The sequence below is a fragment of the Endozoicomonas sp. 8E genome, assembly GCF_032883915.1.
Classification (GTDB): Bacteria; Pseudomonadota; Gammaproteobacteria; order Pseudomonadales; family Endozoicomonadaceae; genus Endozoicomonas_A.
Map to the genome: position 1 here is coordinate 6,300,001 of NZ_CP120717.1, position 112,554 is coordinate 6,412,554.

A 112,554-nucleotide genomic window follows, 5' to 3' on the forward strand; every position below is an offset into this window, starting at 1 on the left:
ATCTTACAATTAAACGTACATGTTAGAATTAACGAGTATGTTCGCTTGCTTGATCAGCATTTAAATCATTCCAGAGCCAAGCTCTGTTGACCGATGCCATTCGCACAAGCGCCCACACGAATTGTCTGATAATTTGTTAAAGAACTGGATTAAAACAAGAAGGCTTTAACCGGCTGAATCAGCAGTCAGTGCTGTTCAGCGAGGCGCTTATCTTACCTTGGCGCCAGTTGTTGTCAAGTGCTTGTTTTTTAAGTCACTTTTCAACTTGCCAAGACCGCATTCGTTCACTCAGTGAGCGCTGCGTTTTCGTCTCAGCGGCGGTGCATTCTACGCTGTTCGATCCGATTGTCAATCACCGTTTTAAACGCTGCTGCAATGGATCGTTGCGTGCCCGTAAAGGAAACTTCCTTACGAGCCATGCCCCGATCAGTGGAGGCGCATTATACGCACCTTGAGAGGTAGGTCAACGACTTATTTCAAAGTGACTGAAAGCCACTTCCTTCTTCATTAAACAGATTAAACTTCAAAGGTTGTTTAAAACGCTCTTTAAGCGCTTTAACGATTTTGGAGTTGGCCTTAACACCCATTCTTTCCATATGAACCAATGAGCGTCCTCTGGACTCCTTCTCATGGATCAACTCTTTAATACGTCTTTCCAGAAATACCTTTCTTAATGCCTTTTCCTCAGAGATTTCACTCTCTTCCTTAAGCTGCCACAACTCTTTTTGTGCCGCGGCTAACTCCGCAGGCTCATCCTCCTCACCGAGATCCAGTTGTCGGCAGATCAAATCATTAAGCTCTTTTGCTACTCTGATCCTGAAATCAAACAACTCATTACCAGAGGGCTTAGACGACAATTCTTGAACAGCTGCCATGTATTGCAACAGCTTACTTTCTTGTCGTTGGCAAGCTCCCCTCAGTTGCTGATTAACACCATCGGGAATGACCATACTCCAGATATTCGTCTTCATGTAGGCTCTGATTCTCTCAAAGCTTAATTCTTCGACTTGCTCTCTGATGGTTTTAACTGAAGCTTCCATAAGATGGTCAATCTGCCCTGGTAAACGCTCTACTGCCCCATCCAGCATGTAACCCACAAGATTATCTGCCGCCTCCTCCAATCGAGTGCGGCAATTTTTCAGTGCTGCAAAGCAGAGGCTGCTCTTATCAGGGTCAATATTTGCCGCAGTGTGTTTATCACTCTCAGACAGGAGGTCAAAGTCCGGAAAAAACGTTTCCTGAAATATTAATAGAGGATTAGGCCTTACCAGACAGCCCGATGCACTTTTGGATATGACCGAACTAATCAGCTCCCCTTGATACGTTCCTGTATCCATAATTCTTAAAAGAGCCATCAGCTCGGCAAGAAAGGCCTTTTTCTCACTCAAACGATTCAGGTCATTGGCATTGAGAACTACTGAACCCAAAGCTGACTTTGCATGCTCCATCAGATCCGTCACATCAAATGACTCCTTACCCTGGAGCGTAGTTTTTAAAGCCAGCGTCTGTCTCAGGTCGTACAGAGAATAGACAGCCCTGGTAACATCTTCAGTTTGAATAGCCATGGCCAGTGAACGCATTGAATCAGAGGCCAAAGCTTCGTTTCTTAACTGCAGTTCTTTTCTTCTGGTCTGTAGACTTCCGGCTTTTGCCTTCAAGTCGTCAGGTCTCGCTATGAGAAAGGGTGATTCAGTCCGAACAAATGCCCGCCTGCCTGACTTTAATTTGAGCGGGATATGAAAGCTTTTTATCAGTCGATCTGTCATCAGCTTACGCCAAAGCCTTTTAAGAGTTTTTCCAACAACAATCAGCTTTTTGCTCACAAACCCAAGCTTAATCTCATAACCAAAAAGCCGGACAGTCTTTGGTTGAGCTGCTTTTCTGGGACTTTTAGAGGGTCTCCGATTGGGAGAAGGCGTTCCTGACCGTTCAATCATCGCTTCATCCTGAATTGTGATATCTCTTTATTATTAGGGGGACTCTATCAAGAAACTATAGATAACCCCCTCCCTGTGCTCTCTATTTATCCACCCTTAAACAAAAACACCCGCAACAAAGTGCGGGTGTTTGCGGAATACAAAGTGCCTGTCTAGACAGACCGGGCCTCCATCGAACCTTTAACCTTCTTCATCGCATTTTTTTCCAGCTGTCTGATTCGCTCAGCTGATACGCCATAGTGGTCCGCCAGTTCATGAAGAGTTGCCTTATCTTCATTAAGCCAACGCCTCTGAAGAATATCCCGACTGCGCTCATCCAATGTTGCCAGAGCATTTCTGAGCAGGTTCACTGAAGACTCGGACCAATCCGAATCTTCCAAAAGTCTCGCCGGATCCGCTCGCTGGTCTTCCAGGTAATGGGCAGGCGCTACGGAAGTGCTGTTCTCTTCACCGTCGTCGGAATAACCATCGAAGGCTGTGTCATGGCCAGCCATTCGACCTTCCATTTCACGAACCACTTTGGCTTCAACGCCCAGATCATTGGCAACAGCCTTAACTTCATCATTACTGAGCCAGGAAAGGTGCTTTTTGGAGCTGCGAAGATTAAAAAACAGCTTGCGCTGTGCCTTGGTGGTCGCCACCTTGACAATACGCCAGTTCTTCAGGATAAACTCATGGATTTCAGCCTTCACCCAGTGCACTGCAAAGGAGACCAGACGAACACCCACTTCCGGGTTGAACCGTTTTACGGCTTTCATCAAGCCCACATTTCCTTCCTGGATCAGGTCAGCCAGAGGAAGTCCGTAGCCACTGTAGCTCCTGGCTATATGAACCACAAAACGCAGGTGTGACATAACCAGCTGACGGGCAGCTTCCAAGTCGTTCTTATAGTAGAGGCGCTCTGCCAAACCCTTTTCCTGCTCAGCAGACAACACAGCAATAGCACTAACTCCCGTAACGTAGGCATCAATATTTTGCCCCGGGACTAAGATATCAACTGGCTGTAAACTGGTTCCCATGATCCACTCCGGTTGAGTGCCAACTTGGCACTCGACTTAGTTCAAACTCCAAATACCCATAGCGTAAAAAGACAACAAACTGGCTTTCAGTTGAATAATAACAAAAATCGAGCCTTCTGACCTAAGCTACTTTACGCTCTTTTACGATAAAAACACTGCAAGGAAAAGGCTAAACTCGCCAATCCTTGCCAAGCCCTCTAGGGCTGCAACTCTATTGTCCGTACATGACGATAGCAGCTCACTGCTGCACCTGCCACTCCCAGGAAAACACCCGAGGCCAATAATGAAAAAAACATTGCAAAGCCGGGCCCTACCGGCGTATAGCTGCTGCCATACAATGCAGCGAGCTCTAACACTCCTGACATCAAGCCAGCAAGCACAGCCAATATAATCAGCAGAGCCAGCAAAGCACCTCCCAACCCATACCACATCCCCATGTAAAGGAATGGCAATGTGACAAAGCCATCGGTTCCACCCACCAGCTTGATCACTTTGATTTCAGCCCTGCGACTCTCAACGCTGAGACGTACAGTATTACCTATCGTCAACAGTACAATAATCCCGAGAAGCACGGATAGTATGACGGTAAAACGCTCCAACAATTGCGTCATAGACTGAAGTCGCTCAATCCACTCGTGATCCAGCCGAGCCTCCATTACTCCTTCTTTGACCTGATATTTTTTCATTAGTTCATTGAGATGCTCAGAATTTAACCCTTCCCGGGGTGCAAGCTCCAGAACCCCCGGCAGAGGATTGAAGCCCAGGGCTTCAATAACCCCTTTCATCTGGGCCCTCTCCTGGAATTCATTCAGTCCTTCATCCGGACTGATATAAAGGAACTGCTCAATGTTCGGATCATCTCTGGCTTCAACCCTGAGGCGATTGACCTGGTCACGCCCCAGCTTGTTTTCAAGATAGAGAGAAATTCTGGGCTGACCTTCCCAGTCATGACCCAATAACTGCAGATTATTGGACAGAAGTACAAGAATCGCAGGTAGCGCAAAAGCCACTGCAATCATCATGCAGTTCAGAAAGGAAGCAAAAGGGGTCTTGAAGATACGACCTAATGAGTCACCTGCCACCTGTCGGTGCAGGCTTTTCAGATAAGCCATTGAGAAGCCCGTTGCCTTTTTTCTGGCCGCCCCTCTTTCAGCATCATTGTCTTTAGGCGTCCCAGTCTCGGGCTGTTTTTTCCGACTACCGTCTTCGTTTCTGACACTTTTTCTTGGAAACACGCCTAACGCACCTCCTGATCGTTAACCAGGTGCCCTTGATCCAGAGTCAAAATACGGTGGCGCATACGGGCTACCAGTGCCAGATCATGACTGGCAACCAGAACCGTAACGCCCACCTGGTTAAAGTTTTCAAACAGCTGCATGATTTCAGCGGACAGATTAGGGTCGAGATTACCGGTTGGCTCGTCGGCCAGAATCAGAGGAGGCCGGTTAACAACCGCACGAGCCAAACCCACACGCTGCTGTTGACCGCCGGAAAGCTGAGCCGGACTCATTTTCTCTTTATTCAGAAGCCCCACCAGATCCAGGGCAGCTCGAACCCGACCCGCACATTCATGGTAAGTGTACCCGGCAATGATCAGAGGTAAGGCAACGTTATCAAACACAGATCGATCGAAGAGCAGCTGATGATCCTGAAAAACCAGGCCTATATTTCTGCGAAAATAAGGAATCTGACCACGCCCCAGCTTGCTGGTCTCGTGTCCTCCTACCCAGATACTGCCGGAGGTCGGTTGCTCCATCAGCATGATGAGTTTCAGCAGAGTACTCTTACCGGCTCCGGAATGGCCAGTAAGAAAAGCAATTTCACCCCGATGCAGGTGGAAGCTGGTCTGTTCCAGCCCCACATGCCCTCCGGGATAACGCTTGGTGACATTGTCAAAGCGTATCATTCAGGACTTCCCTGCTACTCTTTTTTCATGATTTAAGGCTCAAGCGGATCGAACAGAGCTTCTACAAACTCATCGGCAGAGAAAGGTCTCAGATCGTCGATCTGCTCACCCACCCCCAGGAAGCGGATTGGTAGCTGCATCTGTTTGGACAGGGCAAAAACAACTCCACCCTTGGCAGTACCATCGAGCTTGGTGAGTGCCATACCCGTCAGATTGACCGCTTCGTGGAAAATTTTGGCCTGATTGAGCGCATTCTGCCCTGTGCCTGCATCCAGAACCAGCAGCACTTCGTGGGGAGCTGAGTCATCCAGCTTACCCAAAACCCGCTTAACTTTGCGCAGCTCATCCATCAGGTTATCTTTGTTGTGCAGCCGACCGGCTGTGTCGGCAATCAAAACATCCACCCCACGAGCTTTGGCTGCTTCAAAAGCATCATAGAGCACAGAGGCACTGTCAGCACCGGTATGTTGGGCAATCACGGAGATATCGTTTCTTTCACCCCAGACCTGCAGCTGTTCCACAGCAGCAGCCCGGAAAGTATCACCAGCAGCCAGCATCACTTTACGGCCTTCAGCCTGAAGCTTGCGTGCTACTTTACCGATTGTTGTGGTCTTGCCGACACCATTAACGCCCACAACGAGAATAACGAAGGGGGTTTTCTGCTCATCAATGACCAAAGGCTGGTCAGCAGGCTTGAGAATTTCCTTAAGTTCAACCTTCATGGCAGAGACCAGCGCGTCGGCGTCACCCAGCTCACGGTATTTCACTTTTTTGGTCAGTTTCTCGATAATTTCAGTTGTGGCTTCAACGCCTACATCCGATATCAGAAGCTGTGTTTCCAACTCTTCCAGCAGATCTTCGTCGATCTCTTTTTTACCAACAAAGATTTCCGCAACGCCATCAACAAAGGCGCTGCGGGTCTTGCCAAGGCCGCGCTTCATGCGGGCAAAGAAGCCCTTCTTCTCGTCATGAGGCCCAACCCTCTCTGCGACCGCAGGTGGAGCAACAATACGCTCAGCTTCCAGAGCTTTTATGGCTTCTGCCGTTGGGAATGTCTGTTCCTGAGAGGTTTCCTCAGCCACTTCAAGCGAGTGCTCATGCACAAGCTCAGCCTGAACAGGTTCGATAGAAACGATCTCTTCTGCTGATTCTACAATCGCCTTTTCGACTTCTGCCTGGACAATTGTCTCTTGGGGGGCTGCTGTCGGCTCAGTTTTCGGACTCTCATCTGTAACCGGGGCAGGCTCGCTCTGTTTCTCTTCTTTGCGTCCCCAGGGCCAAAAACGTCGCTTCGCCGTTTTCTCATCACTTTTGCGAGAACCGAACATAAACTACTTCATCAGAATGGATTAAAAGGGTCACCGTATTAAAGCAGGTGGGTCTCAGAAGGCTACAAGAGCAACCAAAATGCCTGACAGCCTTCCGGAACTGTGTATCCTATCTTACAGCTATGAACGAATGAAGCTTTTTAAAATTAAAATAAGTACTCAGCCATACGGAATCGAATATTTCTGGCTTATTGGGCAGGTGCTCTGCAAGGCGCAACGGCGGGAGCATAGCGAGCTATGTGACCAGAGTTGCAACGCAGCACGACTGCATGGATGCAGGAGCTAGAGCAACGCAGGAGCAGTTGCCGCACGACTGCATGGATGCAGGAGCTAGAGCAACGCAGGAGCAGTTGCCGTACGACTGCATGGATGCAGGAGCTAGAGCAACGCAGAAGCAGTTGCCGCGAGTGCCTGAACAATGAGCCAGAAAATATGATTTCGTGTGGTTGAATACTTAGTGTCAGCGAGGTAAGGGTATCTCCTCAGAAACCGTGGTTATCTCATTCGACAACTGATGTACAATCGCTGCCTCAATGCCATCAACCGGAGTGATCAATGGCACGAAGAGCAGCCGTCAGGCATGGCCCTGGTAAAGTTGGCGGACAATTAAGAATCATCGGCGGTCAGTGGCGCAGCCGCAAACTGCCTGTCGCTGATCTTCCAGGCTTACGCCCCACCTCGGATCGCGTGAGAGAAACCCTGTTTAACTGGCTGGCGCCCTGTGTTCCGGGTGCCAGAGTGCTTGATTGTTTCAGTGGAACTGGCGCTCTATCCCTTGAGTCACTCTCTCGTGGCGCCAAGGAAGCCACCCTGCTTGAAGCAGCTGCAGAGGCTGCCTCACTCCTTGGCAAAAATCTGAAAACCCTTCAGGCAGAAAACGCCAGAGTCATTCGCACCGACAGCCTGAAATGGCTACAGCAAGTCGCTGACAAGGCATTCGACCTGATCTTTCTGGACCCTCCATTCAGACAGGGATTACTGAAAGAAACCTGTCGTCTGCTTGATGAAAATGGATACATTCACGACGACACCCTGATTTACATTGAGGTAGAAAGAGAACTATCTCCTCTGCCCGTACCTTCAAACTGGATCATTACGAAAACCAAAACCGCAGGCCAGCTAAGTTATTACCTGTTAAGTGTCGAGTAAATTTAAGCTATAAAAATGATGAGTAAAGTAGAGTCTCCATGCATTCGCCAATGCGCACTTAACGAAGATCAGGTTTGTACTGGCTGTTTTCGGAGCCGGACAGAAATAGCCCGATGGAGCCGGGCCAACCAGGATGAACAGAAAGAGATTGTTTTGAATGCCCAAAAACGCTCCGAAGCTCAAAATCGCTGCCCCTGACAAAAGCGACTCATGTCGCTTTTAATCAATATTTTATCTCCATGCTTCTGCCAGAGACTCCGCCGCCGAATTGAGCCACTCATCCTGACCATCACAGCCACGATTCTCTGTAAACCAAAAGCAGCTGAACCATCGATACAAACCCTACCATTCGAAAACAACATCACTCACATGATAGTGGACTTAACCTATCGTTCTAGGTAACCTTCACACCGCCGAGATTATTCTAACACTCTCTTTTCAGACGAGAACTCTAAGGAGTGGTCACATGAAACAACCCGTCCGTATCGCAGTCACAGGTGCAGCAGGTAACATCAGTTACTCTCTACTGTTTAAAATTGCTGCTGGTGAAATGCTGGGCGCGGATCAGCCGGTAATTCTGCAGCTGGTTGAGATTCCTCAGGCTATGGACAAGCTGCGTGGCGTGGCCATGGAACTTGAAGACTGCGCTTTCCCGCTGGTACACGGTATCAGCCTGCACGACAATCCATTCGACGGATTCCGTGGTGTTCATTACGCCATGCTGGTAGGCGCCCGTCCTCGTAGCAAGGGCATGGAGCGTGCAGATCTACTGGAAGCTAACGCAGTTATCTTCGCCGAGCAAGGTAAGGCCCTGAACGAAGTGGCGAATCGCGACGTTAAAGCCCTGGTAGTAGGTAACCCGGCTAACACCAACTGCCTGATTCTGTCCCGCAACGCTCCGGACCTGGACCCTTCGCAGTTCTGCGCTATGACCCGCCTGGACCACAACCGTGCCAAAGGTATCCTGGGTAACAAACTGGGCGTTAACCCGTCTGACATCGACGGTGTTTGCGTTTGGGGTAACCACTCTCCAACCATGTACCCTGACGTTCATCACGCTACTGTTCTGGGCGAAGAGTCGGCAATCAGCAAGATTGACGAGAAATGGTACAAAGAAGATTTTACACCTCGCATTCAAAAGCGTGGTGCTGAGATCATTGAATGGCGAGGTCTCTCTTCCGCTGCCTCTGCCGCGCAAGCCGCCCTGGACCACATGCGTGACTGGGCTCTGGGCAGCAATGGCGAAATCGTCAGCATGGGAATTATCTCCGACGGCAGCTACGGCGTAGCCAAAGGCATTTACTACTCTTTCCCATGTGTCTGCGAATTCGGTAGCTACCAGATCGTTCAGGGTCTGGAGATCAACGAATACGGTCAGAGCATGATGAAGAAGACTGAAGAAGAACTGCTGAGCGAGAAAGCGGCTGTCGATCACCTGCTGCCAGCTGAAACCGTTGAGTCCCGTGAAAACCTGAGAAAGTCGGACCGTACTGGCCAGACCGCTTACGACAATGGTCTCGACAAGGCTGACGTGTACTACAAAGCCGATCGCATCTGCTGATCCGCCTCCCGCAGGAGCTGAGTCTATCAGCTCCTTTTTTCTTTTTTTCTACAGCCTCTTAACTCATTCACTCAAACCCCTCATTGGCACAAAGTACTCTGCTTCCAGCTCGGCAAAGGACTCTCTGGCCATTTCACTGACATAAGGCCGGTCCATAAGCAGAATCTGATAAAAAGCTCTTCGGTATAGTTTTTTTGGCAACAATTCGTCTTCTTCAAGAAACGCTGCACTGACCAGCTCCTGCCAACTGCTGAGCACCATGAAGTTGTTCAACGCCAATGCTTCCACTTCATGCTTCGGCACTACCATAAAGCCTGACAACACAAGCCCTGCAATAATTTTTTCCAGTACCTCCAGAGAAAGCCTTGCAAACTGCTGATAGGCAGAACGGAGTTCGCTGCTCCTGCCCATAACTCCATGAACATCCCGGTAGATAAAACGGAACTCCCACATACCGGCCAGGGCCAATTCCAAATAGCTTCGCTTATCCTGAAAGTTCAGCGGACGGCCTTCCGGAATCACCATGTTGACGGCAATGTTGTCTATCAGACGTTGAAAAAGTGCGAGGATAATCTCATCTTTATTCCTGAAATGGTAATAGAGATTTCCGGGAGAAATCCCCAGATCCGCGGCAATATGATTGGTCGTTACCGTCCTTTCGCCCCGGTCGTTAAAAAGCTCCAGAGCTTTGTCCAAAATACGATCACGAGTTTTAACTGCCATAAATACCCTTGAAATCCTGTCAGCAAATCGCTAAATTTTATTTTAGAGTAATTGCTCTAAATATTCAAAAACCCACTAACCAGCCAGATTCTTAGTAAAAAACATGTAAACCAGATCGGCTGAAGGAGACCTGTATCATGAGCCTTAGTGAAATTGACCAGCCTACAGAGACTGGCTCGCCGGATCAAATCATCGCCAATGATCCTTCTTCCAGTCAGATCGCGAGGATGAAAACATCTCTGGAGGCCCAGCAACAAGCTTTTCGAACACAGCCAAACCCCTCTCTCCAACAACGCAGGGAATGGCTTAAAACGCTGAAAGAAGGTTTGAAGAAACACCAAAAGACTCTGGTAGATGCCATTAACAGAGATTTTAAGGGCCGTGCCGAAACAGAAACCCTGTTAGCCGAGTTTATGCCATCACTCTCTACCATCGATTACTGCAGCAAGCATCTGGCTAAATGGATGAAGCCCAGTAAGCGACATGTATCAATCACTCTGCAGCCGGCTTCGGCAAAAGTGGTGTATCAGCCTCTGGGCGTTGTCGGTATTGTTGTTCCATGGAACTACCCTCTCTTTCTGGCCATAGGGCCTCTGGCAACAGCTCTGGCTGCCGGAAACCGGGCAATGATCAAGATGTCCGAGTTCACACCGGCTACCTCCAGACTCTTTGCCGAGATGATTGCGGATATCTTTCCTGCTGACCTGGTCACTGTCGTCAATGGTGAAGCTGAAGTGGGAGCCGCTTTCACCGCTCTGCCGTTCGACCATATTCTCTTTACCGGCTCCACTCAGGTCGGCAAGCATGTAATGACGGCTGCTGCCAAAAACCTCACCCCCGTCACCCTTGAACTCGGCGGGAAATCTCCGGTGATCATTGACGACGACTTCCCTATACAGGAAGTAGCCGAGCGTGTCTGCTACGGAAAATCGATGAATGCCGGGCAGACCTGCGTTGCTCCTGATTACATACTGGTCAAGAAACAACGCAAGGAAGACTTTGTGGAAGCCTACCTGAAGGCATTTAGCAGTATGCATCCGTCAGTGAATGACAGCCAGCATTACACCGCCATTATCAACGAGAGACAACACCAGAGGTTACTCAGCCACATTGAAGATGCCAAAAATAAAGGAGCTGAAATCCGGGTGGGAAACAATGAGGAAATAACCGATGGTTCCCGTCGTTTACCTCCGCACCTGATTCTGAATGCTACGGAAGATATGAGCGTCATGCAGGAGGAAATTTTTGGCCCACTGCTGCCTATCATTGAGGTGGACAACATTGATGACGCCATTCAGTTCGTCAATAACCGTCCCCGTCCACTGGCGCTTTATTATTTTGGTGAAAACAAACAGACTCAGGACAAAGTTCTGACTCACACCCACTCAGGGGGTGTCTGCCTGAACGAAACCCTTTTCCATGTTGCTATCGATGATATACCTTTTGGTGGAGTGGGCGCTTCCGGTATGGGCCATTATCACGGACAAGAGGGCTTTCAGGCGCTGTCCAAGGCAAAGTCGGTGTTTAGCAAAGGACGTTTCAACAGTGTTCGATTTGTATTTCCCCCCTATAATACCTGGCTGAAGAAGAAGATGATCAAATTCCTGTCAGGCTCCTGATCATTCGGGTCCGGACTGTCATTCGATAGTCCGGAATCTTTATTCACAGAAGTTCTGAAAGCAACTATCTATCATCCGGTTACCCTGTTTTTAGTCAGGTTGTTTGTCACCTTCGATTGATTTCGATACCATTCGGCCTTCGTTATCTATAGATTGAAGAACTCTGCTTTAACCATTTTCAGTAGAAACGGGCAGATCAGGACGCACAGTCTTTCACTACAGGCATCTGTGAAGTCATCGAGTTTTCAGAACATTGATCTTGGCAAGCCAGGGTCAACCTGACTCAAAGGCTTCCCGGGACATCAGCAGGAAATGCATTTTCAATGAGCAAAGTAATCTACCCTGGCACTTTTGACCCTATAACCAAAGGCCATCTGGACCTGGTAGAACGGGCGGCAAGAATTTTTGATAACGTGGTCATAGCGGTAGCAGAAAGCCCTAAAAAGAAGCCTCTGTTTGATCTGGCGAAACGTGTTGAGCTGGCAGAAGAAGTGACAGCTCATCTTGATAATGTTTCGGTAACAGGTTTCAGCTCTCTGCTGGCTCACTTTCTGGAAGAGCAGAAAGCCACTGTGATTCTGCGTGGTCTGAGAGCCGTATCCGACTTCGAATACGAATTTCAGATGGCCAACATGAACCGGATTCTGGCACCGAGTGTGGAAAGTCTGTTTCTGACACCCGCCGAGCAGTACTCCTACATTTCTTCTACGCTGGTACGGGAGATAGCCTCACTGGGTGGAGATATCGACAAGTTTGTCTCCCCCTGCGTTCAGGAAGCCCTGAAAGACAAATTTGGTCCACACGCCAAAAGCTGACAGAGCGCCGCGAACCTGGCGGCTTGAGCTGAAACACTCGTGCGGAACTGGAGATTACATCATGTCCCTGATCATTACTGATGACTGCATTAACTGCGATGTCTGCGAGCCCGAGTGCCCGAACAGTGCGATCTCTCCCGGGGAAGAGATTTACGAGATAGACCCTGACCTCTGCACCGAATGTGTTGGTCACTACGATGAACCACAATGCCAGCAAGTTTGCCCGGTCGACTGTATCCCCAAAGACCCGAATAATGTCGAGTCACAGGATGAGCTGATGGAAAAGTATTTGATTATTACGGCGGCAGCCTGACCATTGTCTTTTTCATTGCTCATGTTCAACAGGAGTCTGACTACAAACAGGCAGACTCCTAACTCAAAAACTCCCCTCTCTGATACTCCGTAACAGCCTGCATCACTTCTTCACGACTATTCATGACAAAAGGTCCATATTGCACAACAGGCTCGTTCAACGGTTTACCGGCCATTATCAGAAAACCAGTCTGGCGCTCTGCACTCAATACCAGCTCGTCACCTTCCGCGAAAACCGCCAGCTCTGATTGGCTGATGAGTTGATCGCTGTCCGTCTGCAGTTTTAGCTCACCTTCATAGACATAGACCATCAGTTTTTTGTCACTCAAAGGTAGCTTGGCAATGCCGTCTTCTTCCAGCGATACGTCCAGCAACAGCGCATCGGTCACCTCTCTTTTCAGTGGTGCAGACAATTGACGACCATCAATCTCTACCTCACCCAACAGTAACCTTGCAGACCAGCCTTCACAGGACAGAACAGGCAAATCATTCTCACTGATATCGAGATACTCCGGATCACTCATTTTCCGGGCAGCAGGCATATTCAACCAGATCTGGAAACCATGTAGCTCATCATTTTCAAGAATGGGCATCTCTGAATGAACAATCCCCTTGCCAGACTTCATCCATTGAACACCGCCTGACTTTATAGACCTCTGATTGCCCAGATGATCTTCATGTCTGAAGCCCCCCAGTTTCATATACGACACCGTCTCGATGCCCCGATGAGGATGAGCCGGAAATCCGGCCCCCAGATCGCCAGAACCGTCAGCTCTGATTTCGTCCAGCATCAAAAAGGGATCCATAAGCTTATGCTGTCCCGAACCCATCACCCGCTTGAGTTTCACCCCGGCTCCGTCTGAAGCCGGACGGGCCGGCACTACTTCCAGCAGGCTTCTTGCTTGCGTCACTTTATGCCACCAGTTGATCGATTCTTTCTGCAGCTTTACCCAGCGCTACTTCTCTTGCATCGCCACCTTTGGCAAGCCCCTCTGCATAGATGAACTCAACATCAGTAATCCCGATAAAGCCAAGGAAGTGCTTAATCAGTGCCGTTTGTGTATCCATAGGTGTTCCCTGATACTCACCCCCTCTGGCCGCCAGGATATAGGCTTTTTTGCCTTTCAAAAGCCCTTGGGGTCCCTGCTCGGTGTAGCGGAAAGTGATGCCTGCGCGAGCAATATGGTCAAAGTAAGTCTTCAGGGTTGATGGCATTGTGAAGTTGTAGAGAGGCAGTCCCATTACCAGCACATCGGCTTCATTCAACTCACTGATCAAACGATCTGACAGGCTGGCTATGCTCTTCTGATGTTCATTACGCTCTTCTTCTGGCAGGCTGAAGCCCTGAAAGCTTTCTGCTGTCAGGTGAGGAATCGGTTCTGAACCCAGATCGCGATAGATCACTTTATCCACAGTCCGGGTCTGGGTGTATTTTTCCACAAACTGTCTGGCCAGCTGCCCTGACTGTCCTTGTGAGCCAAACAGACTGGAATCGATTTGCAGGATAGTACTCATATTGATCTCCGGTTCATTAAATTGCCTTGGTTAAGCTTAATTTAATATCGATTTTTACGAATAAAAAGCGCAAAATATCCCTTATAAATATCGAATTATTAGATTATAAGTTCGTAAGCCATGGCTAAAGTCACCCTTGAACAATGGCGAATGCTCCACGCTGTCGTTGAACATGGCGGTTTCGCACAAGCCGCAGAAGTCCTCCACAAAAGCCAGTCAACCGTCAGCTATGCCGTGAATAAACTGCAACAGCAGCTGGACGTGGAAATTCTGGTCATCAAAGGCAGGAAAGCCGAATTAACAGAAGCCGGAAAAGTGCTGATCAGGCGCTCCCAGTCCCTGCTCAAGGAGTCTGATGCGATAGAAAAGGTTGCTGACAGCCTGTCACAGGGCTGGGAAGGTCGCATCATTCTGGGTGTTGATGTCATCTTTCCGCCCCAGCTGCTCTCAACCTGTCTGAAAAGACTGTCCTCAGAGTGCCAGCAGACCCATATTGAGCTCGTGGAAACGGTACTCTCAGGGACTACAGACATGATGGCTACTGGCCAGGGAGATCTGGTGATCAGCGGCCTGGTACCACAGGGGTTTATGGGAGAACCTTTGATGAAAGTGACTTTCAAGGCTGTCGCTCACAAGGACCACCCGTTGCATCAGCTAGACAGACCCCTGAGCCTCAATGATCTCAAGCAACACCGCCAGATTGTCATCAGAGACTCGGGCGTCAAGAGAGTGGATGCCGGATGGCTGGAAGCGACAGAACGCTGGACCGTCAGCCATATCAGTACATCGGTAAGAATGATTTCCGAAGGGCTTGGGTTTGCCTGGCTACCAATCGCTCACATAGAACAGGAACTGGCCTCTGGGGTACTGAAACCACTGAACCTTCAGCCTCATGGCTCTCGACGTCACCAGATATACCTGATTTATACCGATCAGGATTACGCTGGACCTGCCGTAAAGTCTTTGGCCAATATTTTGAAGGAAGTCTGTGCTGACACAGAGAAGTCAGCACATTGATGCGACCGATCAAAACAAAAACCAGAAAGGAGGTTCAGCTAATCTTCCGAAGCTCTCCCAGTTTGCCATCGGACCCATAGGAGATTTCGAAAGTACCATGAACCCCTTCACGAGTGACAAACTTGAGAAGGACATCGTAGGGAATGCTCATGCTAAAGCCCTCCCGGGTACTGACCTGGACACGATTTTTCTTGCCTTGGTAATACTGCAGGACCTGTTCTGAATTCAAACTGACAGAGAAGGTAGCCTTATTCATTCTGGACTCCATTCCGCATGTTCAAGCAAATTATCATATCGGCCGCAGGGGGCCTGTGGCCAGTAACGAGATCTGTATCATTTTAGCAAAATCAGCACACACACCAATAAGCCCGGTCATTAAAAAATAACCAGGCTTCTTATCTCAACTCTTATATCCCAACAATAACAGTCAGAGTTTACTGATTGGGTGGAGGCGCCATCAAACCTTCTGGCATCTCCATGTTGTTGGGCACCTGCATCTGCTGCATCACTTGGTTGATGGAATCCCTGATGCTGGCAATCATCGCTTTGTAGCCTTCATCAAAGCCACGATAAAAAGCCTGCTCGGTAGGTTTAACATCATCGTCTTCCTGCTTGAAAATGGCAGACTGTTTGCCTTCAGGGTTTTCGCCACTGAAGAAGGCTTCCATGGAAGTGGGAACGGTCAGAGCGACACGACCACCAGCCATATAACCGTCAATGAAGCGCTCTCTCAGGAACGGGTTATCACTGCTGCCGACACTGGCAGAACGATAGGCATCGTCGGCCTCACACCAGCGATCTTTGTATTCACTGGCTTTTTCTTCGTCACGGCAGTTGTATTCCAGGACACCCAGCTCTGCAACCACTCGCTGATAGCCTTCGCGGTAGCCCGCTTCATCAGGCTTTTCAGTCTTTCCTTCCAGAGCCTCTCGAGAAACCTGACTGGTTTCAGCTCGACGGGCATCGTTGATACCCTGACGGTAACCTTTCAGATAATTGCCAAAGTTGGCAACATTACCAGCCATTGGACTCTGATCAAAAGCTCCACGTGCCTCACACCATGTCTGCTTGAGCGCATCAGTGGTATCAACAGTGGTGCAATCATAGGCTTCTTCTTCGGCAACCGGACGGGCAGGCTCACCGGCTGAAGGGGCCACCTTCGGACAATCCCGCTTCTCTGAACAGCCCTGAAGCAGTGACAGTAATAAAACGACAGGCACGATACCTGCAAACATTAACCTACGCATTCAACTCTCCTTCCCGAGGGGTAATTGTAATTTCCAACATAACAACCATTGACCATCAAGATTGCCATGACTTGAATTCGACAGGGATCTGGCAAAATTTTTTTGCTTTCTTAATATCATTAGACGGAGCTGGTTAAATATAGTTCAGAAAAATTGTTATTTTTCTTTTTTAGTCCCTGTGGATATATCCGGTGTTAAATGAGTCTCAGACTCTTTTAGTTGGCACAATGCCGACCAGTCAGAGCTTTGCACAGACGCTACCAACTCACCCCATTGCTCAAGTGAACAGGTTTTCCCACAGGACAGAGCCAGAGGCTCGTCATTTAATGAAGCCTGAACAGTCTTGTTTGAGGCCGAGAAGCGCAGGGTTAACATACTGGTATAGGGAACATTAGACTCTCTCGGGCTCCCCAGAGCCGTCATCAGGGCCAGAATGTTGCCGTCACTGACAGAAAGCAGATAGAAGTATTCACAGGCGGTTCTGCCACTTTCAAGACAGCTCTGATACTGCTGATAACGCTGGTCAATCGCCTTCATAAGATGCTGGTTGGCCAGCTGGACTATACGCCTGTCTTTGCTCATTTGAGACATAAACCAGTCAATCAGATCCTCTAGCTGCTGTTCATCCCTGAGTGTCAGAAACTCTGGCATAGGAAGATTATGCAGCTTTCTGATATGCAATGCGTCGGCAAGGCCCATCATGGCATGGAGTGTTGGCTTATTGCCTGACTGTTTTGCCCAGAATCTGATCCTGTCAAGCCCCATTTCTTCTGCCTTCTTTTGCCACAGAGGGCTCTTTTGCAGCTCTCCAATCAGGGCTTTGAATCCAGTGCAAATTTGAGAGAATCCCAGAAAATAATCGTCTTGCAGGGGGTAAGCATACACCGGTGGGACAGCCGCAAACTCATTGCCTGAGCCTGTTTTGAGACTGTCGGGGTAAATAGCCTGAAGCATGGTGGTGGCGCACTGGATGGTTCTGTCCAGGCCACGGGCCTGATGATAACTGAGCTCTGGATTCCAGTGGGAAGGAAAATCAGCCTGAAGTTGCGTGCGCCTGAAATGTTTACCCGCCTCATAACACTGTTTGAAGCCAATGTCTGTCATCTCACCGGGCCCCATGGGCCACAGCTCGGGATTTAAAGGGTACCTTGGACTACGATCTCCATGCCGTACCAGTGTCACAATGTAGTCGTGAGAGTCACGTTGATTGTTATTGTCGTCAGACTCTGACTGAGCATGAGCCGTCATTGAAAAACACAATATTCCCCAGGCCAGGAGCCACTTTTTCATGCTTTTATTCCTGATTAATGAAAGAATCAGACAACAAAGCATAGAAAGAAAAGTAACAATTGTTCAGAAAATGCGTCTGGAAAGACAAACAATTTGGAGCTATCAGACCCCCAGTGCATGTTTGATCAACATGTCTTTGGCAAAAGGCATGTTATTCGTCCACTTCAGTCCGGTATTCCTCAGCCAGCGAAGACCGATATCGTCAGCGGCAAAGAGGTTCTGTAAACCCTCCATGGACTTCATCATCAACAAATTACTGCCCATCCTTCTGCGCTCATAGCGATTCAGGATATGACTGCCAGAAAAATCATCGCCACGCTCGATAGCACGAATGATTTCTTCAGAGAGAACCTCCACATCCTGCAGCCCAAGGTTCACACCCTGACCGGCCAAAGGATGAATGGTATGGGCTGCATCACCTGCCAGCACAATTCTATTCCGGTGGTATTGGCGGGCGTGTCGCTGCTTGAGAGGAAAGCGAAAACGGGGATCGGCTGAAAGCACTTTCCCGAGCCTGGATTCGAAAGCGCATTCTATGGCCTGACAAAAAGCCTCATCATCCAGAGAAAGGACTTCGTCGGCTCCATCGGGAACCAGCGACCAAACAATGGAGCAGTAGTGTTTTTCTCCCCGGCTGGGCATGGGCAGAAACGCCAGAGGCCCGGAAGCCAGAAAGACCTGCCAGGCGGTGTCCTGATGATATCGCTCTGTTTCTACGGTGGTGACCACCGCATGATGGAGACAGTCCTTCTGACTGGAAGGAATGCCCGAAAGTTTCCTCAGGCGCGACTCGGCCCCATCGGTAGCCACCAGCAGACGGGCTTCTATCTTTTCATTGTCCAGCTTAACCTGATGGGGCTCTCCCAACTGATAGGCAATGGTTGACTGGTTGGGGAAGCATTCAACACTCGTCTCAAACAACTGCTCCAGCAGCGCATTGCGAACCACATCGTTTTCAACAATATTTCCAAGTGTCTTAAAACCTGCTGACCTGGCATCAAAGGCGATCTCACCCGTTCCTTCACCGTCCCAGACATACATATGCTGATAGGGCATTGCACGCTGTGAGGTCATAGTTTTCCAGGCCCCCAGTCGCTGGAATAACCGGGAAGAAGCTTCGGTCAGGGCACTGACTCTGGGTGCATAGGGACTGTCAGAAGAGAACACCTGAGCCGAAAGCGACTGTTGATCGACCAAGGCTATTCTCAGGTCTGTTTTTGACAGCGACAGGGCCAGAGATACACCAACCATGCCACCACCGGCAATCACCAGATCAAATGTTTTCAACCAAGATCTCCTGCTGATACTGTGTTTTCAGCTCAAGGCTGTATTTCTGCTCAAGGCTGTATTTCCGCTCAAGGCTCTGGCCATTAAAAGCCCATCGCCTTTCTGGCAAACCGACCTTTTAATCCCCGGCTCATATCCAGACAGCTTAACCCCAGGTTTCTGGCCAGAATCACCGGCAGTTCCTGTCGGGAAAACAATTTCACCAGACCGTCACAGAAGTCCAGAGTCATCCTCTGATCGACTCTCTGCTCATCGACATACTGAAGCAAGCGAGACAGATTGCCCGGGGCCATACCCTGTCTGAGTGATTCAGCGATATTCCCGGCCAGAGCCATTGTATCCCTGATGGCCAGGTTATATCCCTGACCTGCGACAGGATGCATAGCGTGAGCCGCATTACCCAGAACAACCAGACCAGGTCTGACTTGCTCACGGGCAACACTGAGAGCCAGGGGATAGCTTTCACGCACCCCGACTTTGATAAACTCGCCAGCACGATAACCAAACTTTTCTTGTAAAGTGGTCAGGAAAGTCTCGTCATCCATAGACATTTTGTTGTCTATTTCGTCAGACGGCACTGTCCAGACCAGTGCTGAACGATCTCCAGAGAGAGGAAGCAGGGCCATGGGTCCCCTTCCGGCAAAGCGTTCATAGGCTATACCATTGTGAGGCTTATCCGGGGAAACATTGGCAATCAATGCATGCTGCTGGTAGTCATACTGCTTACGTGAAATACCCAGTTTTTCCATCAAACGGGAACGACCACCATCGGCAAGGACCACCAGAGACGCCAATTTCTCAAAAGATTCATCCCCTTGATTGATAACCACCTTCGTTTCTGAGTCAGACAATGGTTGTAAAGATTGAACCTGTGCCGGACTCAGGACGTCAACCTGCCCCTGATCGCGATAAGCTTTCAGCCTTTTGAGCAGCACCTCACCCAGCCGATGGTTTTCAACCACATACCCCAGTGCAGGTACATTTTCTTCCTGATGGTTAAGGTGGGTGGCACCAAAATGCCCTCTGTCAGAGACCTGTATATCCAGAATAGGCGTGGCAAACGGATCAAGATCGGGCCAGATGCCAAGTTCATCATAGATCAGACGGGTGCCATAAGAGAGTGCCGAGGCCCTGGCATCATAGCCTGGTGGAGAGTTGGGTGGAGCGTTAGGCCTGGTGTCCCTGGCTTCATCAATAGAGTGCGTTTCAACCAGCGCTACTTTCAGCCCATATTGATTGATCGCAGACGCCAGAGCACACAGCAGACTGGCACCTACCAGCCCACCACCAATGATCAGGACATCGTACTTCCCGGTCATTTCTCTCTCCTTTCAACCATGAAAACACTCATCACTTAAGAGAACGACGGTGGCCTTTTTGGTTATCAGTGAATGGTTTTTGTATTATTGTGCTTTGTCGACTTTTCCCGAGACGCCACCTCAGAAAAAACGGTTAAAAGACTCATTCGAACGTACTCACTGACTTCTATAAACAAACGTTCAGACTCATCACTGCCATCCGCTTCAGGCCGGATCTGGGCAATTTCCGAGAAATCTCCCAGAACCCCTTCCACTTCCTGACTCAGAGACTGACCGCCAATCACTTCGCCGAACCCGAACAGAAACCCCTGACACCAATAGCCCAGTGCTTCGGTTCTTTGCTCCAGGGCTTCTTCGTCATCAGGCAGAAGCAAAGCAACGGAAAAGTCTGATTGATCCAGCTTCTGCAAGGTTCCCTGATACATGCGCATCAGGAGATCCTGAAAACGGCTGTCCAACTCCTGATCATCCAGTAAACCGGACACTTGGCGGAACCAGGCTTCTACGCCGGGCTGACTACCTGCAGCAAAGGTACCACAGAGAATGCCATGCAGTTCAGAAGGATGACTGTCACCACCCAGCTCAACCAGACGATCAGCCAGCTCATCAAAGGCGACAAGGTCACAAGCCGCATCATTATTTGTCATTACAATTACCTTAAAAGCCCTTCTGGAATGAACCCGTTGATCACGCAACAACCAATCAATAGCCGGGTGGATTGAAAAACCGGCAGGAAACCGGATTCCAGTGGCTTTATGAAAAACCCGATGGTGTGTGAGTGTACCAGATTTATCGGTTGGACAAATCGCAAAGGCATTGTTCTGTATACTGACAGCCGCTATAGTAGATCCAATAGCTCGGTCCCGGAACCTATGAACGACCAAGAACTCACAACCCTGAACCAGAAAATTGATGACCTGGTAGCCATCGGTCTGAAACTGAAAAAAGAAAACCGGCTACTGCGTGCCAAGGAACAATCCTGGCAGGCAGAACGCGCGCAGCTGATGGAGAAGAATGATGTCGCACGCAGCAAGGTCGAGGCCATGATCAACCGCTTGCGCACTCTGGAGCATGAATCCTGATGGACAGTTCATCCACTACCACCGTCAATATCCTGGACAAGGAATACTTGGTCAGTTGCCCCAAACAGGAAGAAGCCAACCTTCACCAGGCAGCCCGGCACTTAAATGAACAAATGAAGCAAATCCGTTCGGGTGGCGTAATAGGTACGGAGCGTATCGCAGTTATGGCGGCACTGAACATCAGCTACGAACTGCTACAGAGCAGGCAGCAAAGCCTGACCGACAATTCCGATGCCCAGGAACAGATCAAACAGATGCTTGGTAAGCTGGATCAAGCGCTCATGTTGATCGAAAGCTAAATCCCTGCCCCCTCTGGCCAGGTGGGTCAACGTTGGCAAAAAACCAATTGAGCTATCAGTCAAAAGATCAATAGCAAAAAAAACCTACAGACTTACACGGCATAACCGATATAATCCCGGTTAAGTCTCCCTGGCCTGTTTGCCAGTCATTAAAGACCCGGGCTGATAATACCATAACGGGGATTCCTCGTTGGTGCTGGAGCGCAGGTCCACCTCGCAGTGGAAAGCCCGATTCATCACAGCAATCCCCACCGTTGCTTTAACAGCAACGGGCTTACGTGGCAGCGGCAGCTTGGGGAGACTTACTATCATATGGCACTTGCCGTCTAATATGTCACAGTCCCTCGCTCTGTTTTTACGCGACCATGATCGTATTTTTCTCAGTAATGGCTGCTTCTGAATAGCCCCTGCACGATTCAACCCCCTCTTTCTTTGCTGTAATCTACTTTTAATTAACTCAAGCAGTCCGACCGGGCCTCTGTTATAGGCAGTCAGCAGCCCCTCCGGACATCCATCAGCATTAACGGTTACCCGCATGCCCAACACCCAAACCTCCAACAATCCTGACACAGTGGGCAGGCATCTCCGCGCAGATCCGACAACCCCCGAACCCCCGCCAACAACTTGCCCTCCCCTCACCAACTGCTATCCTCAAACCTCAAACACTACAGTGCCCCCAAATCGAGGCAGAACGATGGAAAGTTTATACAACACTGACTATCACCAGTGGTTAAGACAACAGCGGGAACTCCTCATTCAAGGTCAATTGGATCAATTGGATATTGAAAACCTGATTGAGGAGTTAGAGTTGGGTATTAATCAAAACCTGGATACATTAGAGTCACACCTGATGATCCTGATTACTCACTTATTAAAATGGGATTATCAGGAAAAAGTATTACAAGATCCATGGGTGGACGAATGTGTGAAGCATACCTGGATGCCCAGCATTAGGAACCCGAGGGCGAAAATTCGACAATTGATTGAAAAGCATTCTAATCTAAAACCCCAGATAGATCGTGTTTTGGCTAAGGCTTATTCCATCGGTAAGCAAGATGCCATTGATGAAATGAATGAATATGCTCGCCATGATCACCAAAGGCTCAATCAAAGCAGTTTTCCTGAAGTCTGCCCTTGGAGTTTTGAGCAGGTGATGGATAAATCTTGGCCGGTTTCTAAACACAGCCCCTGAAAGCCAGCCAACAATAAAGAAAGCAGCTCCTTCATTGCTGCCGTTTTGCCGAGGTTTACCCGGATCAGCAAATTGTCTCGACACTGTCTAGACAATTGCACTGGAGTCACTTCCTTGAGCTGATTTACCTGAAAGACTCCCTGACAAGGGATTTCTATGTCCAAATGTGTGGCATTGAACGCTGGAGCGTCAGGACTTTGAGAAACTTTCCATCACTGCCACAAAAGCCAAATGGAGCTTTATTTGCGCTGGCTTGCAAAGTTAGAACAGGAGCCAGATGAAAAACCGCCGTTGGGAATTATCTTGTGTACCGGTAAAAGACAGGAGCAAATTGAGCTTCTGGAGCTGGGAGGCAATGATATTCATGTTGCGGAATATTTTACCGTTCTGCCTCCAAAGAAAATGCTGGAAGAACGTCTTCAGGAAATGGTTCTGCAAGCCAGAAAACGTATCGAGAATAAAAGTGAGCAATAACCCATGAGGAAAGGCATTGCCGACAAAGGATTAAAACATTGAAATTGACTGACTACCCATTCCTGCAACAACTGTCAGCATTGCCTTTTGTCGATGCTCTCTACCTGTTTGGTTCCCGCGCTCGTGGCGATGCCCGTGAACGATCGGATATTGACTTGGCCCTTGTCTGTCCTTCTGCTACCCATGACCAGTGGCTGGAGGTCTTGGCTATTGTCGAGCAAGCCGATACCCTGTTAACCATCGATTGTGTTCGTCTGGATGCCGAGCCACCCGGCAGCACACTAAGAGCCGCCATCGAACAGGACAAGCAGGTATTGTATGAGCGTTGATTTAAAACTGGACGCGTTGGGCAAAGCCTTGCAGCGGTTTCATGAATCCTTGCAGTATGAAGAGTCGCACCCTCTGGTGATTGATGCCTCAATTCAGCGATTCGAGTTTTCCATTGAACTGAGTTGGAAAACTCTGAAAGCATGCCTTGCACAAGAAGGCATCACTGCCAATACGCCCAGAGAATGTATGCAGCGGGCGTACTCCGCCCACTGGTTCGATGACGAAAAAGCGTGGCTGAGTATGTTGAAGGACCGCAACCTGACTTCCCATACCTACAAAGAAGACCTGGCATTAGAAATATATCGTCGTTTACCCGGTCATTATCAGGCGATGAAGGCCTTGCATGCTTTTCTGACTAACCACTTTTACCCCTGATCCAATGAATTGTCTCCGCACTGCGGAGACAATTGTGCAGACACTGACTGCTCAATGCTTCAGTCCCATTTAGAGACCTATAAGTACCAAAATGAGACCGAAAGACACTAATCTGGGACCTTGAAAAGTCTCAATACGAGACCTATGAGTTCTAATATTGAGACCTCTATAAGAACTTACTTCACTGTGTCATCCATTGCCTCTGCATTGTTCACCAAAACCCAACAACGCTTACTGGCTGTGCTCTACGGCAAGCCGGGCTGCTCACCTGTCAGCGGCAGGGTAATCAGCAGCATTACCAGGCAAACCCGGATAATCCCGGGAGAACTGAAGGCCATTACCCGCAAAACCTTTGGTGTTCGGGGCGTGAGTAAAGAGGCTCTGACCTGCGTATTAAACCAGTGTGACATGATATTTATTGATGGGTCTTCTGTTTGATTTGCCGCTGCCTTGACGGATCACTCACTTTTCAGGGGAGTTATGCATTCCCACGCATAGCGAGGGTGTTGCAAAACTCCAACAGCTCGTTCCCATGCTCTGAGGTCGTCATTCCCGCGAAGGCGGGAATCCAGGGCCAACAGTTGGTCTCTGCCTTCTCGGGGATGACAAGGCCAGGGGGGCACCGGGCAGTATGGTTTTGGCGGAGAGTCAGTGTGGATTCCCGCCTTCGCGGGAATGACGAGAATGAAGTCGGGAATGACGGGAGTCAACTCGTTCCCACGCTGGAGAGAGTTTTTCGACACCCTCAATTGGGCGAGGGTTTACGGCGATTTTGCTAAATTGATCCCCCCCGCAAAGGCGTCCGTGTCTTGGTAGATCATTTTGATTCTCTTCTGTATTTTGCCTACAGTGGTATGGCGATGGAGGTATTTTATGGAAAACCTGTACGAAACTGATTACAACCGGTGGCTTGGCCAGCAACGGGATCTGCTGGCTCAGGGCCAATTTGACCAGTTAGATATTCCTAACTTGCTGGAGGTCATGGATTCTGAAATGGGCGACAATACCCGAGAATTAGGTTTCCATATATTGATATTGCTGGTCCATCTTTTGAAATACGATTACCAAAAACGGGTACTTCAAGACCCTTGGGTAGAAGACAGGGTGATTTATACCTGGCTGCCCAGCATCAATAACCCGAGAAGGGAAATTGAACGCCACATGAAAAAGAACCCCAGCCTTGAGCCTATGGTCAATGACATACTCGCCGAGGTTTACCCCACCGCCAAAAGAGATGCCATCAAGGAACTGAACAAGCACATTAGAATCGAAAATAAACGGTTACACAAAGACAGCTTTCCCGATCAATGTCCATGGACGTTCGAGCAAATGACTGATGACGACTGGCTGCCAGATGATTGACAACTCTGACGTTTTTTCATCTTCTGCAAGCCTTAAGCCAAATTAATTTCCAATCAGTGATGAGTGTCAGGTCTTGAATATTGCTCCTTTTGAATATGTTCAAGATTCAAGACCCGCCCCCTCTGCCTGACCTCTCTGCTGCTCATGAGGGGGATGAGTGAGCGATGGCTACCGTTTTCACCCGGTAGCCATCGCTCAACAGCAAGCAGTCTGGTTACATACATACGAACATGGTTGATAAATAATTTAAAATATTTTATCAGAAAAAGCATTTTGAACTTCTAATAACCGTGCACTAACTGACCTGATAGTATCGTGCGTTTTAACGAGCTTACGGTTGTAGTGATTTTGCATCCACAAATCAGATTGGATCCTGCCTCTGGCATCATCTACTCGCTGTCTTGCACTATTGTCTCCAGTCAAAGCTAAATGAGTCATATTTAAAGCACCATCAACACTATTAAGTACCATTCGACCCTGACAAAAACTGGCCGATGCTGAGAAGCTTGCAGCTTCTCGTTCTAACTTATTCATTCTGATAACAAGTTCATCTTGAAGTTGAAGAAGCAGAGAGGCGTCGTAGTGATTTTGATAAAAGGTTTTCGCCAGATGGAGACGAGTTCTATCTTCAAGATCATCAATACCCAATTTATTATTAAGCTGAGTTGCGGCTCTGAATCCATCTTCGATCGTCTTTTTATCGTAGTAAGGTTTAGTAGCAGCATTTATAGCCTGTTTCAGAATATCATTTTCAATTTTACTCTTCATTTGGTGCGCACGAGTTTCATTAAATTTCATACCCGGCGTAACCAACCGTTTAAATGCGTCAGCAACTGCACCAACCATACGGCTAAAAATATTTTTCCTACCTGTTTCGGCTGTGACATTGACATTAACAAATCTGCCTTTATCTTTACTTTCGTGGACATAAACAGTGTAAGCTCTTTCTGCTTCCTCAGAGTAAAAGGTTACTTTTTCACCTTTGAACTTACCAACGTCGTTAGTTAGTGTTTCACCAGCTATGCTACTTTCCCATGACTTGATGTAAAAGTCAGTGGCTACTTGATTTCCCTGAATATTCATACGAATTACCTCCGTGGCAGTTAATATTTTTTAAAAGATATAGAAAATTCACCCTGACTATAATGACAACTCAGTTAGCAACACTGACAATCGACGGAAACAGCCGGGGTCATAAGGAAATTGGTGTCATTTTATTTTTTCCGCTCATTCAATGGTTGGGGATTGAAGAGCAAAGGCTATAGCCTGACCTGCTCGAATTTAGCAACCGCTCCATGATTCCATCTCACTTTAAATACAGAACCTCCGATCATCCGTTCAGCATGATCCATAATTGCAGGCCACCAGCGTACAAGATTATGAGCTTTATCCCAATACGCTCTTTTCGACCACTGTTTATCAAGAAAGAAAACGGTCAGGCCGCTTTGTCTGAGAGCCTCTTTTTCGGCATTGCTTTTTTTGAAACGATCCTGAGATATAATGACCCAGCTTCCTTCCTCGGCCAATGAGGTAATCCAGTCGACATCTTTAGCTTTAGCAGAAAACTTATCCGTCAAGGCATATATCTCTGAAGACTTGTCATAGGAACAAAGTTCCCGAATAGCATGAGCTAAACGCGGGAGAAGATTGTGGTCAATGAAGTATTTCGCCATTAGCAATCCTTTGTTCAAAAGATACTGCTGCTGTCACGGCCGACACATCAATCTCGTAGAGCGAGGCAACCATTCTGGCATCTTCACCTTCAGCTAACCAGCTATGGTAGAGCGTTTCAGTCGTGATGCCAGTCTCAGTGATAATGGGCTTACCAAAAGCACGCTCTGGATCAAGTACTACTTTCCTGCTGTTACGGATTGGAAACCAGCGCAAGGCACTGTTCTCACCACTGTCGTATTCTATACCACTATAGAGCGATGGTTTGATGATCTTATTGAATACGTTTTGCTTCTTAACCAGATCCACCAGACCTTCCTCACCCGTTTCTTCCGTAACCTGGGCAAAAACGCTGCGCCCATCAGTCTGAAATCGCTTACAGGTAAAGGGGTAGGGTTGATCAAAGTATTCTCTTGCGGCTTCAGCAGCCGCACGAAGAGCGGGCATGGATACGCCATAATTACGAAATGCATTAACAAACCGAATTTCCAGAAGGTCCTGAAAACCAACGGTTTCTTCAACCTCATCAACTAACGGGGAGTGCCATAAAGGAGGATGATAAACACGATTGCCAGACTTGTGACCATAGACCCAACGACGAATTTTTTGCGCCTTGATGCCAGTCAGAACCGATGCCTCAGAGATACTGTAAAGACCAATGCCAATTAACGATGTCAATTTGTACCTCCCATGTTGTGCATTTTTCTGGCTGGTAAGTAAACATCAGCATTATGCAGATGACAAGTCAATCGGCTGTGCAATCCATTGTTTGAAGCGCAGACACAGTAAGTACTCAACCATACGAAATCATATTTTCTGACTTATTGTTCAGGCACTCGCGGCAACTGCTCCTGCGTTGCTCTAGGAGCCTGACCGAGAATAGCGCCCGTAGCGAGGACGGCAGAAAATTGAGGATGAAAATTCGGTTTTGTAAGGAGAATAGCGAGCTATTTGACGAACAAAAGCGGATTTTCAGACCAATTTGCTGCCGCCGCACGACTGCATGGATGCAGGAGCTAGAGCAACGCAGGAGCAGTTGCCGCGTAGGGCAGTCTATTCTCGGTCAGGCTCCTAGCTCCTGCATCCATGCAGTCGTGCTGCGTTGCAACTCTGGTCACATAGCTTGCTATGTTCCCGTCGTTGCGCCTTGCAGAGCACCTGACCAATAAGCCAGAAATATTCGATTCCGTATGGCTGAGTACTTATGAGTTTTGGCAGGGAGTAGAGTATTCAGCTGAATGAAAAAAACGCAACCCACAAAAAAAGCCGATACACTGTGACCGGCTTTTTAAGAAAACGTGTTCCAGAATAAATCAGGACTTTTGTTTTGGCTTTACGTACAGCACCAAATTGTGATCAACAATCTCGTAGCCATGCTTATCAGCAATCTCTTTTTGACGACGCTCAATATCTTCATCGATAAACTCGATGATCTCACCACTTTCCATACAGACCATATGATCGTGATGTTCACCTCTGGCCAGCTCAAACACCGAGTGCCCGCTGTCAAAGTTGTGCCTGATCACCAGACCGGCCCCTTCAAACTGGGTCAGCACCCGGTAGACGGTAGCCAGACCGACATCTTCTTCTGCTTCGAGGAGTGCCTTGTAGACATCCTCCGCACTCATATGAAGGCCCTGAGAGCTTTCAAGAATCTGAAGGATTTTGACACGAGGCAGCGTGACCTTCAGACCCGCTTTGCGCAACTCTTGATTTTCCAACACGTTTCCCTAACCCTTAGCATTTAGCAGGTAATCCCTGCTATTATCACACTTTTAAGCCTAACATTCATTTTCGAAGAAGATAGTGGAAGTCTGAAACCGATGCAAAAACGTCCAGCCCTGACCACCGTTGTTCTCAGTGCCGCTGCTCTTCTGGCTGGGTGTGCCAGTTCAACAGACAGTGGCTCCAAACTCATCAGCTTCCCCGGTGTTTATAAGGTCGACATCCAGCAGGGTAATGTCATTACCCAGGAAATGGTCGATCAGCTTCGTCCGGGAATGACCCGTAACCAAGTCCAGTATGTTATGGGCACCCCTCTTATGGAAGACGCCTTCAACCGGGACCGCTGGGATTATATTTCCAGTCTTCAGCCTGGTGGCGAACAGCGCACCCAGCAAACCCTGACTATCTTCTTCAAGGACGACAAACTTACCTCTATTGAAGGAGACTTTCGTCCCGGTGCAGGTAAGACACCTTAAAACAGCTTTGATGACTGAAAGAGCAGCTTACCCTCAGGATGCAGCTGCTTCTTTCTTGAGTTTTGCTGTCTCCGCACGCTTCTTGCGCACTTCTTTCGGATCAGCAATCAATGGTCGATAAATTTCTATCCGGTCACCTTCTTTCACTGCCTGATCGGCAGGTCTGATAACCGCTTTGCCAAAGATACCCAGTTTAACAGAGTCCCAATCAATCTCAGAAAAAATCGACTCCATCCCGGATTGTCTGGCAGCATCAAGTACTGAAGTACCTTCTTTTACATCAACAGTCAGGATTCGGTAATCATCCGGCCTGGCGTAAGCCACTTCAATGCTTACTCTGGAATCTTCTCCCGGCTCTGACCGGTTATTGTTTTCAGCCATAAAGCTGCTCCGCTCTTTGACAGAAGGCATCAACCATTTTATTCATTGCCTTATTGAACACTGCACCGACTGTAGCCCTGAGCACCGGGTTGGATATTTCGAAATCCAGCTCCAGAGACACCTTGCAGCCTTCATTGCCCAGCGGTTTGAATGTCCAGACCCCATTCAGCTTTGAAAAAGGCCCCTTCAGCAATGACATTTCAATAGACCGATTTTCCACCATTCGGTTCCTTGTGGAAAACTCATAACCCAGACTCCCTTTTGACAGCTCAAGAGCGGCTTCCAGCACCTCTCCTTCCTGCTTCAGTATTCTGGCCCCGGAACACCAGGGCAGAAACTCAGGATAACCTTCAACATCAGCCACCAGCGGATACATTTTTTCTACTGGCTGCATGATCAGGGCTGAACGGGAAACTCTTGGCATGACGCACTGCAAATTTACAAAACAAGGGTCGGCGAGCATACCACATTGTGAAAGCTATTGCTTTCGGGGCTGTGAAGGAAGGACAGTGCAAGTGAGCCGGGAAGGCTTGGGAAGAGCGCAGCCACAAAGCTACGCTCTATACTGATTATGATTTAAAAGAGTTCAAATCATTTCAGCGCTGTGTACAGAATCATAGCTACCGCTGCAGGCACAATGATACGAGCCGCAAAACGCCATACATTGAAAAGACCGACACTCATAGCCAGTTCGTTAGACATAACAGAACGCTTAATAACCCAGCCGGCAAAGATCGCTGTCAGAGCACCACCCAAAGGCAACAGGAAGACGTCGGTCATGTAACCCGCCAGGTCAAAGATAGTCTTGTCGAAGAACTTGACGTCGGCCCAGATGTTAAAGGAGAACACAGAGCCCAGACCTACCAGCCAGATAGCACCGCCAATCAACCAGGTTGCCAGCACACGATTGATAGCGAAGCGCTCAGTCACCCAGGACAGAGAGGGCTCAATCAGGGAGATGGCTGAACTCAGGGCAGCGATACCAACCAGCGTGAAGAATATGAAGCCCAGAATCGACCCGCCAGTGATATTGGCGAAGGCAGAGGTCAGGGAAACAAACAGCAGACCGGGTCCGGCAGAAGGTTCAAGACCGTGAGCGTAAACAATCGGGAATACGATCAGACCAGAGATGATGGCCATCAGGGTATCCAGGAATGCAACATTCAGTGCTGTACGTGGAATAGAGTTATTGGCAGGCATGTAGGCACCGTATGCCATCAGGGCACACATACCCAGACTCAAGGTAAAGAAGGCCTGACCCATTGCCGCCACAACCGCCTCACCAGTAATCTTGCTGAAGTCCACATCGAACATGAAGTGGAAACCACGCATAAATTCACCGGTGGCCAGAATACTGTAGCCCAGCATGCCAAACAGCAGGACGAACAGGGTTGGCATCATAACCTGCAGACCTTTTTCCAGACCTTTATGGACACCACGAGCAGTTATCAGAACGGTGATAACCATAAACAGTGTGTGCCACAGAATCTGTCTTGGTGCCGAGGCCGTCAGAGCTTCAAACTCACCGCCAATCTGATCAGCCGTCATACCATTGAAAACACCTGTCAACAGATCCCAGGCGTAGGACAGCGCCCAACCGGCCACTACGCTGTAGAAGGTCAGAATGATGAAGCCGGTGACCATACCCATCCAGCCAATCACTTCCCAGCCACGAAAGACACCCGCATCGCTGGTCAGTTTACGCATGGCATTCAGGGGACTCAGGCGGGTTGAACGACCAATGGCCGTTTCAGCCATCAGCAAAGGAATACCTACCAGCGCGATACACAGCAGATAAACCATTACAAAGGCACCGCCCCCGTACTGACCAGCAATGTATGGGAATTTCCAGATATTACCCAGACCAATGGCAGAACCGGCCGCAGCCAGCATAAATGTCCAACGGTTGTTCCAGGTTTTACGCGAGGTTGTCGGGTTTTGTCCTGACATGAGACTCCTCAATGATGTACAGCAAAATTCTAATTGAGTGAAACCTTCATGCAGAGTGCTGCAAAGATACTTCGAACAACACTGCATTTAATTGCAAGCCGCCCGGGCTATTCAGTCTCGAATCAGACAATCAGGAAAAGGAGCTCAAACGACAACCAGCTTGAAGAAGAGAGTAGAGTCATTACTTACAGCCAGGGGCACAAATAACAGCCCACTCAACACCGGATAAAGCAGCTACCATAAAGCTTTCACTGGAGCATGAGGGCGACGCTGAGCATTGTATCGGTTTAATTTCTCACCTCAACCACTTTTTCCTACAATCACCACAAAAAAAGAAATATCCTCCAAAATAGTTTACAGACCAGATTATTTAACCTGAAAAATGTAAGTCCCGGACAAATACGAAAAACCGTCAGGAGCCTGAATGAGTATAAGTCATAAGCAACGACTGGTTTTATACTCTATCCACGTTATAATCCGCGCATGGCTAAAAGATCGAAAAAAAACGGTAAAGGCGACTCCTCCATTGTCGTCAACAAAAAGGCCCGTCATGACTACCATATAGATGAGTCATTTGAAGCAGGGCTGTCACTGGCAGGCTGGGAAGTCAAAAGCCTTCGCATGGGCAAGGTGCAGCTGGTAGACAGCTACGTTCTGCTCAAAGATGGCGAAGCCTGGTTGATTGGTGCCCAGATCACTCCATTGGATACGGCGTCTACCCATGTGGTGGCAGACCCTCTGCGCGACCGCAAACTGCTGTTGCACAGAAGAGAGCTAGCCAAGCTGTTCTCGGAAACTCAACAGAAAGGTCATACCTGTATCGCTACCAAGCTCTACTGGAAAGGCCATCTGGTCAAATGTCAGGTAGCCCTTGCCCGAGGCAAGAAAGAGTTCGACAAGCGAGCGGCCACCAAAGAGCGTGAATGGAATATTGAAAAGCAGCGGGTTATGCATCGGGGCTGACAGGTTAAACTTTTCAGGATCGCACAGCAGGTTCAGCTAATCAGAGAAGAAAAGCTTGCCCCCGGATGCTCCGGGAGCAAAAGGCCTCAGTTGGGACTGATCTCCGGCGGCCTGTCACCCGCACCTGTGTTAGGTGGAGGTGGTGGCGGCACCGTGGTGTCAACAGCCACTTCTGTTTGTTCCGCTTCAATCTCCGTCTGTTCCGCTTCTTCTGTCGTGCCCTCAGTTTCCGCCAGTGCCTGCTCACAGTTTGCGGCGGTCTGACCAATCGCGCCCTGCAAAGCAGCATTGCCTGCTGAGGCGGTCATCAACGCAGCAGCCACCGACTCTTTGTTCTGTTCAGAAACCGCACAAGCCGGAAAATAGACAATTTGCTTCATCTGATCCGGAAATTCAGCAACCGCAGCCACCACCAGTGAAGCCAGCAAGTCTGGTTGATCCTGCAACTTTGCGGTAACCCCTGAAATCAGCGCTTCAATGGATTGGTCATCATTTTCCATGGCCTTGGCCAGTGCCTGCTTGACGGGCATGGTCGCCAGATCTTGCGCGAGGTCGGCCCGGACACTACCCGAGAGGGCCGCCATCATCAGCGCAGTGGATGCAAATATGAGTTTTGGTTTCATCGTTGTTCCGGTTACGGTTCCTTGGATATGCAACTTTTATACAGCAACTGTCGCATCCATGTACAGGCAGGGAGTGCGAGAAATTACATTAGCAGACCCCAAATACAAACTGGCAAAAGTCTGACAGTGTCTGTTAATTAGCAGTAATAGACATTAATATACTGGCTTATCCAAATGGACGTTGTTTATATTACACCAGCCGTTCCAGTTTAAGGTAGAGACAGTTAGCATGAAGGGAATAAAGCAGCTCAGCACAGTAAGCCTGCTGGCAATGTACGGTACGAATGCAATGGCTGCCGTTGAGGATGCAGGCCATATCAATCTGGGTCCTGTGGAAATGGTACCGGTAGTCAGTGCCGGTATCGGCTACGACGACAATGTTTACCGTAAAGGCGAAGGCGAACTGGCGGATAAAGGCTCTGCAGTTTATAAGTTGAATGCAGAAGCGCAGTTCCGAGCCCAAACCGGTCTCAACACTTACGCAGCAACCCTGGCAGCCCGTAACACCAATTTTTCCAGCCAGTCCGACGCCAATTATACCGACGTTGGCGTCAAGGGAGATATCCATCAGGAATTCACCAGCCGCCACCGGCTGGATGCCGGATTTGACCTTGGCCGCTACCACGATGCTGGCTCCACTGTTAATGATGTCATTGATAAGTCCGCACCGGAATATAATCGCACCCAGGGCAGTCTCAAATACGGCTTTGGTGCCCAAGAGGCGATAATGCGTGCCGACCTGTTTGGCAGCTACAACAAACAGAATTACAGAGCGGGTGGCGAAGATAAAAATACCACTGAATATGGAGCCACCGGCTACTACCAGTTTATGCCCAAGACCAACGCCCTGGTAGAAATCAAGGAGCGCAAGCTGGACTACACCGAGGAACAAAATGCCGCCTACGATATCACCAGCTATCTGGTGGGCTTAAGCTGGGATGCCACCGCCAAAAGCAGTGGTTATGCCAAACTGGGTCGCCGTTACCGGAATGCCACTGGCACAGAACGTCAGGATTATACTGGCTGGGAATTGGGTGTAAGCTATCTACCGGTGGACCACTCACTGATTCAGCTGAGCACCACCCGGGACTACGGTCTGGAATCGGAAGACCCGGCCAGTGCGGACTTTACCGAGGGCACCACAACCCGACTCACCTGGGAGCACCAGTGGACCGGAAAAATCAACACCCGAGCCAGCTACAGTTATTCCGACGAATCAATTCAGGACGGCACCGGCGTTACCGAGAAAGAGCGCAAGGTAAAACAGCTGGGTTTGGCGGTAGACTGGAACATCAAACATAACATTCAACTCTCTGCCTCCTGGCAGCACGTCAGCCGCGATGAAACCGATAAAAACGGCTTCACCGGTGCTGAAGATTATAAGCGAGACTACTATATGCTCACGGCCACATTAGCTCTCTAAAAGACTGTCGTCGCTTGCTTCCAGTTGCCGGTAAAAGCGTCAAACTGTTCCTTTTTCTGTTCTTTTGCGGGCTGTTCGGTTTTCAGGCCCGATTCACGCCTAACACCTGCAAATTGGAGAACGATACTCAACCTGCTTCCGGGTAACCCCGGTAAACAGGTTGATCTGGTGCAATACTTTGCTACGAGGAAGGAAATCTTGTTATTTGCTGAATATTTCTGCTGTTTTACCTGATTTTTAATCAGCCAACCCGCGAAAGGCCCTATTTTTCAGAAGGCGAGAAACGTATAGCATGATATGCTATTATGCCTGCTTTTTTTATTCAGGACTTTTTTCAATCTATCACCTCAGGGAAACCTCAGCCTTTTCAGGAGATTTCAATAGGGTACAAGCAATGATTTCCAGACAATACCTAACCAACCCACAGCGGAAGCTGACGACTTTAGTCGTTTTACTATCAATCATGGTCTTTAGTAGTGGCCTGCTGGCCGCCAACCCCATGAGCCTCTCCCGCTATAAACTGGGTGCAGGGGATGAAATCATGATCTCCGTTTACGGTGAAGAAGGGATGGAGAAAGAAATAATCCTGACGGATGCGGGCAGTATTTCCTATCCGTTCCTTGGAGAGTTTCGCGCCAAGGGTCTCACCCTGGGTCAGCTACAAAGGCTGATAACGGAAAAACTGAAAGACGGCTATTTCATTGACCCTCGGGTCAGCGTCTCCATGGTGAAGTACCGCAAGTTTTTTGTCACCGGTGAAGTCAAGGAACCGGGGGGCTTTCCCTTTGAACCGGGGCTGACCCTGGAAAAAGCTATCGCTCTGGCGGGTGGTTTTACTCAACGGGCTTCTAAAAAAGGCATCATCGTCACACGCGATGAAAATGGCAGTGAGAAAGAAAAGGAACTGTCGCTTAATGGTTCGGTTCTGCCCGGTGACATAATCGTTGTCAGTGAAAGCTTCTTCTAGGAGGGCTGACCGAGAATAGAGCCTGAAAAATAAAAGACTATTCTCGTACAACATCTCAGAAAACCGGTAGCTAACTTGACTCTTTTTCAGCAATCACGGAGACAGAGGCATGAAGTTTTTCTTTTTAAAACAACTTTTCCTCCATGACTCCGTGGCAAAAAATATATACCCGATATGAACACAGAAACCCGACAGGCATCATCGCCACCCGAAGCCCCTGCAAAAACAAGATTGCCCCGAGACGAAGAGATTATCGACCTTCGCCAGATTTTCCATGTACTCAACAGTCACCGCTGGGCGATTGTCGGTTTTACCGCTACGGTCACCATGGTGGCAATATTCGCGGTGTTCTCCATGACACCCATCTACCAGGCCACCGCTACCCTGCAAATCGAGCAGGAGCAAGCCAAAGTCCTATCTATTGAAGAGGTCTACGGCATTGATGGTGGAACCGACAGCTACCTCAACACCCAGTTTGAGGTGCTGAAGTCCCGTGGCGTACTGGAAAAGGTAGTCAACAAGCTTGACTTGCTGAACAACCCGGAGTTTAACGGTCGACTGAAAGAACCCCCCCGGTATGCAGGCATGTTGGACTGGCGCAGCTGGTTCGGCCTGAAAGAGCCGAAAGCGCCGGAAGATCCGGGCATGATCATGCGCGATACCATCAATGCACTGTCAGCCAGTGTCTCCATTGAGCCTGTGCGAAAAACCCAGATTGTAAAAATCCATGCCCAATCCGAAACCCCGCAACTGGCAGCAAAAATCGCCAACGCCATTGCCAACGCCTATATCGAATCCTACATGGAAGCGAAACTAGCCCTAACCCTGAACGCCACGGACTGGATGCAGGGCAGAATGGGTGAGCTCTCCGAAAAGCTGAGAGTGGCAGAACAGGAGTTACAGGACTACCGTGAACAGGAGAACCTGATCGAGCTGGAAGGGGTACTGAACGCTTCCAGCGATGAACTCAAGGCGCTGACCAATGCCCTGGTGGAAGTGCGCCGCAAGCTGGCGATATCTGAGAACATCTATAGACAGATCTCTACCGGTGATACGCGCAAAGGCGACAATGCATCCCTGCAGGCGGTGCTTAGACACCCGCTGATTCAAAATCTGAAACAGGAGAAATCAAAAGTTCAACGACAGGTAACGGATCTGTCCCGCCGTTACGGCCCGAAACATCCTGATATGATTTCGGCAAGGTCTGAACTGAAAAGTATTCAGGACAACCTTAATCTCCAGATTCGCACCATCGTCGAAGGGGTAGAGCGGGAATACGAAATCGACAAGGCCAATGAACGCAGCTTGACTGCGGCGGTGGAAGCGCTGAAAAAACGCATTCAGGCAACCAACCGCAAAGAGTTCCGCCTGCGTGCCCTGGAGCGGGAAGTACAGACCAATAAAGACTTGTACGACGCCTTCTTCAAACGGATTCAGGAAACCTCGGCTACCAGCGACCTGCAGACCGCCAATGCCCGTATAGTGGATCAAGCCTTTGTACCGAACTCGCCGATCAAACCGAAGAAAAAGCTGATTGTTGCCGTGGCAGCGCTGATGGGTTTGCTGATCTCCTGTGGTATCGCCTTCCTGCTGGAAATGCTGAACAACACTATTCGCACGACGCAGGACGTAGAAGATAAGCTAAACCTGCCGGTAATGGGGGTATTGCCAAAACTCACCGATAAAGCCCTGCTCGACCGTGTGTTCAACCTGTTTACCGACAAGAAGCAGGCTTCATTCGGGGAGGCGGTGCGCACCATCCGGACCAGTGTCAACCTGACCGCAATGGACGAGAAACACCGGCTTTTTGGTGTCACCTCAACAGTACCCGGTGAGGGTAAATCAACAGTGGCCTCCAACCTGGCGCTGGCCCTTGGGCAGCTGGGCAAAACCCTGCTGATTGACTGTGACCTGCGTCGCCCGGTGGTGGGTAAAAACTTTCACGTCAAAGGGGGTTCTGCCGGGCTGGCCAATTTAATGGCCAATACCGCCAAAGTGTCCGATGCGGTGCATAAACTGGAAGGGATTGACGTTATTCCCTGCGGTATGGTGCCCCCGAACCCACAAGAACTGCTAGCTTCTGATCGACTGGCAAGCCTGTTGACCAAACTGAGGGAGCATTACGACTACATTGTACTGGACTGCCCACCGGTACAGAACGTCAGCGACGTATTAATGGTTTCCCGCCATTGTGACGGGCTGGTCTATGTAGTGGAAGCCGGCCGTATGCAGGCCAATGCCGTCAACGCGGCGGTTGGTCGACTGCTGCAGGCTGGAGCTCCGGTAACCGGAGCTGTGCTGAACAAGATTAATCCGAAAGCCAAAGACCCTTACGGTTATAACCAGCGGTATTACGACACAAACGGTTACTACTCCGGGGCTTCCTGACCTTTGTTTAGCCACGAAGAGCACTAAGGCTTAAAAATGGCCTTAGGCTCTTGGTAAATCGAAAAATACTGTTTTATGTCAGGGGGAGCAAGCCAGGCTGAGGCTAAAAAACGGGAGCCTTAATACCTGTTATTGATAGGTCAATTGCTGTAACAGCTATGATCCATGGTCGCATATTCGCCACTCGCAATATTGATGATGCACGACAGAGTAAAAGTTATAGATTTAATGCCTTAGGTAACTTCTATTTCTTTAAATATAAGAAGATTGTCCAAAAATTAGACACCAGTTTGTTAAGTTACTGAGCCAGTGAAATTGCCAAAAAAAACCACTCAGGACTGCGATAAATACGCCCTGAAAACAACGACTTATGGAGTTTATGCGCACTTACCTCAACGTGCGTTCAATACAAAACTTATATCGTACTTGAAATGTAACATTGTTGCCGTAAAATGTTTCTCCATTGTTATCGGGGTGCTAGATCTCTCTAATTTTTCCCTGTCTGCTCATACCTGCACCATTGGTTGTCAGTGGTGTTCTTTTTTTATTTGACAGGCAGCGTGGTTGGCGGTGTAAGCAATACCTGTTACCGAAGCCGTATGGCTAGACATCACAACTCGACGCTGGTTGTTTCAGTAAAAAACCGAAAATCTGACGGGCGGTAGCGTGGTTTTTCTAATAGTAACAGTCGTCTAGCACTGCCAGATTCCATGAATTCCGGTTAGTTTATCTAACCAGTTTCAGCTCCTGCGCCTGGCGACCCTAAGCAAAATTAACGTTTCACGCATTACAAAGCACTTATGACTGGTTTGGTCAGGCTGCTTTGAGAATACACGATGACATTTGACACTCTAAATACGCAAGTGGCCCCAATGCCTAAAGTTGCAATAGCCGGAACCGGGTATGTCGGTTTGTCCAATGCCATGCTTTTGGCCCAACACAATGAAGTGATTGCGCTGGACATTATCCCTGAGAAAGTGGGCATGCTAAACGAGCGCCTCTCACCGATCGAGGATGACGATATTGAACGTTTTCTGCGCAATGAGAAGCTTCATTTCCGGGCAACTCTGGATAAACAGCAGGCATTTGCAGAGGCTGATTATGTCATTATCGCAACCCCTACGGATTATGATCCGAAGACCAACTACTTTAATACCGAAAGTGTTGAAGCGGTGGTTCGTGATGTGATAGACATCAACCCGGATGCTGTCATGATCATTAAATCAACGGTACCGGTAGGCTTCACCCGGCAATTAAAAGAAGACACCGACAGCAACAACATCATCTTTTCTCCGGAATTCCTGAGAGAAGGTAAAGCACTGCACGACAACCTCTACCCTTCTCGAATCATCATTGGTGAACAGTCAGAGAGGGCAAAAAAAATAGCAGAGCTGTTTGCCCAGGGTGCGGAGCAAAAAGATACCCCCGTACTTTTTACTAACAGCACCGAAGCCGAGGCCGTGAAACTGTTCTCGAATACTTTTCTGGCACTCAGGGTTTCCTACTTTAATGAACTGGACACCTACTGTGAAACCCACGGTATCGACTCACGGCAAATCATCGAAGGTGTTGGGTTGGACCCAAGGATTGGTAGCCACTACAACAATCCAAGCTTTGGTTATGGCGGCTATTGCCTGCCAAAAGATACCAAGCAGTTGCTGGCCAATTATCAGGACGTGCCCAATAACCTGATCAGAGCTATTGTTGATTCCAACACCACTCGAAAAGATTTTATTGCCGACTCCATTCTACGGCGCAACCCTGAAGTGGTCGGTGTTTTCCGGCTGGTGATGAAATCGGGCTCCGATAACTTTCGTGCATCGGCCATTCAAGGTGTGATGAAACGGATAAAAGCCAAAGGGATTAAAGTGGTCGTCTACGAGCCGGTGCTGACTGAAGATGAGTTCTTTCATTCAGAGGTGATCAACGATTTGGAAGCCTTTAAAGCAGTCAGTGATGTGATTATTGCCAACCGCAAAGAATCTGATTTGGAAGATGTTGCGGAGAAAGTTTATACCCGTGATTTATTTGGGGTCGATTCGTGAAGTCAGGGCGGGTCTGAGTTTTTCTTATCTTTTTCTGCCGTCCTTACTGCGGGCACTCTTCTCGGCCAGGCAGAGTCAGAGAATACGTACTATGTTACTTGCGTTGATGCTGAAAGAATCAGGAGAAAATCCATGAGTGCCTACAGTGCCAGGGAAGCACGTGCAAATCTGTGCCGTTTGATTGATGAAACTGCCCAAAACCATAAGCCAGTGCTCATTACCGGCAAACGCAATAATGCCGTATTGATATCTGAAGATGACTGGAGTGCTATTCAGGAAACACTGCACCTGCTCAATATACCGGGTATGCGAGAATCTATCTGCGGCGGATTAGCCAGTGATATTTTAGATTGCAGCGAGGAACCCGGCTGGCGAGTTGGAAATTGGTATACACACCCAGCTGGCCCAAAAGATAAGAAGAAAATCAGGCTCACCGAGAGAGGGAAACCGGGGTCACTTTTAGCATCGTGGATTATTCAACGGTCAGTCGGATGTGTGCGCAATATATAAACTGAACCTTACCCTGTTCCCTTTTTAACTTTTGAAAGGTTTAACTTTTTTTAAAAATCAGCATACAAAGTAACAGGTATATATTTCCGGTAGTGAATAAAGTCTTTATCCTTCGTCAGTACAGGGATCTGGTGTTTGATTGCCATGGCTGCAATCAGAAAGTCGGTATGAGAGCCCTGAACCCCGTTTCTGCGGCAGATATTGGCTTGGGTCGCAGCACTGATATAGTCCATTTCCATAATCGGCAGCAGATCAAACGCACTCAGTTTTTCACACAACCGAGTGAATTGCTCATCGTATTTAATGCCGGTTAACACTTCTTGCAATATCGGGCCAATCATCACAGCCCGGTGTTGGCGGATTAATCTCTGCAACAGTATTGTTTCTTCAGGTATGGATTCAGTCCTGCGTCGGCGCAGTGCAGCCGACCATACACAGGTATCAACAAGCACCATTATTTTCTTCGGGCCTCTTTTTTAGGGGGCTGAGCGTGGTAATCAATGGTGCCGAAATCATCCAGTAGTTCCAACTGCTTGCGGTGGCGAATAAATTCGGCGAGAGCTTCGTTAACGGCTGCTTTTTTGGTTTTGTAGCCACCCAGCTGTTGGACCTGAGCAATCAAGTCGTCGTCTATAGCGAGGTTTGAAGGCATGTTATCAACTCCTACACAATGGTTTACACAAAAAATCAGTTTAGCCCGAGTGCTCATCCATTGCCAATGGCTGAACAATCGCAAAACATGAGTGATCGACTGTAGACCAGGTAGAAACGACTATCGGCTGAGGCATCCCATGAGGCCATCGGCAGCATAAAAAAATACCGGGTAAAGATTAAGGCCATCATAAAAGAACATAAAGCGGCCAATGCCAGAGTATTTGGCTCTGTACTGAATGGAACGGACACCGAAACCAGTGACCTGGACATACTGATTGACCCAGATCAGGGCATGACCCTATTTGATATTGGAGCGATTCGCCACAAACTAAAGCAGCTAACCGGTGTAAAAGTTGACATCTTGACCCCCGGCTCACTTTCAGACTCAATCAGAGAAGAAGTTCTTAGCCGGGCAGAGCCGATATAAAACTGAAAAATTCCCCAACCTCAGTTTTTTGGCCTGAATCTGGTTTCCTACTCTTCGCACCTTAAAGTAAAACTATATTAGTATTACCTTAAGGTGCAGGTAGAAAACCATGAGAGTATCTAAAAATGGACAAGTCACTATCCCTCGGGAAGTAAGGAAGGCACTCGGGATTTTCCCGGTAATTAAAATTGCTGATGCCTAGCCGGACTTCACCAAAGAACCAAATATCCAACAGACTGTTGGACAAATTCCCTGGGGGCATAACCTGCTTAGCCAGATCAAAGCAGAGCATGATGCCCCGAGTATTGGCCTGTTGCTGTGCAAGAGGCGCAACAAGGTAGTGGCCGAATATGCCCTCAGGGATAATGCCAAGCCCATTGGTGTTACAGAGTATCTGCTGGCCCAGACATTGCCAGATGAATTGGAAGATAAACTGCCCAGTATTGAAATGATTGAGAAAGAAGTATCCCTTCTTCCTGAAGAAAGAAATTTTGATTAAACAGGACAAACCTGTGATTCACCCGTTATATTTGCAATGCCTCCAGGAAAGACGAGTTAGAGCGAGATCCAACTTTTATCCAAACCAACACTTAAAATTATGTTTGATTTTGCCGGTAGCTACGCTAAAGTTCCGTTTAACAACACCCCTTCCGCTTCCCGTCAGATCAGCGCACTGAAAGGGGTTACTTGTTTCTGGAAACCTACAAAATCAAATAGTTATCTTGCAGGGATTGATCTGTGAGTTCATCAATTACGAAAGCTATACAAAACCTTTGTCGTCTTAATTCATACAATGAATATCATTTACAACTCGTTCCCACACTCTGAGTGTGTCGCAAAACTCTCTCCAGCGTGGGAACGAGTTGACTCACGTCATTACCGGCTTAATTCTCGTCATTCCCGCGAAGGCGGGAATCCACAATGACTCACCACCAGAACCATAATGCCCGGTGCCCCCCTGGCTTTGTCATCCCCGAGAAGGCAGGGATCCACCGTTGGCGCTGGATTCCCGCCTTCGCGGGAATGACGACCTCAGAGCATGGGAACGAGCTGTTGGAGCTTCGCGACACCCTCGCTCTGCGTGGGAATGCTACCTTCACTGAAAAGCAGACTCTACAGCGTGAGATAGGTATGGGTTCCCACGCTGGGACCCACAGGACCTAAAAGCATGGGAACCAGAATTTTGCGACACTCTCTAAATGGTTGACTTTGGGAAATTCAAGCAGTCCCTTGTGCTACTGGAGTCGCAATTCGGGAATTGGCAAACTCTGGATACGTCCTTACCCACATGGATTCAGGAAGCAGTTTCTGAATCCGTTATCCGGCGGTTTGTAATCTGCTACGACAGCTTATGGAAAGCCCTGAAACGCTACCTGAAAGAAGGCCTTGGTCTCCCTGATGTGCCTAACAGTCCAAAGCCGCTGTTTCGGATAGCCAATGAAAACCGCTTACTAACATCTGATGTTGCTCAGTGGTTGATATACGCAGACACTCGCATTGGAACTTCTCACGACTACGATGGGGAAAAAGCAAAAGCTGCACTGAATATTATGGATGCCTTTATCAAGGATTCCGTAAAGTTTTATGTAACCATGAGCGGTGAAACCTGGTCATGAAAACAGCGTTGGAAACACCTGACCTAAATGCTCTGTTGGGTATTCCCTTTACAGACGAACTGCTGGAACAGGAAGTGGCAATTAATCTTGCCATGCATTTGTTTCGAAATGACCTGGTTACCCTTACTAAAGGGGCCAGGATAACCCGGGTTCCCCTGGTTGATTTTATCCAGATGCTGGGTACACAAGGCATTCCTGTAGTTGACCATGACCCTGCGGATCTGGACAGTGACCTTGAAAACCTTGGATAAGCCGAGGATACTTCGCAAATCGTATCCGGCAGCAGCCAAATAATTGCCTTTGATAATCACCAGAAATTCAACACCAACAGTGAAAATCAGCTTTTTACACTGACTTCCCTGCTGTTTCTTAAGAAAGACATCAATGGGTTTACGCACTATTCGGCTGAAAGTTGTATAGCAGATATGGAAGACCTGAAACCAGCAGCTATTTTTTATGATCCTTACGGTTCAGGTGCTTAACCCAGATCACCAGTACACAGACAATGGAAAAGAATATAGCCAGAGTCCAGGCGAAAGCGTTCATCTCAATCATGCTCAGTCTCCAAAAGCAAAGCGAGATAGACAGGGGCGAATGAGGTGGCCATACCAAAGTAGACAATAGCAGCAATCATTTTTTCCTGAAAGATTGGTTATAGTACAGCCCCACCCAATGGAAGCTTGACAAGATCGCAGCTAAGCGCAGCCATTCTTTTACGTTGTTTCTTATTCATTGGTACCACTTTTATATTTTTTCAGAGATTGAAAAAGTAGACCATTAGACGCAAATGCATGATGAAAGACCTGACCCCGGTTTTTCATGACTGAGCAGAGCAACAGTTAGTGATGCATAATGAAAGACATTCCTTCGAATTTCGTTGTGATCCAGGTTTTTTGTTAAAGTATATGTAGAAACGATTCTGGCTGAGGCAACCCATGAAACCATCGGCAGCATTAAGAAAATACCGGGTAAAGATCAAGGCCATTATAAAAGAGCATAAAGCGGCTAATGCCAGAGTATTTGGCTCTGTACTGAATGGAACCGACACCGAAAGCAGTGACCTGGACATACTGATTGATCCAGATCAAGGCATGGCCCTGTTTGATATTGGAGCCCTTCGCCACAAGCTAAAGCAGCTAACCGGTGTAAAAGTTGACATCCTGACCCCCGGCTCACTTTCAGACTCAATCAGAGAAGAAGTACTTACCAAGGCAGAGCCTATATGAAACGGAAAAATGCACTAAGGCTCGTGGAGTACCTTTCTCACATCGTTGCGGCAGTGGAACAGGTATAAGAGTACACCGCTGATTTGAAAAGCGAGCAGGAATTTTATGAAAAGAGGCTTGTTCAGGATGCAGTTATACGGAACCTTGAAATTATTGGTGAAGCTAGTAACAATGTAGCTAAATACTTTCCACAGTTTGTAAAAGAGCATAACGAAGTCCCTTTTGTTTATGCCTACGAGATCAGAAATGCCCTTGCTCACGGCTACTTTAAAGTTGACCTAAACATTGTCTGGCAGACTATTCTGAACGATTTGCCCACATTAGCGGACAGTGTTCAGGAGTTAATAGATCAACTGAACGAATAGTTTGTAATATCTGCCTGATGTTTTTCATGCTTTTTCACGATAGATTTAACGAATAATGAAAGACCTAGCCTCGGCTTTTAACTCCGTTTTTTTATCGTCAATTACAATGACCTGACATTGGTGTTCAGGGAAAAATCATGAAAACCCCTGAAATTATTGACCTGTAACTTATATTTGTTTTCTTTTTAATACGTGTATAGTCTTATAACTGCACATCAGGGTAAGATCTCAGCATGAATGCTCACGATTTGATTTCACAACTCTCTATTATCAGTGGCCCTCGCCAAGCTTGGAAAGTTGACAACAGCTAAAAGACATCCTTTTGCATCACGGGAGAAGTCCCGTGGATGCTGTTGTTAGGTACCGTGGTTATTTTTGGAGGTGGTTCACAATGATAGCTAGAGTGTCTTCAATCTTGTCAAAACGTTCACGATTTTCTTGCTGGTTAGCGTCAATCTTGTCAAAACGCACACGATTTTCTTGCTGGTTAGCGTCAATCTTGTCAAAACGTTCAGGATTTTCTTGCTGGTTAGCGTCAATCTTGTCAAAACGTTCACGATTTTCTTGCTGGTTAGCGTCAATCTTTTCATTAAGTGACTCAATAGCCATTTCCTGCCGTGCGCTGTGCAGGTACAGCTTCCTAATATCGTCCTGTGAGTTTTTTACACTGACCTCTATGCGACTGATGGCATTAAAGAAATCGTCTGTGTCTTTATCGTGGTTCATGCGTACACCCTGTGATTATTTTTTGTGCGTTGAGCATAGCAGTCAATAAAAGATGGCACAAAGTCAACTAACCTTTTTCTGACCATCTGTGCTGTCACTGCCAGCGCAGAAAGCCAGATGTATTTTGTCAGTGATATCTTCGATTCACGCTACCTGGCTGAAGTCCTTGCTGGGCAGGCACTTTCAGTATTTTGCCGTGGCTGTGGTGCTCAGCTTGTAAGGTGGCAACATTGGCAGCATACTGACTGCAAAGCCTTCTGATCTTTGAGACTAACAATGCCGCTCAATAAAAAATATCTAATCCTTTTTGAGCAAAATTGGTCTGGATCCCAAAGAGCTATTAAACGCATGAAAGCCTCCATCAGCAGACTTGAAAAGCACTTTCCATTAACCGCTCAAGCAATCAAGTCGGAAGATGAAGCGCTATTTGAAAAAATCGACGCTTTCAGAATTCGATTTGCAGACCTGCAAGACTGTATTGGCAATAAGCTCTTCAGAAACTTGCTACGAATGGAAGATGAAGAAGGCTTGAACATGGCAGATACATTATCAAGGATGGAAAAGCGACATATCCTCAATACTGCCGACCGCTGGCGGAAAATGCGTGAAATTCGCAATGCATTGTCTCACGACTACCCGGAAGCTGAATCACAGCGGGCTGAAGCGCTTAACATGGCATGGGTTGTGGCTCCCGAACTGATTGAAATCACCGAACAGATCGAAGCCTATGTACTCAGGCTCCACAATATAAAGTTAGGTGGTGACCATTGAGAATCAGTCCGGAAAAGAAAGACGACATCATCGAGTTGGTCAGGAAAGAGATCAGCCAGCAGGCCCAGATCTGGCTCTTTGGCTCCAGGGTCAGAGATGGCGCTCGGGGTGGCGATATTGACTTGTTGATTGAAGTCGATGGTTTAAGCAACCCGGTCGAAAAGAAAATCCACTTACGCTTGGCTCTGGAAGACCGATGGGGTGAACAAAAAGTGGATATTCTGATTCACAATACCCAGTACCCTGAACAGCCCATTCACCGAATTGCCAAGCTGGAAGGTGTTCGGTTGGTTTGATGTAGGTGGTTTTAGGCATTTTACGGTTAAACTGCTGATCAATACGTAAACCTTCAAAGCGGGCCTGAAGTTAAAAACAAAAGAAAGCTGCTATGAGTACACGCTATGTGGCTGAAGGCTTTTTGGGCAGGAACTTACTTAATTTTGCCTAGTTGTGTGCGCAAATCCATCATAACAATTCTTATATTGAGCCAGTATTACAAACATTTCTCTTTTTGAGCTTATTTATATGCAAAGAAATATTACACTTGATTCATTGAAAGTAGTATTAGCTTTTATGGTTGTTGGGCTTCACGGAAGTTTCTTTTCAGATATCAATAGTCAGGTGTCATACAACTTGGTAAACGGTCTTTTTAGAATTGCTGTGCCAATATTCTTTATTATAAATGGATTTTTCTTCTACAATGCAATTGAGAAAAATTCTTTAAAAACATGGTTCGTAAGAATATTATCCTTATACTGCTTTTGGATGTTATTTTATAGTTATTTTTGGCTTAGACCAGACTCTTATGATTTGCACAATCTAGCGAAAATAATTAAGATACTTATATTCGGTTATCACCATCTTTGGTATTTACCTAGTACTATAGGAGCAGCAATACTTCTTTATTTTTTGTCTAGTAAAAGTACCAGGTTGATTTTATTAACTAGTTTTGGCTTATACACGATTGGTTTATTTATACAATATTCAGGCGCTCATAGTCTTTTCGATAACAATGTGGTGAATTATGTATTTGGTCAATTGATTTCCTATAGGAATTTCCTGTTTTTTGGGTTTCCTTTTTTTGCTTTTGGTTACTTGATAAAAAAACATAATGTACAAGATAAAATAAAAATATCAAGCGTAAAAATATTATCACTAGTTGGTATTTTACTATTGCTCATTGAAAGCAGTATTAATTTCTTTCTGCTTGACGGAAAAGAAGGTTTTGATTTATTGTTTTCATTATTGATACTATGTCCATCAATTTTCATTTTTACATTAATGTTCGAAATTAAAAGTACATATAAAGATATGGCCTTGATTTCAACCGCTATATATTTTATCCATCCTTTTCTGTTATCATTAGGTTACAAGTTTTTGATATTGAATGATACTGTTCTTACATTATCTGTGATTTTGATATCTATACCAATCTCATTTATTTTAATTTATTGTAATAATAAATTTCGCTACCTGCTCTAGACAAGCAACTAAAGCGTGTAGTCTGAGGCTTCTATCCACCAACTCCAAAACGACCTCGACATGAGGAACTGCACAGATCGATTCACCGTGTTAGTTAAACCTGTTCCATAACTCTTTCAGTGAGTCAAGCCCAAGGTTTGCCAAGAAAGACCTGACCCCGGTTTTGACCCTGGTTTTTTGACCCCGATTTTCCGTAGGTAAAAATGATTTCAAAAATTAAAAAAATGATCAATATATTAAGGTATCTAAAAGATCTTAATAGAAACATAAATACATTAATAACCAAAAATGATTTAAATAAAAGTGCTACAGTTTCAACAGAATCAATATGTCAAGATGAATATAATTTGGAAAGAGGCTTAATAGTAAGTCTGACGACATTCAGTAAAAGAATATATGATGTACATCTTGTTATTGAGTCAATTGCACGCCAAACGTTAAAGCCAAATAAGGTAATTTTATGGTTGGATGAAGAGGAGTTTACGTGCAAAGATTTACCAGAAGTATTAAAAAAACAAGTTAAAAGAGGCTTGCAAATAGAGTATTGTGAAAACCTGCGTTCATATAAAAAAATAATTCCAACCTTAAAGAAGTATCCAGATAGCAACATAATAACTATTGATGATGATATTCTATATCCATCAGATATGATTGATAGGTTTGTAAAAGAGCACGATAAAAACAAAGACTTAGTATTATGCAATAGAGGCCATGAAATAAAAATAGATGAACGTGGCAAAGTCAGAAATTATAGCCAATGGACGCATGAAGTAAAAAATTACCAGCCAGGTCGGCTAATATTTCCAACAGGCGTAGGAGGAGTGTTTTACCCCTCAGGGTGTTTCTATAATGAAGTAACACAAAAAGAAATATTCATGGATGTTGCACCAACTGCAGACGATGTATGGTTAAAAACCATGACTTTATTAGCAGGTAAATACTGTAAGATTATTCAACGCAACGCGTCATTTTTCGACGAATTTTTGCTTCTTGAAGAATCACAAGATATAGGTCTGCTAAACCAAAACGTCATATTAGGCGAAAATGACAAGCAGATTAGTAAAGTTTTTTCAAAATACAAAATTAGATTATGAAGCTTACTACTAAAATTAACAATTTAACCTAATAAAACTGCAGTTTGGAATAGGCACTTGGTCAGAGCACTACAATCCTTGACCTGCAAAAGTTTCAGTCAGATAAGTGAACTTGATCGTTTTTATTATGCAAATCAACGCAATCCCTCGCAGTGCAAGGGCTGGCAAAGGCTGACCGATCACCCCACGCTAAACTCAAATTAATAAAAATAAAAGTGGTTTGTTGAACATTGATTACAAAGTGAAATAATTTCTGTGAAAGAGATTAAAGATAAACTTAAAAAAGGGATGTTGAGTAGTCTTATAGGCAAGTTCTCAACATATATTATTCAGTTTACCTTAATGGTTGTTTATGCTCGGGTATTTACACCTGAGCAATTTGGTGTATTTGCAGCAATACAGGTATTTGTAATTTTTTTTCAAATGCTTGGTGAAATTGGGCTTGGCCCAGCTTTAATTAATCAGCAATCTATTACACCAACTGATAGAAATGGCATATTCACTGCAACTGCATTAATAGGATTAACGGTAGCGATTGTTTTTTATTTTTTTACCTTTTTCCTTAATAGTTACTACAATCGAACAGACTACCAAGATTACGGTACCCTCCTATCTGCTGCTATATTTTTCCAATCTTTATGCACAATCCCTCTCGTAACTTTTCAAAAAGAGAGAAAATTTATAACTATTGCAAAAGTTGATGCCACAGCAGAATTAATCTCAGCAATATTTGTCCTATCCTTGGCACATTTGGGTAAGCCATTATATGCTCTGGCATCACGCCCCCTCGTCGTTGCCATAAGCAAATTCTTTATAATGAACTCCATAGCAAAAAGTACAGCGATAGGTTCTTGCCAGTTTGGTAGAAATATTGCTGCAGTTAAACCGCTGCTGGAATTTAGCACTTACCAGTTTGCCTTTAATTTCGTCAATTACTTTTCACGAAACCTGGATAATATTCTGGTTGCTAAATATCTTGGTGCTAGTAGCTTAGGTATTTATGATAAAGCCTATCAGCTAATGCGTTACCCACTAATGCTATTAACTTTTGCAATGACCCCTGCCATCCAACCTGTCATTACTGAACACAGAAGTGATATGAAAATGGTATTGACTATTCACAATGAATTTGTGGAAAAAATGTCAATCCTAGGGGTGATTGTTGGTTTCGCCATGTATATGCTAGCCAATCCTATAGTTACAATACTCTTGGGCAACCAATGGCTACAGGTAATCCCCATTCTTGAAATCTTGGCAATTATCATCCCAATTCAAATAGTACTATCAACTTCGGGTAGCTTCTTTCAAGCAATGAACAGGGCTGATTTGTTGTTTGCTAGTGGTTTAGTGTCAGCAATTTTTAATGTAGCTGCAATAATTACAGGCATTTATATTGGAACCCTAGAAGCAATCTGTTGGGGTTTAGTTGTTAGCTTTTCTATAAATTTTATTCAGTCTTATTGGGTTATGTATAGGTTTGTTTATTGTGTGAACTTTTTTATCTTCTTTCAAACAATTATTAAATCTTTAATCTTTGCAATTAGTTTATCGACAAGCTTGTGGTTATTTGAAATTATGAACGCACAATGAAAGACTTGACCCCGGATTTTATGATCGATAAAAGGAATGTGCATAAAGATTGGATTGAAAGGTACATAGACTTTTTGATTAATTCAATAGACGCAGTACAAAAACTTGGCTATGAAGCTGTACTTCTGAATCACGAGGGTGAAAAAGACGGTTTGATTTGCAGACAAGTTATTGCGAAAAGGCAAATGTTGAACTTATAATCGAGTTAAATCCAGTTAAAGTAAAAGGCATTATCGGGGCGAGTAGAGCCATTATATGCTCTAGTACATAACTCCAGTTTCTTTGTCCTGCAGCAATGCCGGAATTTTCCATTCTGGCATTCTTCTCCCTGATTCAGATCAGGGTGACCTATGCCAGCTCAATACCGTATCCGCCTGTCCATAGACGAACAGCAGCAATTAAAAGACCCCCCTATGTCAGGATAGATGTCGCCTCTTTTGATTCATGACTCTCAATAATTGAGAGCATACAAAAAGAGGCTGTTATGACTCGCTACTCCAAAGAAATGAAAGAGTCCATTATCCAGAAGATGATGCCGCCCAATAATGTTTCCGTGGCTCAGCTTAAAAGAGAAACCGGCATTACTGATGCAACCCTGTATACTTGGCGCAAACAGGCAAAAGCGCAAGGTGTAGCCGTGCCCGGTGATGGTAAGAATCCTCAGCAGTGGAGTGCTGAAAACAAGTTCGCGGTTCTGATGGAAACCGCCAACATGAACACAACAGAGCTATCCGAATACTGTCGTAAGAAGGGTCTCTACTATGAAGACTTGCAGCAGTGGAAAGCTGATTTTATCGCAGGCAGCACAAAGCCTGCTGAATCCCGTCAGGTACAGGCCGCTGCCAGACGAGATGACAAGAAGCGCATCCAGAAACTCGAAAAAGAACTCAAACGCAAAGACAAAGCACTTGCTGAAACCGCAGCACTGTTGGTTCTAACAAAAAAGGCAAACGCGATCTGGGGGGAGCGCGAGGACGATTGATTCCTCTCCCTGATCGCAAGGAAGCCGTTGCTTTAATCCAGGAAGCTGTTTCACAGGGTGCACGTAAAGTGAAAGCCTGTGCTGCGCTCAACCTGTCGATACGCACGGTTCAGCGCTGGAAAAAAGATGTAGAACAGGTACGGGAAGATCAGCGTCAATACGCAGACCGGCGAATGCCTGCCAACCAACTAACCAAGAGTGAGCAAAACGAGATTCTGAAAGTCTGTAACAGCGAGCGATTTAAAAGTAAGTCGCCAAGCCAGATTGTACCGACACTGGCCGACGAAGGTGTTTATATGGCTTCTGAGTCAAGCTTTTATCGAGTGCTCAAGGCTCATAATCAACAGCATCACCGCGGTCGCAGTCGGAAGCCCGGAAAGCGAAAGCCAACATCGCATCGGGCCACGGGACCAAATCAGCTCTGGTCGTGGGATATAACCTTTTTAGGGTCACCCATCAGGGGTAAATATTATTACCTCTATTTGGTTCTGGACGTCTATAGCCGCATGATTGTGACCTGGGAAGTCCATGAGAGGGAGTCCTCTGATCTGGCTGCTCAGATGATCCGAAAAGCGTTCATGCAGCATAAGATCAGCCTTAAGGAACAACCGCTGGTCCTGCATTCGGATAATGGCAGTCCGATGAAGGGGGCGACCATGCTGAGTACTCTTCAGCAACTGGGTGTACAGACATCGTTCAGCAGGCCACGCGTGAGTAACGATAACTCATACTCAGAGTCAGGCTTCAGAACCATGAAATATCGTCCCGGGTATCCGAATCACTTCTCCAGTCTGGAGTCAGCCAGAAAGTGGGTGTACGGGTTCGTAAACTGGTACAACATGGAGCATAAGCACAGTGGCATCAAGTTCCAGACCCCCTACGACAGACACACAGGGAAGGCTCAGAAAAAGGTTCTGAATCGTGAAAGAGTTTACCGTAAAGCAAAAGAGCAACACCCTGAGCGATGGGGAAGCCGTGAAACCAGAAACTGGCAATTACCGGTAGAGGTGTGGCTTAACCCTGAGCGATCAGAGAATCAGCAGCATTGTGATTTAGCTGCATAAGTTGAGGCGACATCTACCTTGAAAGTTACCGAGACCTCATTCACCAGACCAAGGTGGCCAAGCATAAACGTATTCATGCCCAGATCCTCCTGTGTCTCGATGAAAACGGGCCAAAACTGACGGAGCTCCAGACCAGCCAAACCTGTGGTGTTTCAACGAAAACGGTTCAGAGAACACGCAAACGCTGTGTACTTGAAGGGCTGGATATTGCTGTTAATAGCAAGTTCAATGGCATTGCCCGCCCAAGAAAACTCCAGGGGGAGCAGCAGGCGGCATTGACAGCTCTGGCTTGCTCAACACCACCAGAAGGTCATAGCCGCTGGACGCTACAGCTTCTCGCTGACCGTACGGTTGAGTTGGAGCATGTCAATTCCATCTCGCATCAAACCATTGGCCGAGAGTTAAAAAAAACGAGTTGAAGCCTTGGCAGAAAAAGGAGTGGTGTATTCCAAAAAAAGCAAACGCAGAATTTGTTTGCGCTATGGAACGTGTTTTGGATGTTTATCAACAACCACATGATCCGAATCGACCACTGATCTGTATGGATGAGAGCAGTAAGCAGCATACTTTGGAGGTCAGGACTCCACTCCCTATGAAGCCTGGCCAACCCCTAAAATATGACAATGAGTATGAGCGCAATGGTGTGAGTTCTCTCTTCATGTTTTTTGCGCCACTGGAAGGTTGGCGACATATCGAGGTGACTGATAGCCGAACTGCCTGCGACTGGGCTCACCAGATCAAACAGCTGGTTGATGTTCACTTCCCAAAAGCTGATGTCATCCGTCTTGTCATGGATAACCTGAACACACATACACCTGCATCTCTTTATAAAGCCTTTGAACCAGGAGAGGCTCATCGGTTGGCCAGTAAGTTGGAAATCATCTATACACCCAAGCATGGAAGCTGGCTCAACATGGCAGAGATTGAATTGAGTATTCTCAGTCGTCAGTGTTTAAGTAGACGCATACCCGATCAGGCCGCACTGAAATCAGAGATTGAAGCGTGGGAGTCCCAGCGTAATGGTGTAGAAAGCAAAATGGAATGGCGATTTACGACCGAGGATGCTCGGGTAAAACTCAAGAAGCTTTACCCGACGATCAAATCGGAGTGATGTACTAGGTTTCACGGTTGCGTTAGCGCCTTATCTCAAGGTATACCATGTATTGGTACTACTTGGAGCTATAAGTATGAAAGACTCTTTGAAAAATATGGAAAAGAAAGTTACATTGCAAATTCAAATATTGGTACAGAAGAGCTTGTATTAATGTTGAAGGATTCAATAGAAACGTCAAATTCTAAAGAGCATTTAGAGATTATCAAAAAAAGCAAAAAGAAAAGCCAGAAGCTTTGGGATCTAGTAGGAAAAACCTTAAAGTAAAAGTGCTGTATATAAATCAATATCCGTCAGTTTAGTTGAAAAAATAAACGTTTAGAAATACCAAAAAAAAGAAGCAATTCTTTCATGTGCATATACATTCTTTTTTATATCTTAAATGTCAAAAATTATGCATAATGAAAGACTTGGACTTTATACCCAGATTTTGCAGATTATGAGATTCACAACTTAGTACCATAACCGTTTTTCAAGAAAACTAAAGTTAATCAAAATTTTTACTACATTATCTGGAACTGATGATTAGATATATATTTCTCTCTCTGCTGTTATTAACAGTATCCTGTAGCAATAAATCAACCAACATTATTACCCTAAAAAGCTGGTGCAATATCGGCGTCCGTGGCATAAATATCGCTGGTGCTGAGTTTGGTGCAAAAAATTTACCAGGTCGCCGAAATTACGATTATTTTTTTCTTGATGAAAATCGTGTTAAGTATTATCAAGTAGCAGGATTCAATAGCATACGATTACCAATATTGTGGGAAAGATTACAACCAGAACTTAATCAGCCTTTAGACAGTTACTACCTTTCAGGCATTAAGGATTCTTTGCGTATTGCTGAACGTTATGGAATGTGGTTAATTCTTGATTTGCACAACTATGGTTATTATCGAAAGAAGAAAATAGGCAGTGCCGAAGTCAGTGCCCGTTCTTTTGCAGATACTTGGTATCGTCTTGTGCATGAATTAAAAGACTACCCAGCTCTGTTAGGTTATGGCCTGATGAATGAGCCGCATGGTTTGGGTGCCAAAAATTGGGAGCAATTTGCTCAGCAGGCAGTGAACTCGATCCGAAAAGTTGATCCGCTACGTTTTATCCTGGTAGCTGGTGAGCATTGGAGTAACGCTAACCGGTTTTCTCGATTGCACCCGTTGCCTTTCATTGAGGACCCTGCAAACCGCGTAGTTTATGAAGCTCATGCGTATTTTGATAAAAATCAATCAGGTACTTATCAAAATGGATATGATGCTGCATCCAAGCAAATTGCAGTTGAGCGAATTGAATCATTTTTAGACTGGTTGAGTCATCATAATCAGCATGGTTTCATTGGTGAATTTAGTGTGCCGGGTAATGACTCGCGCTGGTTATTGGTACTTGACCATTTTATGCAGCAACTGGATAAGCATGGTAACTGCGTTGGTTGGGCATATTGGGCCGGTGGTCGCTGGTCACCAACATATTCAATGGCATTAGAGCCAATAGACGGACAGGACAGGCCACAGTTGCAAGTGCTGCAAAAATATTTAAAAGATTAACAAAACAGGTTCATGCTGATGGCTTTACTGTTGAATGAACAACGATTTGATAAATTGATCGTTGTTCTGATACCTCTGTGTGTGATTTATAATGCGGTTCTTGCCTTTGTTAATGGTAACTTATTTGGCATAAATACCGCCATTGTGGCCGCTACCGAAATAGCCTTGCTTGGTCTTTTATTAGGTCTGGTCGTTGTGACAGGCTTTAAGCGTGATGATCAATGGCCGATTGCCTTATTAGCAGTATTTGTCGGTTCAATGCTAGTAACCACGCTTATTTCGGGTTCTTTATATGTGGATGCTTTCAGAAACATCTTGATTATTTCTGTATGTACCCTGATCGGTATAAGAATGGCTGAGGAGGATCTGCATAAAGTTTTTTTTATCCTAGCCTGCGGGACTCTATTTTTTTTGCTGATTGAAATCATTAGCCTTGAAACTTACGTAAGAATTTTCCAGCCAGCACTCTATTACGCGAATACCAGGGGGCATAGTGTAAGTGAGTTTAATGAACTTGGTATATTCAATGCCGCTTTGGGCTTTTCGTCACGGTTTTCTTTTGGTGTATTTAGTGGACCCAGAACTTCTTCACTATTTCTTGAGCAAACTGCTCTTGGAAATTTTGCCTCTATACTTTCCATTTATTTAATTACCTTTTGGACAAGCTTGGCAAAAGTCCGAAAGATTTTCTTTGTTTCTTTGATTACTTTGATTCTTCTATCAAGCGATACGAGGGCTGGAACAGGTTTAGCACTGTTAATGCTATTTGGTTATCGTGTCTTCCCAGTTTTGCCAAAGTACAGCCAAGTGCTGATTATTCCTTTGGTCATCTTGCTTTGCGGTTTAGTAAGTGTGTTGAGTGTGGGAGGTTATGAAGCCTACGGTGATACATTACATGGTCGTATAATTTTGGGCATTGACCACCTTTTTGACTTGGAATTTGCCCATTATCTCGGTTGGGGCGTCAACATTATTAACAAATTATGGGACAGTGGATTTGCCTACCTTGTTGCTTCCAGTTCCATCTTTGGTGCAATAACTCTATGGCTGTATATGATCTTTTTGGTACCTGGTCACTCTGCACAGGCTAAACGTTTTATTATAGGAATGAACCTTTATTTTGGGTTAACCATCGTAGTAAGTGGTAACTCTGTTTATTCAATAAAAACTGCTACGCTTCTCTGGGTTATGGCGGGTGTTATGTACCGGCTGGAGAAAGAAAAAATAACTACACCAACTGATGAATTAGCTAAACCTGAGGCTTTTGCTTGAAAATATTATTTTTATCTCATGCCAGCCTGACCACTGGTTTTGTTGTTGGTAGTCACCAGCTTGCAAGACAATTTATTCTGCAGGGGCACGATGTATTGCATGTTAGTTCACCGGTTTCTTTGCTTAATTTAATAAAAGGTGAGGATGGGCGAGCCAAAATAAAAACGGCTTGCAGCCCACCTAATAAATCAGAACATTGGGGATTTGTTGACCACATTCCTTTTCTTCCTTTCCCCTATGGTTATCAAGATTGGCTTGATAAGATCAATAATCAATGGGTATACCGATTTTTAAAGAAGCAGAGTTGGCTTGATGTTGACTTAGTATTAATCGATCAACCTCTTTTCCATGGTGTTTTGCCTTTAATTAATGTTAAGAAAATAATTTACCGGCCGACGGATCTCTATGCCGATATGGGTGGGCCAAGGTTTGAAAAAGCGGAAGCTGAGGTTTTCAAATATACTAAAACAATCATTGCTACAAGTGATGCAGTTCTCGATAATTTAAAAAAATACCATCCAAAGAACACATTGGTTCTTAATAATGGTGTTGATTTAGAATTTTTCTCTGGCCAATCTGTTAAGAAGGAAGCAAGAAAATCACAAGTTAGAGAGGGTTGCATTTATGTTGGAGCAATAGACTTCCGTTTTGACCTTGATCTCGTTATTGCATTAGCTAAATCATACCCTGATGTTGCATTTGATATGTATGGGCCTTGTACAATAGCGTTACCGGTAGAATTGCCTGACAACTTGCATTTAAAAGGTTCCGTTTCATATTTAAAACTACCAAGATTACTAAGGCAGTATCGTATTGGACTTTTACCACTCAATGATCACCCTGCTAATAAAGGTAGATCACCAATGAAGTTATGGGAGTATCTTGCATCTAACTTAATTGTTTTGAAAAAGGGTTACAAAAAAGATTCAGTTGATTCGCTAAGTACTATTTATTATAGAAACATAGATGATATTGAAAAGAAATTTAAGACTGAAATCAAAAGAGCCTGTCAACCTCTAGACCAGAACACAAGCAAGCTTTTGCTTGAGCATTCTTGGAAAAACAAAAGTAAGCAGATAATGAATGTTTTTAATCTGATCACCTAGTTGTAAGAAGTAATTCATAGTGACATATATAATAAATAAACTTGGATAAAGATAGATATTCAAATATTAGTAAGAAGTCAACTATTACTCGAGTACCTCGTCTCTAATTTGTGTTGCATTGATATTTTCTTCTGCCCGCTCAAATTTCTGAGCGTTTACTCTGTTTCGCATATAGTGTTAATCTTTTTTTCACAATTATTGAAAATGGAAATTCAGTTTAATTAAAATCGCAGCCACTTTATGGTTGAGTTGGTATGGTTTATATTTTTGGAATGCCTTTCAATATGTCATTCATACATCAACGAAAATCTTATTAAATATTAAATTAACGTTAACCCATGACTCTAAATTCTTTTACGTACTACCGAGCTCTTGCAATATTTTTCATTGTTGCTGCCCATAGCTATGAATTGGCTAGAGTTTCATCAGACAGCATGTTCAACAGCTTTTTTATGAATATTATCTCTGGAGGTACGGCTCTTTTTGTTTTTATCTCTGGCTTTCTTTTTCATCATGTTTTCTATCCCAAGTATAATTTTGAAAAATTTATAAAAGGGAAACTTCGCAATTTATTTATCCCTTATTTTCTGCTTGGTATATTACCGATTGCTTATCATGTTTATACTCAGAATTCACATTGGGGGGGTTATTTTTTTTCTGGTGAACAGAGTTTTTATGAACGTTTTATACTTCCAATAATTAAATATTATTTTACAGGCAGGTTTTTAGTTGCATACTGGTACATTGTTTTTGCAATGATCCTTTTCCTCTTGTCTCCTTTGCATGTTGTATATATTAAACAGAAAAAATTTCTACAGCTCGTTATCTTGGGAGTATTTCTTATAATTGGATTATTAGTGGGTCGACCTGCCTATGACCTGAATCCTATGCAAGCAATAATGTATTATATGCCAGTCTATTTGTTTGGCATCCTATGTTCTCAGTATAAAGTTACTATTTACACGGCCTTAAAAGGTAAAGACGGCTTGCTTGCTGCTTGCTGCTTACTGCTTGCCTTTGTGCAAAGCTACTTGGGTAACACTGGCTTTCTCACAAAACCATTTTTCAACTATGATGGCATTGATATAAACCTTATTCAAAAGTTATGTTTGTGCTTGTTTTTTATGATTTGGCTTCACAGGTTTGAAAACATCGAAATCAAACCTTTGCAGCTTTTAGCAGCTACCAGTTTTGCTGTTTATTTTATACACGCTTATTTACTTGGTGTTATCTGGGTATTGGTCCCTTCGAAGCACCTTATTCAGCAAGAGTCTTGGCTAGCATTCTTTGGATTTGTTTTTTTAATTATCTTTATATCCGTTGCGATTGCATCTTTAGTAAAAAAAATATTGCCTCGCCATAGTCGTTTCATTACTGGCTATTAAAAAGTTCTTCTAATAAATATTGAATAGATTGGTTTTTTTGTGAAAGTAGCTCATGTTGTTCGTCAATTCTTCCCCAGTATCGGAGGGTTAGAAGACGTTGTCTTCAATCTTGCTTTTGAGCAGATTAAATCCGGACATACAGTAAAGGTATTTACTATTAATAGTGACTTTCAGAACAATGCGCAGCTTGCTAATGAAAGTGTTGAGTCCGGCATATCAGTCACTCGATACCCATGGCATGGATCAGAACGTTATCCCGTCTGCCTGCTACCCATTGGTGAATTAAATTGTTTTGATGTAGTGCATGTCCATGCCGTGGACTTTTTTGTAGAGTATCTGTCGTTGCAGAAAAGGCTCGGTCGGCTTAAGCCGCTGCTAGTGTTAACGACCCATGGCGGTTTTTTTCATACCAATAAACAGGCCGGTTTGAAAAAGCTTTTTTTCAAAACGATTACTCCTTTTTCTCTTTCAAAGTTTGATGCAGTGACGTGCTGTAGTGTTAATGACTACGAACTATTTAAAAATCTTAACCACAATGTTTCGTTGATCGAAAATGGCGTCGGTTTTCAAAAACTTGGAAAGACACAAAGTGAACAAAAGGGTAACGACTTTATTTATTTTGGGCGTTTTTCTGAAAATAAAAGGATAGTTGAACTTGTTGAGCTATTTGCCGAAGTTGATTGTCCTGATACCCGATTAAAAATTATTGGCCGCTCGAAAACCGGTGATGTTGATGCTATACGCAACAAAATTATCGAACTAGGTTGTACAGAGCGAGTTATGTTGCTTACCGATATTAATGATCAGGAAATATTGCAACATGTGGCCACTGCCCGTTTTACCGTCAGTGCTTCTGCCTATGAAGGATTTGGCCTGAGTGTCGTTGAGCTGATGGCTTATGGTTTGGTTCCCTTACTATCTGCTGAGCCGCCGTCGTTCAAACGGTTTGTCGAAGAGTCAGGTGTGGGGATGCAGTTTACTCTTGACAAAAGCAGCCTTGAGCAGGCTATTCACCATTTAACATCGCAGTGGACAGAATCACAGGGTCAATCTGCGCAAAATTATGCGAAACAGTTTGCCTGGCCTGCTGTTGCTGAAAAATACCTGAATGTTTATCAATAACTCCTCTGTTAAAGACGCGATTATACGTACGCTGGACCTGCTGTCGGATTCGGAAGTACCTGGCTTTATCCAAGAGATTTGTGCCACCAAAAAGCCTGTTTCTCTTGGTTTTGTTAATCAGCATGCTTATAACCTAATTGAAAAAGACAAGCAGGTTTTTGAAGCTTTTGCTCAATTAACGTATCGGTTAAGGGATGGTGGCGGTATTAAAATCGCCTGTAAGTTGAATCAGTGTGACCCTGGCGCAAATCTCAATGGAACAGATTTGATTCCCAAGCTTTGTGATCACTACCTGACCACACATCCCGATGCTGAAGTCTTTATTCTCGGAACACAAGAGCCCTGGTTAAGCCGGGGTGCCAGCAGCTTGCTAAAGGACAAACCTTGCGAGCTGATGGATGGTTTCCAGGAAGACCTGGCGTACCTTGATCTGGTCCAAAAGAAAGGCACCGCTGATAAGCCTCGCCTGATTATTCTGGCTATGGGTATGCCCAAACAGGAGCGGGTAGCTCATCTGTTAATGCAGCAATTGAGCGGGCCTGTTCTGATTGTCTGTGGTGGTGCCATTATTGATTTCAGTGCCGGTCGGGTTAGCCGTGCACCCAAGCTGTTTCGTAGTCTGGGTCTGGAGTGGCTATACCGATTGGCGCTTGAGCCCAAACGATTGTTTGCTCGTTATGTACTGGGCATACCGTTGTTTTTTTATTTCTTGGTGAAGAACCGTTTTTAACTGGCAAATTTAAAAGAGTGATTCACAAAGGTTTTAATTGTACCCATGCTTCGCATGTAGAACATACCCATGTTTTTTGTGCCTTGGAGACTTTGTAGTTAAAAAAGCTTATGAACTTAACCCCCATAATCATGTCCGGCGGCACCGGCAGCCGCCTCTGGCCCCAGTCCCGCTCTCTATACCCAAAGCAGTTCCTGCCACTGGTAAACGGACAAACCATGTTGCAGAACACACTTTCCCGGCTTGATGGGTTGGATTCGGTATCTGATCCGTTAGTGATTGCCAATGAAGAACACCGCTTCCTGGTAGCAGAACAAGTCCGCCAGATGGGACGGTGATTCGGCCATTATTCTTGAACCTGTCGGTAAAAACACGGCACCTGCCGTCGCTCTGGCAGCCCTGAAAGCTCAATCCCTGTCTGAAGAGAAAGACCCATTACTGCTGGTATTGGCTGCGGACCATGTGATTCAGAATGTTCAGGCTTTTCATCAGGCGATTGAAGCTGCATTACCTGCGGCAAGCGACGGCAAGCTGGTGACCTTTGGTATCGTGCCTACCCATCCGGAAACCGGGTATGGCTATATTAAGGCCAGTAAAACGTTAACCGGGAATAGTGGACAGGTTTCGCCGGTAGACAGTTTTGTGGAAAAGCCAGATTTAGAAACGGCTCAGAGCTATCTTGCTTCCGGTGACTATTATTCCCATTGGTGTCGTGCATCGACTGGAAAACCCCGGCAAGTTTGACCTTGAGTTGATTGAGGTGCAGAGCGGGGGGTATTTGGGGGAGGATGATATTGTGCGGTTTGAGGATACGTACGGTAGGGTGTGATGAGTCGTGGGTGAATGCCGCCACCCGCTGCCCGCCTCACGTTAATCACAAGCGTTTTGTTCTTTTGGTAAGCGGGCACAGGGCAGCGTTCTTGGCATTAACTATTCCCTCATAACCCAAAGTTAATGGTATAGACTGTATCTGCGGTGTTGAATGCAAAATAATTCACTCAACGGGAATACCGCGATGCCAGTGATATCAAGTTTTTTTGGGATTTATATCAGGATGTACCACGCCGATCATGCGCCACCGCATATTCATGCCGAGTATCAGGGGCATGAGGCGCTGGTAGAAATATCCACAGGCTATATTCTGGAAGGTCGCCTACCCAAAAAAGCTGCAAAGCTTGTTGGTGACTGGTGTTTGTTGCATCAGGCTGAGTTGACAGACAATTGGCAAAGGGCAATGGATCTCCAACCACTTGGGCGTATAGCAGGAGCTGATAATGATTAAAATTGTTCAGGCTGTTTATCAGACAAGGCTGGAAATAAAGCTTCGCTTTTCTGATGGCAGCTTTGGTGTTATGGATTTTAGTGAAATGTTGTCACATAAAACCAGCCTTACCCTGGCTTTAGAGGATGGCGTTTTTTTTCAGCGCTTCTTTATCGAGCTGGGTGCTCTTTGTTGGCCTAATGGCCTGGAGTTCAGTGCGGGCAGCCTTTATAAAAGGCTGGAAGAATCCGGTAAACTGGTTAAGCCAGCTGCATAGGTATTATCCTCTAAATAAGTTGCCTATGGGGCAAATAAGTTTTTAAGACTGAAACAAAGTGAGCTTTTGCCGTCAGGCCCCCGGTTCAAGGCTCCCACGGGTTTAATAGTTTCACCCCTGTCTGTTCGAAGTCCCTGATGTTCCGGGTAACGAGGGTCATTTGGTGAATGATCGCGGTGGCGGCAATCATTTCGACACGCTCAGATTTTGGGTTTGGAACATGAAGCTGGGCGCAGGTCCGGGCAATTGGGGTATCCAGCACTATAATGCGCCCTTCAAAGGCTGGTAGCATTCGCTGGTTCATCCAGGCTCTGAGCGTTTCGCCCTGCTGCGGGTCTTTCCTCTCTTTTTACAGGATGCCCATTTCTATTTCCAATACGCTGACGACCGAAAGTTAGAGTTCATTCGGTGCCACGGACCTGGCCCATTGACCTACTGAGGTGCTGCATTTGCGTAGCTCCGAGACAACGTTGGTATCAAGCAGGTACATCAGGAAAAATCTACCGGTTTCAGAAAGTTGTCTTTTAAAGGCTCTGCTACCAGATCGACATCCTTCGCTTCGGGCATAGCCAGCAGTTCAAGAATATTGGCAGCATTGCGGGTGATCTCTTTATAGTGATCAATATTGAGCAGGACGTGAGTAACGGTCCCTAACTCCCTATTGCGCTGAAGATTTGAGTCTTAATCCTGTGTTGGCGATCGTCGCCTTGTCTTAAGGCTCAAATCTCCATGCTTATCATGGGAGTTAGAAAGCACGATTGGCATAATATGCAGTAATGTGGCTACATTGTTTGTGGTTTTCAAAGTTTATGAATCAAGTTTTTGTTGCCGGGCACCAGGGCTGGTAGGGACAATTATTGTGTGGCAGCTGGAGGGTGAGGCGTTACTGAGCTGATTACCCGGAGTCAGCATCGGGATTACCGATGGTTTACCACTGATGAGCTGTTGACTTCTGAGCAAGTGTATTAAGACACCAAAGATTATTTTTTAAAAAAACTGCACCTTAAAAATTATGAATTTAATACCCATAATCATGTCCGGCGGCTCCGGCAGCCGCCTCTGGCCCCAGTCCCGTTCTTTATACCCAAAGCAGTTTCTGCCGCTGGTCAATGAACAGACCATGCTGCAAAACACATTGAGCCGGTTGGATGGGCTAAACTCTGTTTCCGCTCCAATGGTGATTGCCAATGAAGAGCACCGCTTCCTGGTAGCAGAGCAGTTTCGCCAGATGAATCGCAAAGCCTCTGCAATTATTCTGGAGCCAGTGGGGCGGAATACTGCACCTGCTGTTGCCTTGGCTGCTTTAAAAGCCAAGACCCTCTCCGAAGATGAAGAACCGCTGTTATTGGTATTGGCTGCGGATCATGTGATCAATGATGTCAATGCTTTTCATCAGGCTGTTGAGGCTGCGTTGCCTGCGGCTCTTGATGGCAAGCTGGTCACTTTCGGGATTGTGCCTGGTCATCCGGAAACAGGGTACGGTTATATAAAAGCCTTGAACGACAGTGAGACAAAGGCACAAGGCTTTTCTTCTGATGAGCAAAAAGAAACCTTTGAGCCTTCGAGCCTTTCTGCTGAAAAAATAATGCCTGTGGAGCAGTTTGTAGAGAAACCAGATCTGGAAACGGCACAGGGTTATCTGGCTTCAGGTGACTATTACTGGAACTCCGGCATGTTCCTGTTCAAAGCCTCGCGCTATCTGGAGGAATTGAACAAGTTCCGTCCGGATATTCTGGAAGCCTGCCAGAAAGCCATGGAAGTACAAACTGCTGATCTGGACTTCGTCCGTTTGGATGAATTGGCCTTTAAAGCCTGCCCGGAGGAGTCCATAGATTACGCCGTGATGGAAAAAACCACCGATGCAGTGGTGGTTCCCTTGGATGCAGGCTGGTCTGATGTTGGCTCCTGGTCATCGCTGGCAGATATTTCTGAAAAAGATGAGGTTGGAAACTCCACTCTGGGTGATGTTCTGCTTCATGATACCCGTAACACTTACGTGCGCAGTGAGAAAAAACTGATTGCCACCTTGGGCGTCGATGATCTGGTGATCACCGAAAGCGACGACGCCATTCTGGTTGCCCATAAAAACCGGGTGCAGGATGTTAAAAAGATTGTTGAACAGCTAAAGGCAGCTAACCGGTCTGAAGCTAAATTACACCGTAAGGTTTATCGCCCCTGGGGTGCCTATGACTCGATTGATATGGGCGACCGCTTTCAGGTTAAGCGCATTACTGTTAAGCCGGGGGCACAGCTTTCTTTACAGATGCACCATCACCGGGCCGAACACTGGATTGTTGTGAAAGGCACAGCGCTGGTCACCAATGGCGATCAGGAAATTCTGCTGACTGAAAACCAATCGACTTATATTCCGATTGGTGTCGTGCATCGACTGGAAAACCCCGGCAAGTTTGACCTTGAGTTGATTGAGGTGCAGAGCGGTGGGTATCTGGGTGAGGATGATATTGTGCGGTTTGAGGATACGTACGGTAGGGCTTGATTGACGCCGCCCGCTGCCTGAAAAAGCACAGCTCTTATCTTTTATGGGGAGCGGGAGGCGAGCAGCACATTAACTGTTCATTTTAACCGCTTTGGTGATTACCGGTCGTATTTCGATATAACGGTGTCCAGGCTGGAGTACGATTTGCTTATTTCCCTGATGCCTTGATGTTTCACAATTTTCAGAAATCCTACATTGTGGTACATTGATTACTACAAAATGGGATTAAATATGGAATTTGTAGAAGCCAGCATATTTACCAGAATCATCACCTAGTTCATGTCTGATGATGAGTATCGATCCATGCAAAAAGCCTTGATCGCACAGCCTGATCTTGGCTTATCAAAGGTACTCGGGGGCTCCGGAAGTTCCGCTGTCCGCTGGAAGTCGGGTGACTCGGGAAAGCGAGGATATGTGCGAACGATCTATTACTGGCAGGTCAGTGAGAAACCTTCTACATGCTGTATGCCTACACCAAAAACCGACAAAAAGACTTAACAAGTGCCGAGAGAAAGTTACTGTCAGAACTAGCGAGGGAGTTTTGCAATGAGTGACCATGAATTTAACTTTGATGAATTGGTGGAGAGCGTCAGGGAAGCGATCGACATTAACAAAGGTATTAAGAAACCTTCACGGTCGTTCAAATATGAAGAGATTGACGTCTTTGCTATCAGAAAGGCAACGCACCTTTCACAGGAGAAGTTTGCCGCCCTCCTTGGGGTAAGCATCAAGACAGTACAGAGTTGGGAACAAAAGGTGAGAAAACCGCTCGGGCCAGCCAGATCGCTACTTATTATGTTTCGCAACAACCCTGCCCAGGCAATGGCTTTGCTTCATCAATGAGAACGCGAGATAGACCTGTTAACGAAGGACTCTCGAAAAAGAAAAAAGATTTTATGCAGGCTGTTCAATGTGTTGCGAGCCATAACGCAACAGCACATTGGTAGCCACAGCAATCATTGTTTGTCCCGGAATTTTCTGGCGGCTTTGTCTTTGATGACTTTTTTGGTGTTCTCTAGCGTCAGGGGCAGATGGGGATCAGCGGATAATTTGATGATACCAGAGAGATCATCGGAGTTCATTTTTACCAAATGTGCCACACCGTCGCGCTCGAAAGCCTGTATAAAGTCGCCTGGTTTTAGCCCGAGCTTTTGGCAGATGCTTTGAGGAATAGTCACTTGCCTCTTGGCCGTTAATTTATGCACATCGCACCTCTTTATGTATCTCTTTATGTATTTCTACGTTGCAATAGTAATACTATCTGTAGGCACAGATTGTACACAGCGCAAGTGTTACCGCTACCCGCTGCCCGAAAAGCGGAAAATGATCTTGACCAGCCAAACTTCGCTGTTTCTGTTGGACGCGTCAATCAGGATGCATGCATCAAGGTATACTCGTTTCACTGGTTGATCTCCGAACGGTTATCTTCCAGTAATGCTTCAAATTCCTCAGGCTCCAGAGAAGGCTGGAAGCGATCAAATATCTCATCAATACTTGGCCTTACTTTTTTGTCAGGTACCTGCAGGATGATTTCTCCAGTAGGAGTCATGGATATCATTACCATTGAACCTTTTTTAAAAGAATTGAGTGCTGAGCTTAAGTCTATTGATCATTGTGGCGTTGTCGTATTTGACCTTTTGGTTTTTAATGGACGGTCTGATGACCGTTTTTCCACATTACTTTTTAATGGAAAGAGCTTCGACGGAGCATCGTTTAAAATCCTGTCTGATATTGACCAAAATATAATAAATAAACTGGATGATTACTTTCGTACTCATCCGGTTTTACCGAAAAAGAGTGTTTTGTCTTTTTCATTGCTCAAAAATTTCCTAAAAGAAAACCTAAAGAAAAATTCTGGGACAAAGTTTTCTTTTTGAAATTCATTAGCCGTTTAAAATTTTAGCCGGGGAGTCGGGATAGTATGATTTTTAACGTTCCTTTGATTTCCCCAACATCTTCCTTGAGGACTTTGACATCTTCCTTGAGGACTTTGACATCTTCCTTGAGGACTTTGACATCTTCCTTTAAGACTGTGACATCTTCCTTTAAGACTGTGACATCTTCCTTTAAGGCTGTGACATCTTCCTTTAAGACTGTGACATCTTCCTTTAAGGCTGTGACATCTTCCTTTAAGACTGTGACATCTTCCTTTAAGACTGTGACATCCGATTTCAATGCAGCAATTTCTTTATCTTGATGATCAAACCTCCGGAGCATTTCGCCACGGGTATTGCTGGCGTAATTGACCATACCCGTCAGGGTGTCTCGGATATGGTCAAGTTCTCTGTCGGACGGTCGTTGATTGTTCAAGTTCATGCTGTACTCCTGACAGGTGGGTGAGGGATCAGCATAGCACACAAAAAGAAATTGGCATTTTGATGAGTTAGTGAATTTTTCCCTTGACTGGCCGGGTTTAAAAACCCTGGGAATGGCGCTGTCATCGCAAGAAATTGAAGGTGAGCTGGTAAACCTGGATGGTGACTGCACTTGCTACTGCATCAGTTCTGCAGAGTTAACGTCCGAGCAATTAGTTTACCAGCAGCACTTATTCCCAATTCAATCATGACTGGTCATCCAGTCTGTCTAGAATTTTCAGAGCTACCTTTGGATTGTCTGATTCTGCTCTGGTCAGGTAACGGTTACCCATATTGGCAGGGAAAAATCATGAAAACCCCTGAAATTATTGACCCGTAGCTTATATTTATTTTCTTCTTAATACGTCTATGGCCTTATACCTGCACATCAGGATAAGGCCTCAGCATGAGTGCTCACGATTTGATTTCACAACTCTCTATCATCAGTGACCCACGCCAAGCATGGAAAGTCGGTCACAAGCTAACAGACATCCTTTTTCTGACCATCTGTGCTGTCATTGCTGGCGCAGAAGGCTGGGGTGAAATCGAAGACTTTGGTCATGAACGGCTGGACTGGCTTAAGCAGTACGGTGACTTTGAAGAAGGCGTTCCTTCTAATGACACCATAGCGCGAGTCGTGAGTACCATTAGCCCAAAGCGATTCCAGAAGTGCTTTATTGACTGGATGAATGCCTGTCATAACGTCTCTCAAGGAGACGTTATAGCCATCGACGGCAAGACGCTCAGACGTTCTTACGATAAAGGTAAAAAACGCGGCGCGATTCATAGGGTTAGTGCTTTTTCTGCGGCCAATAACGTGGTGCTTGGGCAACTTAAAACAGAAGAGAAATCTAATGAAATAACCGCCATCCCCGAACTCCTGAAGCTCTTGGAAATAAAGGGCTGTCTGGTGACACTCGATGCCATGGGATGTCAGCGAGATATAGCCCGGGCCATAGTCGAAAAGGGGGCTGACTATCTGCTGGCGGTCAAGGGCAATCAGGGCAAGCTTGAAAAGGCCTTCGATCATCACTTCTCTTTGGAGAAGCTGAACCAATGGCAAGGTGATAGCTATATGACCCGAGAAACAGGTCATGGCCGCACAGAAAGCCGGATGTATTTTGTCAGTGATATCTTCGATGAGTTTGTGAATTTTTCGTTCGACTGGCCGGGTTTAAAAACCTTGGGAATAGCACTGTCATCGAGAGAAATTGAGGGTGAGCTGGTGAGCTTGGATGATGTCTACATTCGCTACTACATCAGCTCTGCAGAGCTAACGGCTGAGCAATTGGGTAAGGCCAGCCGGGAGCATTGGCACATCGAGAATAAGCTTCACTGGAAACTCGATGTTGCGATGAGAGAAGACGAGTGTCGCATTCGAAGAAATGACGGAGCAGAAATTTTAGCAGGCTTTAGACATATTGCAGTCAATCTGATGAACAACACGAAAACCTTCAAAGCAGGTCTGAAGAGAAAACAAAAGAAGGCCGCTATGAGTACACGCTATCTGGCTGAAGTCCTTGCTGGGCAGGTACTTTCATGATTTTGCCGTGATTCGACGGGTTTCCAGGCCGGGACGCTGAGCGCTGGACCAGTCAATATGTTCATCAATGCTGTCGTGGCCCTCATCAAAGGCCTGGTCAAATTCTTTGGCTTTCATAAGCGGCTATCTCTTTGGATCTTGAGCAACGTATTGAAATAATTGAGGTTTTATCTTTACTGGCGTAAATACGGCAGTCCAGTGCTTCCCGGCGTATTTGGCAATGAACAGGAAACCAGCGACATTAGGGTCACGGCCAACCAAAACCCGAAAGACTACAACGGTATGAAGCTGGTGCGGGAAGAGAGCAAGCCGATTTCCGGGGATACCGGGTTGCGGAAGACGGGTAGCGTTCATTAACTATTTCCGACTCACTCGAAATCGCCCATCCAGTCTGACCAGAACTTTCAGAGCTTATGGCTGAGGCACGATCTGAACCTGCAATGAAACCTGCATTTTTTCTCGCAGTGCAGAAAATATATCTGCCAGATTATCCATACTGGGGTTTCCTTTGCCCGATAACATTCGATGAAGGCTTTTGCCGGATTTTTGGGTAGTATTCGCCAGCTGCTCGAAACCGATCGTGGCATTTACCAGATCCCTTAGAACCATTCGGGCGGCATCGGGCTCACCGTTAAGGAACAGGGTTGCGGCTTCGTCCAGAAGGGCACAGGCAAAATCAGGATCTCGTTCTGCCCTGGCCTGTATTGTCTGTTTGAAATCCCGTGTTAATGGCATAGAAATGTTCTCCATGGTTTGTCGCTTATACCAGCATTAAAGCTAGTTTGTTTTTCTTGCCCGATAATCGGACCAATGTTCTTTTGCCCGAGCGATATCTCTGCGTTGTGATGATTTATCGCCACCACCCAGCAACAGGATGATTTTTTCTCCATCTCGAGCCAGGTAAATGCGTAATCCGGGACCCCAGTGGATACGGTACTCGCCAATGCCATCAAACCATTTGATGGCAGAGATATTACCCAGTTCCATCCTGACTTTCGCGGTTGCAACTTTGGCTGCGGCCTGCGCAGGTAGTTGGTCAAACCACTGCTGGTAAGGGCTTTTGCCGTCTTGTTGCAGGTATTCCTGAACAGTCATTTTCATATTTATGGTAACCTATATGTTACTTTTGACAAGTGGCATTTATTGTGATGTCAACGTAGTCAATAAATCAGCTGGTTGCCGGAGTTTTATTATTAGGATTTACAATGAACAAACTCTCTTGTTTCAAGGCCTACGATATCCGTGGCCGCATGCCTGATGAATTGAATGAAGCTATCGCCTGGCGGATTGGCCGGGCAACAGCGGAATATTTAAAGCCCAAAACGATGGTGGTGGGGGGCGATATTCGCTTGTCTACGCCTGAGTTAAAAGCTGCCCTGAGCGAGGGTCTTCGGGCTGGCGGGGCGGATGTGATTGATATCGGCCTGTGTGGCACCGAAGAGGTTTATTTCGCTACTTCGCACCTGAAGGCAGATGGCGGCATTATGGTCACGGCCAGCCATAACCCGAAAGACTACAACGGTATGAAGCTGGTGCGGGAAGAGAGCAAGCCGATTTCCGGAGATACCGGGTTGCGTGAAATTCAGCGGTTGGCTGAAGAGGTTTTTGTTGAACCACAAAGGCACAAAGACACAGAACTTTCTTTTGGTTCTTATCGGCAGATCAGCAACCTTGCTCCCTATGTCGATCACATTCTGGGGTATATCAAACCGGATGAGCTAAAGCCTCTGAAACTGGTGGTCAATGCCGGTAATGGCGCTGCCGGGCATGTGATCGATGCCATTGAGGAACGGTTTAAGGCATCTGCTGTGCCGGTGGAGTTTGTGAAGATTCATCATGAGCCGGATGGTCACTTTCCCCATGGCATTCCTAACCCGTTGTTACACGACTGTCGACAGGCAACGGTGGATGCGGTACTTGAGCACAAGGCCGATATGGGCATTGCCTGGGATGGGGATTTTGACCGTTGCTTCCTGTTTGATGAAAAAGGCCAGTTTATTGAGGGGTATTATATTGTCGGGCTATTGGGCGAGGCGTTCCTGGCTCACTATCCCGGTGCCAAAATTATCCATGACCCCCGATTGACCTGGAATACTATTGATCAGGTTGCCAGTGCCGGTGGTGTGCCAGTGTTGTGTAAAACCGGCCATGCTTTTATCAAGGAACGGATGCGGGAAGAAGATGCCGCCTATGGTGGCGAGATGAGTGCGCACCATTATTTCCGTGACTTTGCCTACTGTGATTCCGGGATGATTCCGTGGCTACTGGTGGCGGAGTTGATGTCCCATAAAGGCAAGAAGCTTTCTGAACTGGTGGCCGAGCGGATTGCCCTGTTTCCATCCTCTGGTGAGATCAACAGTACATTGGATAATCCACAAACGGCTATTGATCGCACTCTGGCTATTTATGAAAAGGATGCGGTAGCGGTGGACCATACCGATGGTATCTCTCTGGACATGGGTGATTGGCGATTTAACTTGCGCCTTTCCAACACTGAGCCGGTGATACGGCTGAATGTCGAGAGCCGGGGGGATGTGGCGCTAATGGAAGAAAAAACATCTGAACTGTTGAGTTTGATTCGGCAGTGATTTTTTTGGACACGGAGGCACGGAGTTTTTCTTTTTAAAAAAGCTTCTCTCCCTGCCTTTATCGCCAATAAACAGAGTTGTGAATGGTACGGATTATAGCGGCTGGCTGGCTGACCTTTGTGGTGATTCTTTCCGTCAGTAAGAGTCTGGGCTATGGCAAATGGGCCTGGGGCAGTATTGAGCATTTTCTGGGCGGCAACTTGCAGATGCATTTTGTCATGGCGTTTATCCTCTCTGCATTGGCACATCTGGCCAGCTCACGATTCTGGCACCGTGGCTGGTTGCTAATGCTATTGATTACCGGCTGTGCACTGGATGAAAGTGTTCAGTTTTTTTTCCCCTTGCGGAATTTTAACCTGCTGGATTTTCTCGTAACCTGTGTCGGGTTGTTGCTAGCTGCTTTGCCGTTTATGGTCGCGCAGTGGAGAATTCTGAAGAAGAGTTATACTCCAAAAAGATAGAGTCTATGTAAATGCCTACCTCGTTGTTATCGGGCCGCTCCCGGCTGCCTCTTTTTTCTCTGGTGATTATGGACATAGCCATCGCACTTGGTTGTGCTGAGCTGTCCGAATATATCCGTTTTGGGAATCATGCCACCCATTATGTGAATGTAATGGCCATACAGGCCCTTTTAGTCGTGGTTTTTTCGTTTTTGTGTGAGGTCTACTCGCCGTGGCGAGGGCGTAAACTCATTGAACGGCTCAGCAGAGTTTTTGCTGCTTGGCTTCTGTCGTTTATGACGTTGTTTGCCATTTTGGTATTGACCAAAACCTCTGCGCAGTATTCCCGAATCTGGTTATTGATCTGGGGGGTGGGAGGCATTTTCATGGCGCTGCTGACCCGCTTTGTTCTCTATCGTATATTGATGTCGATTCGACGGCGCGGTCGCAATACCCGGCATGTGCTGGTGATTGGCGAAGGCCGTAACTTTGAGGCAATGCGCGCCTATTTTTCTAAAGACAACAGCTTGGGTTTCCGTTTGCAACATGTGATTGAGCATCACAATAATGAGCAGGCACTGGCAGAGCTTCAACAATACCTTGCTGAAAATAAAAGCTTTGATGAGTGCTGGCTTTGTATTCCCTTTAACAAAAACTCTCTTCTTCAGCCGGTGCTGTTTACCCTGCGCCACAGTACCGCCAATATTCGTTACATGCCAGGGCTGCAGGATCTGCCGCTGTTAAACCATAGCATTACTAAAGTCGGTGATTTTCTTACCCTGGATATCAGTTGCTCCCCCATGGACAACAGTAACGCTTTTATTAAACGGGTGTCTGATATTCTGTTTGCTAGCCTGATTCTGCTGTTGATATCACCGGTGATGATCGGTGTCGCCATTGCCGTGAAGCTCTCGTCAACGGGGCCAGTGTTTTTCAGGCAATACCGTCACGGTGCTTCTGGCAAGCAGGTGAAGGTGTATAAGTTTCGCAGTATGAAGGTACATAAGGAAGGCGAAGGTAAAGTAACCCAGGCCACCAAAGGTGATCCTCGGGTAACTAAAGTAGGTACTTTTATTCGACGTACCAGCTTGGATGAGCTGCCTCAGTTTATTAATGTGCTGCAGGGGCGGATGTCCATTGTTGGTCCAAGGCCCCATGCACTGGCTCATAATGAATATTACAAAGATCTGGTGGAATCCTATATGAAGCGCCATAAAGTGAAGCCGGGTATTACCGGGTTGGCCCAGGTGCGCGGCTTCAGGGGTGAGACCGATACACTGGATAAGATGCAGCGACGGGTGGAATGTGATCTGGAATACATCAACAACTGGTCGCTGTGGTTGGATATCAGGATTATCATCGGTACGGTGTTTAAAGGGTTTATGAACCCTAACGCCTATTGATTTGATGCTGCTCGCCTCAGGCTGCTCGAAGCAGATAAGACAGAGGCTTTTACAGGCAGCGGATTTAAATAAACATGAAACAAGCTCTTTTCTTATCGTTGCTGGCGGTGATGCTCTGGCTGCCCTTACCCGAAGGCAGCAAGCCCGAGTGGGCGATGGGGGTTTTGATGATGCTGGTCTTAGGGCTGGCGTTGTTTTGGTTACTCGGTTATGCCCTGAATCGGCTGCCGCTGACTGTTGTTTTTCAGAAAGCCCGCTGGTTTCATGTTGGGTTTATTCTGATCACCAGCTGGCTGTTTATACAACAAACACCGCTACCGGCTGATTGGGTAAAAACGATTTCCCCCCATGCGTGGGATGTTCATTCTCAGGCCTACCTGGCATTGGAATTGCCTCTGCCTGAGTTGCTCCCACTCTCTATTGACCCTTTTGCCACCCTGGTTACGGCCTTGCTGACAATGGCTTATTACCTGCTGTTTTGCCTGTGTCTTCTGCTGATTGACCGGCCTGAGAAACTGAAAATCTTTGCCTGGGTGCTGGTAATATCCGGTATTTTTCAAGCAGTGTTTGGTTCGTTAACTACGCTTTCAGGTCTGGAGGTTTTGCTGTTCCGGGATAAGCCCTCTTACTTCGGTGTCGCCACTGGTACCTTTGTGAACCGTAACAGCTTTGCCGGTTTTCTGGAGATGACCCTGGCTGCAGGTATGGGGTTGCTGATTGCCCAGCTTAATGAGCGACCTTCCCAAAGTTGGCAGGAATGGCTGCACCGCACCCTGAAAACCCTGATGAGTAATAAGGTGATCCTCCGCACCGGCTTGGCCATCATGGTGATTGGTCTGGTGCTCTCGCGCTCACGTATGGGAAATACTGCGTTTTTCACAAGCCTGATGGTGACCGGCTTTTTGTACGTCATCTGTCGAAAACAGCTGAGCCGGAGTATGATGTTGCTGTTTGTCAGTTTACTGGTGATCGACACCGCTATTGTCAGCCAATGGTTTGGCCTGGAGAAGGTGGTGGAGCGTCTTGAGCAGACTTCGCTGGAACGGGAGACCCGTCCTAATGTCTCCGAAGTGACATTGAATGCCATTGGCGATTATGGCCTGACCGGCTCCGGTGGCGGCTCCTTCTATACGACACTACCTTCTTATCACGATGGTAGCTGGAGGGGGTATTATGACTTGGCCCACAATGATTTTCTGCAGTTTCCCCTGGAGTTTGGTTTGCTCGCTTATGCCATTCTGGCGCTGATGGTGCTCACTGCGGCCTGGCATGCCATTGTGGCCATGCGCAAGCGTCGTAACCGGCTGATGATCGGTATGGGCTTTACTGCCTTTATGGGCATTCTGGCCATTATGATTCACTCATCTGTGGATTTTAATCTGCAAATCCCTTCTAACTCGGCATATTTTGTCTGCATGATGGCGCTGGCATTGCTGGCGCGGTATTTGCCGACGGTTGGCAAAACACGTCGGCAAAAGATCTGTGGTGAATAGCCTTTCAGCCACTGATTTCAGTGGCCGAAAGCAATACCTCCGGCTGACTGACAGCTATCCAGAAGATACTGTTGTGAGGTATCAATCACCGCCAGGTCATCCAGCGTATTCCGGCCAAGCAGAATACTCTGGGGAAATTTGGAACGTGAGGTAAGGCTGAATTCGGTGGTGGTTTTTATATTGCCCAGTTCAATAGTGGCTTCAATGACTGGCCGTCGTTGTGGTTTCCCGGAATGGGTTAGTACACGAATAAACCGTTTAACGGGTTTGAGCAGGGTCACCTCCCGACCATAACCGCCCCGTTCCGTCAGGATCTTGAACCTTACCCAGTCTGAACCATTGACTGAGGTTTCGAAATTAATATCCCTGGCATCCATAGAGGATGTGGTGGAACCGGAGTCAATCAGTGCGGGAAGTTGGGTATCAAACTGATGGTCAATGCGAGTCACGGTTTCCAGATGGCCCACCAGGTAACGGTTGCCAACATTGCACTGTTGAGACGTGCTGGCCGAAAGGGGCTGAGACAGTGGCGGGAATAACAGCATCAGAGTCAGTAAAAGAAAACCAGCTGCATAGCGCAGCCTGAGAGAATACAACATATCTTCCTCCATGAAGGTACTACTTCTTTTAACCTTTCCCTAAGTGTATTCATGGAGGATGGTGTTGCCGGATGGTGCTGACCAGAGGCATTAAATGGCGATATACCCAATTATCCCGATGGTTGCTCAGGGTCAGGGCGTCAGGAGTTCAGCACTGCGAACGGGCTTATCGGGTTTCTGGTGAATGAGCTTTGTGAAAACGTCAATATCACGGCGAAAATCATGAACAAGCGTTTACTGACTAATGCCACCATTCTTTCACCAAAAACTTTATGCCTTTGTGGTGAATAGCTTTTTCACATGATCGATATTCATAACCATATTATCCCCGCCATTGATGATGGCCCGGACACTCTGGAGCAGTCCCTGGAACTGCTGCGTATAGCCGAAGCCAATAATATCCAGCGGTTAGTCTGTACGCCCCATATGCACCCCGGCCGTTACGATAACGATATCACCACCATTGCTCCTGCCTTTGATGCACTGGTGGGCTTCGCCCTTGAAGCAGGCGTAGGTATTCAACTGGCCATGGGCGCCGAAGTGCGCTTCAGTGATGAGCTGATGTTTCAATTGCGTAATGAGCGTATTCCGGTGATCGGCAAGTGGGAGGGCAACGACTGTCTGTTGCTGGAGATGCCGCACCAGAATATTCCCATGGGCATTGAAGAGATGCTTGAGTGGCTGGCCCGGCAGCATGTGAGGGTAGTGATTGCTCACCCGGAACGTAATAAAGAATTGATGGCCTACCCGGAGCGGATCTTCCCCCTGGTGGAGAGGGGCGCTTTGTTGCAGGTGACCGCGGGATGCATTCCCGGTTTTTTTGGTGAAAAGGCGCAGACCACAGCCCGCTGGCTGCTGGATCATGAACTGGTGCAATTTGTGGCTTCTGATGCTCATAACAGCAAACATCGACCACCCGCGATGAAGGCTGCTGCAGAGGTGTTGGATGACTGGTACGGTAAAGAGCTTCGGGATCAGTGGACGCTGATCAATCCGGACTTGTTGACCTTGTCGCTCTTTGGTGGCCAATCACTCTTAAAGGTTGGACGTGATGTTTAAGCGATGGTTGATGGTTTTTCCAGCGGTAGTTCTGCTGGTAACCGCCTTGAATACTTCATGGAATCTGGTGCAGTCGCAGATATGGCGCTCCCAGACAGAGAATTTTCTGGATCATTGGGCTGCTAAAACGAAAGAAGATGCCGACTTCTCGGTGGATAAAGAAGAGTGGCAGCTCACTCTGGACGGTGCTGATAAGGCGTTAGCCAATATGCCTGGCTCACCAGACTTGCTGGTGATGCGTGCCAAAGTATTGGATCGGAGAGTACAAGTGAGCTGGTCAAACCATGATTCTGGAGAGTTGTCAGAACTTGACGCCTGGCAACAATCCATTCTGTCAAGACCCGGCTGGCCTTATAGCTGGAGCAGCTATGCCCAGGCTCGTTCACAGCGATCATTAATTGACTCGTCGTTTGAGCAGGCATTGGTTCGCGCTGACCAACTGGGTCCATGGGAACAATACGTGATGGAAAATGCCAGCATTCTTGGCAGATATTATCACGGATGGTTGACTGAGCCGACTCAGCAGATGCTTAATAGCAGTCATCAGCGGCTGGTAACGCTTTATCCTCATCGGGCTAAACAGATAGAACAGATATACCCACTGCCTTAAAAAGTATTAGCCACTTTCCCCAAAGGGCATAAACAGCCCTTAAACCACCCAAGTACAATTGATTATGCTGAAAAAATGTCTTTTCCCTGCTGCCGGTTACGGTACGCGCTTTCTGCCTGCCACAAAGAGTATGCCCAAAGAGATGATGCCGGTGGTCTCCAAACCGCTGATTGAATACGGTGTAGAAGAATCCCTGCAAGCTGGGTTATCGGACATCTGTATGGTGACTGGTCGCGGTAAGCGGGCATTGGAGGATCACTTCGATACCAATTACGAGCTGGAGCACCAGATCGCGGGTTCAGATAAAGAAACATTGTTGACCAATATTCGACAGTTGATCGACAGCTGTACTTTCTCGTATACCCGACAGCGAGAGATGAAAGGTCTCGGCCACGCCATTCTCTGTGGTGAAACATTAATTGGCAAGCAGCCCTTTGGTGTGGTCCTGGCCGATGATCTGTGTATTAACGCCGATGGGCCTGGTGTACTGGCACAAATGGCACAGCTCTACAAACAGTTCCGTTGCTCAATTGTTGCGGTAATGGAAGTGCCGGAAGATGAAGTCCATAAATACGGTGTCATTGCCGGACAGGCTATTTCTGATGACCTGATTCGTGTAGAAAATATGGTGGAAAAACCTGCCAGAGAAGAGGCTCCCAGTAATCTGGCCATTATTGGGCGCTATATTCTCACTCCGGACATTTTCGACCTGATCAGAGATACCCAACCGGGCAAGGGAGGTGAAATCCAGATTACCGATGCACTGATGACCCAGGCTCAGCTTGGCTGTGTGCTGGCTTATAAATTCAAGGGCAGACGGTTTGATTGCGGCAGTATTGAAGGTTTCATCGAAGCCACCAACTATTGCTACGATAAGCTTTACGCTCATTAATAATAAGTGGTTGACTTTGAATCCACTTTTTGAATAATAAGCCTCAGGTTTCTCCGGGGGCGATCTGGATTCGACGACGGTTACGAAACCTTAGGTGCATGTCGAGAATGTAGTGATTCTCGTAAATCAAAACACTACAACCTTTTAGTTGCTAACGAAGACAACTTCCAAGGAGCTCTGGCAGCTTAAAACCTGCCTACTCCCGGTCACTCTGACTTGCCTGTTGGCTGGAAATGACCGCTACTGAAAACAGGATCGCCTTGATGTCTGCCTGGGGCTGACAGGTTAAACTTTTCAGGATCGCGCAGTGTCACCCTGACCGTTGGGTCGTTCTGCGTTAACCTAAAAACGGAATCTAAACATGTAGAGCCGAAGGCGGAGAATCGGCGGACGCGGGTTCAATTCCCGCCGCCTCCACCAACGTATAAACAGCCCTAATGAGCTCTTGGTAGCCGTTAGGGCTTTTTATTAACCCTCAAATTTACTATCAAACATCCTCAAACCTACTCTATCGCGAACAACTTGCCCCATACTCCAGTCCATCTTCAATATCAAACTGCTAAAAAGCCTGCGCTTGCTTGGTATCGACATACCTGACCCCGTTAGAGCCATCAATCTCGAACCACTTCAACTCACCGGGACTGGCGATCAAAACTGACCCAGACTTTAATCTTGTTGCTATCGGTATTATCAATCCACAATAATCCATATGGATCTGCGTCTTCATAGACACTGGCACTGGGATCCTGACCAAGTTTTTTCTCCCACCAAAGTTGTGCCACTCTCTCAGTATGTTCCACGCTTTTCACCACGAAGAGCTGGGTAGCAGCCGACATTTCGCTACAAAAACTCGTTTCAAGGTAATGAATATTCATGGTTTGAGCGTTTTCATATCCCGGAACCGTCTGCACAGAACGAGGCAAGACAAAGTCAACACATACGCCCGATGAGTCCCACTCTGCCGTAACTGTGTAGTGGTCCGAATCGGTCCCGATTTTCTGTAAGAATTCTATCTGTTTCACACCGTCGGAGAGAACATTCTGAGAGCACAAAGAGAACACAACCCCTAAAAATGCGAGTTTAAAGGCCTGGCTGGTATTTTGCCTCAACATAATGGAACCTCTCGCTGTATCATGACGGTTTACATTCTAGAATACTCAGGCATTAATGCTAATCACCAGCAGTAAACACCGCCCACACTGATTTATTTTTCCTGCCCCGGGGGGGGCATATCCAGCAGATCAATATTCATTTTCATCCACAGCAGGGTAGCAGCCAGGTTCACTTTGTTATGGCAGGTTCTATCATTGACGGACAAAAAGCCCCGAGTTTCATCAATCACCTGATTTACCTCCTTCTGGCGTTCCTTAGGAAATTTTTCCAGTAACCGCTTCAGATTCTGCTGTCCTTGTGTCAGATGTGCAAACCTCGGAGGAAACTGACGCAACTGATACAACTTAACCAAATCCGGTTCCAGCCCCGATTCCTTCCAGGTGCTAAGCGCCATAACAATAAAGGAGTCCAGATCTTCCATATCAAAGGCAGGTTGGTCTGCTGTTTCGATAAAGTCCTTACTCACCCCATTGATTACTAATTGTCCCAATTGTTTAGTCCCCTCCAGATACATAATTTGCAAAAAAAAGTTCAACATATTTTCTTTAGCAAGGGGTTCTTTGTCCGCATAATATCCGTTTTGAGCCAACATGGGAGATTCCAACAATGTTTCCAGATCATGCAACATAAATGACTCACAGCCAAAGGCACTGACTTGACGTCGAGGCAAAAAGAAAAACCGGGAATCAGTAAAGCCATGATATTTTATCGCCAGCGTTAATGCTAAAGCGACAAAATGCGACATGGGTGAATGCGTTTGTTCCGGGCAATAGTGTTTAAAAGTACTTAGACTATCAACAACAAAAATCCGGTAATGGCCTTTACTATTTCTCCTGATAGAAAAAACAATAACGTGCCCCGTTTTATCCTGAAAAATATAGTTTTTTGGTTCTTCTGTTGCCATTAATGGCAGCTGGTTCAGAAACAACACAAACAGCTGGTGAAGACACTGATGCATGCCAAGATAAGTATGCATGAGTTTTATAATATTCAGACTGGCAGTACCCAAAAGTCTGTCAATTGACTCTTCACTGGACAGCTCTTCAGGTAATGCAAGCTCAGGAAGCATAGCTTTGGTAAATAGTCTTATTAATTTTTCTGGATATGTCTTGAACTCTGGATAGTCAAATAAAATATGGGTCATTTCACCTTTTTCCAGCTTTCCGGGAAAATAAAGCTGAAGTAGCCTCAGAATCGCTTTCCAACGGTATTCTCTGCTTTCCAGGGAGCCCTTTTCTTCTAAAAGTCCGGGATTTACCCGATACAATTCTTCCAATTCTGTATAAAAGTCATCAATATTTTTTTCCTGATTCATCGTTTTCAACGACTTTTTAGCGGCCTTTAGTATTGCTTTCAATTTTTCAAGATGCCTGACATGACTCTCGTCGTTACCGGAAGCCGATGCAGACGCTGCACCAGAGCCTGAGGGACCTGAAGAGCCTGCCCTGCCCTGCCCTTTATTCTGTTGTTTTTTACTTTGTCGCTCCTGCGACGGTGGCGGCGATTTACCGTCACTTTTAGTCTGTTCCTTGTTTTCATTACCACAACGGTTTAACTCAAATGGATAACCAGTGAACTCCGTTCCTTTATCCGGTTGCAGCCCATGCCCTTCAAACAAAGACAAACTGATTGCTGCACCTTTTTTAACTTTTTGAAGCAGCAACTGTGGAGCAATATTAGATTTTGGTAAACGAACGGGGTCAGATAAGAGAGAAGAAAGAATCGCATCAACACCACCACCGGAGACCAATGACGAAGCATAAGGAATTACAGCTTGGCTGCCAGCTGACAAAAAAATGCTGGCAAAAATAAAGACACAACACAGATTCTTCATTGTAGATAGCCAAGCTCAAATAGAAACAAAAACATCACACTGGAATATTCAGGAATTAGTACTAACCACCGACAGTGAATACTGAACTGACTGATCTATTTTTTCTGTCCGGGGCTGCACTTATCCAGTAAATCAATATTCATTTGCATCCACATCAGGGTAGCAGCCAGGTTCACGTTGTTATGGCAGGTTCCATCATTGACCGATAACAGACCTCGAGTCTGATCGATCACCTGATTCACCTCCTGTTGGCATTCTTCAGAAAAACCCTCCAGCAACCGTTTCAGACGATGCTGCCCCTGGGTCAGATATGCAAACCTCAGAGGAAACTGGCGCAACTGATACAGTTTAACCAAATCTGATTCCAGCCCCCATTCCTTCCAATTTCGGAGTGCTATCATAGCAAGGAATTCCAGATCATGTTTATCAAAGGCAGGCTTGTCTACTGTGTCGATAAAGTCCTTATCCTCCCCATTGATTACCAATCGTCCCAGTTGTTCGCTGCCCTCCAGATACATTATTTGCAAAAAAAACCTCAACATTTTCTCTTTAGTAAGAGGTTCTTTTTCCGAATAATAACCGTTATCAGCCAACATGGGGGATTTCAACAATGTTTCCAGATCGTGAAAAACGAATGACTCACAACCAAAGCGACTGACTTGACGTTGAGGAAAAAAGTAAAACCGGGAATCAGTAAAGCCGTGATATTTTATCGCCAGCGTTAATGCTAAAGCGACAAAATGCGGCAAGGGTGAATAAGTTTGTTCATCATTATAGTGCTTAAAAACATTCAGACTATCAGCGACAAAAACCCGATAATGTCCCTTGCTATTTCTCCTGATAGAAAAAACACTAATGTGGCCTGTTTTAACCTGAAAAATATAGTTTTTTGGCTCTTCAGCTGCCATTAATGGCAGCTCGGTTATAAATAACGCAACCAGCTGGTAAAGACACTGAGGGAAGCCAATATAAATATGCATGAGTTTTATGATATCCGTGCTGGCAGCATCCAAAACCCTGCCAACTAACTCATCGTCGGGCAGTTCTTCGGGTAACTCAAGATCAGGAAGCACTGCTTTGGCAAAAAATTTGATTAAATTTACTGGCAAAGACTTAAGCTTGGGATAGTCAAGTAGAACATGTGTCATTTCACCATCTTCCAGCTTTCCAGGAAAATAAAGCTGAAGTAAGCTTAGAATCGCTTTCCAACGGTATTGACTGTTCTCCAGAGAGCCTTTATCTTCCAGAATACCGGGGTTTACGGCATAGAATTTTTTCACTTCTTCAATAAAGTCATCAATATTTTTTTTCTGATCCATTGTTTTCAACGACTTTTCAGTGGCCTTAAGTATTTCTTTCAGTTTTTCAAGATATCTGGCATGACCCTCATCGTTTCCGGAAGCTAACGCTGCACCAGAACCAGAACCAGAGGAACCTGAACTGCCCTGCCCTTCACTGTGTTGTTTTTTGCTTTTTCGCTCCTGCTGTGGTGGTGGCGATTGACTGCCCGTTTTGGTCTGTTTCTTGTTTTCATTACCAAAACGGTTCAATTCGAATGGATAGGCAGAAAACACCGTTCCTTTATCTGGCTGTAATCCTCCCCATTCAAGGACAGGCGAACGGACTATCGAACCTTTTTTTCCCTTCTGTAACAGCAAAAACGGAACAACCTTAGACTCAGGTAAACGAATGGGGTCAGATAAGAAAGAGGAAAAAATCGCATCGACACCAGCACCGGAGACCAATGACGAAGCATAAGGAATTACAGCCTGGCTGCCAGCTGACCAAAAGATGCTGGCAAAAATAAAGACATGGCTCATATTCTTCATTGCTGATAACCAAGCTCAGATAAAGACAAAAACATCATACTAGACAAAAAACTCAGATTTGCCCGACTACCTGGTGACTTCTTTTTGTCTTAAGCAGATCACAAGCTCAATATATACGACATCAACTAACTAAAAACCGGGAATTCCGTCTATGTGACCTTTAGACGTATTTTCAGAACTGATTGAAGTTCAGGCAGATAATCACAAATACCCGCTACTCCATTTTGTGATAAATATTGCCGTTAAAACATGCCCAACGGAATCAATCTTTGACTACCTGACCAGTTGATTTTGCATACTCTTCAAATTCAGTTTTTGCAGATTGGTAGCCGGGAGCACCAGAAGCAAAGTAGAGTTCATCAAATAAATCATTTGTTTGAATATATGCAGATTCCCCCCATGTATATTCTTCTGAAAATCTTGTCTCGCTAACAGTTTGAGTTACAGTCAATAACACTTCACCCCTGTAATAGACATGATAATAAGTATCGCTAAAACCATCACAACATGAACAAAAATTATTCCCATCATGAACATCTTCACCTTTTGAAATATCGCAAGGTTGAAGATATTCAAGTAATTGAATGCCATTCTCGAATACCTGAATATTCGGGTTAGGTTTTTTTGCGCGATAGTGCTCATCGTTTTCAGTCAGGATTTTTTTTAACCTGTTCATATGCTTTATGATGCCTGGCACAGTTTTATGCACTTTTGAAGCGGTCAAAGAAGTGCTACGCCTACGCTTCGCTTGCGCGGTGATAGAAGAGGCGTCAACATGCTTATCTACTTCCTCAAACCTGCGCTTTCTTGACGCTTTCTCCCTTTTCTCTTTTTTCCTTTTCTCTTTTTTCCTTTTCTCCTTTTTCCGTTTCTCTTTTTTTCTTTTCTTAGCTTTGCTCTCTACTTTTGCAATAGTCTTATCTGCGCGTCGCTGAGAGCGTTGTGTTTCTGTCATCGCGCGATGACTATGGCTTGTCGAACTTTCCAGGGAATTCAGCGCCCCTTCATCCGACTCACTACTGTTGGATGATAGTCGGAATTTACAAAGGCCATAACAGGAAGCGACGTAGCAATTTAAACCAAAAGTATGCTGTTCTTGTTCAGGGTCTTCCTTTCCATCGTCAGAGTCGGACGACACTAGGTAAGTGAAATAGCCTGCAACACGGGTAGTTGTCCCTGAGCCTGAGGCTTGCTGACCGGATGATACTAACTGTGGGTTTTGTTGGTCAGTTTGTTGTTGGCTTTGTCCGGGTAGCATCAAACTGGTGATCTCAAACGAGTCATTATGACTTACCCCTAGCTGGCCCATTGGCTTAAACAGCAGTGAATCGGGGTTCCAATAGCTTTTTAAAAGCCAGCCGAAGGTGACAAACACTTCTGCAGCAGGTATCCACGAATAATGTTTGCCACTCAGAGCGGGGGCATTGGTGATCAGGATCAGTTGGAAAGCAACCAGCAGATTGGTGGCGAAAAGCAATCGCCATGAAATGGACTCAATAAAAGTCATTTTTAGCCAATAAACACCCTGCCTGCCTGGCTTGTCATCATGTGGCAAAGTTAATCCTGCACAGCCGTTTGTGTCAGCAAAGTCTGTCGGACTGCCCAGCAACGGATTGAAGTTGTACTTCACAGAAAAGCTCTGAGTGGTCGTTGTGTGCACGTTAACAAAATGTATTGTCAACGATTCTGCCCGGCAGATAATAGACAGCGGTAAAAGCAAGAACAGCAGTGTTGCAAAAAACGATTGTTTCATTATTGGACCTGTTCACTGTGACACTCCCCACCTTATCGAGGGTGTCGCAAAAGAGTGAGCGAGGCTGATTTATTTTCCTTGCCCCGGACAGTTCCTATCCAACAAATCAATATTTAATTTCATCCATAGCAGAGTAGCAGCCAGGTTCACGTTGTTACGGAGAGTTCCATCATTGGCGGTTAACAGGCCCCGAGTTTCATCGATCACCTGAATCACTTCCTTTTGACGTTCTTCAGGTAATTTCTCCAGCAACCGATTCAGATTCTGCTGTCCTTGAGTCAGATGTGCAAACCTCAGAGGAAACTGGCGTAACTGATACAATTTAACCAAATCTGGCTCCAGCCCTGACTTATTCAAAATGTGGATCATCATGTAAATAAAGGAGTCGAGATCTTGCGCATCAAAGGCGGGTTTGTTTACTGTTTCGATAGAGTCCTTTCTCTCCCCATTGATTACCAATTGTCCCAGTTGTTTGGCCCCCGGCACATACATTATCGACTTATAAAAACGACACATGTTGTCTTTAGTAAGAGGATCTTTATCCACATAATAACCGTTTTGAGCCAACATGGGGGATTCCAACAATGTTTCCAGATCGTGAATCATAAATGACTCACAGCCAAAGCTGTCGACTTGACGTCGAGGCAGAAAGAAAAACCGGGAATCAGTAAAGTTGTGATATTCTATCGCCATTGTTAACGCTAAACCGACAAAATCTGACATGGGTAAAGAGTTTTCTTCTGCATCGTAGCGCCTAAAAGTACTTAGACTATCAGCAAAAAAAACCGATAACGCCCTTTGCTATTTCTCCTGATAGAAACAACAATAACGTGACCTGTTTTATCCTGAAAAATATAGTTTTTTGGTTCTTCTACTGTCATTAAAGGCAGCTGAATAATAAACATTGCAAGTAGCTGACGAAGACAATGATGGAAGCCAAGATAAGCATGCATGAGTCTTATAATATGCGGGTTATCAGTACCCACAAGCCTGTCAACTAACTCGTCTTTGGGCAGCTCTTCAGATAACTTAAGCTCAGGAACCACTTCTCTGGTAAATACTTTGATTAAAACTGCTGGCAATGTCTTAAACTCAGGATAGTCAAATAAAACATGTCTCAATTTACCTTCTTCCAGCTTGCCGGGAAAATAAAGCTGGAGTAGCCTCAGAATCGCTTTCCATCGGTGCTCTTTGTCTTCCAGAGAGCCTTTTTGTTCTAAAAGATCAGGGTTTGCGCGATACAATTCTTGCAGTTCTGCATAAAAGTCACCAATATTTTTTTTCTGATCTATTGTTTTCAATGACTTTTTAGCGGCCTTAAGTATTTCTTTCAGTTTTTCAAGATGCCTGGCATGACTCTCATCGTTTCCGGAAGCCGATGCTGACGCTGCACCAGCGCCTGAGGAACCTGAATAGCCAGAACTAGCCTGTCCTTTATTACTTTGTTTTTTACTTTGTTGCTCTTGCTGCGGTGGTGGCGATTTACCGTCGGTTTTAGACTGTTCCTTGTTTTCGTTGCCATAATGGTTTAATTCGAATGGATAGGCGGTAAACTCCGTTCCCTTATCCGGCTGCAACCCATGCTGTTCAAATACAGGTAAACTGATTGCCGAACCTTTTTTACCTTTCTGTAACAGCAACAGCGTTGCAACCTTAGATTTTGGTAAACGGACGGGGTCAGATAAGAGAGAAGACAGAATCGTATCAACACCATAACCAGAGACCAATGATGAAGTGTAAGGTATTGCAGCCTGACTGCCAGCTGGCAAAAATATGCTGGAAAAAATAAAGACACAGCAACTATTCTTCATTATTGATAACCAAGCACAAAAAGAAGCGAAAACATCATTCTAGACAAAAAACTCAGATTTTCCTCACTCTTGGATAACTTATTTAATCTGAACCAGAGCACCCGCTCACAATATACGTCACTATATGTCTAAATATTTAAGGTGGCGTATATGAGTTGTTTTGGAGTATTTTCAGAACTGAATGAGGTTTGCGTAGACAATCATACATTCTCGCTGCTATTTTTCTTGATCTTAAAAATTTCCATCGGCACTTAATCAAATAGCCTCAATATATAAACACTGCCGTTTAAAGATGATCAACGGAATCAATTGTTAAGTACCTGACCAGTTGATTTCTTACACGCCTCAAATTCATTTTTTGCAGATTGGTAACCGGGAGCGTCAGGAGCATAATAGAGTTCGTCAAATAACGTGCTGGTTTTAATATTTGCAAAATGCTCACATCTGCACTCATTTGAAAACCTTCTTTCACCAACAGTTTCATTAACAGTTTCATTAACAGTGAATAACACATCACCTTTATAATAAACATGATAATAATATTCGATACCAAAATCATAGTTACCAAAGGCATCAGACACGAGTTTGACATCTTCACCTTTTGAAATATCCCAAGGTTGAAGATATTCAAGTAATTGGATGGCATTCTCGACTATCTGAATATCCGGGTTAGGATTTTTTGCGCCATAATGTTCACCGTTTTCAATCAGATTTTTTTTAAAAGAGTTCATCTGCGCTATAATGCCTGACACAGTTTCATGAGCTTTTGAGACTGCCGAAAAAGTGCTGTACTCCGCTGGAACGGCGTTAAAAAGTGGCTCACTACTATCAGATGATTGTCGGAGTTCACAAACGCCACAACAGGAATCAACGTAACAATTTAAATCCAAAGTATGCTGATTTTGTTCAGGTTCTTCCTTTCCGCCACCAGATCCAGACGACAGTAGACTGGTGATAGAGCCTGTAACACGGGTAGTTTTTCCTGAGGCTTGCTGACCGGATGATTCTGGTGGCGGCTTTTGTTGATCACTTTGTTGTTGGTTTTGTCCCGGGAGCATCATAGTGGTGATTGCAAACGAGTCATCCTGCCTTGCCTCCAGTTGATCTCTTGGGTTAAACAGCGATGAATCGGAGTTCCAGTAGCTTTTTAAAAGCCAGCTAACAGCAACAAATGCTTCTGCAGTTATCCATGAATAAGGTTTGCCTCTGGTAGCAGCGTCACTTGTGGTATGGATCAGTTCGTAAGCAACCAGCAGATTGGTGGCGAAAAGCAATCGCCATGAAATGGACTCGATAAAGCCATTTTTTAGCCCGTAAACACCAAGTCTTCGTAGTTGGTCATCAGGCCGAAAAGTTGCCGATACATAGTCGTTTGTATCGGCAATGTCTGACGGGGTGTACTGCATTGAATTTAAGTCGCGCTTAATAGAAAAGCTCCGATATGACTGTGTATTTTCGACAAGAAAACGTGTTGTCAACGATTCTGCCTGACAGATGACAGACAGCGACAAAAGCGGCAGGAGTAGTGTCGTAAAAAACGGCTGTTTCATTATCCGGTCTATACAATTTAATTTTGTGGAGAGTAATTGTTAGACCAGAAAAGTGGCAAATCAAAAAAATATCTGTAATTTACCTTCAGAAACAAACAAAAGGTTACCGCAAAAAGAGTCTGCAGACACTATTGCCGCTAGCCCCATCGCAGTCTCTTGAGAGCCGGGAAGAAGGCAGTCCATACGCTGAGCAATACCTCAGGCCTTGCCCCTTCTGTCACTTTTCTTCATCAAGATAGGTTTACAGCCTGAAATCCTGATGCAAGTTTTTCCAATGCTCTGTTAACTTTTCTTTGTGTTTCACATTCATCGGAAGTTCTTTAATAGTGGAATGCCACAATGTTCGGGCCCTAAACATTACATCTTCTAAATGAGGCCTTACTGCCCGCCATGGTATGCCCGATTTTTCTGACCACGCCTTGAAATTTGAGAATGACACAGCATACCAATCTTTTATTTTTCCCAAATTCAAAGCAAAGTTTCGCTCCCCGTCGATATACACATTTGTCGTTACTATGTCATAAGCAGGAGATAGCCTTGGTGTCACCTTGTCTTCGTATAAAAGACTCCAGTTTTTTAAATGCGCATCACCATTTGCCAACAAAATATTCACTAACAGTCGTCTTGCAAACTGCTGTACATCTGTTAACGCATCACCAGAAAACTGGTACAGGACCCTGGCAATCTGTTCATAGTTTGCGGTGTGATATTTTTCATGGGGATACTTCACCAATACTTGCGCGAAGTCTTCCATATGAACTCGCCTGCTTTTTTTTCGATCAAAACGCTTTATCGCAAAAGCAAGGGATTCTTCAGGTAAATTGATTTGTGGCAGGTTATCCAACTGTCCCATATCAACCAGCTTGATTTCCGGTATTTCAATACCTGCTATGGATGCCAGTGTCATCGCCGTATATTCATTAACAGGAACATCTTTATATTTTGTTGACGGCGTTTTTATAATCCAATCACCTAAAACCCCGGAATTAGAAAGGTTATAACGCCCATCCTTTTCTTCCATTGAAAACTTCATCTGAACGCCTGCCAGGGAAAATTTATTCTCTCGTTCTAATTTTTCGAACTTAACCACTTTCGCATTTCGATAATGACCTCTGGAAATAAGGGATACAATATCATCAGGTACGTCTTCTGGCTCTAATGGTGTGGCAATGATTGCTCCGGGCAAATCTTCCCCCAGATAAGAGAAGATTTGAAATTCATTATCAACATGCACCTTTAATCCCTGTGCAATGAGTTCTCGTAGCGATCCTTCTGGCAATAAATTTGATAACGTTGGATGCAAGCGTTGATTTCGTGCCCAAGGCTCTGACATCAATTTATCAGAATGAGGGAATGCAGGATGAGTGATCAGGCTAAACGTTGACCGATGAACATTACTGGTAAATTCATCGGCAAAAAAAAGTACATTCCTGCCGCTCTGGTAGCCAGCCAAATAGCCCACGCACTCTCCGTGAAGCGTCAGCTTAATGACGTTGACATCGTTGCTCACGAATCATCTCCAAGCAAATCTTGCCATGGATCATCAAACAAGCTTTTTTTGTTCACTGAATTAGACGGGTCTCGTTGGCCTGAGCTAATGCCTTCAGATCCTGCCTCCTGCTCTTCGTTAACGCTCCTCTCCAGGACGGCCAGAACCGCGCCAAGCTTCTCTTTGGGTATAAGCACTACCTCGCTATTTAAGCCCTTTGCTATCAATTGGAGCGTGTCTAACCGAGGATTCCCTTTGGATTCCAGGCGCTGATATTGCTGGCGGGAAACGCCAACACGCAGCATCATGTCGTTTTGTTTCAGACCTAAATCTAATCGCCTTTTTTTAAGTTGTTGAAGCAGAGTATCCATATTGTCTTGTCAACTTACTAGTTGCTTTTAGCTATAAAGAAACACATTAGTTTCATTTTTGATAAAAAGCAACCAATGTATTGCTTTAAAGAAAGAATCCTCAAAAAGTCCAAGGGTTCAATCCCCTAAATGTGTCAGGACAGGTGTCAAGCTGTTGGTGCATAAGACTCGTCCCCAGGCTCCAAAGGCTGTCGCAGAGCCTCTGGCTGAAGGGGCTGGCCAGGCAGGCAATGGCGAATTTATTAATGGCTTCTCAATGAGCTCACTCATCAATGAACTCGACGCTAAGTTCTGGTGTCGTAAAAGATCAACAGAAAAGTCAGAAAAAAACAGGTCACCCATATATTCCTTGATCGCCCGAGCTAAAAATGTGGGTATCTTCTTTATTCACGGCACAATAAAAAAATACTCCTGCCTCACTATCAAGATACCTTCCATTTCTTTCTTCCCTCATCATCGAAAGACACTGACTCCAGACAGAACACCGTTAATCTGGACACCACCTTCCAAAAATTTTTCCAATCCTTTGAATCAGGCCCAAAGCAGCCAGATTTGCACGTTTTCAGTCAAATGCTATTTTTTCATGTCCAATCATGAATTAATTACCATTGAGGTCGCTTTATGAAGAATTACCTGTTTCTAATAATGCTTGGGTATACGAGTATTTTCTCAAGCGCTGCCCGCTCCAATGACGTCTGCGTCGTCCCTCGCAGCTACGATCAAGAACCCATATTGTCAGGTTTATACGATGAGGAAAACACCAATGATGACTACGTTGTCCCTCACAGCCACAATCGAGAACCCATGTTGTGGGGTTTATACGATGAAATAAGCTTGAGGAGGACCTTGCTGGCATTGCACGCAATGGGGCTTGTTGTTTATTGGGTGATTCCACGTGCATGTTTAGGCGCTGTTGGAGGCTATTATTTTTTCTCTGGATCACCCCACATCAGGGCGTTGAAGGGTGCTGCAATTCTGGGAGGGCTATCAGCATGTGCATTTTCAACTGCAGCTGGCGTTATGCTTTATAATTGTCGTATAGATAATGTAAAAGAGGGGTCGCACTGAAAGAAAAACAGATCACCCGTATATTTCTTAATCTCCCTGGCTTAAAGCGTGGACACCCTCTATTGTTCCCTGCACAATATATAGTCTGCTGCCTCATTCTCAAGGTAGCTTTCGTTTCTTTCTTGCCTTTTAACCAAAGATGCTGATTCCAATCAGGACCCTCTTAGCCTGGACGCTGGTTCAAGAATTTTTTCAATCATGCTCAAAGCAGTCTGGCTTGCAAGCTTTCAGTCGAATGCTATTCTCCGTGTTCAATCAGGAACTAATGGCCATTGAAATCATCTAATGAAAAACTTCCTGTTTGTCATAATGCTTGGGTATGTGAGTGTTTTCTCAGGCGCTGTCTTCTCCAGTGCCGACAGTGATCATGGCAATTACAATTATGGCTGCTGCGATGATGATGACAACTTTGGTCCTGACAGCTACAGCAAAAAACCCATTTTGTGGGGTTTATACACTCCGGAAAGCTTGATGAAAACTTTGGTGGCATTGTTCGGAACGGGGGTTGTTGTTTTTACTGTGACTCCACACGCATTTATAGGCGCTGTTACAGGGTATTGTATTTACGATGGATCACCCCACATCAGGGCGTTGAGAGGCGCTTTAATCTATGGAGGCCTGGCAGCATGCGTATATTCACCTCGAGTTGGCATTATGCTTTATGACTGGAGCAGAGGTAATGTAGAAGGAGGATCAGAGTGATAGAGTAGGGAACGTGTTCCTGTAGACAGGTTACCGTTTCCACCGGGTAGAAGGAGCTACCAATTGTAGCTCCAACCCCCTCAGATCCCGGCGTGCGGATTTCCCGCACCGGGCTCTTCGATATTTGACTCACAGCACAGCCATGGATTTCATTGCCATAAAAGGCAGCATTATCCTCGGTTTCTGTAGCGGCAGAAGCTGCTTGAGGTTATGGTACTTTTCCCATGGAATCTTGCCTTTCCGGCATCGGCTACACAGCATCTTGTACCAGTAGCGGTCAACAAACCGGTAAAGCTTCTCCATACTTCGGAAGTTTCCTCCCAGACCGTAATACGCATAATGCCCTCTCAACCGTCGATTGATCGCTGTCACTTGTTCGTGCAGCGGATCATGGCGTATTCGTCTCAGCAGTTCCTTCAGTTTGGCTATGCTGCGTCTTAGGCGGGATTTTTCCGTTCTCCTTCCCACCATGAAGTTTCCTTTCAGATTCCTTGTGCAGTAGTGCGTAAAGCCAAGGAAGTAAACCGTCTCCGATCGTCTTCCCCCACGACTGGCAAAACGTCCGAACCTGACTAACCGGGTTTTATCCGGCTCCAGTTTCAACGCAAATTTCTCCAGTCGCTGTGGCAGCACATTCATGAACCGCTCCGCATCACTGCGATACTGAAAACACACCACAAAGTCATCAATGTACCTGATCAGCCATGCCTCGCCTTTTAGCCGGGGCTTGACCTTGCACTCGAACCAGAGGTCAAGCACATAATGCAGGTACAGGTTGCTCAGAACTACGCTGATCGGCCCACCCTGAGGCGTACCTTCTTCACACTCTTGCAACTCCCCGGCCTCCATCACCCCGGCTTTCAACCAGCGCCGTATAAGGTTCAGAATTCTGGGATCACCGACCCGGTGTTCCACAAAACGAAGCAGCCATCCATGGTCAAGACTCCCAAAGAAGTTCTTCAAGTCCGCTTCCAGCACCCAGCTGACCTTTCGGCCTGAAACCACCTCGTTAAAAGTGGACAGGGCATGGTGCGCTCCCAGTCGTGGCCTGCCACCCATGGAACAGGGCAAAAAGTCCTGCTCATAAATAGCATTCAGCACATCAGCAACACTTCGCTGCAAAGCCCGGTCATTGATGCAGGGAACACCCAGAGTGGCGCTTTTCCTTTTTCCCCGGCTTGGGTATCCATGCCCTTTTGACCGGCGGTGCCTTGTAGCCTTGCCGATGGATAGACGTCAGTGTCTGTTGCAACCACCGCTTAAAGTCTTTCTTTGTCTCTTCGACAGTCAGCCCATCGACTCCGGGCGATGTGTTGTGTGGAATCTTGTTCAGATTCATACACAGGCTCGCCGGGGTAATATGATGTGCCAGACTTGTGAAGCGAAGTTTCGGATAACTCCGGGCTTTCGCTGCTACCCTCTCCAGTCCCGTTGCCATGGCTGGTTTACCTTCTCACTGCGTAAAAGACCGTAACTCCCTCAGATGTGGAGCCCATGTTTCCCTGGAAAGGCTCAAATACCGCCAGCCGCTTCCCCATGTGACGGGCTCTCCCCGCCTCGGAGTACTATCAGCTGGTCTGACTTCCTGAACGTCATCAAGTCGTTCTTGCTTTACAGGCTCGTCGGACCCTACAGGCTCCGCCTGAACGTTCAGGATCTCCCTTGTTCACGTAAAATCATTCGATAACATGCCGTGGGTACGAACCCCGGAAGCAGTCGGGATGCCTTGTCATTAGCGGAGCTCCCGACTTCCGCTTTCCCCATTGAGAGAGAAGGTCAGCCACTTCAACCACGTTCAATTTCGGGGCTAATTATCCCTTAGCAGACGTTACGGCCTGTTATCACCCTGTCTACGCTTCGCAGTAGTCGTTACCTTCTACCACGCAAGACTCGGTACACGGCTGCCGACCACAGCTTTACCGCGATGACCATTTCAGGTCACAAGATTTTACGCGCTTGCAAGGCGCAACCCCCTCCGAACCGTGCGTGCAGCTTTCACTGCACACGGCTCTCCATGCTGTTACGAGGACTGTACCTGTTGTCTGGCATCTTGCCAGCATGCAACAGATCATGGCATTCAACACAAAGTACGAGAGTTTTGCGATTTCTCGCTATCATGAGTCTTTGCCATGTTTTTGTACCATCATTAATGTCCTTTAGCTTGCGTACATGGTGTACTTCAAACTTTCCTTCAGTCTTGCCGCAATATTCACAGCGTTTTGCCAGCATTCTAGTAATTGGGGTCTGGGGCTTCAAACCCCTGAAAGCAATTTTGCAGGCCGAACACTATGTGGTGAAGCAATTAATTTATTGGTTAATGAACTTCCTGTATGCCATAATGACACACATCTATTCAATAACTAACTGATAGGTGATTTATGGCCTCAATTCCAGATCGTAAAGAAACACGGCTTGTAGCCCGAACATCCAAGGATATTCAGGAGATTATCCAACGAGCTGCTGATTATTCCGGTGCATCTCTTTCTCAGTTTCTAATTGATTCTGCAATGGAGAAGGCTCGCACTGTGATAACACAAACTGAATCATTACAACTTTCCATGAAGGGGGCTGATGCCCTATTTGAAGCCCTGGAAAATCCTCCTAAAGCAAATGGGAAATTATTGGAAGCAGCCAGGAATTATAAGGACACTGTGAATGTCACTAATCATTGAGGAAATCACACGCAATCATGATCGCAAGATCTTTGATTGCGGTATTGGAGAATTAAATAGATTTTTACAACAGCAGGCGCGACAAAAGAGTGTAAAACACATTTCAAAAACCTATGTGGCTTGCCAGGAATCGTTATCAAAGACTATCACCGGTTATTACACTCTGACTGGATATTCAGTAACAGTTCCTCCGGCACATCAATATTACCAGAAGTACCCGCATCCTCTGAGTGCAGTAAAGCTTGCAAGACTCGCTGTAGCTACCTCATATCAAGGGCAGAGATTAGGGGAAATGTTACTAATTGATGCTATTTATCGAACGGTACTTGTTGCAGACCAGATTTCAACTATCGGATTATTTGTTGATCCAATGATGGCAGCCGTTGTTTCATTTTATGAACAATATGGTTTTTGTCTAGCCTATCCAGAAGATGAAACAAAACTTGATATGTGGCTGCCCATCGAAACATGTATAGAATTAGCCAGCACGCTAGCAAAAACGCCGTAATCCCTCGCCCAATCATGTCACCCGAGTCATTTGAACTGCTTTTCACCACCCCGATTGATATTTGTCTAAAGTCTGTTGTCAAAGAAATAAACAGACATTCAGGTACACCAACATGCCTCAAGCTCAATACCAGTCTAAGAACCTCAACCACCTTGGCTTGGTTGCCGCTATGTGCCGGGACGATGCATTGAAGGCTTTTGCCTTGTGGCAGAAACAATCGAAACTTTGCCAAAGCGAAACAGAGCCTGAGATTATCTGTAAACCCTGCTATTCGGGCAATGGAAGACCATCGCCGGATAGCAAGCCTGATCACTTCGAGTAGTTTGTGCAAACTGAATGCTATGTTTCCTGCGAGAAAAGGGAGCATGCAGAGGCCTCACTGGGTTGTTTTATCCTAAGCACCAATGAACTGGATAAAAATAGTTTGAATGCCTCTGAGCTGCTGTCTACTTATAAGTCGCAACAAAAAGTTGAAGGCGGCTTTCGGTTCCTGAAGAGCCCGGACTTTCTGGTCTCTTCGCTCTATCTGAAGAAAGCGGAACGTATTGAAGCCCTGTTAATGGTGATGACTCTACGCCTGATAGTCTATGCTGCTATCCAGCACAGAATCAGGCAGGAACTGAAAAAGCAAAGTTGTGTATTTCCAGACCAGAAAAAAAAGCCCTGCCAGAACCCAACAGCAAGATGGGTATTTTTCTGTTTCCAGGGGCTTAGTGTATTAAGGGTCAATAATCAGGAGGAACATGTGATTGGCTTGAAGGAAAGGCAGTGGACGATCGTTCAAATTTTGGGCATTTTTTACGAGTCCGTGTATTCCTGACAGGTGTGGTGAAAGGCGGATACACCGTTTACACGGCGCACTTATATCCGCGCCCGATTGAGTGTGTCGCAAAACCCTGATCCCCATGCACCAGCGTGGGAACCTACACCTCATCTCACGCTGTAGAGTGCGGTTTTCAGGCGAGGTATGCATTCCCACGCAGAGTGAGGGAACGAGTTACTGGGCTTTTGCGACAACCTCGATTGGGCGAGGGTTTACGGCGATTTTGCTAAACCAGCAATTTTCGTCAAAGCAGTCCTTCACCGGCCAGTGGCAACACCTGTCGTCTATAAACACAACCCTTTTTCATGAACAAACTTTAATCTACTGGACACGATCTGTTTATCCACAACCCTCTACACTTTAGCCATGACTAACCCCCTCCCTAATCGAGGTAAATCATGGAAAAATGGCTCAATCAACTAAAAAATGGCTTTAATCAAATTAAGACTGCTTTTTTTGAGCAGCGCAGTGGCGCTGCCATCAGCCCGTTTAAAGCGATTCTGGGTACCCTTATTCTCACCGGCCTGTTTGTAATGATGCTGCCGCTGATCATGTTGATTTTTATGGTCCAGATGGGGCTGATTCTGGTGGGTATGGTTGCCGTTCTTTTTATGGGGACCCGAAAACGGAGTGGTCAATGGCCCAGAGAGGAAAAGCTGGTTAATCCTAAACCTGAGTCCGCAGAAACCGACAGGGAAGGGGAGATAGGCGGCTGATATTTTTGAGCTAGCTGTCCGGATAAGGTATTTTTCATCGACTTATCCACAGATCGGGTGATCCTTGTGTCTACTGCTATCCTCATTATTTTTATTGCTATCATCTTGTTCTGGGGCAAACGCCGCTTTGACCAGAAAAAACAACTGGCTCAGGAAGCCTTGGTTCAGGGTCAGGCTTTTCTGGAAAAAAACCACAATGAAGAAGGTGTGATCACCACAGAGTCCGGATTGCAGTACAAAATTCTTGAGAAAAGTGAACATTCCGATCACCCCTCAGCCACCAGCAAAGTGAAAGTGCACTATCATGGTACGTTAGTTAATGGTCAGGTGTTTGACAGTTCTGTAGATCGTGGACAGCCTATTTCTTTTGGACTGAATCAGGTGATTCCGGGCTGGACCGAAGGTCTGCAACGGATGTCAGTAGGCGACAAGTTCCGACTGTTTATTCCTGCCAATCTGGCGTACGGCAGCGGGGGTGCCGGTAAAATCCCCGGCAACTCTGCGCTGATCTTTGATGTGGAACTGCTGGGTATCGAATAAACCATTCATTCATATAAGGGCAGAGACCCTCTGCCCCATTAATCACTTATTCTTCAACAACCCCCTGCTTGCGCAGGTAATCGTCGTAAGTTCCATGGAAATCGACGATGCCATTTTCGGTAATTTCAATGATGCGGGTCGCCAGAGACGATACAAACTGACGATCATGGCTGACAAAGATCAGTGTGCCCGGATAGTTTTCCAACGCCAGGTTCAAAGATTCAATGGATTCCATATCCATGTGGTTAGTCGGCTCGTCCATTAGCAATACGTTAGGCTTTTGTTGAATCAGTTTACCGAACAACATACGGCCCTGCTCACCACCGGAAATAACGCGGACTGACTTTTTGATGTCGCTCTGGGAGAACAGCATACGGCCCAGAACACCACGGATTACCTGCTCGTCGTCGCCTTCGTTCATCCACTGACTCATCCAGTCGAACAGGTTCATATCCTTATCGAACTCGTCGCTGTGGTTCTGGGCGTAGTAACCGATATCAGCGTTTTCAGACCACTGGATAGTGCCGCCCTTTGGTGTCATCTTACCGGCCAGAGTATGCAGCAGTGTGGACTTGCCAATACCGTTCTGACCAATGATGGCAATGCGCTCACCCACTTCAACCATCAGGTCAACGTCGTTGAACAGCATGCTGTCCTGATAACCCTGAGACATTTTTTCCATCACCAGCGCATTCCGGAACAGTTTCTTTTCCTGTTCAAAACGGATAAACGGATTCTGTCGGCTGGAAGGTTTAACCTCTTCGAGCTTGATCTTGTCGATCAGCTTGGCTCTGGAGGTCGCTTGCTTGGCTTTGGAAGCATTGGCAGAAAAGCGACTGACAAAACTCTGAAGCTCGGCAATCTGGGCTTTCTTCTTGGCATTGTCAGCCTGCATACGCTCACGAACCTGGGTAGCCGCAATCATGTACTCATCGTAATTACCCGGGAACATTCGCAACTCACCGTAGTCCAGATCAGCCATGTGAGTACAGACACTGTTCAGGAAGTGACGGTCGTGGGAAATGATGATCATGGTGCAGTCGCGCTGCTTGAGTATCCCTTCCAGCCAGCGGATCGCATTGATGTCCAGGTTGTTTGTGGGTTCGTCCAGCAGCATGATGTCCGGATCAGAAAACAATACCTGAGCCAACAGAACACGTAGCTTCCAGCCCGGAGCAACAGCACTCATTGGACCATAGTGTTGTTCCAGAGGAATATCCAGACCCAGCAGCAGTTCACCGGCGCGGGCTTCAGCGGAATAACCGTCCATTTCACCAAACAGAACTTCCAGATCTGCGACACGCATACCTTCTTCTTCCGTCATGTCACTCTTGGCATAAATGCGGTCACGCTCTTCCTTGACCTTCCAGAGTTCGGCATGACCCATGATCACGGTATCAATCACCGTGTTTTCTTCATAGGCAAACTGATCCTGATTCAACTTTGCAATTCGCTCGTTGGGATCGTAGCTGACATTACCGGCAGAGGGTTCCAGTTCGCCACTGATAATTTTCATCAAGGTGGACTTACCACAACCGTTAGCACCAATCAGACCGTAACGGTTGCCGTCGCCAAATTTGACGGAGATATCTTCAAACAGGGGTTTGTCCCCGAATTGCATGGTCACATTAGACGTTATCAGCATAAACTAGCTCCCCCTTGGCGATCTGCCTGACCAGACACCCTATACATCATTTAAAAGGTAAACGGCCAATTATTACACAAATGCGCCGTTTTAGTTATCAGAGGTACTCCATACTTCCCTGTTGACAGTGATAGTGTCTGCCAGCATACGGCTATAGCCTCCCGGTTTGCCGCTGGCAATAGAAGAAGGATCTCACTATCATCAGGTAACTGCCCTGGGAGGCTGACATACAGGCTTATCCAAAGGAATTAATAATTTATATTCTATGACCATCTTCGCATTTCTTTCAGGCATCCTGTTAACTTGGCTGGTAATGTCAGGACTTTTGTCCCAGCTGATCAGTCTGATCGTCAATATCTGGTGGCCCCCTTCTAATGGAGAGCGTGGCATGCTGGCTGATCAGTGGCTTTTGAACAGTGGTGTATCAACTTCTTCCGGCTGGAGGCTGATCGGTTATTGGCGCGAAACTTCCGATTATGGTCATGCCTGTTCCGAGCTGGCAGGTCTGCTTGCCGATAAAGCCTGTCTCTCCAATCAGGACAAGGTGCTGGATGTGGGTTTTTCCAGCTACGATCAGCTTTTGGTCTGGCTCGATTATTATCAGGTTGAATCACTCACCGCATTGGCTGAAACAGAACAACTACTGGCGGGCGCGCAGGACCAGTGTGATCACTATGACCAGCTAAAGCTGGTAAGAGGCCACGAGCTGGAGCTGGCCAAGCTGGAGTCAGACTCTTTTGACAAACTACTGGCCCTTGATTGCGCTTACCAGTTTGAAAATAAATCGCGCTTTTTCAACAACGCCAGAAAAGTCCTTAAGGATGGCGGCAGCCTTACCCTGACCGATATGATACTCAGCCGCCCTTTCAGGGATCGCATGGAACGGAGAATGGTAAAGCTACTGGCAAGGCCCTGTGGTATCTCCGTGAAAGGCTTAATGATCCGGCAAAAGTATGAATCCCATCTGAAAGAAGCGGGCTTTGAAAAAATTGAGACTGTAGACATCAGTCAGGATGTTCTCTCTGGCTTCTGCTTCTGGTTCTCGCAGCACTATCGCCAACTGTCGCCTGTTACCCGCCCAAAAGTCTGGATTCGTTTGAGGCTTCTGGTCTGGTTTATCCGCTGGATGCAACACCGGGGATTGCTGGAATATCACGTCATATCTGCACGATGATGACAGTTATGTTTCATTATCCACAAATATTGTGGATAACCTTGTGACTTCTTTCTGGATACATTTGGAAGCCCCATTAAATGGGGTTTTTTTATTATCTGATCAAAAAACAACCAGTCAGTTCTGTGAATATTTTAAGCCTGTCGTTTAAATTCAGTTCTCGAAATGCAAAGGGTGTGGATAACCCATGCAACCCGTAAGACTCCCTATAATTTAATGACTCACTCAAAGCTGGAAGAAGGGTTGCAGAAGCCTGGGAACGAGACCATTGAATCGTAAAGGTGCATCAGTAGCAATCAGACAAATGCAGTCTTCACCGGTGTCTGCCACCGGTTGGTGTTGAACATCCGGGTCCAGATCGGCTACGTCGCCAGCGCAGAATCGACCCAGCTCATCAGAATAGGAACCCCTCAATACCATGGTAAGTTCTGAACCGGTATGCCCGTGGGAAGGCATGCAGGTGCCCGGTGCGATCTTTAAGAGCCTCAGGTTACTACTGCCGGATGCTGGCAGTACGAATTGCTTCAGGCCCGGAGCCATATACCTCCAGTGCAGATCGTCCAGGTAATACCCGAGCAATGGTCTGAAGGGAGCCGGTACATCGGCATCGTCCGGTATATTCTGCTCCTGCCTGCTGTTGACAGGAGCCTGCTCAGTGTCATCAAGTAGAGCAAGAATGTCGTCTTTAGCACGGTCAGACATGGGTGCTGGCTCTAGCTCTTCCAGTAAACTGATACCGATTAGTTCAGCTTCCTGAACCTGTTGTCTGCAATGACTGCAAACACTCAGATGAGCAGCAACCACAGTAGCAATGGCATCAGCCAGACTGCCCGCAGAGTAGCTCATCAGGGTGCTGAGGTCAGGGTGATGTGTAGTCATTTTAACCCTCCCGCCTGACTACGAAGTTTGTTGAAAGCCAGTCTCAAGCCTGACTTGACACTGCCCAGTGGCATGTCCATGTCTTCAGAGATTTCCCGGTGGCTTTTTCCTTCGTAGTAGACTTTATACACCAGCTGGGCCTGTTGTTGAGGCAGGCTTTTCAGAGCGGACTTGATCTTTTCTGAATCAAGCTCTGTCATGGCTGGCTCAAAATGGCTTTCCGGGTAATTATCCAACGGTGTCATCAAGTCCGCTTTTTCCTTTCTTAACCGATCAATCCACAGGTTGCGCGCAATCCGGAAAATCCAGGTGGACGCCGTGGATTTCTCGGGGTCGTAACTTTTGCAATGTCTCCAGACAGAGAGCATGGTTTCCTGAACCAGCTCTTCAGCCATTTCTCCGTGTGCGCCTTTAGTCATCAAGTGTCTTTTGAGTCTGGGTGCAAAAAAACTATACAGGAGCGCAAACGTTTGTTTGTCCCGGTAGCGGCCCAGATCAACCAATGACTGCTTGAGCTTGTCTGGCATTTCAGAGTGACTGTTTTCTGAATCCATTGTGCTTTTGTTCGTAGATGGACTTATCATCAGGATATAGTGTGTCCAGCTCATTTGTCTCTCTTTACGCAATGAAACGTCGTTTGGATCATCTGGATTCCGATTTTTTAGTGAGTGATCCAAATAAATCGTTATAGCGTAAAAATATTGAAGATTATGTTTACAGGTCGCCCTATGACAGCTAAAGGACTCAGCATTGCTGTAATTGGATCAGGCATCAGTGGGCTTTCCAGCGCCTGGTTATTGTCCAAGCAGCATCAAATCACCTTATTTGAAAAAGATGATCGTTTTGGAGGTCACAGTAACACGGTGATGGTTCAGGATGATGATCAGTCTATACCCGTGGATACCGGTTTTATTGTCTTCAATGATAAAACTTACCCCAATCTAACGGCACTTTTTGACCACTTGGATGTACCTGTCACCAATACGGATATGTCTTTTGCGGTTTCCATGAATAAAGGACGGACTGAATATTCCGGAACAGACCTGAATGGACTCTTTGCCCAAAGATTGAATGCTGTTAAGCCCGGATTTCTGAAAATGTTGCTGGATATTTTCCGGTTCTATCAGTCCAGTGCAGAGTTAATGAAAAAGCTGGACCCATCAGTCACGCTCCGGGAACTGCTCACTGGTCGGGGCTACAGCCAACGTTTTATAGATGATCACCTGGTTCCGATGGGGGCGGCTATCTGGTCAACGCCATCCGATCGAATGCTGGATTATCCCGCCCTGGCTTTTATGCGTTTTTGCAAGAATCACGGCTTACTGCAGCTGACAAATCGTCCTCAGTGGCAAACTGTCAATGGCGGTAGCAAAGAATATGTTCGCCGCATTCTGGATGACATGGACGGCCTGGCCATCAAGAATCGCTGCGTTCGAAAGGTCAAGCGCCATGCTGACCGGGTTATCATTACCGATTTGCAGGGAGATACTCACGAGTTTGATCATGTTGTCATGGCCTGTCACGCAGATACTTCTCTGGCAATGTTGAGCGAGCCCAGTGAGTTGGAACAATTACTGTTGGGTTCGTTCAGTTTCCAGCGTAACCGGGCTATTTTGCACAGTGATGAACGACTAATGCCTTCCCGTAAAAGAGCCTGGGCGAGCTGGAACTACTTTGGCACCCAGAGCAATGAAGGTCCTTCCGTCACTTACTGGATGAATCGTCTTCAGCAGCTGGAAGGTCTTCCTCTGTTTGTCACTCTCAACCCTTCCACAGAGCCTGAATCTATTCATGGTTGCTACCTTTACGACCACCCTGTGTTTGATCGAAATGCTCTGGAGGCACAGTCAAGATTATGGGAGTTACAGGGCCGTAATCGTACATGGTTCTGTGGCGCCTGGTTTGGTTACGGTTTTCATGAAGACGGCCTTCAATCCGGGCTGGCCGTTGCGGAAGCACTGGGTGGAAAAAGAAGACCCTGGTCTGTTGAAAACCAGAATGACAGGTTGATCTGGCCCGAACATGGTATCGGGAAAAGGCCGGTTACTCTTTTTGCAAACCACAGTACAAGCAACATTACCAACAACGTTACGGACAGCAGTGTCAGTAACGGGAGGCGGACATGAAGTCAGCGGTCTATTGGGGGCAGTTGATGCATAACCGTATTCGGCCCCGGAAGCACCGTTTCAGTTACCGGGTGGCTTCCTGGCTTATCGATCTGGATGAGCTGAATCAGCTTGATAACGAGCTAAAGCTGTTTTCAGTGAGCCGATTCAACCTACTCTCTTTCCATCCAAAAGACTTTGCTGACGGTTCCGGAAACTGTCTCAAAACCCAGGCAACCGAGCTTTTGTCGGCACATGATATACCGACACCTGAGCGAATCTTTATGCTGTGTTACCCCAGAGTGCTTGGCTACATCTTTAATCCTCTGACGGTCTATTACTGTCTGGACTCAGATGAGAAACTGTCTACCCTTATCTATGAAGTGTCCAACACCTTTGGTGAACGACACAGTTACGTTATTCCGATAGCAAACAGTGAGGGTAAAAAAACAACCTTTCACCAGTCCGTCAAGAAGCAACTTCACGTTTCACCCTTTTTTGAAACCGAATGTGAATACCGTTTCAAGGCTCACTTGCCCGACCAGATTCTGAAACTGGGCATTCATCTGCATAATGCTGACGGTCGGCTATTTGCAGCCGTTCTCAAAGGCGAGCGACAGGCGCTCAGTGATCTGAACATTCTCAGGCAGTTTTTTGTTCTGCCATTGCAGGCTTTCAAGGTGACTCTGGCCATTCATTGGGAAGCTCTCCGGCTTTTCATTAAAGGTATTCGGGTCGTTCGACATGTTCCAAAAGATCGCTTCTTCAGTTGGAGTCGCGGCATCACAAACCGATTGAGTAGCACTGTGGAACAGACAGGAAAAACAACAACCATGAACGAACAAAAAAAGTACCAGAAACAGGGGGCATAAATGTTGGATATCTCAGGAAAAACCCTGTCGCAGAATGGATTGCCTCCCGGGCAGAGTGCAGCTAACCTCCATAGTGAAAGAAGCGCCCATAACAAAGGAAATACCTTTGGCGAAAGTGAATTGTTTCTCAATAAAACATCGTCCAAAGCTGTTAATTGGCTGGTTAAACGGTTGCAGAAGGCTTCGCTGAGTCGTATTGAGTTAGTGCAAAAGAACAGTGTCATAAAAGTAGGTTCGTCTCTGCGGGACGTTCCCATTGCCAGAGTCATGATTAATCGTCCTTTCAGCATGCTCCTGGCAGCCAACCGGGGGATCATCGGGCTGGCAGAATCTTACATGAAAGGCGACTGGGATACGCCAGACCTGCAGGCTCTACTGGACTGGGGAATGTTCAATGAAAAGCAGATAGACAGGCAATTTTCCTCAAACTGGCTGTTTCGAAAGCTGCATCGTTTAAGTCATCTTTTAAACAACAATAGTCGTTCAGGGAGCCGTCGCAATATTGCTGCCCATTATGATCTGGGCAATGACTTCTACCGGTTGTGGCTGGATGACTCCATGACCTATTCCAGTGCCTTATTCAGCGACAACAATGAAACACTTGAACAGGCTCAGGCCAATAAATACAAACGGGTACTGGACTGGCTGGATGTGATGCCAGAGCATTCCGTGCTGGAGATTGGTTGTGGCTGGGGAGGCTTTGCCCGGTCACTACAGCAGCAGGGAGGACAGAATTATTCGGGAGTGACGCTGTCCAGAGAGCAGTTACAGTTTGCCCGTGATTCGCTTCAGCTGGATGCCGGTTTCAACTTTCAGCTAAAGGATTACCGGGATATCCAGGGACAGTACGACCGCATTGTCTCCATAGAGATGTTAGAAGCCGTAGGAGAGAACCACTGGCCCATTTATTTCCGGAAAGTGTTTGATGCCCTCAAGCCTGGCGGAGTGGCAGTGATTCAGGTGATTACCATTGATGAAGAGCGCTTCAGCGATTATCGGGCGGAGGCCGACTTTATTCAGCGTTATATCTTCCCGGGCGGCATGCTCCCGACCGACCAGGTGATCCAGGATCAATGTCATCAGGCAGGTCTGAATATCGAGAACACTCATTCCTTTGGCCGTGATTACGCCAGAACACTTTCAATCTGGGCTGAATCATTCAGACAACACTGGCCAGAGATTGTGACTCTGGGCTTTGACGAACATTTTAAACGTATGTGGTTGTTCTACCTGGCTTATTGTGAAGCCGGCTTTAAGCAGGACAGTATTGACGTGAGACTTTATCGAATCAGTAAGCCGGGTTTATGAAGCAGGCAGGGAGGTCATATTTATGCGGGAAGCAATACAGAAACGTTACAGGCAGGACCAACCTGTTCTGACCATTGAACAATATTTCCAGGGCACCACCTATGCCTGGGGTGAGTTTGTTGATCGCTTCGGTAAAGTACAGAACTACTTTGAAGTCATCATGAAAGGTCGAATAGAAGACAATATACTAATACTGGATGAAGACTTTATTTATGAAGATGGCACTGCATCCAACCGGCTGTGGAAAATAAAAATACTGGATGACAGCCACTATGAAGGTCAGGCAGATGATTTGATCGGTCTGGCCACAGGCAGCAGTCAGGGCAACACCTTTAACTGGACCTATAAAATGAATTTACCCATCAAGGGAATCAACTGGCAGGTGAAATTTGATGACTGGCTGTTCCTGCAGGAAAATGGCCAGATTCTCAATATTGCTGATGTCAGCAAATGGGGATTCAGGCTGGGCACCCTGACCTTCTATTTCAGTAAAGACCCTTCGCTGATCAGTACCTCATCGTTGGAAAAGCTACAACCTTCGAACACAGAATCAGAGAAGGAACAATGAACAAACTCCCGTCTCTGAAAAACAAGGTAATCTGGATTACCGGCGCCAGTCAGGGAATCGGTCGCCAGCTAGCTTTAACGATGGCCCGCCAAGGTGGCACGGTCATAGCCACGGCCCGAAGCTTCGGCAATCTGGACAGGCTGCAGAATGAAGCACTTGATCTGGAGGGAATTATTATCCCTCTACCCGCCGACGTGACCCGTCATGATGAGGTAACGCGGGTAGCCGAGGAGATTATGAGCCGCTTTGGTCAGGTGGATATTGCCGTATTGAATGCAGGCACATTTATCAAGACAGCAGGCATGGATTTCAGATCCACCCATATGCGTCAACACTTCGAATTGAATGTGATGGGCGTCTGTCATTGTCTGGATGCGTTAATCCCAACGATGGTGAACCAGCAGTCGGGAACCCTGGCGATTAATGCCTCGCTGGCCGGCTATCGTGGTTTACCTGCGGCCGCCGCCTATGGAGCCAGCAAGGCGGCTCTGATCAATATGGCTGAGTCCCTGTACACGGATCTGAAACCGAAAGGTGTGGATATCAAACTGATCAATCCGGGATTTGTAAAAACCCCTCTGACGGATAAAAACACCTTTGAAATGCCTTTTTTGATGGATGTTGAGCCGGCAGCGGAAGCTATTCTGCGCGGTTTAAATGGCAAACATTTTGAGATTCGATTTCCGAAGGTGTTTGGCATGATGATGGGAATGCTCAGAATTTTGCCCTATAGGGCCTATTTTGGTGTGACCCGTCGGCTGAATCAATAATAGTCTCTTCAGGTTGTGCCAGAATGGACTCATCGGCGCCCTGTTTCGGAGACTCGGGAGGCTGACCAACCAACAACAGATCTGGCTCCTTATGAAATTTGCCAAGTACCTCATCATCCTGATCATTGTCCTGGCTGCCATTGTCTGGTTTGGGGTAATGGACTCGTTCAGCCCATTGGTGAGAGAGGATATTACCCACCCCATATTTACCATTGGTGATGCCAGCTATCAGAGCGCCCTGTCGGAAGGCAAAAGTATCATCAAGTTTGGACCTGTGTTCTGGGGGTTATATCCCGGTGGATTGGCGTTTAAAAACTGCCAGAGAAGCCACAGCCTTTATGCAAAATAACCAAAGTGAACTGGATAACTTTTCTTCCGGCTGGGCAGTTTACGAATTGACCGGGGATTTTGAAATGGATACACATTCATCAGGCCAGCATCGCTATTTAAATCAATCGTTACTGGTCTGGCAGCGAGTGGGCCAACCTTAGCCAATAAAAAAACCGTAACATGATCGGCTATATCGAAACTATATCGAAACTATATCGAAACTATATCGAAACTATATCGAAACTATATCGAAACTATATCGAAACTATATCGAAACTAAAGCCGGTCTATTTTCTTCAAATACACCTCTGCCTGATGAGTAATAACTGCCCGTTCATCACCGGACTGTTTGTCCCAGTTCTTGTAAATCATACCGATTCTGGGGTTCTTGCTCAGTTGCTCTCTGTGTTTGACCATAAAATGCCAGTAAAGACTGTTGAATGGGCAAGCTCGCTCACCGGTTTTTCGCTTCACGTCGTAGTGACAGCTTTTGCAGTAGTCACTCATCTTGTTGATGTAGTTACCACTGGCGGCATAAGGTTTTGAAGCTAACAAACCGCCGTCTGCAAACTGGCTCATGCCACGGGTGTTTGGGAGTTCGACCCACTCAATAGCGTCCACATAAATGCCCAGGTACCACTCATCAACCTGACCGGGGTCGATTCCTGCCAACAAGCAGAATGTGCCGGTAATCATCAATCTCTGGATATGGTGGGCATAGGCATAATCCAGAGACTGAGCAATTGCCTCCTGCAGACAGGTCATTCGGGTTTCGCCAGTCCAGAAAAAGCCTGGCAATGCACGCTGAGCCTTGAAGTAGTTGAGTGAGGAATACTCAGGCATGTTGACCCAGTAAATGCCCCGAACATACTCCCGCCAGCCAAGTATCTGTCGGATAAATCCTTCCACCTGAGCAATGGAGATGGACTCAGGGTCTGCCCGCCAGGCTCTGACTGCGGCCTGAATCACCTGCATCGGGGTCAGCATTTTACTGTTCAGGGCAAAGGACAGACGGGAGTGATAGAGGCTCCATTTTTTATCACTCTGGTGAGTCATAGCGTCCTGAAACTGCCCGAACCGCGGCAGTCCGTGTTGACAAAAGTAGCGCAGTTGTTTGAGTGACTGCTGCCTCGTAATCGGCCAGATCAGCTCGGGAGTGGCTTTACCAAAATATTGGATATTGTGTCTGTTCAGCCTTTCCAGAATGCCTGCCACCGGGTTAGTGAACACCAGTGGCTCTGGGATCTCTTCAAGATCACTGGCTTTAAAGTGGTTGCGGTTCTCCTGGTCATAATTCCACTGCCTGCCCTCTGGCTGATTGCCGTCCATCAGAATGTCGAATCGCTTTCGCATCTTGCGATAAAAATGCTCCATCCTTGTGGCTTTGCCCTGACCGAAATAGCTTGAAATCTCATCAAACGGCAGCAGAAAGTGTTCGCTATCGACTTCCTGGACAGGGACACCGATATTCATGCCCTGCAACTGCCTCAGAAGCCGGTATTCATCGGCTCTCTGGTATTGAAACTGTTTGATCCCGTGGGTTTTGACCAGTGCTTGCAGAAGGGATGGCAAATCCTCGTATTGAGCCGTCTCATCGAGGGTTAAATGCAAAACTTCATGGCCGGATTTTGCCAGTGCCGCTGCAAAGGCTTCCATAGCTGCAAAGAACGCACAGATCTTTTGTACATGGTGCTTTACATAGGAGGCTTCCTGATGGAGCTCTGCTATCAGATAGAGGGTATCCGGCTCTTTGTTAGTGAACCAGCTATGGCCAGCGTATAGCTGGTCTCCGAGGATGAGCCTCAGTGTTGAATAGGTTTTCATAGAACCTTCGCAAGTATCTGTCTTCATCCTTACCTTTAATGCCTCCTGGGGCAAGCAGCCTGTCGGACTTAAGACTGTCCTACACGGCAACTGCTCCTGCGTTGCTCTAGCTCCTGCATCCATGCAGTCGTGCGGTTGCAAGAAATTGAGGATAAAAATCCCTGTTTCTTCGTCAAATAGCTCGCTATTCTCCTCAGAAACAGAGATTTTTATCCTCAATTTCTTGCAATCCTCGCTACGGACGCTTAAGTCCGACAGGCTGCTAGGGGAACTTTGTCACCCTTAGTCGTGTCTAAATAATTAAACGGATTTACTATGAGGAGATACCATTATGAAGTATTTATGGACAATTCTATTGGTTCTGGCCCTGCCACTTCAGGCTCCAGCTGAAGAAATCAATCAGGGAATGATTGATTTGGTTTCCACAGCCTACGGTTTGAGCGTATCGGGCGCTTATCCCGAGACTGCTGTAATGGTCGGCAATTCTGCTTATTATGAACAGATGCTCGCTGCCGGAGCCATCGGTGACGATCACGCTGTGGACCCTGCTTTCTCTGAAGCCTTTACAGCTCTTGGAGCCAAGGCTGAGGAGAATTTTTCCAAACTCTGTGAAGCTTATAAATTGTCAGCTTCCGAGAATAAACCCACGGCACAGGATGTTCTGGATGCCATGAAGGCGCTGGACTTCGGCAGGCAATTTAATGCCGGCATTGAGGCATCTCGCAGCAGAGATGACGGTTTCGTACTTTACAAAACGCCTTCACTGATTAAAAAAGCTTTTAAGTCACTCCTGCCTTCTCGCGCAAGAAGTTTCAGAAAGCTCATAGAAAGCAGCCATGCCAGAACCATGGTTTTCAATATCAATAAAGATCTTGTTAATTTACTGGGCATCGGTTCAAAGGCGCGTACGGATCAGGTTAATGACATCGTCAGCTTTACCTCGAACAGCAAAGATTCAAGACTCATAAGGAGTAACACCGGCAATGCCGAGGGCATGAGCAAAGGATTTAATGCCGTAGCCGGTGGATCTGGCCTGCAACTAAGTAAAGTAGACCCCGGAAAAGTCGTCAGCCATTACAGTGGCAAGAGTCAGGCCGATGTCATCATTGCTGCCGTTACCGAACATGCTGCAAAACATGAAGACGTCGTCTATCTGCTGGCATTTTATGGTCAGTCCAAATACCAGTATTTCACTGTCAGCATTGCCAGGGGGTTCATCAACATTACCTTTGCGGCTGATGATAACAGACCGATTCCGGTCGTCATTACCTCAATGCCCGCAAGCAGAGTTGATTATTCAACCCTGGCGGCAGCCATTAATGACTTTATGAGAGGCAAGGATGAAGTGCCGGATCTGCTGGGAATCTGGAGAATGGCTGACCTGTAAACCCTCTTGACTCCGGGCTAAGAGTCCATGAGAGCCTGCCGGAGCGTCACAGTTAAGTACCTGGCCAGTTGGTTTCGCATATTCTGGCGAGTGGATTTTTTCATCCTTCAAGGCGCAACGACGGGCGCGTAGCCTTAGCTACGCAACCAGAGTTGGAACGCATAAGGATGGAAAAAGCCGCCGTCCAGAATATGCGAAACCAACTGGTTAGGTACTTAATCACCCTTTCTGGGAAAAAGCTTGTGACGAACCCAGCCTCTCAGGCTGTTCCCCCCCAAAACATAGCGATCCAGTTCCTCCTGCATGCGTAGGAAACGATCGCTGTCCCGGAACATAAATTCTCTTTTCAGCATCCGGCGTTGGGGGTTCAGCTTTTTAATGACTTTGGCCGGATTACCTCCCACTACCGTATTGGGAGGCACATCTTTCACAACCACAGCACCTGCTGCCACAACACTGTTCTCGCCTATGGTGATACCCTTGCCAACTTTCGCACCGTGCCCCACCCAGACATTATCTTCCAGCACAATAGGTTTGCTGCAACGGAAGGGGCGCAGGCGGTTATAGAGACCGTGCCAGTCGCTGTCGGATATGTAGCAATCGGCGGCTAACATACAGTTGTCACCAATGCTAATGCTGGCTGCTGAAGAGAGGGTGGTTCCCGGAGATATCAGGCAATGATCACCAATTTTGATATTGCCCTGGATTCCCCGGCCGCTCCAGGTGGAGAGACTGACCGGGTTATGGCGGATACTGATCAGGTGGACAAAACGACCGATGGAAATACCGGCACCGTGCACATTGACTGTAGAAGGGTGAACCACCATAGGGTGTTCGCCCAGATGTTCAAAATGTTTGCTGAAAAAGTGCTGGATATAAAACCGCTGCCAGCGGTCTGAGAGCATCTTGATCCAGAAAGGTTTATGATTTTTACGCACTGAACAAGCCTGATTTGTTATTATGCCTTTGCAGCCAGTCATCTGACTGAACTACTTCCGACGTATAAGTTGAAAAAACGAACGACCTCTTTACAAACAGGTCTTTTACAAACGGGTCTTTTACAAGCTATGCCTCTAAAACTGCCACTCAATATCGATTCGATTAAAGGCTTTCTGGCGCCGGATGAAGGTGAAGCACTTTATCAGTTCGCTCTGGAAGCCAGCCAGCTGGGCCCCTGTCTGGAAATTGGCAGTTACTGTGGCAAGTCTACGGTCTACCTGGGTGTTGCCTGCCAGCAAAATAACAGTGTGCTCTACGCCGTGGATCACCATCGTGGGTCAGAAGAGCACCAGCTGGGAGAAGAGTACCACGACAGTGACCTCTACGATGCCAGCATTCAACAGATGGATAGCTTTAAAGCGTTCCGAACCACCATGCGCGAAGCCAGACTGGAAGACACGGTTGTCCCTGTTGTAGCTCCTTCTGCGGTAGCATCCCGTCACTGGGCCACCCCTCTGGGCATGGTGTTTATTGACGGTGGTCACAGTGAAGCAGCCGCCCGGACGGATTTTCGCAGCTGGGTCAGCTTTATCAAGCCCGGCGGTATTCTGGCCATACACGATATCTTTCCCGATCCGAAAGACGGTGGGCAGGCACCCTACAATATCTGGAAGCTGGCGAAAGCCTCCGGATTATTTGAAGAGCTGCCCATGGTCAACACTCTGGGGCTTTTCCGCCGCCTTTAATTGTTGACTGCTGCCAGAGCTTCCTCGGTTTCTGGCAGTTCCACTTCCGGTTTTATCTCCAGACTCGACTCCAGAAACAGACGGGAAGCGGTTGTGTGCTCAGTCAGAGCATCGGCTGCCAGCAAAATAGCGCCGGCTGTCCAGGTCGTTTTTTCCTGCGGCCAGATCACGTCTTCAACGTATTGATAGCCTGTCCAATAGCCGCCATCACTGTCACGCCAGTTGTGCAACCAGCTGAAGAGCTGAGTGGCTTTCTGCTTTTCACCCGCAGCCAGCAGCGCCATGGTCAGCTCGCAGGATTCAGCGATGGTGATCCAGGGTTGATCACTGACACAGAGACAGCCCATGTCCTTACGTACAAACTTGTCCCAGAATGTCTGGATTCGGTCGCGGGCTTCCTGACCCCGGAAGACACCGGCCAGAATGGGGTAAAACCAGTCCATGGAAAAACGCTCTTTGCTTTCCCAGGTGCGGTCGAAGTTCTCGGGATGGAATTTCAGAGCCTGCCCCAGCTGTTGCCAGGCATCGAGCCATGGCTCAACGTTCCTGTTCAGCGCTTCAGCGATCAGAATGGCGCATTCCAGACTTTTCAGAACCGAAGAGCAGCCTGTAATCAGCGCGTCTTTGTGTGGCTCACCATCTTCCATGACGGCCCAGTAAATTTCACCAGTAGGCGACTGTTGTCGCAGTACAAACTGGATAGCACTTTCGACCATGGGCCAGTTCAGTTCCAGAAACCCGATATTTTCAGTAATCAGGTAGTGATGCCAGACACCGGTCGCCACATAGGCGACAAAGTTCGTTTCTCGCTTGTCGCTGTACAGAGGCTTGCCGTCCTGATAGTTGGCGAACCAGCTGCCATCTTCCAGCTGCTCTTTTCGCAGCCAGCCATAGGCGCTTTCAGCTTCAGAATAATGACCAATAATACTCAGTCCCATGGCCGCTTCGGTATGGTCCCAGGGGTCCAGCTTGCCACCGGTAAACCAGGGAATGCTGCCATCTTTCTGCTGTACAGAGAGGATGTGCTCTGCCGTTTTGTTGAGAAAATCTCTTGGGAACAGGCCTTTGGTCAGCAGCAGGCTATCCATAACAGACCTCCTTGTTGGTATCGTTGGATTTATCTCTGCCCGGCTCCCACTCGAAGTACATCACCACACTTTTTCCCATGACCGGATCAAGCAGCTTTTCGGTAATGCGGGTCACCTTCGGCTTTTTCATAAGATCCCATACCAGCAGCTTGTGATAGTGATCGACCAGTTTGGAGGGCTGTTCCCATTTCCAGCATTTCAGCCACCAGTAGGGAACGTGCAAGGCGTGGGCCCAGTGCCGTGAATAACGGCGCCAGCCAAGCGATTCGATATCATGGCGCAGATGCGTGGCGTTAAAGATGCGAATATGGCCGCCCTCGACCTCATGGTAAGCCTTGCTCAGACGCCAGCAGATCTCTTCCGGCCAGGCTCTGGGTACACTGACTGCCAGCAAACCATCGGGCTTCAATACCCGTTTGATCTCAGCCAGTACCTCCAGATAATCGGGAATATGTTCCAACACTTCGGAACAGATTATTTTGTCGAACGTGTCGTCTTCAAAAGGCAACTCCAGAGCGTTGCCCTGAATAAAACGAAGACTGCGACCGTCTTCTGACCCCTGCAGAAATTGTTCAGACTC

130 protein-coding genes, 2 other RNA genes and 2 pseudogenes (1 of these 134 only partly in view) are annotated in these 112,554 nt (G+C 46.5%); 80 read left to right on the top strand and 54 right to left on the bottom strand.

The window, feature by feature from the left end; all coding sequences use genetic code 11:
- Positions 1-476: 476 nt before the first annotated feature.
- The 5 genes from P6910_RS21810 to ftsY form a co-directional block, all read right to left on the bottom strand.
- A complete protein-coding gene (locus P6910_RS21810; RefSeq protein ID WP_317143363.1) occupies positions 477-1,766 on the bottom strand; it encodes a hypothetical protein in 1,290 nt (429 codons plus the stop codon).
- 323 nt (positions 1,767-2,089) lie between these two features.
- Positions 2,090-2,956, bottom strand: coding sequence for an RNA polymerase sigma factor RpoH (gene rpoH / locus P6910_RS21815; protein ID WP_317143364.1), 867 nt, complete (start codon positions 2,954-2,956; stop codon positions 2,090-2,092).
- 197 nt (positions 2,957-3,153) lie between these two features.
- Entirely contained in the window at positions 3,154-4,191 is a 1,038-nt protein-coding gene (gene ftsX / locus P6910_RS21820; RefSeq protein WP_317143365.1) for a permease-like cell division protein FtsX, read from the bottom strand.
- Between the two features lie 2 nt (positions 4,192-4,193).
- On the bottom strand, positions 4,194-4,862 hold the full coding sequence (gene ftsE, locus P6910_RS21825) for a cell division ATP-binding protein FtsE (RefSeq protein WP_317143366.1): 669 nt from the start codon (positions 4,860-4,862) through the stop codon (positions 4,194-4,196).
- Positions 4,863-4,894: 32 nt separating this feature from the next.
- On the bottom strand, positions 4,895-6,190 hold the full coding sequence (gene ftsY, locus P6910_RS21830) for a signal recognition particle-docking protein FtsY (RefSeq protein ID WP_317143367.1): 1,296 nt from the start codon (positions 6,188-6,190) through the stop codon (positions 4,895-4,897).
- Between the two features lie 555 nt (positions 6,191-6,745).
- Here ftsY and rsmD point away from each other — a divergent pair.
- The 3 genes from rsmD (at position 6,746) to P6910_RS21845 (ending at position 8,900) form a co-directional block, all read left to right on the top strand.
- Entirely contained in the window at positions 6,746-7,339 is a 594-nt protein-coding gene (rsmD, locus tag P6910_RS21835) for a 16S rRNA (guanine(966)-N(2))-methyltransferase RsmD (protein ID WP_317143368.1), read from the top strand.
- 18 nt (positions 7,340-7,357) lie between these two features.
- The gene (locus P6910_RS21840; protein WP_317146578.1) at positions 7,358-7,537 is read left to right on the top strand and encodes a DUF1289 domain-containing protein; all 180 of its coding nucleotides are present in this window, start codon (positions 7,358-7,360) and stop codon (positions 7,535-7,537) included.
- Positions 7,538-7,805: 268 nt separating this feature from the next.
- The gene (locus P6910_RS21845) at positions 7,806-8,900 is read left to right on the top strand and encodes a malate dehydrogenase (protein ID WP_317143369.1); all 1,095 of its coding nucleotides are present in this window, start codon (positions 7,806-7,808) and stop codon (positions 8,898-8,900) included.
- Between the two features lie 63 nt (positions 8,901-8,963).
- On the opposite strand, the gene P6910_RS21850 is transcribed toward P6910_RS21845, so the two are convergent.
- A complete protein-coding gene (locus P6910_RS21850; protein ID WP_317143370.1) occupies positions 8,964-9,623 on the bottom strand; it encodes a TetR/AcrR family transcriptional regulator in 660 nt (219 codons plus the stop codon).
- 137 nt (positions 9,624-9,760) lie between these two features.
- Between P6910_RS21850 and P6910_RS21855 the strand changes: the two genes are divergently transcribed.
- The 3 genes from P6910_RS21855 (at position 9,761) to P6910_RS21865 (ending at position 12,370) form a co-directional block, all read left to right on the top strand.
- Positions 9,761-11,242 (top strand): coniferyl aldehyde dehydrogenase, encoded by a 1,482-nt coding sequence (locus tag P6910_RS21855; RefSeq protein WP_317143371.1) that lies wholly within the window; start codon positions 9,761-9,763, stop codon positions 11,240-11,242.
- 323 nt (positions 11,243-11,565) lie between these two features.
- Entirely contained in the window at positions 11,566-12,057 is a 492-nt protein-coding gene (gene coaD / locus P6910_RS21860) for a pantetheine-phosphate adenylyltransferase (RefSeq protein WP_317143372.1), read from the top strand.
- Between the two features lie 61 nt (positions 12,058-12,118).
- Entirely contained in the window at positions 12,119-12,370 is a 252-nt protein-coding gene (locus tag P6910_RS21865; RefSeq protein ID WP_317143373.1) for a YfhL family 4Fe-4S dicluster ferredoxin, read from the top strand.
- A gap of 58 nt (positions 12,371-12,428) precedes the next feature.
- On the opposite strand, the gene P6910_RS21870 is transcribed toward P6910_RS21865, so the two are convergent.
- Positions 12,429-13,280 (bottom strand): pirin family protein, encoded by an 852-nt coding sequence (locus P6910_RS21870; protein WP_317143374.1) that lies wholly within the window; start codon positions 13,278-13,280, stop codon positions 12,429-12,431.
- A gap of 1 nt (position 13,281) precedes the next feature.
- Positions 13,282-13,884: an FMN-dependent NADH-azoreductase gene (locus tag P6910_RS21875; protein ID WP_317143375.1), complete on the bottom strand. Its 603-nt coding sequence runs from the start codon at positions 13,882-13,884 to the stop codon at positions 13,282-13,284.
- A 120-nt stretch (positions 13,885-14,004) separates the two neighbouring features.
- Here P6910_RS21875 and P6910_RS21880 point away from each other — a divergent pair, with 120 nt between their 5' ends.
- Positions 14,005-14,901: a LysR family transcriptional regulator gene (locus P6910_RS21880; protein ID WP_317143376.1), complete on the top strand. Its 897-nt coding sequence runs from the start codon at positions 14,005-14,007 to the stop codon at positions 14,899-14,901.
- Between the two features lie 34 nt (positions 14,902-14,935).
- Here P6910_RS21880 and P6910_RS21885 read toward each other — a convergent pair whose 3' ends face one another.
- The 6 genes from P6910_RS21885 to P6910_RS21910 form a co-directional block, all read right to left on the bottom strand.
- Entirely contained in the window at positions 14,936-15,157 is a 222-nt protein-coding gene (locus tag P6910_RS21885; protein WP_317143377.1) for a DUF2835 family protein, read from the bottom strand.
- Positions 15,158-15,335: 178 nt separating this feature from the next.
- On the bottom strand, positions 15,336-16,148 hold the full coding sequence (locus P6910_RS21890; RefSeq protein WP_317143378.1) for a hypothetical protein: 813 nt from the start codon (positions 16,146-16,148) through the stop codon (positions 15,336-15,338).
- Positions 16,149-16,304: 156 nt separating this feature from the next.
- Positions 16,305-17,438 carry a hypothetical protein gene (locus tag P6910_RS21895; protein ID WP_317143379.1) on the bottom strand — a complete coding sequence of 378 codons (1,134 nt, stop codon included), beginning with the start codon at positions 17,436-17,438 and terminating at the stop codon, positions 16,305-16,307.
- 102 nt (positions 17,439-17,540) lie between these two features.
- The gene (locus tag P6910_RS21900) at positions 17,541-18,725 is read right to left on the bottom strand and encodes an FAD-dependent monooxygenase (protein WP_317143380.1); all 1,185 of its coding nucleotides are present in this window, start codon (positions 18,723-18,725) and stop codon (positions 17,541-17,543) included.
- 83 nt (positions 18,726-18,808) lie between these two features.
- Positions 18,809-20,044 carry a 2-octaprenyl-6-methoxyphenyl hydroxylase gene (gene ubiH, locus P6910_RS21905; RefSeq protein ID WP_317143381.1) on the bottom strand — a complete coding sequence of 412 codons (1,236 nt, stop codon included), beginning with the start codon at positions 20,042-20,044 and terminating at the stop codon, positions 18,809-18,811.
- 65 nt (positions 20,045-20,109) lie between these two features.
- Complete coding sequence (locus tag P6910_RS21910) at positions 20,110-20,691, bottom strand: UPF0149 family protein (protein ID WP_317143382.1); 582 nt, start codon at positions 20,689-20,691, stop codon at positions 20,110-20,112.
- 225 nt (positions 20,692-20,916) lie between these two features.
- Here P6910_RS21910 and P6910_RS21915 point away from each other — a divergent pair, with 225 nt between their 5' ends.
- The 9 genes from P6910_RS21915 (at position 20,917) to P6910_RS21955 (ending at position 24,234) form a co-directional block, all read left to right on the top strand.
- Complete coding sequence (locus tag P6910_RS21915; RefSeq protein ID WP_317143383.1) at positions 20,917-21,126, top strand: TIGR02449 family protein; 210 nt, start codon at positions 20,917-20,919, stop codon at positions 21,124-21,126.
- Positions 21,126-21,425, top strand: a complete 300-nt coding sequence (locus P6910_RS21920) for a cell division protein ZapA (RefSeq protein ID WP_317143384.1) — start codon at positions 21,126-21,128, stop codon at positions 21,423-21,425. Before P6910_RS21915 ends, P6910_RS21920 begins: the two co-directional genes overlap by 1 nt.
- A gap of 124 nt (positions 21,426-21,549) precedes the next feature.
- Positions 21,550-21,728: non-coding RNA, 6S RNA (gene ssrS / locus P6910_RS21925), on the top strand.
- Positions 21,729-22,119: 391 nt separating this feature from the next.
- On the top strand, positions 22,120-22,617 hold the full coding sequence (locus P6910_RS21930; RefSeq protein ID WP_317143385.1) for a DUF29 domain-containing protein: 498 nt from the start codon (positions 22,120-22,122) through the stop codon (positions 22,615-22,617).
- 71 nt (positions 22,618-22,688) lie between these two features.
- Positions 22,689-22,898, top strand: coding sequence for a DUF1016 N-terminal domain-containing protein (locus P6910_RS21935; RefSeq protein ID WP_317146579.1), 210 nt, complete (start codon positions 22,689-22,691; stop codon positions 22,896-22,898).
- On the top strand, positions 22,861-23,091 hold the full coding sequence (locus P6910_RS21940; protein WP_317143386.1) for a hypothetical protein: 231 nt from the start codon (positions 22,861-22,863) through the stop codon (positions 23,089-23,091). The genes P6910_RS21935 and P6910_RS21940 overlap by 38 nt, the downstream gene beginning before the upstream one ends.
- Positions 23,092-23,129: 38 nt before the next feature.
- Positions 23,130-23,420: a nucleotidyltransferase domain-containing protein gene (locus P6910_RS21945; protein WP_317143387.1), complete on the top strand. Its 291-nt coding sequence runs from the start codon at positions 23,130-23,132 to the stop codon at positions 23,418-23,420.
- Complete coding sequence (locus P6910_RS21950; RefSeq protein ID WP_317143388.1) at positions 23,410-23,796, top strand: HI0074 family nucleotidyltransferase substrate-binding subunit; 387 nt, start codon at positions 23,410-23,412, stop codon at positions 23,794-23,796. Before P6910_RS21945 ends, P6910_RS21950 begins: the two co-directional genes overlap by 11 nt.
- A 144-nt stretch (positions 23,797-23,940) precedes the next feature.
- Complete coding sequence (locus tag P6910_RS21955; protein WP_317143389.1) at positions 23,941-24,234, top strand: hypothetical protein; 294 nt, start codon at positions 23,941-23,943, stop codon at positions 24,232-24,234.
- A gap of 20 nt (positions 24,235-24,254) precedes the next feature.
- Here P6910_RS21955 and P6910_RS21960 read toward each other — a convergent pair whose 3' ends face one another.
- Entirely contained in the window at positions 24,255-24,539 is a 285-nt protein-coding gene (locus P6910_RS21960) for a hypothetical protein (RefSeq protein ID WP_317143390.1), read from the bottom strand.
- Between the two features lie 130 nt (positions 24,540-24,669).
- On the opposite strand from P6910_RS21960, the gene P6910_RS21965 reads away from it, so the two are divergent.
- Complete coding sequence (locus P6910_RS21965; protein ID WP_317143391.1) at positions 24,670-25,158, top strand: DUF29 domain-containing protein; 489 nt, start codon at positions 24,670-24,672, stop codon at positions 25,156-25,158.
- A gap of 246 nt (positions 25,159-25,404) precedes the next feature.
- Here the strand turns inward: P6910_RS21965 and P6910_RS21970 are convergent, their stop codons facing one another.
- The 4 genes from P6910_RS21970 to fur all read right to left on the bottom strand — a co-directional run bounded on the left by P6910_RS21970 (position 25,405) and on the right by fur (position 28,550).
- Positions 25,405-26,241 (bottom strand): hypothetical protein, encoded by an 837-nt coding sequence (locus P6910_RS21970; protein WP_317143392.1) that lies wholly within the window; start codon positions 26,239-26,241, stop codon positions 25,405-25,407.
- A 176-nt stretch (positions 26,242-26,417) separates the two neighbouring features.
- The gene (locus P6910_RS21975) at positions 26,418-26,831 is read right to left on the bottom strand and encodes a hypothetical protein (protein ID WP_317143393.1); all 414 of its coding nucleotides are present in this window, start codon (positions 26,829-26,831) and stop codon (positions 26,418-26,420) included.
- The gene (locus tag P6910_RS21980) at positions 26,812-27,507 is read right to left on the bottom strand and encodes a DUF433 domain-containing protein (RefSeq protein ID WP_317143394.1); all 696 of its coding nucleotides are present in this window, start codon (positions 27,505-27,507) and stop codon (positions 26,812-26,814) included. The genes P6910_RS21975 and P6910_RS21980 overlap by 20 nt, the downstream gene beginning before the upstream one ends.
- Positions 27,508-28,142: 635 nt before the next feature.
- Entirely contained in the window at positions 28,143-28,550 is a 408-nt protein-coding gene (gene fur, locus P6910_RS21985) for a ferric iron uptake transcriptional regulator (protein WP_317143395.1), read from the bottom strand.
- Positions 28,551-28,652: 102 nt separating this feature from the next.
- Between fur and P6910_RS21990 the strand changes: the two genes are divergently transcribed.
- Positions 28,653-29,030 (top strand): outer membrane protein assembly factor BamE, encoded by a 378-nt coding sequence (locus P6910_RS21990; RefSeq protein WP_317143396.1) that lies wholly within the window; start codon positions 28,653-28,655, stop codon positions 29,028-29,030.
- A gap of 33 nt (positions 29,031-29,063) precedes the next feature.
- On the opposite strand, the gene P6910_RS21995 is transcribed toward P6910_RS21990, so the two are convergent.
- The 3 genes from P6910_RS21995 to P6910_RS22005 form a co-directional block, all read right to left on the bottom strand.
- On the bottom strand, positions 29,064-29,411 hold the full coding sequence (locus P6910_RS21995; RefSeq protein WP_317143397.1) for an RnfH family protein: 348 nt from the start codon (positions 29,409-29,411) through the stop codon (positions 29,064-29,066).
- Positions 29,404-29,835 (bottom strand): type II toxin-antitoxin system RatA family toxin, encoded by a 432-nt coding sequence (locus P6910_RS22000; protein ID WP_317143398.1) that lies wholly within the window; start codon positions 29,833-29,835, stop codon positions 29,404-29,406. Before P6910_RS22000 ends, P6910_RS21995 begins: the two co-directional genes overlap by 8 nt.
- Positions 29,836-30,002: 167 nt before the next feature.
- Complete coding sequence (locus P6910_RS22005; RefSeq protein ID WP_317143399.1) at positions 30,003-31,361, bottom strand: sodium-dependent transporter; 1,359 nt, start codon at positions 31,359-31,361, stop codon at positions 30,003-30,005.
- Positions 31,362-31,844: 483 nt separating this feature from the next.
- Here P6910_RS22005 and smpB point away from each other — a divergent pair, with 483 nt between their 5' ends.
- Complete coding sequence (smpB, locus tag P6910_RS22010) at positions 31,845-32,324, top strand: SsrA-binding protein SmpB (RefSeq protein ID WP_317143400.1); 480 nt, start codon at positions 31,845-31,847, stop codon at positions 32,322-32,324.
- 86 nt (positions 32,325-32,410) lie between these two features.
- On the opposite strand, the gene P6910_RS22015 is transcribed toward smpB, so the two are convergent.
- A complete protein-coding gene (locus P6910_RS22015) occupies positions 32,411-32,947 on the bottom strand; it encodes a hypothetical protein (protein WP_317143401.1) in 537 nt (178 codons plus the stop codon).
- A 229-nt stretch (positions 32,948-33,176) separates the two neighbouring features.
- Here P6910_RS22015 and P6910_RS22020 point away from each other — a divergent pair, with 229 nt between their 5' ends.
- From P6910_RS22020 to P6910_RS22040, 5 genes and pseudogenes are all read left to right on the top strand, one after another.
- A complete protein-coding gene (locus P6910_RS22020) occupies positions 33,177-34,370 on the top strand; it encodes a hypothetical protein (RefSeq protein WP_317143402.1) in 1,194 nt (397 codons plus the stop codon).
- Between the two features lie 394 nt (positions 34,371-34,764).
- Positions 34,765-35,337: a polysaccharide biosynthesis/export family protein gene (locus P6910_RS22025; RefSeq protein WP_317143403.1), complete on the top strand. Its 573-nt coding sequence runs from the start codon at positions 34,765-34,767 to the stop codon at positions 35,335-35,337.
- 174 nt (positions 35,338-35,511) lie between these two features.
- Complete coding sequence (locus P6910_RS22030; RefSeq protein ID WP_317143404.1) at positions 35,512-37,725, top strand: polysaccharide biosynthesis tyrosine autokinase; 2,214 nt, start codon at positions 35,512-35,514, stop codon at positions 37,723-37,725.
- A gap of 872 nt (positions 37,726-38,597) precedes the next feature.
- Positions 38,598-39,770, top strand: a complete 1,173-nt coding sequence (locus P6910_RS22035) for a nucleotide sugar dehydrogenase (RefSeq protein WP_317143405.1) — start codon at positions 38,598-38,600, stop codon at positions 39,768-39,770.
- Between the two features lie 132 nt (positions 39,771-39,902).
- Positions 39,903-40,142, top strand: a pseudogene (locus P6910_RS22040) (type II toxin-antitoxin system Phd/YefM family antitoxin); the annotation flags it as partial.
- 188 nt (positions 40,143-40,330) lie between these two features.
- On the opposite strand, the gene P6910_RS22045 reads toward P6910_RS22040, so the two are convergent.
- Entirely contained in the window at positions 40,331-40,735 is a 405-nt protein-coding gene (locus P6910_RS22045) for a PIN domain-containing protein (RefSeq protein ID WP_317143406.1), read from the bottom strand.
- A complete protein-coding gene (locus P6910_RS22050; protein ID WP_317143407.1) occupies positions 40,735-40,932 on the bottom strand; it encodes a type II toxin-antitoxin system VapB family antitoxin in 198 nt (65 codons plus the stop codon). Before P6910_RS22050 ends, P6910_RS22045 begins: the two co-directional genes overlap by 1 nt.
- Positions 40,933-41,118: 186 nt before the next feature.
- Between P6910_RS22050 and P6910_RS22055 the strand changes: the two genes are divergently transcribed.
- The 8 genes from P6910_RS22055 to P6910_RS22085 all read left to right on the top strand — a co-directional run bounded on the left by P6910_RS22055 (position 41,119) and on the right by P6910_RS22085 (position 44,568).
- Positions 41,119-41,361, top strand: a complete 243-nt coding sequence (locus P6910_RS22055) for a nucleotidyltransferase family protein (protein ID WP_317146580.1) — start codon at positions 41,119-41,121, stop codon at positions 41,359-41,361.
- A gap of 109 nt (positions 41,362-41,470) precedes the next feature.
- Positions 41,471-41,563: an AbrB/MazE/SpoVT family DNA-binding domain-containing protein gene (locus P6910_RS26935; RefSeq protein ID WP_410493847.1), complete on the top strand. Its 93-nt coding sequence runs from the start codon at positions 41,471-41,473 to the stop codon at positions 41,561-41,563.
- A gap of 45 nt (positions 41,564-41,608) precedes the next feature.
- Entirely contained in the window at positions 41,609-41,860 is a 252-nt protein-coding gene (locus P6910_RS22060; RefSeq protein ID WP_317146581.1) for a PDDEXK nuclease domain-containing protein, read from the top strand.
- A gap of 422 nt (positions 41,861-42,282) precedes the next feature.
- A complete protein-coding gene (locus tag P6910_RS22065; RefSeq protein ID WP_317143408.1) occupies positions 42,283-42,525 on the top strand; it encodes a hypothetical protein in 243 nt (80 codons plus the stop codon).
- Positions 42,526-42,560: 35 nt separating this feature from the next.
- Entirely contained in the window at positions 42,561-42,977 is a 417-nt protein-coding gene (locus tag P6910_RS22070; RefSeq protein WP_317143409.1) for a nucleotidyltransferase substrate binding protein, read from the top strand.
- A complete protein-coding gene (locus tag P6910_RS22075; protein ID WP_317143410.1) occupies positions 42,974-43,228 on the top strand; it encodes a UPF0175 family protein in 255 nt (84 codons plus the stop codon). Before P6910_RS22070 ends, P6910_RS22075 begins: the two co-directional genes overlap by 4 nt.
- A 684-nt stretch (positions 43,229-43,912) precedes the next feature.
- Positions 43,913-44,203: a nucleotidyltransferase family protein gene (locus P6910_RS22080; RefSeq protein WP_317143411.1), complete on the top strand. Its 291-nt coding sequence runs from the start codon at positions 43,913-43,915 to the stop codon at positions 44,201-44,203.
- Between the two features lie 83 nt (positions 44,204-44,286).
- Entirely contained in the window at positions 44,287-44,568 is a 282-nt protein-coding gene (locus P6910_RS22085; protein WP_410493848.1) for a DUF86 domain-containing protein, read from the top strand.
- 369 nt (positions 44,569-44,937) lie between these two features.
- On the opposite strand, the gene P6910_RS22090 is transcribed toward P6910_RS22085, so the two are convergent.
- Positions 44,938-45,294: a hypothetical protein gene (locus P6910_RS22090; protein WP_317143412.1), complete on the bottom strand. Its 357-nt coding sequence runs from the start codon at positions 45,292-45,294 to the stop codon at positions 44,938-44,940.
- Between the two features lie 276 nt (positions 45,295-45,570).
- Here P6910_RS22090 and P6910_RS22095 point away from each other — a divergent pair, with 276 nt between their 5' ends.
- From P6910_RS22095 to P6910_RS22180, 17 genes and pseudogenes are all read left to right on the top strand, one after another.
- Positions 45,571-46,065 carry a hypothetical protein gene (locus tag P6910_RS22095; protein ID WP_317143413.1) on the top strand — a complete coding sequence of 165 codons (495 nt, stop codon included), beginning with the start codon at positions 45,571-45,573 and terminating at the stop codon, positions 46,063-46,065.
- Positions 46,062-46,361 carry a nucleotidyltransferase domain-containing protein gene (locus tag P6910_RS22100; RefSeq protein WP_317143414.1) on the top strand — a complete coding sequence of 100 codons (300 nt, stop codon included), beginning with the start codon at positions 46,062-46,064 and terminating at the stop codon, positions 46,359-46,361. Before P6910_RS22095 ends, P6910_RS22100 begins: the two co-directional genes overlap by 4 nt.
- Positions 46,362-46,590: 229 nt before the next feature.
- Positions 46,591-47,547: an acyltransferase family protein gene (locus P6910_RS22105; RefSeq protein WP_317143415.1), complete on the top strand. Its 957-nt coding sequence runs from the start codon at positions 46,591-46,593 to the stop codon at positions 47,545-47,547.
- A 203-nt stretch (positions 47,548-47,750) separates the two neighbouring features.
- Complete coding sequence (locus tag P6910_RS22110; RefSeq protein WP_317143416.1) at positions 47,751-48,641, top strand: hypothetical protein; 891 nt, start codon at positions 47,751-47,753, stop codon at positions 48,639-48,641.
- A gap of 255 nt (positions 48,642-48,896) precedes the next feature.
- On the top strand, positions 48,897-50,231 hold the full coding sequence (locus P6910_RS22115; RefSeq protein ID WP_317143417.1) for a lipopolysaccharide biosynthesis protein: 1,335 nt from the start codon (positions 48,897-48,899) through the stop codon (positions 50,229-50,231).
- Between the two features lie 484 nt (positions 50,232-50,715).
- Positions 50,716-52,277 (top strand): IS3 family transposase gene (locus tag P6910_RS22120; protein ID WP_317143418.1). Its coding sequence is split into 2 segments (ribosomal slippage): positions 50,716-51,178 and positions 51,178-52,277, totalling 1,563 coding nucleotides; the frame shifts between segments, so codons are not numbered across the junction.
- A gap of 11 nt (positions 52,278-52,288) precedes the next feature.
- Positions 52,289-53,388, top strand: a protein-coding gene (locus P6910_RS26940; RefSeq protein WP_410493944.1) for an IS630 family transposase whose coding sequence is annotated in 2 segments (ribosomal slippage) — positions 52,289-52,676 and positions 52,676-53,388 — 1,101 coding nt in all. Because the reading frame shifts where the segments join, the coding sequence is not laid out codon by codon here.
- 521 nt (positions 53,389-53,909) lie between these two features.
- Complete coding sequence (locus P6910_RS22135) at positions 53,910-54,929, top strand: glycoside hydrolase family 5 protein (protein WP_317143421.1); 1,020 nt, start codon at positions 53,910-53,912, stop codon at positions 54,927-54,929.
- Positions 54,930-54,947: 18 nt separating this feature from the next.
- Positions 54,948-56,201 carry a hypothetical protein gene (locus tag P6910_RS22140; RefSeq protein WP_317143422.1) on the top strand — a complete coding sequence of 418 codons (1,254 nt, stop codon included), beginning with the start codon at positions 54,948-54,950 and terminating at the stop codon, positions 56,199-56,201.
- On the top strand, positions 56,198-57,307 hold the full coding sequence (locus P6910_RS22145; RefSeq protein WP_317143423.1) for a glycosyltransferase: 1,110 nt from the start codon (positions 56,198-56,200) through the stop codon (positions 57,305-57,307). Before P6910_RS22140 ends, P6910_RS22145 begins: the two co-directional genes overlap by 4 nt.
- A gap of 338 nt (positions 57,308-57,645) precedes the next feature.
- Complete coding sequence (locus tag P6910_RS22150; protein ID WP_317143424.1) at positions 57,646-58,692, top strand: acyltransferase; 1,047 nt, start codon at positions 57,646-57,648, stop codon at positions 58,690-58,692.
- A 39-nt stretch (positions 58,693-58,731) separates the two neighbouring features.
- Positions 58,732-59,814 carry a glycosyltransferase family 4 protein gene (locus P6910_RS22155; RefSeq protein WP_317143425.1) on the top strand — a complete coding sequence of 361 codons (1,083 nt, stop codon included), beginning with the start codon at positions 58,732-58,734 and terminating at the stop codon, positions 59,812-59,814.
- A complete protein-coding gene (locus P6910_RS22160) occupies positions 59,801-60,544 on the top strand; it encodes a WecB/TagA/CpsF family glycosyltransferase (protein WP_317143426.1) in 744 nt (247 codons plus the stop codon). Before P6910_RS22155 ends, P6910_RS22160 begins: the two co-directional genes overlap by 14 nt.
- 131 nt (positions 60,545-60,675) lie before the next feature.
- Positions 60,676-61,288: pseudogene (locus P6910_RS26945) on the top strand (mannose-1-phosphate guanylyltransferase).
- The gene (locus P6910_RS26950; RefSeq protein ID WP_410493849.1) at positions 61,257-61,373 is read left to right on the top strand and encodes a hypothetical protein; all 117 of its coding nucleotides are present in this window, start codon (positions 61,257-61,259) and stop codon (positions 61,371-61,373) included. Before P6910_RS26945 ends, P6910_RS26950 begins: the two are co-directional and overlap by 32 nt.
- A gap of 153 nt (positions 61,374-61,526) precedes the next feature.
- On the top strand, positions 61,527-61,826 hold the full coding sequence (locus tag P6910_RS22175) for a DUF4160 domain-containing protein (protein ID WP_317143428.1): 300 nt from the start codon (positions 61,527-61,529) through the stop codon (positions 61,824-61,826).
- Complete coding sequence (locus P6910_RS22180) at positions 61,819-62,082, top strand: DUF2442 domain-containing protein (RefSeq protein WP_317143429.1); 264 nt, start codon at positions 61,819-61,821, stop codon at positions 62,080-62,082. The genes P6910_RS22175 and P6910_RS22180 overlap by 8 nt, the downstream gene beginning before the upstream one ends.
- 85 nt (positions 62,083-62,167) lie before the next feature.
- On the opposite strand, the gene P6910_RS22185 is transcribed toward P6910_RS22180, so the two are convergent.
- Entirely contained in the window at positions 62,168-62,386 is a 219-nt protein-coding gene (locus tag P6910_RS22185; protein ID WP_317143430.1) for a hypothetical protein, read from the bottom strand.
- Positions 62,387-63,094: 708 nt separating this feature from the next.
- Here P6910_RS22185 and P6910_RS22190 point away from each other — a divergent pair.
- Together P6910_RS22190 and nadS are read left to right on the top strand one after the other, a co-directional pair.
- The gene (locus P6910_RS22190; protein ID WP_317143431.1) at positions 63,095-64,579 is read left to right on the top strand and encodes a mannose-1-phosphate guanylyltransferase/mannose-6-phosphate isomerase; all 1,485 of its coding nucleotides are present in this window, start codon (positions 63,095-63,097) and stop codon (positions 64,577-64,579) included.
- 546 nt (positions 64,580-65,125) lie between these two features.
- Positions 65,126-65,422 carry a NadS family protein gene (nadS, locus tag P6910_RS22195; protein WP_317143432.1) on the top strand — a complete coding sequence of 99 codons (297 nt, stop codon included), beginning with the start codon at positions 65,126-65,128 and terminating at the stop codon, positions 65,420-65,422.
- A gap of 113 nt (positions 65,423-65,535) precedes the next feature.
- Here nadS and P6910_RS22200 read toward each other — a convergent pair whose 3' ends face one another.
- Both P6910_RS22200 and P6910_RS22205 read right to left on the bottom strand, forming a co-directional pair.
- The gene (locus P6910_RS22200) at positions 65,536-65,784 is read right to left on the bottom strand and encodes an AbrB/MazE/SpoVT family DNA-binding domain-containing protein (protein ID WP_317143433.1); all 249 of its coding nucleotides are present in this window, start codon (positions 65,782-65,784) and stop codon (positions 65,536-65,538) included.
- Between the two features lie 194 nt (positions 65,785-65,978).
- On the bottom strand, positions 65,979-66,128 hold the full coding sequence (locus P6910_RS22205) for a hypothetical protein (protein ID WP_317143434.1): 150 nt from the start codon (positions 66,126-66,128) through the stop codon (positions 65,979-65,981).
- Between P6910_RS22205 and P6910_RS22210 the strand changes: the two genes are divergently transcribed.
- Complete coding sequence (locus P6910_RS22210; RefSeq protein ID WP_317143435.1) at positions 66,127-66,456, top strand: type II toxin-antitoxin system RnlB family antitoxin; 330 nt, start codon at positions 66,127-66,129, stop codon at positions 66,454-66,456. The genes P6910_RS22205 and P6910_RS22210 overlap by 2 nt on opposite strands.
- A gap of 22 nt (positions 66,457-66,478) precedes the next feature.
- On the opposite strand, the gene P6910_RS22215 is transcribed toward P6910_RS22210, so the two are convergent.
- Positions 66,479-66,895, bottom strand: coding sequence for a hypothetical protein (locus tag P6910_RS22215; protein WP_317143436.1), 417 nt, complete (start codon positions 66,893-66,895; stop codon positions 66,479-66,481).
- A 444-nt stretch (positions 66,896-67,339) separates the two neighbouring features.
- Here P6910_RS22215 and P6910_RS22220 point away from each other — a divergent pair, with 444 nt between their 5' ends.
- The gene (locus P6910_RS22220; protein ID WP_317143437.1) at positions 67,340-68,476 is read left to right on the top strand and encodes an ISAs1 family transposase; all 1,137 of its coding nucleotides are present in this window, start codon (positions 67,340-67,342) and stop codon (positions 68,474-68,476) included.
- Here P6910_RS22220 and P6910_RS22225 read toward each other — a convergent pair.
- Positions 68,471-68,593: a hypothetical protein gene (locus P6910_RS22225; protein WP_317143438.1), complete on the bottom strand. Its 123-nt coding sequence runs from the start codon at positions 68,591-68,593 to the stop codon at positions 68,471-68,473. The genes P6910_RS22220 and P6910_RS22225 overlap by 6 nt on opposite strands.
- 81 nt (positions 68,594-68,674) lie before the next feature.
- Here P6910_RS22225 and P6910_RS22230 point away from each other — a divergent pair, with 81 nt between their 5' ends.
- On the top strand, positions 68,675-68,833 hold the full coding sequence (locus P6910_RS22230) for a hypothetical protein (RefSeq protein ID WP_317143439.1): 159 nt from the start codon (positions 68,675-68,677) through the stop codon (positions 68,831-68,833).
- A gap of 54 nt (positions 68,834-68,887) precedes the next feature.
- Here the strand turns inward: P6910_RS22230 and P6910_RS22235 are convergent, their stop codons facing one another.
- Both P6910_RS22235 and P6910_RS22240 read right to left on the bottom strand, forming a co-directional pair.
- Positions 68,888-69,211 carry a transcriptional regulator gene (locus tag P6910_RS22235; RefSeq protein WP_317143440.1) on the bottom strand — a complete coding sequence of 108 codons (324 nt, stop codon included), beginning with the start codon at positions 69,209-69,211 and terminating at the stop codon, positions 68,888-68,890.
- A gap of 42 nt (positions 69,212-69,253) precedes the next feature.
- Positions 69,254-69,577 (bottom strand): type II toxin-antitoxin system RelE/ParE family toxin, encoded by a 324-nt coding sequence (locus tag P6910_RS22240; RefSeq protein ID WP_317143441.1) that lies wholly within the window; start codon positions 69,575-69,577, stop codon positions 69,254-69,256.
- A gap of 104 nt (positions 69,578-69,681) precedes the next feature.
- Between P6910_RS22240 and P6910_RS22245 the strand changes: the two genes are divergently transcribed.
- The 4 genes from P6910_RS22245 (at position 69,682) to P6910_RS22260 (ending at position 74,400) form a co-directional block, all read left to right on the top strand.
- Positions 69,682-71,064 carry a phosphomannomutase CpsG gene (locus P6910_RS22245; RefSeq protein ID WP_317143442.1) on the top strand — a complete coding sequence of 461 codons (1,383 nt, stop codon included), beginning with the start codon at positions 69,682-69,684 and terminating at the stop codon, positions 71,062-71,064.
- A gap of 83 nt (positions 71,065-71,147) precedes the next feature.
- Positions 71,148-71,525 (top strand): VanZ family protein, encoded by a 378-nt coding sequence (locus tag P6910_RS22250; protein WP_317143443.1) that lies wholly within the window; start codon positions 71,148-71,150, stop codon positions 71,523-71,525.
- Positions 71,526-71,536: 11 nt separating this feature from the next.
- Positions 71,537-72,907, top strand: a complete 1,371-nt coding sequence (locus P6910_RS22255; RefSeq protein ID WP_317143444.1) for an undecaprenyl-phosphate glucose phosphotransferase — start codon at positions 71,537-71,539, stop codon at positions 72,905-72,907.
- A gap of 74 nt (positions 72,908-72,981) precedes the next feature.
- Positions 72,982-74,400, top strand: coding sequence for an O-antigen ligase family protein (locus P6910_RS22260; protein ID WP_317143445.1), 1,419 nt, complete (start codon positions 72,982-72,984; stop codon positions 74,398-74,400).
- A gap of 17 nt (positions 74,401-74,417) precedes the next feature.
- Here the strand turns inward: P6910_RS22260 and P6910_RS22265 are convergent, their stop codons facing one another.
- On the bottom strand, positions 74,418-74,999 hold the full coding sequence (locus P6910_RS22265) for an ATP-dependent zinc protease (RefSeq protein WP_317143446.1): 582 nt from the start codon (positions 74,997-74,999) through the stop codon (positions 74,418-74,420).
- A 300-nt stretch (positions 75,000-75,299) separates the two neighbouring features.
- Here P6910_RS22265 and P6910_RS22270 point away from each other — a divergent pair, with 300 nt between their 5' ends.
- The 4 genes from P6910_RS22270 to ssrA all read left to right on the top strand — a co-directional run bounded on the left by P6910_RS22270 (position 75,300) and on the right by ssrA (position 77,980).
- A complete protein-coding gene (locus P6910_RS22270) occupies positions 75,300-76,058 on the top strand; it encodes a tyrosine-protein phosphatase (RefSeq protein WP_317143447.1) in 759 nt (252 codons plus the stop codon).
- On the top strand, positions 76,051-76,668 hold the full coding sequence (locus P6910_RS22275; RefSeq protein ID WP_317143448.1) for a hypothetical protein: 618 nt from the start codon (positions 76,051-76,053) through the stop codon (positions 76,666-76,668). The genes P6910_RS22270 and P6910_RS22275 overlap by 8 nt, the downstream gene beginning before the upstream one ends.
- A 64-nt stretch (positions 76,669-76,732) precedes the next feature.
- Positions 76,733-77,560, top strand: coding sequence for a UTP--glucose-1-phosphate uridylyltransferase GalU (gene galU, locus P6910_RS22280; RefSeq protein WP_317143449.1), 828 nt, complete (start codon positions 76,733-76,735; stop codon positions 77,558-77,560).
- 55 nt (positions 77,561-77,615) lie between these two features.
- Positions 77,616-77,980: a transfer-messenger RNA gene (ssrA, locus tag P6910_RS22285) on the top strand.
- Between the two features lie 212 nt (positions 77,981-78,192).
- Here ssrA and P6910_RS22290 read toward each other — a convergent pair.
- The 9 genes from P6910_RS22290 to P6910_RS22330 all read right to left on the bottom strand — a co-directional run bounded on the left by P6910_RS22290 (position 78,193) and on the right by P6910_RS22330 (position 89,310).
- Positions 78,193-78,672 (bottom strand): hypothetical protein, encoded by a 480-nt coding sequence (locus P6910_RS22290; RefSeq protein ID WP_317143450.1) that lies wholly within the window; start codon positions 78,670-78,672, stop codon positions 78,193-78,195.
- A gap of 92 nt (positions 78,673-78,764) precedes the next feature.
- A complete protein-coding gene (locus tag P6910_RS22295; RefSeq protein WP_317143451.1) occupies positions 78,765-80,297 on the bottom strand; it encodes a hypothetical protein in 1,533 nt (510 codons plus the stop codon).
- A gap of 305 nt (positions 80,298-80,602) precedes the next feature.
- A complete protein-coding gene (locus tag P6910_RS22300) occupies positions 80,603-82,165 on the bottom strand; it encodes a hypothetical protein (RefSeq protein WP_317143452.1) in 1,563 nt (520 codons plus the stop codon).
- A gap of 433 nt (positions 82,166-82,598) precedes the next feature.
- Entirely contained in the window at positions 82,599-84,089 is a 1,491-nt protein-coding gene (locus tag P6910_RS22305) for a hypothetical protein (RefSeq protein WP_317143453.1), read from the bottom strand.
- Between the two features lie 69 nt (positions 84,090-84,158).
- Positions 84,159-84,812, bottom strand: a complete 654-nt coding sequence (locus P6910_RS22310; protein ID WP_317143454.1) for a hypothetical protein — start codon at positions 84,810-84,812, stop codon at positions 84,159-84,161.
- Between the two features lie 41 nt (positions 84,813-84,853).
- Positions 84,854-85,900 carry a hypothetical protein gene (locus P6910_RS22315; RefSeq protein WP_317143455.1) on the bottom strand — a complete coding sequence of 349 codons (1,047 nt, stop codon included), beginning with the start codon at positions 85,898-85,900 and terminating at the stop codon, positions 84,854-84,856.
- Positions 85,901-86,205: 305 nt separating this feature from the next.
- Complete coding sequence (locus tag P6910_RS22320) at positions 86,206-87,450, bottom strand: hypothetical protein (RefSeq protein WP_317143456.1); 1,245 nt, start codon at positions 87,448-87,450, stop codon at positions 86,206-86,208.
- A 241-nt stretch (positions 87,451-87,691) separates the two neighbouring features.
- Complete coding sequence (locus tag P6910_RS22325; protein ID WP_317143457.1) at positions 87,692-88,960, bottom strand: type II toxin-antitoxin system HipA family toxin; 1,269 nt, start codon at positions 88,958-88,960, stop codon at positions 87,692-87,694.
- Positions 88,957-89,310: a helix-turn-helix transcriptional regulator gene (locus tag P6910_RS22330; protein WP_317143458.1), complete on the bottom strand. Its 354-nt coding sequence runs from the start codon at positions 89,308-89,310 to the stop codon at positions 88,957-88,959. Before P6910_RS22330 ends, P6910_RS22325 begins: the two co-directional genes overlap by 4 nt.
- A 157-nt stretch (positions 89,311-89,467) precedes the next feature.
- Between P6910_RS22330 and P6910_RS22335 the strand changes: the two genes are divergently transcribed.
- Both P6910_RS22335 and P6910_RS22340 read left to right on the top strand, forming a co-directional pair.
- On the top strand, positions 89,468-89,935 hold the full coding sequence (locus P6910_RS22335; RefSeq protein ID WP_317143459.1) for a hypothetical protein: 468 nt from the start codon (positions 89,468-89,470) through the stop codon (positions 89,933-89,935).
- Positions 89,932-90,378 (top strand): hypothetical protein, encoded by a 447-nt coding sequence (locus tag P6910_RS22340; protein ID WP_317143460.1) that lies wholly within the window; start codon positions 89,932-89,934, stop codon positions 90,376-90,378. Before P6910_RS22335 ends, P6910_RS22340 begins: the two co-directional genes overlap by 4 nt.
- A gap of 422 nt (positions 90,379-90,800) precedes the next feature.
- Here P6910_RS22340 and P6910_RS26955 read toward each other — a convergent pair whose 3' ends face one another.
- The 4 genes from P6910_RS26955 to P6910_RS26960 form a co-directional block, all read right to left on the bottom strand.
- The gene (locus P6910_RS26955) at positions 90,801-90,941 is read right to left on the bottom strand and encodes a hypothetical protein (RefSeq protein ID WP_410493945.1); all 141 of its coding nucleotides are present in this window, start codon (positions 90,939-90,941) and stop codon (positions 90,801-90,803) included.
- A gap of 268 nt (positions 90,942-91,209) precedes the next feature.
- A complete protein-coding gene (locus P6910_RS22350) occupies positions 91,210-92,202 on the bottom strand; it encodes a reverse transcriptase domain-containing protein (RefSeq protein ID WP_317143462.1) in 993 nt (330 codons plus the stop codon).
- A 7-nt stretch (positions 92,203-92,209) separates the two neighbouring features.
- Positions 92,210-92,518 carry a hypothetical protein gene (locus P6910_RS22355; RefSeq protein ID WP_317141987.1) on the bottom strand — a complete coding sequence of 103 codons (309 nt, stop codon included), beginning with the start codon at positions 92,516-92,518 and terminating at the stop codon, positions 92,210-92,212.
- A 557-nt stretch (positions 92,519-93,075) separates the two neighbouring features.
- Entirely contained in the window at positions 93,076-93,309 is a 234-nt protein-coding gene (locus tag P6910_RS26960; protein ID WP_410493946.1) for an HNH endonuclease, read from the bottom strand.
- A 149-nt stretch (positions 93,310-93,458) separates the two neighbouring features.
- On the opposite strand from P6910_RS26960, the gene P6910_RS22360 reads away from it, so the two are divergent.
- The 6 genes from P6910_RS22360 to P6910_RS22385 all read left to right on the top strand — a co-directional run bounded on the left by P6910_RS22360 (position 93,459) and on the right by P6910_RS22385 (position 96,339).
- Positions 93,459-93,752, top strand: a complete 294-nt coding sequence (locus tag P6910_RS22360) for a DUF1778 domain-containing protein (RefSeq protein ID WP_317143463.1) — start codon at positions 93,459-93,461, stop codon at positions 93,750-93,752.
- Positions 93,736-94,260 carry a GNAT family N-acetyltransferase gene (locus P6910_RS22365; protein WP_317143464.1) on the top strand — a complete coding sequence of 175 codons (525 nt, stop codon included), beginning with the start codon at positions 93,736-93,738 and terminating at the stop codon, positions 94,258-94,260. The genes P6910_RS22360 and P6910_RS22365 overlap by 17 nt, the downstream gene beginning before the upstream one ends.
- 112 nt (positions 94,261-94,372) lie before the next feature.
- Positions 94,373-94,582 (top strand): hypothetical protein, encoded by a 210-nt coding sequence (locus tag P6910_RS22370; protein ID WP_317143465.1) that lies wholly within the window; start codon positions 94,373-94,375, stop codon positions 94,580-94,582.
- A 3-nt stretch (positions 94,583-94,585) separates the two neighbouring features.
- Positions 94,586-95,080 (top strand): IS1634 family transposase, encoded by a 495-nt coding sequence (locus P6910_RS22375; RefSeq protein WP_317143466.1) that lies wholly within the window; start codon positions 94,586-94,588, stop codon positions 95,078-95,080.
- Positions 95,081-95,481: 401 nt separating this feature from the next.
- A complete protein-coding gene (locus P6910_RS22380; RefSeq protein WP_317143467.1) occupies positions 95,482-95,799 on the top strand; it encodes a hypothetical protein in 318 nt (105 codons plus the stop codon).
- Positions 95,800-95,865: 66 nt separating this feature from the next.
- Positions 95,866-96,339: an FKBP-type peptidyl-prolyl cis-trans isomerase gene (locus tag P6910_RS22385; RefSeq protein WP_317143468.1), complete on the top strand. Its 474-nt coding sequence runs from the start codon at positions 95,866-95,868 to the stop codon at positions 96,337-96,339.
- Between the two features lie 46 nt (positions 96,340-96,385).
- Here the strand turns inward: P6910_RS22385 and P6910_RS22390 are convergent, their stop codons facing one another.
- Positions 96,386-97,984 carry an ABC-F family ATPase gene (locus tag P6910_RS22390; protein WP_317143469.1) on the bottom strand — a complete coding sequence of 533 codons (1,599 nt, stop codon included), beginning with the start codon at positions 97,982-97,984 and terminating at the stop codon, positions 96,386-96,388.
- A gap of 325 nt (positions 97,985-98,309) precedes the next feature.
- On the opposite strand from P6910_RS22390, the gene P6910_RS22395 reads away from it, so the two are divergent.
- A complete protein-coding gene (locus P6910_RS22395) occupies positions 98,310-99,158 on the top strand; it encodes a methyltransferase domain-containing protein (protein ID WP_317143470.1) in 849 nt (282 codons plus the stop codon).
- 225 nt (positions 99,159-99,383) lie between these two features.
- Here the strand turns inward: P6910_RS22395 and P6910_RS22400 are convergent, their stop codons facing one another.
- Both P6910_RS22400 and P6910_RS22405 read right to left on the bottom strand, forming a co-directional pair.
- Positions 99,384-100,037 carry a ChrR family anti-sigma-E factor gene (locus tag P6910_RS22400; RefSeq protein ID WP_317143471.1) on the bottom strand — a complete coding sequence of 218 codons (654 nt, stop codon included), beginning with the start codon at positions 100,035-100,037 and terminating at the stop codon, positions 99,384-99,386.
- Entirely contained in the window at positions 100,034-100,645 is a 612-nt protein-coding gene (locus tag P6910_RS22405; protein WP_317143472.1) for a sigma-70 family RNA polymerase sigma factor, read from the bottom strand. Before P6910_RS22405 ends, P6910_RS22400 begins: the two co-directional genes overlap by 4 nt.
- A 120-nt stretch (positions 100,646-100,765) precedes the next feature.
- Here P6910_RS22405 and P6910_RS22410 point away from each other — a divergent pair, with 120 nt between their 5' ends.
- From P6910_RS22410 to P6910_RS22440, 7 genes are all read left to right on the top strand, one after another.
- Complete coding sequence (locus tag P6910_RS22410) at positions 100,766-102,163, top strand: NAD(P)/FAD-dependent oxidoreductase (protein WP_317143473.1); 1,398 nt, start codon at positions 100,766-100,768, stop codon at positions 102,161-102,163.
- Entirely contained in the window at positions 102,160-103,014 is an 855-nt protein-coding gene (locus tag P6910_RS22415) for a DUF1365 domain-containing protein (protein WP_317143474.1), read from the top strand. Before P6910_RS22410 ends, P6910_RS22415 begins: the two co-directional genes overlap by 4 nt.
- Positions 103,015-104,322 carry a cyclopropane-fatty-acyl-phospholipid synthase family protein gene (locus P6910_RS22420; protein WP_317143475.1) on the top strand — a complete coding sequence of 436 codons (1,308 nt, stop codon included), beginning with the start codon at positions 103,015-103,017 and terminating at the stop codon, positions 104,320-104,322.
- 22 nt (positions 104,323-104,344) lie between these two features.
- Positions 104,345-104,890, top strand: a complete 546-nt coding sequence (locus tag P6910_RS22425; RefSeq protein WP_317143476.1) for a DUF3833 family protein — start codon at positions 104,345-104,347, stop codon at positions 104,888-104,890.
- A complete protein-coding gene (locus tag P6910_RS22430) occupies positions 104,887-105,660 on the top strand; it encodes an SDR family NAD(P)-dependent oxidoreductase (protein WP_317143477.1) in 774 nt (257 codons plus the stop codon). Before P6910_RS22425 ends, P6910_RS22430 begins: the two co-directional genes overlap by 4 nt.
- Before the next feature lie 91 nt (positions 105,661-105,751).
- Positions 105,752-106,009 (top strand): hypothetical protein, encoded by a 258-nt coding sequence (locus P6910_RS22435; protein ID WP_317143478.1) that lies wholly within the window; start codon positions 105,752-105,754, stop codon positions 106,007-106,009.
- The gene (locus tag P6910_RS22440; RefSeq protein WP_317143479.1) at positions 105,999-106,151 is read left to right on the top strand and encodes a hypothetical protein; all 153 of its coding nucleotides are present in this window, start codon (positions 105,999-106,001) and stop codon (positions 106,149-106,151) included. The genes P6910_RS22435 and P6910_RS22440 overlap by 11 nt, the downstream gene beginning before the upstream one ends.
- 115 nt (positions 106,152-106,266) lie before the next feature.
- On the opposite strand, the gene P6910_RS22445 is transcribed toward P6910_RS22440, so the two are convergent.
- Entirely contained in the window at positions 106,267-107,841 is a 1,575-nt protein-coding gene (locus tag P6910_RS22445; RefSeq protein WP_317143480.1) for a cryptochrome/photolyase family protein, read from the bottom strand.
- A 304-nt stretch (positions 107,842-108,145) separates the two neighbouring features.
- On the opposite strand from P6910_RS22445, the gene P6910_RS22450 reads away from it, so the two are divergent.
- Positions 108,146-109,201, top strand: a complete 1,056-nt coding sequence (locus tag P6910_RS22450) for a hypothetical protein (protein WP_317143481.1) — start codon at positions 108,146-108,148, stop codon at positions 109,199-109,201.
- Positions 109,202-109,416: 215 nt separating this feature from the next.
- Here the strand turns inward: P6910_RS22450 and P6910_RS22455 are convergent, their stop codons facing one another.
- The gene (locus tag P6910_RS22455; RefSeq protein ID WP_317143482.1) at positions 109,417-110,139 is read right to left on the bottom strand and encodes an acyltransferase; all 723 of its coding nucleotides are present in this window, start codon (positions 110,137-110,139) and stop codon (positions 109,417-109,419) included.
- Positions 110,140-110,268: 129 nt separating this feature from the next.
- Here P6910_RS22455 and P6910_RS22460 point away from each other — a divergent pair, with 129 nt between their 5' ends.
- Positions 110,269-110,886, top strand: a complete 618-nt coding sequence (locus P6910_RS22460; protein ID WP_317143483.1) for a class I SAM-dependent methyltransferase — start codon at positions 110,269-110,271, stop codon at positions 110,884-110,886.
- On the opposite strand, the gene P6910_RS22465 is transcribed toward P6910_RS22460, so the two are convergent.
- Together P6910_RS22465 and P6910_RS22470 are read right to left on the bottom strand one after the other, a co-directional pair.
- The gene (locus P6910_RS22465) at positions 110,883-111,974 is read right to left on the bottom strand and encodes a prenyltransferase/squalene oxidase repeat-containing protein (RefSeq protein ID WP_317143484.1); all 1,092 of its coding nucleotides are present in this window, start codon (positions 111,972-111,974) and stop codon (positions 110,883-110,885) included. The two genes, P6910_RS22460 and P6910_RS22465, sit on opposite strands and share 4 nt — an antisense overlap.
- Positions 111,967-112,554: the 3' portion of a class I SAM-dependent methyltransferase gene (locus P6910_RS22470; protein WP_317143485.1), read on the bottom strand. The gene runs 171 nt beyond the window's last position; 588 of the gene's 759 nt are visible here — the last part of the coding sequence; its start codon lies beyond the right edge, outside the window; it ends in the stop codon at positions 111,967-111,969. Before P6910_RS22470 ends, P6910_RS22465 begins: the two co-directional genes overlap by 8 nt.

Excerpts from the sequence above, each read along its gene's own strand:
- P6910_RS21810 (WP_317143363.1), bottom strand. The coding sequence starts at position 1,766 with ATGACAGATCGACTGATAAAAAGCTTTCATATCCCGCTCAAATTAAAG.
- rpoH (WP_317143364.1), bottom strand. The coding sequence starts at position 2,956 with ATGGGAACCAGTTTACAGCCAGTTGATATCTTAGTCCCGGGGCAAAAT.
- ftsE (WP_317143366.1), bottom strand. The coding sequence starts at position 4,862 with ATGATACGCTTTGACAATGTCACCAAGCGTTATCCCGGAGGGCATGTG.
- ftsY (WP_317143367.1), bottom strand. The coding sequence starts at position 6,190 with ATGTTCGGTTCTCGCAAAAGTGATGAGAAAACGGCGAAGCGACGTTTT.
- rsmD (WP_317143368.1), top strand. The coding sequence starts at position 6,746 with ATGGCACGAAGAGCAGCCGTCAGGCATGGCCCTGGTAAAGTTGGCGGA.
- P6910_RS21840 (WP_317146578.1), top strand. The coding sequence starts at position 7,358 with ATGAGTAAAGTAGAGTCTCCATGCATTCGCCAATGCGCACTTAACGAA.
- P6910_RS21845 (WP_317143369.1), top strand. The coding sequence starts at position 7,806 with ATGAAACAACCCGTCCGTATCGCAGTCACAGGTGCAGCAGGTAACATC.
- P6910_RS21850 (WP_317143370.1), bottom strand. The coding sequence starts at position 9,623 with ATGGCAGTTAAAACTCGTGATCGTATTTTGGACAAAGCTCTGGAGCTT.
- P6910_RS21855 (WP_317143371.1), top strand. The coding sequence starts at position 9,761 with ATGAGCCTTAGTGAAATTGACCAGCCTACAGAGACTGGCTCGCCGGAT.
- coaD (WP_317143372.1), top strand. The coding sequence starts at position 11,566 with ATGAGCAAAGTAATCTACCCTGGCACTTTTGACCCTATAACCAAAGGC.
- P6910_RS21865 (WP_317143373.1), top strand. The coding sequence starts at position 12,119 with ATGTCCCTGATCATTACTGATGACTGCATTAACTGCGATGTCTGCGAG.
- P6910_RS21875 (WP_317143375.1), bottom strand. The coding sequence starts at position 13,884 with ATGAGTACTATCCTGCAAATCGATTCCAGTCTGTTTGGCTCACAAGGA.
- P6910_RS21880 (WP_317143376.1), top strand. The coding sequence starts at position 14,005 with ATGGCTAAAGTCACCCTTGAACAATGGCGAATGCTCCACGCTGTCGTT.
- P6910_RS21885 (WP_317143377.1), bottom strand. The coding sequence starts at position 15,157 with ATGAATAAGGCTACCTTCTCTGTCAGTTTGAATTCAGAACAGGTCCTG.
- P6910_RS21890 (WP_317143378.1), bottom strand. The coding sequence starts at position 16,148 with ATGCGTAGGTTAATGTTTGCAGGTATCGTGCCTGTCGTTTTATTACTG.
- P6910_RS21895 (WP_317143379.1), bottom strand. The coding sequence starts at position 17,438 with ATGAAAAAGTGGCTCCTGGCCTGGGGAATATTGTGTTTTTCAATGACG.
- ubiH (WP_317143381.1), bottom strand. The coding sequence starts at position 20,044 with ATGACCGGGAAGTACGATGTCCTGATCATTGGTGGTGGGCTGGTAGGT.
- P6910_RS21910 (WP_317143382.1), bottom strand. The coding sequence starts at position 20,691 with ATGACAAATAATGATGCGGCTTGTGACCTTGTCGCCTTTGATGAGCTG.
- P6910_RS21915 (WP_317143383.1), top strand. The coding sequence starts at position 20,917 with ATGAACGACCAAGAACTCACAACCCTGAACCAGAAAATTGATGACCTG.
- P6910_RS21920 (WP_317143384.1), top strand. The coding sequence starts at position 21,126 with ATGGACAGTTCATCCACTACCACCGTCAATATCCTGGACAAGGAATAC.
- P6910_RS21930 (WP_317143385.1), top strand. The coding sequence starts at position 22,120 with ATGGAAAGTTTATACAACACTGACTATCACCAGTGGTTAAGACAACAG.
- P6910_RS21950 (WP_317143388.1), top strand. The coding sequence starts at position 23,410 with ATGAGCGTTGATTTAAAACTGGACGCGTTGGGCAAAGCCTTGCAGCGG.
- P6910_RS21955 (WP_317143389.1), top strand. The coding sequence starts at position 23,941 with ATGAGTTCTAATATTGAGACCTCTATAAGAACTTACTTCACTGTGTCA.
- P6910_RS21965 (WP_317143391.1), top strand. The coding sequence starts at position 24,670 with ATGGAAAACCTGTACGAAACTGATTACAACCGGTGGCTTGGCCAGCAA.
- P6910_RS21970 (WP_317143392.1), bottom strand. The coding sequence starts at position 26,241 with ATGAATATTCAGGGAAATCAAGTAGCCACTGACTTTTACATCAAGTCA.
- P6910_RS21975 (WP_317143393.1), bottom strand. The coding sequence starts at position 26,831 with ATGGCGAAATACTTCATTGACCACAATCTTCTCCCGCGTTTAGCTCAT.
- P6910_RS21990 (WP_317143396.1), top strand. The coding sequence starts at position 28,653 with ATGCAAAAACGTCCAGCCCTGACCACCGTTGTTCTCAGTGCCGCTGCT.
- P6910_RS21995 (WP_317143397.1), bottom strand. The coding sequence starts at position 29,411 with ATGGCTGAAAACAATAACCGGTCAGAGCCGGGAGAAGATTCCAGAGTA.
- P6910_RS22000 (WP_317143398.1), bottom strand. The coding sequence starts at position 29,835 with ATGCCAAGAGTTTCCCGTTCAGCCCTGATCATGCAGCCAGTAGAAAAA.
- P6910_RS22005 (WP_317143399.1), bottom strand. The coding sequence starts at position 31,361 with ATGTCAGGACAAAACCCGACAACCTCGCGTAAAACCTGGAACAACCGT.
- smpB (WP_317143400.1), top strand. The coding sequence starts at position 31,845 with ATGGCTAAAAGATCGAAAAAAAACGGTAAAGGCGACTCCTCCATTGTC.
- P6910_RS22015 (WP_317143401.1), bottom strand. The coding sequence starts at position 32,947 with ATGAAACCAAAACTCATATTTGCATCCACTGCGCTGATGATGGCGGCC.
- P6910_RS22020 (WP_317143402.1), top strand. The coding sequence starts at position 33,177 with ATGAAGGGAATAAAGCAGCTCAGCACAGTAAGCCTGCTGGCAATGTAC.
- P6910_RS22025 (WP_317143403.1), top strand. The coding sequence starts at position 34,765 with ATGATTTCCAGACAATACCTAACCAACCCACAGCGGAAGCTGACGACT.
- P6910_RS22030 (WP_317143404.1), top strand. The coding sequence starts at position 35,512 with ATGAACACAGAAACCCGACAGGCATCATCGCCACCCGAAGCCCCTGCA.
- P6910_RS22035 (WP_317143405.1), top strand. The coding sequence starts at position 38,598 with ATGCCTAAAGTTGCAATAGCCGGAACCGGGTATGTCGGTTTGTCCAAT.
- P6910_RS22045 (WP_317143406.1), bottom strand. The coding sequence starts at position 40,735 with ATGGTGCTTGTTGATACCTGTGTATGGTCGGCTGCACTGCGCCGACGC.
- P6910_RS22050 (WP_317143407.1), bottom strand. The coding sequence starts at position 40,932 with ATGCCTTCAAACCTCGCTATAGACGACGACTTGATTGCTCAGGTCCAA.
- P6910_RS26935 (WP_410493847.1), top strand. The coding sequence starts at position 41,471 with ATGAGAGTATCTAAAAATGGACAAGTCACTATCCCTCGGGAAGTAAGG.
- P6910_RS22065 (WP_317143408.1), top strand. The coding sequence starts at position 42,283 with ATGACTCACCACCAGAACCATAATGCCCGGTGCCCCCCTGGCTTTGTC.
- P6910_RS22070 (WP_317143409.1), top strand. The coding sequence starts at position 42,561 with ATGGTTGACTTTGGGAAATTCAAGCAGTCCCTTGTGCTACTGGAGTCG.
- P6910_RS22075 (WP_317143410.1), top strand. The coding sequence starts at position 42,974 with ATGAAAACAGCGTTGGAAACACCTGACCTAAATGCTCTGTTGGGTATT.
- P6910_RS22080 (WP_317143411.1), top strand. The coding sequence starts at position 43,913 with ATGAAACCATCGGCAGCATTAAGAAAATACCGGGTAAAGATCAAGGCC.
- P6910_RS22090 (WP_317143412.1), bottom strand. The coding sequence starts at position 45,294 with ATGAACCACGATAAAGACACAGACGATTTCTTTAATGCCATCAGTCGC.
- P6910_RS22095 (WP_317143413.1), top strand. The coding sequence starts at position 45,571 with ATGCCGCTCAATAAAAAATATCTAATCCTTTTTGAGCAAAATTGGTCT.
- P6910_RS22105 (WP_317143415.1), top strand. The coding sequence starts at position 46,591 with ATGCAAAGAAATATTACACTTGATTCATTGAAAGTAGTATTAGCTTTT.
- P6910_RS22110 (WP_317143416.1), top strand. The coding sequence starts at position 47,751 with ATGATTTCAAAAATTAAAAAAATGATCAATATATTAAGGTATCTAAAA.
- P6910_RS22135 (WP_317143421.1), top strand. The coding sequence starts at position 53,910 with ATGATTAGATATATATTTCTCTCTCTGCTGTTATTAACAGTATCCTGT.
- P6910_RS22140 (WP_317143422.1), top strand. The coding sequence starts at position 54,948 with ATGGCTTTACTGTTGAATGAACAACGATTTGATAAATTGATCGTTGTT.
- P6910_RS22150 (WP_317143424.1), top strand. The coding sequence starts at position 57,646 with ATGACTCTAAATTCTTTTACGTACTACCGAGCTCTTGCAATATTTTTC.
- P6910_RS22160 (WP_317143426.1), top strand. The coding sequence starts at position 59,801 with ATGTTTATCAATAACTCCTCTGTTAAAGACGCGATTATACGTACGCTG.
- P6910_RS22175 (WP_317143428.1), top strand. The coding sequence starts at position 61,527 with ATGCAAAATAATTCACTCAACGGGAATACCGCGATGCCAGTGATATCA.
- P6910_RS22180 (WP_317143429.1), top strand. The coding sequence starts at position 61,819 with ATGATTAAAATTGTTCAGGCTGTTTATCAGACAAGGCTGGAAATAAAG.
- P6910_RS22185 (WP_317143430.1), bottom strand. The coding sequence starts at position 62,386 with ATGAACCAGCGAATGCTACCAGCCTTTGAAGGGCGCATTATAGTGCTG.
- P6910_RS22190 (WP_317143431.1), top strand. The coding sequence starts at position 63,095 with ATGAATTTAATACCCATAATCATGTCCGGCGGCTCCGGCAGCCGCCTC.
- nadS (WP_317143432.1), top strand. The coding sequence starts at position 65,126 with ATGAGTGACCATGAATTTAACTTTGATGAATTGGTGGAGAGCGTCAGG.
- P6910_RS22210 (WP_317143435.1), top strand. The coding sequence starts at position 66,127 with ATGGATATCATTACCATTGAACCTTTTTTAAAAGAATTGAGTGCTGAG.
- P6910_RS22205 (WP_317143434.1), bottom strand. The coding sequence starts at position 66,128 with ATGACTCCTACTGGAGAAATCATCCTGCAGGTACCTGACAAAAAAGTA.
- P6910_RS22215 (WP_317143436.1), bottom strand. The coding sequence starts at position 66,895 with ATGAACTTGAACAATCAACGACCGTCCGACAGAGAACTTGACCATATC.
- P6910_RS22220 (WP_317143437.1), top strand. The coding sequence starts at position 67,340 with ATGAGTGCTCACGATTTGATTTCACAACTCTCTATCATCAGTGACCCA.
- P6910_RS22225 (WP_317143438.1), bottom strand. The coding sequence starts at position 68,593 with ATGAAAGCCAAAGAATTTGACCAGGCCTTTGATGAGGGCCACGACAGC.
- P6910_RS22235 (WP_317143440.1), bottom strand. The coding sequence starts at position 69,211 with ATGCCATTAACACGGGATTTCAAACAGACAATACAGGCCAGGGCAGAA.
- P6910_RS22240 (WP_317143441.1), bottom strand. The coding sequence starts at position 69,577 with ATGAAAATGACTGTTCAGGAATACCTGCAACAAGACGGCAAAAGCCCT.
- P6910_RS22245 (WP_317143442.1), top strand. The coding sequence starts at position 69,682 with ATGAACAAACTCTCTTGTTTCAAGGCCTACGATATCCGTGGCCGCATG.
- P6910_RS22250 (WP_317143443.1), top strand. The coding sequence starts at position 71,148 with ATGGTACGGATTATAGCGGCTGGCTGGCTGACCTTTGTGGTGATTCTT.
- P6910_RS22255 (WP_317143444.1), top strand. The coding sequence starts at position 71,537 with ATGCCTACCTCGTTGTTATCGGGCCGCTCCCGGCTGCCTCTTTTTTCT.
- P6910_RS22260 (WP_317143445.1), top strand. The coding sequence starts at position 72,982 with ATGAAACAAGCTCTTTTCTTATCGTTGCTGGCGGTGATGCTCTGGCTG.
- P6910_RS22265 (WP_317143446.1), bottom strand. The coding sequence starts at position 74,999 with ATGTTGTATTCTCTCAGGCTGCGCTATGCAGCTGGTTTTCTTTTACTG.
- P6910_RS22270 (WP_317143447.1), top strand. The coding sequence starts at position 75,300 with ATGATCGATATTCATAACCATATTATCCCCGCCATTGATGATGGCCCG.
- P6910_RS22275 (WP_317143448.1), top strand. The coding sequence starts at position 76,051 with ATGTTTAAGCGATGGTTGATGGTTTTTCCAGCGGTAGTTCTGCTGGTA.
- galU (WP_317143449.1), top strand. The coding sequence starts at position 76,733 with ATGCTGAAAAAATGTCTTTTCCCTGCTGCCGGTTACGGTACGCGCTTT.
- P6910_RS22290 (WP_317143450.1), bottom strand. The coding sequence starts at position 78,672 with ATGTTGAGGCAAAATACCAGCCAGGCCTTTAAACTCGCATTTTTAGGG.
- P6910_RS22305 (WP_317143453.1), bottom strand. The coding sequence starts at position 84,089 with ATGAAACAATCGTTTTTTGCAACACTGCTGTTCTTGCTTTTACCGCTG.
- P6910_RS22310 (WP_317143454.1), bottom strand. The coding sequence starts at position 84,812 with ATGTCAGATTTTGTCGGTTTAGCGTTAACAATGGCGATAGAATATCAC.
- P6910_RS22315 (WP_317143455.1), bottom strand. The coding sequence starts at position 85,900 with ATGAAGAATAGTTGCTGTGTCTTTATTTTTTCCAGCATATTTTTGCCA.
- P6910_RS22320 (WP_317143456.1), bottom strand. The coding sequence starts at position 87,450 with ATGAAACAGCCGTTTTTTACGACACTACTCCTGCCGCTTTTGTCGCTG.
- P6910_RS22330 (WP_317143458.1), bottom strand. The coding sequence starts at position 89,310 with ATGGATACTCTGCTTCAACAACTTAAAAAAAGGCGATTAGATTTAGGT.
- P6910_RS22340 (WP_317143460.1), top strand. The coding sequence starts at position 89,932 with ATGAAGAATTACCTGTTTCTAATAATGCTTGGGTATACGAGTATTTTC.
- P6910_RS22355 (WP_317141987.1), bottom strand. The coding sequence starts at position 92,518 with ATGGCAACGGGACTGGAGAGGGTAGCAGCGAAAGCCCGGAGTTATCCG.
- P6910_RS26960 (WP_410493946.1), bottom strand. The coding sequence starts at position 93,309 with ATGCTGGCAAAACGCTGTGAATATTGCGGCAAGACTGAAGGAAAGTTT.
- P6910_RS22360 (WP_317143463.1), top strand. The coding sequence starts at position 93,459 with ATGGCCTCAATTCCAGATCGTAAAGAAACACGGCTTGTAGCCCGAACA.
- P6910_RS22365 (WP_317143464.1), top strand. The coding sequence starts at position 93,736 with ATGTCACTAATCATTGAGGAAATCACACGCAATCATGATCGCAAGATC.
- P6910_RS22370 (WP_317143465.1), top strand. The coding sequence starts at position 94,373 with ATGCCTCAAGCTCAATACCAGTCTAAGAACCTCAACCACCTTGGCTTG.
- P6910_RS22380 (WP_317143467.1), top strand. The coding sequence starts at position 95,482 with ATGGAAAAATGGCTCAATCAACTAAAAAATGGCTTTAATCAAATTAAG.
- P6910_RS22390 (WP_317143469.1), bottom strand. The coding sequence starts at position 97,984 with ATGCTGATAACGTCTAATGTGACCATGCAATTCGGGGACAAACCCCTG.
- P6910_RS22400 (WP_317143471.1), bottom strand. The coding sequence starts at position 100,037 with ATGACTACACATCACCCTGACCTCAGCACCCTGATGAGCTACTCTGCG.
- P6910_RS22405 (WP_317143472.1), bottom strand. The coding sequence starts at position 100,645 with ATGAGCTGGACACACTATATCCTGATGATAAGTCCATCTACGAACAAA.
- P6910_RS22410 (WP_317143473.1), top strand. The coding sequence starts at position 100,766 with ATGACAGCTAAAGGACTCAGCATTGCTGTAATTGGATCAGGCATCAGT.
- P6910_RS22415 (WP_317143474.1), top strand. The coding sequence starts at position 102,160 with ATGAAGTCAGCGGTCTATTGGGGGCAGTTGATGCATAACCGTATTCGG.
- P6910_RS22420 (WP_317143475.1), top strand. The coding sequence starts at position 103,015 with ATGTTGGATATCTCAGGAAAAACCCTGTCGCAGAATGGATTGCCTCCC.
- P6910_RS22425 (WP_317143476.1), top strand. The coding sequence starts at position 104,345 with ATGCGGGAAGCAATACAGAAACGTTACAGGCAGGACCAACCTGTTCTG.
- P6910_RS22430 (WP_317143477.1), top strand. The coding sequence starts at position 104,887 with ATGAACAAACTCCCGTCTCTGAAAAACAAGGTAATCTGGATTACCGGC.
- P6910_RS22435 (WP_317143478.1), top strand. The coding sequence starts at position 105,752 with ATGAAATTTGCCAAGTACCTCATCATCCTGATCATTGTCCTGGCTGCC.
- P6910_RS22440 (WP_317143479.1), top strand. The coding sequence starts at position 105,999 with ATGCAAAATAACCAAAGTGAACTGGATAACTTTTCTTCCGGCTGGGCA.
- P6910_RS22445 (WP_317143480.1), bottom strand. The coding sequence starts at position 107,841 with ATGAAGACAGATACTTGCGAAGGTTCTATGAAAACCTATTCAACACTG.
- P6910_RS22450 (WP_317143481.1), top strand. The coding sequence starts at position 108,146 with ATGAAGTATTTATGGACAATTCTATTGGTTCTGGCCCTGCCACTTCAG.
- P6910_RS22460 (WP_317143483.1), top strand. The coding sequence starts at position 110,269 with ATGCCTCTAAAACTGCCACTCAATATCGATTCGATTAAAGGCTTTCTG.
- P6910_RS22465 (WP_317143484.1), bottom strand. The coding sequence starts at position 111,974 with ATGGATAGCCTGCTGCTGACCAAAGGCCTGTTCCCAAGAGATTTTCTC.